This is a genomic window from Bifidobacterium sp. RTP21102st3_E2_RTP21102_210122 (genome assembly GCF_040916945.1).
Lineage (GTDB): Bacteria > Actinomycetota > Actinomycetes > Actinomycetales > Bifidobacteriaceae > Bifidobacterium > Bifidobacterium longum.
The window spans coordinates 1-115,343 of the sequence record NZ_JBCPAN010000002.1; the positions used below are offsets into that span (position 1 = coordinate 1).

The following is a 115,343-nucleotide window of genomic DNA, read 5'->3' on the forward strand; positions in this document are numbered from 1 at the left end:
TCTTCGTTTCGGTGGCTTCTGGTCACCTGACCCTCCTTGCGGTAGGTCAGGTGTTGCAACGATCACTAGAACCCGCCCCCCTTGTTTTTTTTGGGGGGGGTACTGCTCACCGGGGAAATATGTATATGTGCATGCTGTTGCAATGTACATTTTGTTGTCAGTTGACAACGTCTTGATTCAGATGAATTGGCGGGAAATGGCCATTTGTCTTATCCAATTGATTTGAAGAACGTTGTCAGTTGACAACGTTTTGTACATGGTGCGGAACGACACATATTCCTATCCTGGTCAGGATGCCGACGAGGTGGAGTGAAAAACCAAACCATTTCAGAGGATATTGCACCGAAACGTTGTGGGATTGCCGTGTTGTCGGTGATGTTACAGAGATGGCGCAGTGTTGCGTGAGGGGTGTTGCGTGAGGGGTGTTGCGTGAGGGGTGTTGCGTGAGGGATGTTGCGTGTGATGTTGCGTGTGATGTTGCGTTGGGCTGATTGGGAGGAATAGTGTGCCGGTAGAATGCCGTGATGCGTGCAGAGCAATCGTTTGCGGAGCAATCGTTGAAGAATCGTGTGAACTGATGCGATACGAATCATACCGTCTCTGAATTGTGGGATATGACGAATCGTATCGTCATGGGATTGTGGGATATGATGATTGCGGTTTGATGAAATGACCGGGAAATCGGCCGAGGCAAGGTGACTTCGATGAGTGAAACTCTCAATGATGAGAACGCGGCGGGCAACGATGACGTATCAGAGCGGCGCGCTGTAGAGCATCGAGCGTTAGAACAGTGCGATGTCGTGCATCACGGTGTGGTATCTGGTTGCCCTGTTAATTCGTGTGCGGCTGTGCTGAATGAAGTGATGTCGCAGACTGGTTGGAATGCCTATGAGCTTGCACAGCGCACTGGTTTGGATCGGTCTGCAATTGGTCGCGTATTGCGTGGGCAAAGAGGTATGTTGTTTGATGTTTTGGCCGAGGGGCTTGAGCGGGCTGGTTTTGGTCTTCACCTAGAAGCCGTGGCCCCCTCGCAAACGATTCCGGAAGACGAATTGCACATGTTGTTGGCGCAACTGCGTAGGCCTCCTGATTTCGATGCAATAGAAAGCGGAGCGACCTGGTCTACGTTGAAGATGCTCTGCGTCAATCTGATTCATGCTCGGAATGTTCAACATCAACGTATATCGTTCGTCCGAGCGGTTGCACGGGTGAACGATGCGTGCTGGATTGCGTTTCTCGCTGGTTTATACCGTTTTCTGCGTTGGGATATCAACCCAAGGAACAGACGCTTGACATTGGTTCCTCCGTACCGGTATGGCTTGGATGGATGGTGGTCCCCACTGCCGAGCGCGGCAATTATGCACGTGCTTCATCGATATGAAGAGCCGTTGCATGACATGGACTATACATATTTGCCGTTAATCGATTACGAACTCAACGCTATGCAGCGCAAGCAATTCAACCAAGCTTTCATGGAATATGGCATCCTTATTCCAGCGGACGATCTTTCCCAATCCTCATCAGGTACGCAGGCATTGACTCTGTAAGCGAGTGGTGCATAAGAAAATAGTGGCGTGCAGCCAAGTGTCATGGGATGGATATGTAAGCAGGGAATGACATTGCGCTGGAGTTCGATGATGGTTGACGAGTTGCTATCCAGGCATAGAGCGGATGGCGTATGCTGGGGCGCATGGTTGAAATCAAAGACATGCTTGGCAATCACCAAATAATTCGTGCCGACGGCCGCAAGGTCGACGAACTGCGCCCTGTGCGCATCACCCGCCACTTCACCGACGTCCCCGAAGGCTCCGTGCTCATCGAATGCGGTAACACGCGCGTGATGTGCACCGCCACTTTTACTCCCGGTGTGCCGCGTTGGCGCAAGGACTCCGGCCTCGGCTGGGTCACCGCCGAATACTCGATGCTGCCGCGTGCCACCGCCGAACGCACCGACCGTGAATCCGTACGTGGCAAAATCGGTGGCCGTACCCACGAAATCAGCCGACTGATTGGCCGCTGCCTGCGTGGCGTCATCGATATGAAGGCGCTCGGCGAGAATCAGATTCAGCTTGACTGCGATGTGCTTCAGGCCGATGGTGGTACTCGCACGGCTTCCGTAACCGGTGCGTACGTGGCTTTGGTCGACGCAGTCAATTGGGCGGAGAAGCACCGCCATATCAAGTCCGCCGGCCGCGTGCTTAAGGACTATGTGTCCGCCGTATCGGTGGGCGTGATCAACGGCACTCCGATGCTTGACCTGCCATACATTGAAGACAGTCAGGCCATGACCGACATGAACGTGGCCATGACCGGTTCCGGCACCTTCATCGAGATTCAGGGCACCGCAGAACACCGTCCGTTCAACCGTGCCGAACTCGGCACCCTGCTTGACTTGGCCGAAAAGGGCAACAAGGAACTGCAAGCCGCCCAGCGTGCCGCTCTGTCCCTAGACTAAGCCAGCTCCCCTGACAAGGGGAGCCTTCTTAAAGGAGAACCTCATGCAAATCGTCGTCGCAACCCATAACGAAGGCAAGCTTGTGGAAATCCGCCGCATTCTCGAAGAGGATCTTGGCGCGGATGCCGAAAACATCGAACTGGTGTCCGCTGGCAGCCTTCACCTGCCGGATCCGGTGGAAACTGGCGTCACCTTCCAGGAGAACGCGCTACTCAAGGCCCGCGCTGTGGCCATCCGTACCGGTCTGCCCGCTGTCGCGGATGATTCAGGTCTCATCGTCGATGTGATGGGTAACGCTCCGGGCATTCTGTCTGCTCGCTGGGCGGGTGCTCACGGCCACGACAAGGCCAATAATGCGCTGCTGCTCGCCCAAATCGAAGATATTCCGGATGACAAGCGTACCGCGCGCTTCCGTTGCGCCGCCGCGCTGGTGGTCCCGGACACCGAGACCGGTGCCGACGTGACCGGTGGAGTGGCTGCCGACGGCATCACCGTTCACACCACGGCTGCCGATGGGAGCCCTGCCCCGGTGCATGCTCGATACGCCATCAAGTCGGAGACAGTGGAGCTCGGCGACATGCCGGGTCGCATCATCCGCGAGGCTCGTGGCGTACACGGTTTCGGTTACGATCCGCTGTTTGTCCCGGACGATCAGCCTGCCGGTCGCGTCAGCACTGAGCCTGACCATGAAGGCGAGCCGCTGACCAGCGCCGAGATGACTCCGGCCGAGAAGAATGCGATTTCCCACCGAGGCAAGGCGCTGAAAGCCTTGGTCCCCGCCATCGAGGCCCTGCTGCACTAAGTCGTCTAGGCTGTCTAGCTGCACTGAGCCGCGACTAAGCCACAGTTGAGTCGCGGCTCAGCACTCAGCCCCCGAATCGGGCGAGTGTCTAGCAAGCGCCTATGACCTAGCAAGGGCGATACGAAAGAAGGCCGGCGCTTAGTGCGTCGGCCTTCTTGAAGAACAAGAGCCACCCGATAGAATCGAACTACCGACCTTCCCACGAACGAGGGGGATGCTCTACCACTGAGCTAAGGTGGCGTGGCTTCAAGAGCCAAGTAGAGAATATAGCACTGCGTTTGATTCACTGCAAGCCGGACATTCATCATCTTTGGGCCATTGTTCTTTGGAACATCGTGGCGGCAATAGTGCGAACGATGTGCACACCTCATCTGCTCGGCTGCCATTCGTCGTGTGCGCGCTATGCTAGCATGGTGAGCCTGATTGACTCGGAGGCAAAGGGAAGCATGCGTGATTTTGTGCTGGTGAAGTTGACAGACGAGGAGTTCGATGATTTCTCCGCCAGGCATCCACAAGGCAATTTCCAACAAACCTCGGCGATGGGACGCCTTCGCGCCGCGCAGGGGATCGACGTCGAATATTTGGCCCTCAAGGAGGGCGAGAAGATCGTCGCGGCGGCACTGTTCGAAACTCACCGCTCTCGATTCTCTACATTTGCGGTCATCCATGATGGCCCGATGTGCGACTATCACGACACCGAAGCATTGACCTTCTTCATGGATGCGCTGAAACGCCATGCCAAGGCAAAGGGTGCTTCACAGCTGGAAATCACCCCTGAATCCCCGTATCGGCTTCGCGACACCAATGGAGCTTCTTTGCCGGATGACCAGAATGGCGCTCCCGACAATAAGCTGATAGAACAGCTCGAGGCGATCGGCTTCACTCATGGCGGTTTCACCGTGGGCTACACGGCGGTTCCGCGTTGGCGCTACCTCAAGGATCTGACCGGCATTACCGATGAGAAAAGTCTGCTGAAGTCCTATGACAAGCGCACCCAGTGGAGCGTGAAGCGTGCCCAATCGATGGGTGTGCACGTGCGTGAGCTGTCGGACGACGAGCTGGGGGTATTCGCACGAATCGAGCAGCAAACCGCTGAACGCCGTAGCTTCGAATACCGTGGCGAAGCATATTTCCACCGTTTCAAGGAAGCGTTCGGCAGCAAAGCGCATTTTATGGTTGCCGAGATCCACATCGACGAATACGTAGCAGACATGACGTCCAAGCGTGAAGCGCTTTCGGCCAAGGTGGCGGCATTGACCGCCAAAAACGCCGAACACCCCACCACCAAAACCGAACGTCAGCTGGGGGAGGAGACCCGCAATCTGGCGGCAGCCGAAAAGCGCCTGAACGAGGCGGCCGAGTTCGCCAAAGACGGGGATGTACTGCCGGCTGCGGCATCACTATTCGTGGAGCATCCGCGCGAGGTCATCTACCTGTTCTCCGGTAGCGTCGAGCAGTACAAGCCCTTCTACGCCTCCGCGCTGATTCAGCATGACGCGATGCTGCATTTCTGCGTGGAACACGGGCTGTCTCGCTACAACTTCTACGGCATCGACGGCGTCTTTGATGATCCCGATGACGAGGGGCGTGGTGTACTGGAGTTCAAGCAGGGCTTCAACGGATATGTCGAGGAACTTCCGGGCGAGTTCGTGCTGCCGGTCAAACCGGTCGCCTATGCCATGAAGCAATTTGCGCACAAGCTGCTGTCGCGGTAAACGGACGCAGCACACAGGCCATTCCAGAGCCCAGAGTAACGATCAGAGTAACGACAAGTAAGAAGGTTCGATTATGACGCAATCCGATGCAGGCGTCGCCTCGCTCACCCCTACCAAGATCACTCCTGCCGAGCTGGATGCGTTCTCCGCAGCTCAAGTGCAAGGTAGTTTCCAGCAGACCTCGCAGATGGCCGCCATGGGTGCGTTCAACGGTCCGGTGGACTATGTGGGTGTCAAGCGCGGTGACAAGCTGATTGCCGCCTGCTACGTGGTGTACACGCGGTCCCGTTTCGGTTTGGAAGGCTCGGTCTGGTGCGGACCGCTGTGCGATTATGACAATCCACAGGTGGTTGAGGCGATGACCGAAGCCCTGCGTCGTTCGGCCAAGGCCCATCACGCCATCAGCGTATCCTGCTGGCCGGCCGCAGTCTACCGTCTGCATGATCTGGACGGCAAGCCGACCAGCGACCCGGACACCACGATGATGGACAACATGGCCCGCTTCGGTTGGAAACATGGCGGCTTCACCGTGGGCTACGAATCCGTGGTGAACCGCTGGAACTTCGTCAAGGGGCTTGACGGCATTCATAATGAGAAGGAACTGCTGGCCTCGTTCTCCAAGTACCGCCGTAAGAACATCCGCATCGCCCAGGATTCCGGTCTGCGCGTGCGCCGGCTGGAACGCGGCGAACTGAGCACTTTCGTCAAGCTGTGCGATATGAGCGCCGCACGTCAAGGCTTCAAGAGCCGCGATCTGGCCTACTATGAGCGTCTGTTCGATACCTTCGGCGACCTGATCGAGTTCAAGGTGGTCGAAACCCATTTCGACGAATATCTGGACACCCTGCAATCCAAGCTGAATGCGGCCTCCAAAGACAAGCGCAACCTCGAACGCCTGCTCCAGCGCGCGCAACAGCGGCCGGAAGGCACGGCCAAGAAGGGTGCCTCCGACCCGGCAACGCTGGAAAAGCGCATCGCCACCGCAGACAAGAAGATCACGGCGCTGGAAAAGACCATCGGCGAAGTCAATGGCATCATCGCCTCGGACGGCCCGGTCATTCCGGTGGAAGCCGGTGTCTACTTCTGGCATCCGAACGAGGTCGTCTGCCTGTCCAGCGGCGAGGACGATCGTTTCATGGATTACTACCCGTCTTCCCTAATCCACTTCGAGGCGATGCTTGACTGCATCGCCCGTGGCGTGGAGCGCTTCAACTTCTACGGCATTTCCGGCATTTTCGACGCCAACGATCCTTCCTACGGCGTCTGGCAGTTCAAGACTCGCTTCGGCGGATTCGTGGAAGAGCTTCCGGGCAAGTTCACGCTGCCGGTGGACGGACTGCGCTTCGGTGTATCCGAAGCCGCACACAAGCTGCTGCATCGCTGACAAACAGTGGCGAGCACGGACACAGAAATAAGGCACAGGTGACGACGAGATGAGCGCGACTGCGAATCGAACAGATACGACGTATACGTTTGGCGTGATTACGCCCGAAGAGTTCGACCGGCTTTCCGAAGCCACAAGCCAGGGCAGCTTTCAGCAATGGTCCGGGCAGGTCCGTCTTGCCAAGATTCGTGGGCATGAAGCCGAATGCGTTGGCGTGTGCGACGCATCCGGCAATCTGGTAGCCGGCTGCGTGATTCTGTACCTCAATGGTCGTTTCGGTGCAGATGGCTCCGTATATTTCGGCCCCATCGGCATTAGCGATGATCCGGCTCTGCTGCGGGCCATAACCGAGGCGATTCGTGAATCGGCCCGTCGCCACCATGCTGTTTCCGTGGCATGCTGGCCTAACGTCGCCTACCGTCTGTATTCCTCGGACGGGCAGCCCGACGGCGAGCCGAACGATGCACTGCTGACCGGATTCACCGATGCCGGCTGGACGCATGGCGGATTCCATACCGGTTATGACGTGGTCTGCCAGTGGATGTACGTCAAGGATCTCACCGGCATCACCAACGGCAAGGAACTGCTGGCATCATTCGGCAAACGCGCTCAATGGAGCGTCAAGCGGGCGCAGTCGATGGGCGTGCACGTTCGCGAAATCGGCCCCGACGAGTTCGACGTGTTCGCCGATATCGAACGGCGGACCGGTGAACGCCGCGGGTTCGCGACGCGCGGCGCGGACTATTTCCGCCAGTTCAAGCAGGCGTATGGCGCGGATGCGCATTTCATGCTCGCGGAAATCCACATCGCCGAATATGTGGCGGATATGACCGCCAAGCGCGAGGCCTTGCAGACCAAGGTCGCACAGCTGCAGACGAAATACGATGAACGTCCGACCACGCGCATCGAACGTCAGCTGGGGGAGGAATCGCGCAATCTCGCGGCCGCCGACAAGCGTCTGGCTGAGGTGGAGGGATATGCCAAGAAGGGCGATGTGCTGCCGGCAGCGGCTTCAATGTTCGTCAGTCACCCCAATGAGGTGGTCTATCAGTATTCCGGTTCGTTGGAGGAGTACAAGCCGTTCTACGCCTCGGCGCTGATTCAGTACGAAGCGATGCTGCACCTGTGTGTGGAACAGGGTGTGAGCCGTTACAACTTCTACGGCATTTCCGGCGTGTTCGACGATCCGAACGACGAGGGCCGCGGCGTGCTGGAATTCAAGCAGGGCTTCAACGGCTACGTCGAGCAGATGGTAGGCAAATTCACGTTGCCGGTGGACAAGTTCCGCTTCGGCGTGAGCAATCTGGCGCACAAGCTGCTGCACCGGTAGCAGCTGGCGGCCGGGGGACGAACCTATGTGGGCTGCGTCTCGCCTGACCGTGCGCCCGCCGTGCGCCTACTTGCGCATTTGCTCACACGCCCATCAGCGCGTGAGCCACAGCCATCATCACCAGTGAAATCATCGCGGTGATTGCCAGCGAGAAGCCGGCCAGTTTGGCGTTGCCGAGTACTTTGTCGGTGAACAGCGTGGAGAAAATGGCGATCGGAGCCAACGCGCAGATCACCATCACGGCGCGAATCGAAGCCGAGAACGGCAGCAGGAGCCACGCGATCAACGCGAAGGCGACGCTGAACGGTATACGCCAAGCGATGACGGCCATGACTTCCTTCACGTCATGCTTGGATTGGGGCAGGTCCATGAGCATGCCCACCATCAGCATCGACACCAGCGCGTTGGCGCCGCTCAATGGCTGGGTTATAGAGGCGATCCAATCGGGAATCTTCACGTTGGCGACGGTCAACACGATCATGAGCAGATACGTGTCGAACGGCACCGAGCCGAAGAAGCTCTTGCCGATGGTGCGCAGCAATGCGCGGCGGGCAAGCCGTTTGGCGTCGCGATCCTTGGGCTTTTCGTACGGTAGGGTGGGAGCCGAACCGGCGTGTTGTTCGGCAAGTGTTTTGCCGGGCTGAATATGCAGCAGTTGCTGGGTGAGCACATTGGTGCCGGCGGCCACCATCACGCAGTTGCCGATATCGAACATCGCAGCCGGCACCACCGCGCCCGCACCCCAGAATGACTGGACGACCGGGAAAGAAAAACAGCCGAGATTGAAGCCGGCACCGTTGAGCATCAGGAAGGCGCGGTCGGTCACATTGCGCTTGCGGGTGGCCAGAAAGATGAACACGACCGGGATAAAAGCAAACAGGAATGCGAATACCGAAATAAGCAGCAGCGAGATGTCATGCGGATTGGTGGCGAACGAGTATACGATGGCACCGGGCAGCACGATGTTGAATTCCGCGGTTTGCAGCACGCGATAATCCTTCTGCCCGAACAGGCCGAACCGCTTGAACAGATAGCCGGCGAGGATGATCAGCAACAGACCAACCGGCGTAAGAATGGCGGACATACACTTCTCTCCTTGACTCACACAGGCTCATGGCGCACAGGCTCAGACCCGCAATGCTGTGGCCCATTATATTTGCCGCCTTGGCATTGCCATATGTAGAGGTGTCCGCAAGGGCTTGCAGCTGCCGCGCGCATATACGAAAAGCCTCCCGGAAGCGTTGGCAATCCAATGCTTCCAAGAGGCTCAAGCCGGTGCGCGAGATGGGACTTGAACCCACACGTCAAAGACACAGGAACCTAAATCCTGCGCGTCTACCAATTCCGCCACTCGCGCGTGCATATCCGCGTTTCCACAGGTGTGGAAGATATGCAAAACCCTAGGCCGGACAGCCATTACAGACCAGCCAGCCTAGGGCATCCGAGCCACTTGTCAGAATCGAACTGACGACCTGCTCATTACGAGTGAGCCGCTCTACCGACTGAGCTAAAGTGGCTTGGTCGCGGAAGGCATTTCGCCAGCCGCGCACAAGAAGTTAAGTATAAGACATCCCCACGAAAAGTCCAATCGGCGGATCGGCGGTTGTGTCGCGACCGCTCAGTCGAAGATGACGGTTGCGCCGCGCCGTGAACTGTTCGATAATGCAAACGATGGCAATCCGACATCGCTGACTCATTTTGTTCTGTTCATGTCCGAATTTGTGAGTATTCTGTTTGGTGATACGGAGCGCATCCGAGCCGTGTGCAAGGGCGCTCCAGTCACTGATGAAAGGAATGGAATCCTATGGCCATCAATCCGCCCGTTGACGCCACCCAGACCCCTGAGTGGGCTGCCCTGCAGAAGCACTATGACGAGCTTCAGGTCGAAGGCGTGAGCCTCAAGAAGTGGTTCGCCGAGGACGCCGAGCGCGTCGAGAAGCTGTCCTTCGACGCCGGCGACCTGCACTTCGATCTGTCCAAGAACCTGATCAAGCCGGAAACCCTCCAGCTGTTCGCCAACCTTGCCAAGGCCGTCAAGCTCGATGAGCGCACCAAGGCTATGTACACCGGCGTGCACATCAACAACACCGAAGACCGCGCCGTGCTGCACACCGCGCTGCGCCGCCCGGTCGAAGACGAGGGCAAGTACATCGTTGACGGTCAGGACACCGTCAAGGACGTGCGCGAGACACTCGACAAGATCTACGCTTTCGCTGACGACGTGCGTTCCGGCAAGTGGACCGGTGTGACCGGCCGCAAGATCGAGACCGTGGTCAACATCGGCATCGGCGGCTCCGACCTGGGCCCCGTCATGGTGTACGAAGCTCTGAAGCCGTACGCTGACGCTGGCATCTCCGCCCGCTACATCTCCAACATCGACCCGAACGACCTGGCCGAGAAGACCAAGGGCCTCGACCCGGAGACCACCCTGTTCATCATCGTCTCCAAGACCTTCACCACCCTGGAGACCCTGACCAACGCCCGTGAAGCCCGCACCTGGCTGCTCGAAGAGCTCAAGGCCAAGGGCGCCATCGACGGCTCCGACGAGAAGAACGCCGAAGCCATCAAGAAGCACTTCGTCGCCGTCTCCACCAACCTGGAGAAGGTCGCCGAATTCGGCATCGACCCGAACAACGCGTTCGGCTTCTGGAACTGGGTCGGCGGCCGTTACTCCGTCGACTCCGCCGTCGGCACCTCTCTGGCCGTCGTCTTCGGCCCGGCCCGCTTCGAGGAGTTCCTGCACGGCTTCCACGAGATCGACGAATACTTCGCCAACACCCCGTTCGAGAAGAACGTCGTGGTGCTGCTCGGTATGCTGAACGTCTGGTACCGCAACTTCTTCAAGGTCGCCTCCCACGCCGTGCTGCCGTACGACCAGTACCTGCACCGCTTCCCGGCCTACCTGCAGCAGCTGACCATGGAATCCAACGGCAAGTCCGTGCGTTGGGACGGCACCCCCGTCACCTCCGAGACCGGCGAGATCTTCTGGGGCGAGCCGGGCACCAACGGCCAGCACGCCTTCTACCAGCTGATCCACCAGGGCACCCAGCTCATCCCGGCCGACTTCATCGCGTTCGTCAACACCCCGAACCCGACCAAGGACGGCGACCAGGACGTGCACGAGCTGTTCCTGGGCAACTACTTCGCCCAGACCAAGGCCCTGGCGTTCGGTAAGACCGCTGACGAGGTTCGCGCCGAGGGCACTCCGGAAGAGATCGTTCCGGCCCGCGTGTTCTCCGGCAACCGCCCGACCACCTCCATCTTCGGCGTGGCACTGACCCCGTTCGCGCTCGGCGAGCTCATCGCCCTGTACGAGCATATCACCTTCGTCGAGGGCACCGTGTGGGGTCTGGACTCCTACGATCAGTGGGGCGTCGAGCTGGGCAAGCAGCTCGCCAAGCAGATCACCCCGGCCATCTCCCAGGATGACGAGGCTCTGGCCGCTCAGGACGCCTCCACCCAGAGCCTGATCAAGTTCTACCGCGCAAATCGCGAATTCTGATTCGCTTTGCTCGGTCAGAATTCGTGATTCGCGCGACCGCGGCTGTGCTGTCTGGTGGGCAGTCTGGCGACTGCCCACGTCGCGAATTCTGATTCGCTTTTCTAGCTCCCCTCAATACTGAGGGGAGCTGTCAGCGAAGCTGACTGAGAGGGAGTTATGGAACGCTCCGTATGCTTCCCCCCTCAACTATGACTGTTGCCGGCGGCGAAACTACTGGAATAATCACCGTCCATCGGACTCTCACCTTCTTCAAGCCGTGCGCTGAAACGCCAAATCAATACCATCGTCGGTATCCATGCGACCAGCAGGAGGGACGGAAAGTATTCGAATCCGCCATCCGTGCTGCCTCGGCCAAACTGATGCGTTAATAACGGAGAGAGACGACGACACGCCGATACTGTCCGCAAGAATCCGTACAATAATCGATTGCTGTGTCGAGAAGTGGGCCGCCGCATAAGCCCGCGTCTCCGTGGGTCCAGTCCGAACGGCCGCAAGGCCTGGCTTTTGGCGGATCGGCAGGCTTCCCAAGGGCAAACTCGAGGGATAACGAGAACAGGTCAACGCGCGCGATGCGCAATCGCGTGGATGGCCCCAGATCTGTGGCTGATATGCGGCAGCACTGAAGGAAAACAATGGTTAACGCTGTTGAGGCTTTTGACGCCAAGCACATGAAGCCGGCCGAGGAAATCCCGGCCTTCCGTCCCGGCGACACCGTCGACGTGAACGTGAAGATCCAGGAAGGCAACAACTCCCGTATCCAGACCTTCACCGGCGTGGTGATCGCTCGTAAGGGCGCTGGCGTGCGTGAGACCTTCGTGGTCCGCAAGATCAGCTTCGGCACTGGTGTGGAGCGTCGCTTCCCGGTGCACTCCCCGTCCATCGACTCCATCAAGCTCGTGCGTAAGGGCCGTGTGCGCCGCGCCAAGCTGTACTACCTGCGCGCTCTGCGCGGTAAGGCCGCTCGTATTGCCGAGCGCCGCGACAACTCCGCTAAGTGAGTCGATTCGCGGGTGCAATCGTGGGCCTGATGATGCAGGTGCGCGAATAAACCGTGAAATTCAGCCCGGAACCGTTTCGGTTTCGGGCTGTTTCCGTATTTTCCACGTATGATGGACGGGCGCCGGCACCCCTCATATCCGGCAGCATGAATCGCGAGGAGATGGTATGCAGGACGATCAGGATAACGGCGAATTCCCGGTTTCCGACAATCCGGAGAGCAATCAGACCTCGTATGATGACGAGGCCGATGCCCGCGATTCCCGTACGTTCCAAGTCGCCGACCACGGCATCGCCCCGTCCCCGGTTCCCCCGGCACCGGCGCGCCCGGCGCACGCCGCTTCTTCCGCTGGTGCGAATGCCGCGGCAGCATCATCGATGGATGATGACCACTTCACCCTACGCGACTTTTTCCTGTGGTGCGGCGTTCCCGTGCTTATCGTGCTGCTGATTCGCATTTTCGCCGTCGGCTTTTACGAGATTCCTTCGCGCTCGATGATGGACACCATGGTGCCCGGCGATCGCGTGGTGACCAGCAAGCTCACCCCCAAGATCTTCGATCTGCAGCGCGGCGACGTCGTGGTATTCAAAGATCCCAACAACTGGTTGAACGAGGAGCAGAGCAGCGCTCCCGGTGGCGGGTACCTCATCAAGCGACTGATCGGCCTGCCCGGTGACGTGGTCGAATGCAAGGGCGCGGGCCAGCCGGTGACCATCAACGGCGTGGCCATCAATGAGACCTCCTACATTCGCCCCGGCGTGGACCCGAGCGCTTTCCCGTTCTCGGTGACCGTGACCGAGGGCCACGTGTTCGTCATGGGCGACAATCGCGCCAATTCCGCCGACTCCCGCTATCATCAGGATGACGGCGATCGCGGCTTGGTTCCCATCTCCGATGTGGTCGGAGTCGGAATCGCGAAATACTGGCCGCTTGACCGGCTTGGTGCGATTGATGACCACCACGAAGTCTTCAAGGACGTGCCTGACGCTTCCGGCTCGAATTCCTGAGTCTTTTTTGAACCGTGTGAGTCTTTGAACTGATTGAGTTCCGGGCCGTCTGAATCCTGAACCATTTGAACCTGGACCGTCTGAATCCTAACCATTGTGAGACGATGGGAGCCGCGCATGATTACCCCGACACTTGACTTGGAACGCAGCCTTGCGGCCCAGGGCTATGACCTTATTACTGGATTCGATGAAGTCGGCCGCGGCGCGCTCGCCGGTCCGGTGATGGTCGGGTGCGCCGCCATTTGGGCCCGTGATTTGGAGCCGTTGGATGGCGATGATGCCGTCGAACTGTCCGGGCGGACCTACCTCGGCGTGCCGGACGGCGTGGCCGACTCCAAAATGCTCACCGAACATAGGCGCGAGGCGATTTTCGACGAACTGCGCGACTGGTGCGCGGCCTACGCCGTAGGCCAGGCCAGCAACACCGAGATCGACGAATGGGGCATCACCTACGCGCTCGGCGTGGCCGCCCTGCGCGCGCTCAGCCAAGTCGAACGCGAACTTGGCTTACGACTTAGAGGGGAATCGACGATAAAAAAGGCTTCGGGGGAGTCTGCGGGGAAGATTGTGGAAGGTCGTCCGGGAGGCTCCGTAGGGGAATCCATTGGAAATTGCGAGGGAAGCGTTCGCGCTCTGCCCAAAGTCGCCGGAATTCTCGACGGGCCGAGCGATTACATCACCAAGGCGCTCAACACGTTCGACGCGCCGGACGTGCCGATTCCAGCCGACATAACGACCAAAGTCAAAGGCGACCAGCATTGCGCCACCGTCGCCACCGCGGCGGTCATCGCCAAAGTGACCCGAGACCGGCTGATGGTCGACCTCGCGCAAAGCAACCCACGTTACGCCGCCTACGAATGGGCTCATAACAAGGGCTATGGTTCCGCCGCACACCGTACCGCCATCGCCGAGCACGGGCCGACTCCGCTCCATCGTGTCTCATGGCACCTGACCTGAGCCGCGTGCGACACGACAGTGTGAGCGCTAACGCAAAACTGTTGTGGACGCGCTAAAGTCAGTATTGATTAAGGTACAAGCCTGGCCGTGCACGGATGCCGGCCGCCAGCGGGGAGGTTAGGCAATATGGTGACCAGCCGCAAGCCAAGCAAACGTCCGTCCATGTTCGAAGTGGCCAAGCTCGCCGGAGTCAGCCACCAAACCGTCTCCCGTGTGATCAATGACTCGCCGGACGTTTCCGACGTCACCCGTGCGCGAGTCCAGGCCGCCATTGACCAACTCGGCTACCGCCCCTCCAACTCCGCGCGCGCACTGGCTTCCCGCCGTTCGCGCACCATAGGGCTGATCGCCGGAGGCCTCAAATTCTTCGGCCCGATTTCCTCCATCTCCTCCATCGAATCCATGGCCCGCGAGCACGGTCTGTTCATGAGCGTGATGATGGTCCACGAGGCCTTGTGCGCGCAGGCCGACTTCGACAACCTGTGCGACACCTTCAACGAGCAGAACGTCGACGCCTTCATCTTCCTGACCCCGACCGACGTGATGTTCGCCGCCGCCTGCCGTGCACGAGTCACTCAGCCGCGCGTCATCGTCACCGCCACCCACGGCCAAATGACCGTGCGTGAGGGATTGGGCCTTATCTCCACCGAAAACAAGCGTCGCACTGCGCTGGTCGGTATCGACCAGTGGGGTGCAATGGCCAAAGTGGTGGCCTTGCTGGGCGAATACGGGCACAAATCGGCTCTGTATTTTGCCGGTCCCAACGAATGGCGCGACGCCCACACCCGACTGGATGCGTGGCGCAAGCTCGCCGCCTCCCGATCCATCGATTCACAGATCGTGCGCTGCCATACGTGGGATGCCTCTGAGGCATATGCGCACATGAATCATCTCATTGATGAGTATGGGCGTCGAGGCGCGGCGTTGCCCACCGCGGTCGTCGCCGCGAACGACAATCAGGCCGTCGGCATCATGCGCGCGTTGCATGAGCATGGGCTTCGGATTCCGCAAGACATCAGCGTGGTCGGATTCGACGACATGTCTGGCGTGGATAACATGTACCCACCGCTGACCACCGTGCATCCCGATTTCGAGGGGCTCGGCGTGGCCGCCATGCGCGAGACGCTGCGCTTGCTGGGGGAGGGCGGCGAGCCGACCTTCCTGACCACCCAGCACGGCATGGGGCTGATTCCCGCCGAGGTGCGTGCTCGGCGGTCCTTGGGGCCGGCTCCTCGGCGGTAAATTGGCCCTGTTATCAAACCGTTATGATGCGTGACACGGTATAAGTTGTGTCGAATGCAGGTTGTCGGTACAATGTTTTTTGGAAATTGTGAGCGCTAACACCCTCCCCAAGGAAGGGGATAACAACGCCGGCGCTCCAAGGCAAAGGAAAGATATGGCAGCAACCGACAACGCGGCCGAGCAGGTCGCCCACATCGCCGAGAAGATTCGCGCTGGCAAGACCACGCTGGGCATCGAATTCGGCTCCACCCGCATCAAGGCCGTCCTCATCGACGACAACTTCCAGACCATCGCCTCCGGCGACTACAGCTGGGCTTCCCATCTGGAAGATGGTCTGTGGAGCTACACCACCGAGGAGATCTGGGGCGGTTTGCAGTCCGCTTACGCCTCCATGGCCAACGACGTCGAGACCGCCTATGGCGAGAAGCTCACGCACGTCGGCCACATCGGCTTCTCCGCCATGATGCACGGTTACCTCGCATTCGACGAGGCCGGCGAACTGCTGGTGCCGTTCCGCACCTGGCAGAACACCAACACCTCCGAAGCTCACAAGAAGCTCTCCGAGCTGTTCCAGTACAACATCCCCGAGCGTTGGTCCATCGCTCACCTGTACCAGGCCGTGCTCAACAAGGAAGAGCACGTCTCCAAGGTGGCTTACTTCACCACACTCGCCGGTTACGTGCACTGGAAGCTCACCGGTAAGAAGGTCCTCGGCGTGGGCGATGCCTCCGGCATGTTCCCGATTGACCCGACCACTCACACTTACGAAACCGCATTCATTGAGAAGTTCGACGCTCTGCCTGAGGTCGCAGCCCAGCCGTGGAAGCTGGAGAACCTGCTTCCTGAGCCGCTCGTGGCCGGCACTCCGGCTGGCGAGCTGACCGAGGAAGGTGCCAAGCTGCTCGATCCGTCCGGTGCCCTGAAGCCCGGCATCGTGCTCGCCCCGCCTGAGGGCGACGCCGGTACTGGCATGGTAGCCACCAACTCCGTGCGCGTACGCACTGGTAACGTCTCCGCCGGCACCTCCATCTTCGCCATGGTGGTTCTGGAGCACAAGCTCAAGGCCCTCCACCCTGAGGTTGACTTGGTCACCACCCCGGCCGGCGATCTGGCCGGTATGAGCCACGCCAACAACTTCACCTCCGACCTCAACGCTTGGGTCGGCCTGTTCGGCCAGTTCGCCAAGGCTATCGGCCAGCCGGTTGACGCCGGTATGCTGTACGGCACCCTGTTCCGCGCGGCCATCGCCGACGACGTGGACGCCAACTGCGGCGGCCTGCTGAACTACCCGTTCCGTTCCGGCGAATTCCTGGCCGGTCTGCCTGAAGGTCGCCCGCTGTTCGCCCGCAGCCCCGAAGCCAACATGACCCTCGGCAACTTCATGCGCGCCCAGCTGTTCTCCGCGTTCTCCCCGGTCAAGATCGGCATGGACGTGATGACCAAGCAGGAGCGCGTGCAGGTCGACTCTCTCGTGGGCCACGGCGGCATCTTCGCCACTCCGAAGGTGGCTCAGAAGATTCTCGCTGCTGCCTTCAACACCCCGATCAAGGTCATGTCCACCGCCGCCGAAGGTGGCGCCTGGGGCATGGCCGTGCTCGCCAACTACCTGTGGAACACCAACGAGGATCACAGCAACCTCGCTGACTTCCTTGACGGTTGCGTGTTCAAGGACGCCCAGTCCACCACTGAGAAGCCGGTGGCTTCCGATGTGGTTGGTTTCGAGGACTTCTTCGCCCGCTTCACCAAGGGCCTGCCCATCGAGCACGCCGCCATCGAAACCATCAACCTCGAAGATAAGTAAGCCTTTCTGGCCTCCCTCTATTGAGGGAGGTCCTTGAGATTTTGAAAAAACGTCCATCCATCACAGTGGAAAGGAAAACCAATAATGGCAACTTTGGCTGATTACGGCCCCGAGGTTCGCGCCGAGGTCAAGCAGGTTCGTGAGGTCGTCTCCAACCTGCACCAGCAGCTGATCAAGTGGAACCTGGTCGTGTGGACCGCGGGCAACGTTTCCCAGCGTCTGCACACCGCCGACCTGTTCGTCATCAAGCCCTCCGGCCTGCGCTACGAGTACCTGACCCCGTCCTCCATGGTCGTGTGCGACCTTGACGGCAACGTGGTCGACGGCACCGAAGCCCCGTCCTCGGACACCGCTTCCCACGCCTACATCTACCGCAACATGCCCGACGTCTACGGTGTCGTGCACACCCACTCCACCTACGCCACCGCTTGGGCTGCCACTGGTCAGAACATCCCGTGCGGCCTGACGATGATGGGTGACGAGTTCGGCGGCCCGGTGCCGGTCGGCCCGTTCCGTCTGATCGGCTCCGAGGCGATCGGCAAGGGTGTCGTCGAGACCCTCAAGAAGTACCCGAAGTCCCCGGCCGTCCTCATGCAGAACCATGGCCCCTTCACCATCGGCAAGGATGCTGAAGGCGCCGTCAAGGCCGCTGCCATGACCGAGGAAGTCGCTCACACCATGTGGGCCGCCCGTCAGCTCGGTGACATCATCGAGATCGACCAGGCCGACATCGATAAGCTCAACGACCGCTACCAGAACGTCTACGGTCAGCACTGATTTGATGGAGTGTCCGCCGCGTTACGGAAGGCCCGACGTACCTTCGTACGCCTTCGCCTTCCGCGCCTTGCGGACACACGCATCAAATCAGCGCTGACTCCGCCAGCACGGTGGTGTCTTGGCTCCCCTCTCTGAGGGGAGCTGTCAGCGATAGCTGACTGAGGGGAGCCTCGGTCGGCGAATGAAACTTAAACAAACCCCCATAAACAAAGAAGTAAAGGAAGTAACCCTATGGTTATGGAAAACCCCTTCGAGGGCAAGGAAATCTGGTTCGGCGTTGGTTCGCAGGACCTGTACGGCGAAGAAGCCCTGCGCCAGGTCGCCATTCACTCCGCTGAAATGGTCGACTACCTGAACAACACCGGCAAGATTCCGGCCAAGATCGTCCTCAAGCCCACCCTGAAGTCCTCCGACGGTGTCAAGGAGTTCATGGTCGAGGCTTCCGCCAACCCGAACGTCATCGGCGTCATCACCTGGTGCCACACCTTCTCCCCGGCCAAGATGTGGATTCGCGGCCTCGAAGTGCTGACCAAGCCGCTGCTGCAGCTGGCCACCCAGCACCACAAGGAAATCCCGTGGGAGACCATCGACATGGACTTCATGAACCTGAACCAGGCCGCCCACGGCGACCGTGAGTTCGGTTACATCGTCTCCCGCCTCGGCATCAAGCGCAAGGTTGTCGTCGGCCACTACACCGATCCCGAGGTCGCCGAGAAGGTCGGCACCTGGGCCCGCGCCTGCGCCGGCTGGGATGCCTCCAACAACATGAAGGTCATGCGCTGGGGCGACAACATGCGTAACGTCGCCGTCACCGAGGGCGACAAGACCGAGGCCGAGCGCGTGTTCGGCGCCTCCATCAACACTTGGGCCGTCAACGAGCTCGTCGCTGCGTACGACGCCGTCAAGGACGACCAGGTCAAGGAGATCATCGAGGACTACAAGGCCAAGTACGACGTCGACCCGGCTCTGCTGGACGCCAAGTACGACTCCCTGTTCATCGCCGCCAAGGAAGAGGCCGCGATGGTCAACATGATGCGCGCCAACGGCTGCACCGCCGGCGTCGACAATTTCGAGGACCTCGGCGCTCTGCCACAGCTGCCGGGCGTTGGCCCACAGCGCTTCCCGTCCGAGTACGGCTGGGGCTTTTCCGCTGAAGGCGACTGGAAGACCGCCGTCCTCGTGCGCATCGGCGCCGTCATGGGCTACGGCCTTGAGGGTGGCGCCTCCCTCATGGAGGACTACTCCTACAACTTCACCGAGGGCGACGAGCTCGACATGGGCTCCCACATGCTCGAGGTTTCCCCGTCCATCGGCACCATCGCCAAGCCGAAGCTGGAGATCCACCCGCTGGGCATCGGCGGCAAGGCCGACCCGGTCCGCCTGGTCTTCTCCGGCAAGCCCACCAAGGACGCCGTCGTGGTCTCCATGTCCGACGTTCGCGAACGCTTCCGCCTGCTCATGGACGTCGTCGACGTCGTTGAGCCGCAGGGCTCCCTCAAGGAGCTTCCGTGCGCCCGCGCCGTCTGGGAGCCGAAGCCGAGCCTGAAGACCGCTGTTGAGTGCTGGATCACCGCCGGTGGTTCTCACCACACCTGCATGACCACCTCCGTCGGTCGTGAGGCTTGGGAAGACTTCGCCCGCATCGCCGGTGTTGAGCTCGCCGTCATCGACGAGAACACCACCGCTCGCCAGTTCGAGAAGGAACTGGAGCTGTCCGAGATGTACCACCGTCTTAACAACCAGCACTGATTGGCGGAGCGTATACCGCCTTTCCTCAGGTTCGACGTACCTTCGTACGCCCCTCGCCTTCGGACGGCGGTCTCCGCACGCGCCAATCAGCGCTGGCAAGCCAGCACCGATTAACTGCTGACTGCTACCGCTAAAAGGGGCTGTTCCGGAAAACCGGAGCAGCCCCTTTTAGGTGGTTTAGATGATTCGCATTAATCCGATGCGCACTGAATTGAATTCCGATTTATCGAGGTATGCGATCAAGCTGATTTTGTAATGCAGCCGTCATGGTGCCCATATTTTCGATTACATTGAATGATTGGTTGACGGCATCAGCAAATGGGCGAAGGGGACGCGCAAAATTACCAAGCATACGAATAAGGGGCAGCATCTGTGTCACTTCCGGAGGCATGGATAGCGAAGTGCGCAATCCATCGAATGTTGTTCCCATGCTGTCAATCTGGCTGTTGCGTAGAGCGCCTTGTGGAAGGCTCTGAATGAAGCCCACGTATTGAGACATGACGGCATAGGCGTTATTCCATAGTTCTGACAGATTATCCGATGCCTTGTTGAGCGAATCAATGTCAGGTTGTAGTTGTTCTGATAGTTGTATCGCCCATGAGGAATAGACAGACGCATTGCCGTTCGCAGGAGCGGGATGGGTACTTAATGTCTTTGAGATATTTTGAAATGATACGGCAAATTCTTGCGCGCCCACATTAACTTGTGGTGTAAGTTTTTCTATCTCATTCCAGGCACTCAATAAATCCGGTGTGTTGTCTCCCTTAAACTTGCTCACAACTGACTCTGATGTGTCATCAGATTGTGATCGGGCAGTAATATCCTCTATTACTGCGCGAAGTTCTTTCACGATTTCAAGGATTCTCTTTTGACGATCTTCAGCAGACATTAAACGCAAATCGCCCACTGGTAGATACTGTCGATTATGCGCGATGTCCCAAACAGGATCACGATCGCTAATTCCAGTCATGCCATCTATGCTTTGCAACATCAATGGAAGTATACGATTCGGTCCATGTTCCGTGACCCGAGTATTGAAATCCAGCAGTTCTTTACGACAGGCCTCACTGCGCACATATCTGGGAGTAATTATTGGAAGAATGATATTTGCATTACCAATGCCTCGATCAAGTGCCTGACGCCAATCTTCACCCCAGTTTATAGAGGTCTTGTCGACGAATAACCCGAGTGTATTGCTGGTCTCGTAATTGTATTCGTCGATAATATCATTCACGAATTGAAGTATTGCCCCCTTGAGGTGGTCGTTGTCTGCATGGCAGTAGCTTAAAAACAGGTTGGCATCAGTAGGGGCATTGGCATGAGCTGCCACATCGGTGTCGGACGGCCGAATAGGTAAAACTGATGGAACCGATAATGAGTAATGTTCAGCATCCGAAGTAGCTGTCTGGAATCCGTCACTGTCCCACAATGATGAAATTGGCAGAGCCCATATGTTGTTAGTGAACTGCTGCACCTTGTCTCCTGTGTATAAGACGTAGCCTCGGTGGAAGCGCTTGTCGCTGTCGCGCAATGCTGCAATACCAGAAAAATCTTTGCGGTCCACGGTATTGTTGGACTTCATTTCCAAAGCGACAAGTTGATTATCGTGTAGCAGCACGAGATCAACCTCTTTGGGCTTATTGCCAGTTTCCCGCCAGTAGAAAGCGTCGGGGTGTATATCGGACCATTGTATTTCCGGAATGATTTGATTGACGGCGAATGATTCAAAAAGCTCGCCAAACAGAACGCGATCATTATGAAAATCTCTGCCGGATTGTCGTATTGTTTCAACGCTGAATGACGTGTCTACTGGATGTATTTTTGCGCGGGTAAACAGTTGCTTACCAGGTGCTGAGCGTAGGTTCGGTAAGGCGGAGATTAGGAATCGGCGCATGAAAATACTGATGTATCGCTCAATGGTGGAGGGATTCGAATGAATAGTGTCGGATATTCTTTTTACATTCAAAATCCCGCCAGGGACTGCAAGTAACTCTTTGAGTATGGCATCAGCTATTGCTTTATCCAATCGCTCTCCGGGAAGTATGGTATCGCCCAAAACATTATCGATATCCGTTTTTACGGAAAAACGTAAATCGCTCTCTGCAATAGGTATGGAGGGCATTGCATACGAGGGGAAACCTCCCACAGTCATATACCTAGCTAGTGTGTCCCTATTGGTCTCTGAATGATAGTTCGCATTTGGGGTACCGTTCCACAACAAGTCAATGATGCTGGTATCAGTATTTTTATTGATTTCTCTGCGTGTTAGGGGATATAAGGTATAACGCAGGGAACGGCGGGTAAGGGGGTCCTGTCCGTCTAGCCCATCTCGGGTGATTGATGCTGAACCAGTAAGAATGAAAAAAGGAGTAGAACCAGTTTGCTTGTCGATTACTCCCTTGACGGATAGAGGCAAGTCAGGAATACGTTGAGCTTCGTCGATAATGCACGGCGTGGGTAGCGAATCAACCCACTCATCCAAATGAGATGAGGCGTACTCGAATGTCCTCTTGTCAGCAAGCGTCTCATAATGATAGCCGTCTGGCAATTCTGTCTGAACAAGCATGGTTTTGCCGACTGCTCGTGCTCCTTCCAGCACCGCTACTTTGTTTGGACACTGACGGAGGACTTGTGCCAACGGTCGAGTTACGTATCGAACGTTCGATGGAATCATGTTGATAATTTTATCACATGCTGTATAAAAAAATGATATTTTATGTGATAAAAAAATAACATCCAATGACCTTAGAATACTTCAGGTGATGTTTTCCAGCAAGATGCAGCCATGTTTCCAGATAACACAGACGCGCCGCTGCCTGGTGCGGAACCGTTGTCATGAGGTGGCAATCTCGATTATGCTTGCGTGGTCACGCAAAAAATCCGTTGTTAGCAACTCCCCACAAACGCATCAAAAATCGCCTGCGAGCGTGGATCTACCTTGTAGAGAAACTCGGGATGCCACTGCACGGCCCACAGGAAGTGGCTTGCCGGCCGGTACAGGGCCTCGATCACGCCGTCGGGCGCAACGGCCATGACTTCGAGACCGGGGGCCACATCACGAACCGCCTGATGATGGTAGCTATTCACTGCAATCTCAGTCTGCCCCGAGAACAATGAAGCCAAGGGAGTGCCGGGCACCAAGGAAACGTTATGTCCGAACGCATCGTACGGCGGATTCATATGGTGTTCGATATCGCTCGGATGCTGGCTTGGCAGATCCTGCCACAACGTGCCGCGCAGCGCTGCATTGATGAACTGAATGCCACGGCAGATGCCCAGAATCGGCTTGTCCCAAGCCATTACAGCTGGCAGCAGAATCGATTCCATTCGGTCGCGCTCAGGAGAGAGCACCTCGCTACGGCCGGTGGCGGAGGCCGCTGCACCAACCATCGGTCCCACATCCGGCCCGCCCGTAAACAGAAACGCGTCAAACCGTTCGGCACATTGCGCAAGAATGTCGGCGTCATCGGTCAGCGGCAACATGATGGGCGTACCGCCGGCCCGCATTATCGCCTCCATATATCCGGGCAGCATCCACAGACTATCGCGCCCGTAATCCATCAGCGGAGTCACCGCAATGAGCGGTCGATTCGTGGTCATGCCTGCCTCTTTTCGCCCAAGTGTCGCTTTCGTCGTTCTGCCGCAAATCGTTTGATCCAGTGGCCAATAATGCCGTCACTGTACCGAACCAATGTAACCGGTCGGCCAGCATTATTTCGTCAGCCAGCCGCGACGAGATTGCACAATGTGCCAATGATGGGGGCATTCGGTGCGGCCTTGTCAATGTTCGGGCCATTGCACGTTCGGCGGGGAAAGCATGCCCCGTCCGCGCATCGTGATGAACGAGTAAGGTTGACGGGGAGGGAGAATCACATGAACCAGGCATGCGTACGCAACGATACCATCGACGCGGGCAACCATCATGGCCGACCGCAATACCGGTCGTTCCTGCGATTTCTGACATCGCAGGAACGCAACGTCATTTGGCTGTTGCTGGCCGTCGCTTTTCTTCCGGTGGACGGCACCACGCTTGGCCTGTACGCGCCGTTCTGGTCGCCAATCAGTCCGGCGCTGTTCGCCGTGTACTGCCTATGCAATTGGCGGCAACTGCGCATCGCAGCCAACCGGTACCTGCCAATGTTCCTCCTACCGGTGGTCTGTATAATCCTGTCCATCCCGGGATGGCTGAAGTTCGGCATCCACCTCAACGCCGCGTTCATGAGCATCACCGGATTGCTGGGCGTGCTCGCCACTTTGGGTGCGATCGCCCTTGCGTTCGACATCAAACGCATTCCGTGGCGTACGCCATTGCGGATTCTCATCGCATCATACTGGGTTTCCTTCGGAGTGGGCGTCGTGCAATGGCTGTCCATCCGTCTGCGCGCCAAACCGTTGACCGACTATTTCTCGCACCTCATGTACCGGCAATACATCAGCGACAACTCGGTGTGGGGCGGCGGCCGTCCGCAGTTCCTGTTCGCCGAGCCCAGCTATATCGGCATGCACCTGTTCGGCATACTGCTTCCGCTCATGTGGCTCATGCGCGGGCGCGACCGCATCTACGCCAAACGGCTGCGTGACCTCATCGTCACGTATGCCGTCGGCGCGGTGCTCATGCAAGCCGGCACCAGAATCGTCATCGATTCCGTCGTGGCGTTGCTGATCGCCCTTGTGGCGCGCACCGATTGGCATGACGGCGCACGCCGCGTCCGGGGCATGCTGCAGATTCTCGGCGCATGCGCACTGGGCCTGCTGGGTGTGCTGGCGGATTCCAGACTCTCCGCCATCGCGGAGAACGGGGCCGAGGGAGACGGCTCGTTCTTCGCGCGGATCTACCAAAGCCTCGATCCGATATGCGGATTGCTCACCCATCCGTGGACGCTGCTCACCGGTTATGGCGCGGGCAACATCATCAATGCGGTGTGGGCCGGCGCGGCCAAAGCCGGACGGCTGCTGGACGGTCTTGGTATGAACGGCGGCGCGGCCACGGGATTCGCGGCCGGCGTGAACGCGGACACGGTGTGGACGATGTGCGCGTATACCAGCGTCATCGCCGAATACGGGCTGATCGGGCTGGCCATGCTGGTCGGAGCCTCGATGGTCTGCATGACGCGCGGGAGGACGGTATGCCGTGGCGGTGCGGATGGCGCATCGTCCGACGGGCTGGCGCACGGTGTTTGTGTCACCGACGTTGCCGACGTTGCTGATGTTGCCGGGGGTAATAGTGGTGGTGGCGTTGCCGGCGCGGGTTCGGGCGAATCCGGCGTCTGGCACAAGACCGTCATCTGCTGGCTCGTCCTGGTCGCATACCTGTACATCCAATGCGAGAACTATGCGTTCGCCGCTCTGCCGCTTCTTGTGTTCGCCGCCTCGAAGGTGAGGCGCGAGCCTGATTTCTCGCGGGCCGACGCATCGACGCGGCCCGAGATGGACCAAAATCCAGAATAACCGACATTCGCCGCTGTTCCGTTTTTCGCTCAAGGCGTATATCTCCCGTATCTTGAGGTGCATCATGTATCGTCGCGGCTAACTAATCGGCGAAACGCGGCATGTTTCGCATTTTGGGCGAAAAGCCCAAGTCCCACAGGAGGTATTGATGACGTTCGTTGCACGGTCGGTGCGCTATGTGCTCAGAAAACGAGTGCGAACCATAGTGCTCCTTATAATACTGACCATCATAACGGCGAGCATGCTATCCACGATCGCGGTTTCTCGGGCAGCTCAACAGGCCGCCGGACGAATCGAGAAGGAAGCGGTCGGTGGATTTGTGCTGTCCAGCAACATGCAGGGCAGCATGCTCACGCCTCGCGGAGGCGGCATGGTGCGCCCCGCCGACGTGCGCAGGATCGCCCAACTGCCCGGGGTCGATTCGTATATGGTCCGTCAGAACGCCACCGCCGATCTCGTGGGGGCGAATGTGGCGAAGGTCCCCGGCGGCGATGATTACGATGCGACCCAGGAGCAGCAGTTTGGCAACGCCGCCAACGTCATGGGCACGAATGATTCGTCGAAACTCAACGTGTTCACGTCGCGCACGCTCGGCATGGCCGAAGGACGACATCTGAAGGCCTCCGACAAGTACACGTCGATGATCCATGAGGATCTCGCCAAAGCCAACGGGCTCAAAGTCGGAGACACGCTCACGCTCAAGGCCAACGCCTATGACGCCGACAACGAATCACATTCGACGGCGACCGTCAAGACCACCATCGTGGGCATATTCAAGGGCGACAGCGCCAGAAAGGTATCCAGCCGAGCGGAACTCACCGCCAACACCATCTACACCGATCTGGATACCACACGCGACCTGTACCAGTACAAGGACGGCAAGGAAATATACCAGGACGCCACCTTCGTGCTGTCCAAGGGCGTTGACGTGGAGAAGACCATGGATGCCGCGAAGAAACTCCCGGTGGATTGGAACAACTATCAGATCACGCGCAACGACCAGTATTCATCGAGCATGCTGCATGCCGCCCGCGGCGTGCGCTCCATGATGCGCGGCGCCCTGATCGGCGTGACCGTCTCGGCCGTGCTCGTGCTCAGTCTCATGCTGCTGCTGTGGATGAACGACCGCCGTCAAGAGATGGGCATACTGGTGTCCCTTGGCGTCGGCAAGCCCTCCCTGGTCGCCCAATACCTCACCGAGATGGTGCTGATCGGTCTGCCGTCCCTCGCCCTCGGCTGGCTGTGCGCGCAGGGAATGGCCCAATGGCTCGGCGCCACGGCGCTCCATTCCGTGAACGCCTCCGCGGCGAAGGAGCTGAGCAGCATGGGGCAGGTCGGCGGCGATCTTGAATCCAGCATGTCGGTGCGCACCCTGGATTCGCTCACGGTGTCGGTCGACGGGACCGCCATGCTGTACGTGGCGCTCGGATTGTTGGCGGTGATGCTGGTGTGCGTCGCGGTGGCGTGCATGCCGATGCTGCGCAAATCGCCGCGAGACCTGTCGGAGATTCGATGATGAGCATGAATGTGTGGAAGCGTGCCACGTTGGCGATCGTACGCAAGCCGGTACGTAGCGGCATCATCGGTCTGCTGATGCTGATGGTCTTCACGAGCCTGGTGGCGCAGGTCGGAGTCTCGACGGCCCTGCGTACCATGTCCGACGGCATCGGCGCGGGCATGGGCATAGGGTTTACCGTCAGCGCCGGCGAGAATCCCATTAGCGCCGAGGAGGCGAGCCGGTTCTCGCGTATCCCCGGTGTGACGAAGACCGCCTATGCGACGAAGACCTTGGCGCAGGTGGATGGCGCGCGCCCGGTCATGCCCCGGCAGGGCCCCCGATTGGACTCCGATCTGGCCATGCAGGTCAGCGTGCTGGGCACCACCGATTCCTCATTGTCCGAGGAATTCCAGAGCGGCCTGTACCGCCTGGAGCAGGGCCGCCATATCTCGGGCGACGGCGACAATGTGCTGGTCCACCGCGACTTCGCGATGCAGAACGGCCTATCGGTCGGCTCGACATTCCGTCTCCGGCAGGAGGGGCGCAACGCCACGGTGCGTGTGGCCGGGATCTTCTCCGGCAACGTGCAGGCCCAAAGCCCCCTGCCCTCGGACACTTCCGAGAACCTCATCTATTCGGGCAGGCGAGTGACCTCCGCTCTGACCGGAAACGACCAGATCGGCATGATCCGATGCCTGTCGGATAATCCGCAGGACCTGTCCGCGGCGGTCAGTCAGGCCAAGACCATGGCCGGTGGCAAGTACGACGTCACCGACGATTCGGCCCGGCTCTCCGGCGTCCTGCAATCCGTGCAGACGGTGCGTGATCTGGTGCGCATGGTGCTGCTGTCCGTCTGCCTCGCGGACGTACTGGTGCTGGCGATGGCGCTGGTCTTCTGGATTCGCTCACGCATCCATGAGATAGGCACGCTTCTGGCCCTCGGCATCGACAAGATGCGGATAGTCGCACAGCTCGCCATCGAAACCGGACTCATGGCGGCGGTCGCCGCCCTGTGTTCGCTGGGCACCGGCGCCATGCTGTCGGGATACGTGTCTTCCCGACTGTTGCGCGATTCGGGCGTCGCGCCATTGGAATCGTTGCACGTGGAGGCCTTGCCGCCTGAGCAGACGGTGCTCATCCTGCTGCTCGGATGCGCGGTCATCGCCGTGGCCCTTGCCGTGTCATGCGCCGCCGTGCTGTCCAAATCCCCGAAATCCATTCTTTCCTCTATGCGTTAGGAGTCACCAATCATGTCTAACTGTCTGCAACTGGACCATGTCGATTACGCCTACGGCGCGGCGAAGATCCTTGTTCTCTCGGATGTCAGCGCGGATTTCGAATCCGGGAAGATGTATGCGATCACCGGCCCGTCCGGCGCCGGCAAGAGCACGCTGCTGTCTCTGCTGGCCGGCCTGGACGCCCCCTCCCGGGGAGTGGTCCGCTTCGAGGGGGAGGACATCGCCGCATCGGGCTATGCGAAGCACCGTCGGGAGCACGTGTCCCTGGTGTTCCAGGACCATAACCTGATCGACTACCTCACCCCCGAAGAGAACCTGCGGCTGGTCAGCACCAAGGCCGATATGAAGATCCTCGAGGAACTGGGTTTGAGCCGTGAGGAATCCAAGCGCAACATCATGCACCTGTCGGGCGGCCAGCGTCAACGGGTGGCGGTCGGCCGCGCGCTGGTCGCCCCGGGCCGCGCGATCCTCGCGGACGAGCCGACGGGCAGCCTCGACCCGGAGATGACCGACGAGGTGATTCATCTGCTGCAGCATGCCGCCCATCAGCTCGGCAAATGCGTAATCGTGGTGACGCATTCCAAGCGTGTCGCCGACTCCGCCGATGTCGTGCTGCGTCTCAGGAGCAAGAAACTGACCCGGGCGTGACCCACCTGGGCCGGGCGGCACCCATACACCGCTTCGGCATTTCGGCACCCCGGCGACCGGGCACTCCGGTATCCCGGCCCTTCGGCATTCTGGCACCCCCGCGCTCCGGCACCCCGGCGACCCACTCGCGTTGCCGGGGTGCCGTATTCGCTCTGCGCCATAATGTGCGTGATAATGGAACCATGCCAGTGATGAATGATGAAGTGCCCGGCGAGGTTGAACCGCACCCCGATTGTTGGACTGGAGTAATCCAGATTCGATGATCGGAGGTGCGGTTCAAAAGGCCCTTTTTTGTGTCGGATTACGAACCGCGCGTTTCACCGCTTGCCGTTGTAGATCTCGTTGTCGATCACATCGGCGAACCCGCGGTTGACGGCCGGGCGCACTACCTTCAGCGACGGCGTCAGGCACTTGTTCTCCTGCGTGAACTGCGTGCCCAGCACGGCGAACTTGCGCACGGATTCGGCACGCGAGACCGTCGCATTCGCCTTGTCCACGTACTGCTGGATCTCTTCGCGCACTGCGGCGTTCGTGGCGAGCCGGTCGACCGGCGTCTCCGTGGACAGGCCGTGCGCGGGCAGCCAAATGGCCAGCGACTCCGGGTCGAGCGTCACCAGCGCGCCGATGAACGGGCGCTGGTCGCCCACCACCACGCAGTGCTCCACGATCGGGCACTTGGCGATCTCCTCCTCCAGCGGAATGGGGGAGACGTTCTTGCCGCCGGCGGTGATAATAATGTCCTTGATTCGACCGGTGATGATGATGCGGCCGGCGTCATCGATCTCGGCCAAGTCGCCGGTTCTGAGCCAGCCGTCGGCGGTGAACACTTCAGCCGTCTTCTCCGGCAGATTATGATAGCCGCGGAACACGTTCGGGCCCTTGACCTGCAGTTCGCCTTCGTCGGAAATGCGAATCGAGGAGCCGGGCGCGGGCTGGCCTACGGTGCCGATCACATTGTCGGTCACGCGCGTGGCGGCGAACGGGGCGGCGGTTTCGGTCATGCCGTAGCCCTGGATCATCGGCAGTCCGATGCCGTTGTAGAAATGCGCTAGATCGAGCGACAGCGGTGCGCCGCCGCAGGCCACGTACTTGATCTTCGGGCCCAGAGCGCCGCGCACCGTGCGGTAGACGAGCGTTTCGTACTTGGCGCGCTCGGCGATTTCGGCAAATGTGTGCTGCTCGCCGGCCTGCTCCTTGCGGCTCCAGACGCGCGCGGCCTCGGCGGCTTTGACAAACAGGCGGCCCTTCCAGCCGGCACCGGCCTTATGCGAGGCGGCGTTGTACACCTTCTCGAACACGCGCGGCACGCCCAGCAGGTAGGTCGGTTCAAACGAACGCAGGTCCGGCAGCAGGGACTTGGTATCCGGCAGATAGCCGACCACGCCGTCATCGGAGGCGATGGAGGCGTACTGGATGAATCGTGCGAAGCAGTGGGCCAGCGGCAGGAAGAGCAGCAGGCGTGGATGGTCGTCGAGAACCACTTCATGAAGCGCCTGCGAAGCGGTGATGGTGATGGACACGAAGTTCTTATGGGTCAGTTCGGCACCCTTCGGGTTGCCGGTGGAGCCCGAGGTGTAGACGATGGTGGCCAGATCGTCGGCGCGCACGGTGGCCACGCGCTCGTTCAGTTCCTCGTCCGAAACGGTCACGCCTAGGCCTTCCAAAGCGCCCAGTGCGTTGCCCTCGAGCATGAGAATCTGCTTCAAGGCAGGGCAGTGGTCCTTGACCGAGTCGAGCCGGTCGAAGCGCTCGCGATTGTCGGCAAAGGCCAGCTTGACCACCGAATCGTTCATGATGCGCTGGGCCTGCGGGGCGGAGTCGGTGTCATAGATCGGCACGCTTACCGCGCCCACCGCGGCCAGTGCGAAATCGAGAATGCCCCATTCCAGACGGGTGGAGGAAAAGATGGTCACCGCGTCGCCCTTGGCGATGCCGAGCGCGATCAGGCCCTTGGCGGCCGAGACCACGCGCTCGTGGAATTCGCCGGTGGTGACGTTCTGCCAGCGGCCGGGGCCGATTTTTTTGGCGGCGATTACCGTGTCCGCGCCGGTGCGGGCAAGGCGATCGGTAAGTAGGGAGTAGATGGTCTGGTTGTCGCGGATTTCGATGGATTCGCCAGGCGTGGTGTAGTGGTCAAGCATAAGCGGGCCGTGTCCTTACGTGCGTTGCGTGATGGCTGTTGACAAAATCGAGCCATTCTGACAAGTTAGGTTACGCTGGCGTAAGGTTGCGCGCGTTGTGGGCAATGGAGAAGTTGTCTGTCTGGTTTTGTGGATTGTATACAACGCCGTGTCTAACCGGTTTGCTCTACGGTTATGACACCGTGTCCATTTCGGGAGCCATCGACTTCCTGCAGGACAAGTACGCGCTGAGCCCGGCCCTACAGGGTCTGGTCATCAGCTCCATCATGATCGGCGGCGTGATCGGCGCCGGCTTCTCCGGCTTCCTGTCCGATAAGTACGGCCGCCGCCGAAGCACTGGTCGCCGCGCAAAAAGCAGCACTAGGCCGCGTTTGCTGCGTCTATTGGCGAATTGATCATATGGGTCGTCTGCGTGCAGACGACCCTTTTGCGTTCCGTCGGCTTCTGACACCGTAGAAACGTGCTTTCTCGGCTTCGAGGGGCTGATTTTGCCTTATCTGGAAGTCTACTTCCACTTCGAGGGGCTGATGCCCAAGTAGACACGGCCCTAAAACGGCGGAATGACGTTGACGTGTAGCCGTTTATACTTCCGATTACATGGATGAGGAGCCCCTCGAAGCGGAGATAGACTTCCGGCAAATGCGAAATCAGCCCCTTGAAACGGAAGTAGGCCTCCGGCAAACGCAAAAATTAGCCTCCTCGAAACGGATAAATGCACGTATTGGGTGTAGTGGATGCTTCAGCCCCTGATATCGAAGCATATTTTTTTCTGGTTGGCGCGTCTAGCATGCGCACTCCGCAATCGATAATTCTGTGGCCTCTCTCACTTTAAAAGTCTGGCGTGTGCGAGGGCGTTCGCTTAAGGTGAATGGGATTGCGCGGAATGTGGAGCGCAGGGTCATGACCATGCGCGTGCTGCAGATCCAGCTGCGCTCGCTGACCGCCATGGATATCGTGGCCTACGGCGGTGCGGCGGCCGGCATTGGTGTGGCTCTATGGCAGTATGCGCATGCCACCGCAGCCGCCGCAGGAGCCAGCACCGCCGGCTGGTCGCCGATCATGCTCGCCGCCCACCTGCCCGGCGCATTCGCCTACCTGGCCTACGGCCTGCAATACCTGATGCCGTTCGGTGCGGGCTTCCCGCTCACCCTCGCCGGACTGCTGTTCATTGTGCTGCTGTCCGCCGAATTCTTTATTCCCATGCGTCAGCTTGGCTCGTTCTTCCACGTGGCGATGAACGGCATGACCTCCACCAAGCGCATCTTCGCTCTGCTGGACACCCCGGAGCCCGAGCATGGCACGGCGACCCTGCCGGCCAACGATTCCGATTCCGCTGACGACGGTCTGACGGTCCGCTTCGACCACGTCGGCTATTCCTATGATGATGCCGGGCACGGCGACTCCAAGTCCGCATCCGCAAAGACCGATAAGCAAGGTGAAACCAGCCCCAATTCCGCCGTCGCTCCTGCGCTCACCAACATCACCTTCGCCGCACGGCCCGGTCAGTTCACCGCCATTGTTGGCATCTCCGGTTCCGGCAAGTCCACGGCCGCCTCGCTGCTCGCCGGTACACTGGCCGGTTACCGAGGTTCGCTCACGCTGAACGGCGTCGAGGTATCCGATTTGTCAGGCGAAACACTGGCCGGAGCCGTCACTGTGATTGGTGCCAGCAGCCATCTGTTTGCGGGCGCATTGCGCGAGAATCTTCTGATGGCCTTGCCCGATGACGAGATTCCTGATTCGCCGGATTCCGTGGACTCCCGTCTGTGGTCCGCGCTCGAGCAGGCGCGCATTGCCGACTTCGTGCACGCACAGCCGAACGGACTGGGCATGCCGATTGAGTCCGATGCCGCCAACCTGTCCGGCGGCCAACGCCAGCGCATCGCCATCGCCCGCGCGCTCCTGCATGATTCGTCGGTATTTGTGTTCGATGAGGCGACCAGCAGCGTTGACATGGAATCCGAAGAGCTGATCCTGGATACAATTCGCGAATTGGCGCAATCCCGCGGCAAGACGGTTATTATGATCACCCATCGCATGGCCAACGCCGAACACGCTGATCAAGTGGTGGTGCTCGAACACGGCAAGTCGGTTGAGAGGGGCACCCATACCGAGCTGATGACGGCGGACGGCGTCTACGCCAAGCTGTTTACCACGCAGGCAGATATTGAGAACTTCGGAGAAGGCCATGCTCGGCGTGTGCTGCAGGTTGGTTCTCGCAAGCAGGAGCTGTCCGACGACAGTCGGACTGAGGGTGGCGCAGCGTGCGTAAGCGCAGAGGCGGGTATGACGGTTGACCGCCTGCAGTCAGCTTTGCCGACGGCTTCCGTTGGCGGGAGTGAGCAGGCCTCGGCTGAGACTCCGGCTGGTGTTGCAAATAGCGATTCGTCTTCCAAAATGAGCACATTCCAAGTGATCAGGCGACTGCTTAAGGAAGCCCGACCTCTGGCAGGACTGATGGCAGCGGCCTCCACCGCCGGCACCATCGGCCATCTTTCGGCCACCTTCCTGCCCGTGTTCGGCATTATCGCGGCATTTGCACTTACCGGTAATCCGGTGTGGGGCATGGGTGTTGCGCCCGCCGTCATCATGATGATTATCTGTGCTCTTCTGCGTGGCATCACCCGATACATTGAACAATATCTGAACCACAATGTGGCATTCCATCTGCTCGCACTCTTCCGTTCCAAGGCGTTCGCCGCGTTGCGCAGACTGGCGCCGGCCAAGCTCGCGGGCAAAGGTAAGGGCAACCTTATCGCCATGCTGACCACCGATGTGGAACTGCTTGAGATCTTCTTTGCCCACACCATCAGTCCGGTGGCCATCGCGGTAACCTCCACCATCGTCTACACGATTGTGGCCGCCACCCTAAGCCCATGGATGGCGCTGGCGTTGATTGCCGCCCACCTGGTTATCGGCATCCTTGTGCCGCGATTCTTTGCCACCGGCGTACGTAACCTTGGCCCTGCCATCCGTGGCGCTGCCGGAGAACTCGACGATGTGATACTCGATGACATGCGCGGCCTGGACGAAATCATCCGATTTGGCCGCGGCGAGGAACGTGCGCAGGCCATCGAGGACCGTACCCATGCGTTGTGGAAGGATCACGCCAAACTCAGCAAGGTCAACGGCCGTTTCACCGGAATCAGCGGACTCTTGGTGGCTGTGCTCACAGCGGCTTCGGTCGCCGTGGCTATTGCCTGTGCCGGCGCGAACCCGCAGAGCATTCCGGCTCTGATTGCCGCCTTCGTGCTGTTCGCCAGCTCGTTCGAACCGACTTTGGCGCTCGCCGCCTTGCCCGCTAACCTGACTCAGACCTTCGCGTCCGCTAGCCGACTGTTCGGACTGATGGACGAGGTGCCCGCTGTGACCGAGAATGGCACTGTTGTGCCGCAGGAGTATATGGGCATGCGTCTTGATGACGTCACCTTTGCATATGCGGGGGAGCATGAAGTCCTGTCCGACTTCTCGCTTGACGTGCCGCAGCATGGCGTGCTGGGTATCCAGGGGCCGTCCGGCCGAGGCAAGTCCACCATGCTCAAGCTGCTGCTGCGCTACTGGGATCCGCAGCGCGGTCAGGTGACGTTGTCCGGCACGCCGTTGCCCGAGGTCGATGTGCATGCTCGCCGACGTATTCAGGCCATGATGAGCCAGGAAACCCACCTGTTTGATGGCTCTATCCGAGACAATCTGCTGATTGCTTTGCCTGAGTCCGAGGTTGAAGCTGCAAATGTTGCAGGCAATGGGGAAGTGGGTGCCAAGACCGTTGATTCCCGACAGCAGCGGTTGGCGGCGCAGTCGGCAGAGGGCGATGCCGTTCAGGTGGCAGCAGCTGACGGTCTCGACGCTCGTTTGCGTCAGGCTCTCGCCAAGGCCTCCGTGCTTGATCTCATTGATTCCCTGCCCGATGGCCTTGATACTCAGGTAGGCGAGTTGGGCGACCGTCTATCCGAAGGTGAACGCCAGCGTATCGGTTTGGCTCGTGTGTTCCTGCGCAATGCTGATCTGGTGCTTTTCGACGAGCCGACCAGCCGTTTGGATGCTTTGAACGAGGCTATTATTCTACGTTCCATTCACGCTATGGCCGTGGGTGAGCAGCATGCAGACAAGGAGCGCGGCGCGGCTGTGGTGCTGGTCTCCCACCGCGAATCCGCCATGCGCATTGCTGATGCGGTACTCAATCTGTAACTGCCTGTAACTACGCGGGAATCACATCGCATTGCGTTACGTTACCGCGTTGCACTGCGGTTCCTCGCGGGTGGCGGCGATGCCATCTCCGGTCGTCATTGCGTTGCTGCGTTTGTGTTGCGATATGTGATGCGGCAACGCAGCAATGCGGCAATGCAATGTGATGTGACAACGTGGCAACGTAGCGATGCAATAACGCGGTAACATGGCAACATGGCAATGCAGTAACGCAACGCAGCATTCACGCCTTGATCAAAGCGCCGATGATGAGCGCCTTCTGCAGCCCTGGGCGGAACAGGTCGTGAAATTCATGCGACATTTCGGTTTCGAGTTTGACCGATGCATGGATGTCGTCAGTGCGAAGGCGTGCCTGTTCGGTGCCGATGATGTGCTCGAGCACCGCGAATCCCTCTTCGGTTTTGCCGGCTTGAATGAGGAATCGTGGGCTTTCCGGTGCTCGCACCATGGAGAGCAGGAACGCGGCGGCCGGAATCGCACCCAGCCTCAGCATCCAACGCCAACCGGCGTTGACATCCCAGCTTCTGGAACCGTAGGAGGCGATGATGTAGTTGATGACATTGGTCAGGAAGATGCCGCATACCGCGAGGAGCTGATAGGAAAAGGCAAGCAGACCGCGGATATTGACCGGCGCTTAAGGCCAGACCGAACGTATATTTGCCCGATCCGTGAGTACGTATGGTTGTTCCCAAGGGATTGCGCTGCTTGGAAGTAGCTTGAAACAGGCCCGCCATGTGCTTTTCCTCTCAATACAGCTATGGGGGGTGCCTGTTCATACTAGTCAGATTCTTGTCATATGGCGTTGAATATCTACAAATGTGGGCACTGGTGAGGCGGCTGAGTGGTGGAATCGCGCCGTGGTGTGTGGGTGTTGGGGACTCACGAGCATGCTGCGCGTTATTTGGTGGTGTGCTGAGAGTCGGGACCTACTCACGTTGGGGGAGGGGATGAAGAGCCTCTGAGACAAGTCGCTGTTCGACTGGAGATTTGCTCACGTGGAAAGCATGGAAAAGGCGAAAAAAATCAGGCGTGTCGGGTGATTTGACAAATTGGTACACAGGTGTATCATCTTAGGTATTGGTACACGGGTGTACCAAAGAAAACACCCCAAGGAAAGGTGGCCAGAGGAGACTTCGCAAGCGGCCAAACGAATTGAAATCCAACGCAGCAGTCGATTCGTTTTTGGCAATCGGAAGGCAGTCGTCAACAATCGGAAGGCAGCCAAAGACAGCCGGAAGATAACCGAGAAGTAACCGGACGAAAACCGGAAGCCAGTCGGAAGAAAGCCAACCACCCGCAAGTCAACTCCAATGGTCCAGAAGGAGATAACATGCGCAACACCAAGAAGGTCATCGCGGCAACGGCAGCCGTGGCCACGCTCGTCGGTCTCGCCGCCTGCGGCAGCAGCAACGACAACGGCGCCAACAAGGGTGACGCTGACAAGGCCGAACTCGTGTTCTGGGGCTGGGATTCCGGCAACTCGATGAAGGAAATCCTCGCTGACTTCGAGAAGGCCAACCCCGGCATCACCGTCAAGTTCAACAACACCGGCACCGCCGAGAAGACCTCCACCGCGCTCTCCAACGCCATCGCCGCAGGCAACGGCGCCCCTGACGTCGTGATGCTCGAAGATCCGACCGTCACCCAGTTCGCCGTCACCGATGGCCTCGTGGACCTGAGCGAATTCGGCGCCGACAAACTCGCCGACGACTTCGCCGCCGGCCCGTGGAACAAGCTCCAGTACAACAACAAGCCGTACGCTCTGCCGATTGATTCCGGCCCCGAAATGTTCTTCTACAACAAGGCAGTGTTCGACAAGGCCGGCGTGGACGGCGAGTCCATCAAGACCTGGAACGACTACTACGAGGCCGCCAAGAAGATCCGTGCCACCGGCTCCTACATCACCAATCTGGCCGGTACCTCCAACGACTATCAGCCGTTCACCGCCCAGATCTGGCAGGCCGGTGCCCAGCCGTGGAAGGTCGATGGCGAGAACATCACCATCAACATGACCAAGGACGAGGGCATGCAGCGCTATATCCAATTCGTCCAGAAGCTCATCGACGAAGACCTCGTGGACGCCAAGACCCCGAACTGGTCCGACGATTGGAACCGCGAGCTCAACGATGGCACCCTCGCCTCCCTGACCATCGGCGCTTGGATGCCGATCAACCTCATGACCGGCGCCCCCGATCAGGCCGGCAACTGGCGCGTCGCCCAGCTGCCGCAGTGGGAGGAAGGCAAGGAAGTCTCCGCCGAAGACGGTGGCTCTGCACTTGCCGTCACCTCGCAGTCCAAGAACCAGGCCGCTGCCTACAAGCTCGTTGAGTACATGACTCATGGCGAGGGCGCTCAGACCATGGCTGACACCGGTACCTTCCCGTCCCTGAAGAAGATCCTCCGGTCCGACTCCTTCACCGACCCGACCACCGAGTCCAACAAGAAGACCAACGACTACTTCGGCGGTCAGAACGTCAACGAAGTCCTTTCCGCCGCGGCTCAGCGCCCGACCGAGAAGTTCCAGTACCTGCCGTACAACCCGTACGCCCAGACCGCTTACGGCGACGAAGTCTCCAAGGCCTACTCTGGCGACATCACCCTGGAGAAGGCGCTTGAAAACTATGCCAACAAGCTCGCCGAGCAAGGCAAGCAGCAGGGCTACAACGTCACCGTCAAGTGACGCAACCGATCTATTGCCGGTACATCCGGCACTGACCAACAATCAAAACCTGCGGCTAGGCCACTCTCCTTCCGCCTAGCCGCCCGATCTCCCAAAGCGGGGATGCTCCCCAGTGTCCCCGCTTTCCCGTGCCCTCGCCTGACGTGACCGCTCCAATCGAGCGACCCCCTGGTAGCGGGCGCAGCACAGCAATCCGTATTCCAAGAAAGCAATCGATTATGTCCGATCAAACAATGGCCGCAGCCCCGCAGCCAACGGTGGGAATCCTGCCTGAGGAGGCGGATCTGCACACGGCCGAGGCCCGCGTCAACAAGCACAAGGCCGACTGGCGCGGCTGGAAGTTCATGTGGCCGTTCGCCGTGGTGTTCGTCTTCGTGTTCATCATCCCAATTGTGTACGCCATTTACATCTCCTTCTTCAAGAAGCAGATGATCGGCGGCACCAAGTTCGTCGGCTTCGAGAACTACGCCCGACTGATTCAGGATCCGCAGTTCTGGAGCTCGGTGGGCCGCGTCACTATCTTCACCGTATTCCAGGTGCCGATCATGCTGTTTCTGGCCGCAGCCATGGCCCTCGCTTTGGATTCGATGAAGCTGCATGGCACCAAGTTCTTCCGCATCTCCACATTCCTGCCCTATGCGGTGCCCGCAGTGGTCTCCACCATGATTTGGGGTTTCGTGTATGGCGCCAAATACGGTCTGGTCGGCTCCCTCAACGACTTCCTCGGCACCAACATCGATGTGCTCAACCCCGACGTGCTGCTTGCATCCATCGCGAACATCAACACGTGGGAATATGCCGGCTACAACATGCTGATTTTTTACAGCTCCCTAAGCACCATTCCACACAGCTTGTATGAGGCCGCCTCCATCGACGGCGCTTCGGAGTGGCAGATTGTTAAGAAGATCAAGCTGCCGGAGCTGAAGGGCTCGCTGGCCATCACGGTGATCTTCTCGATCATCGGCAGCTTCCAGCTGTTCAACGAGCCGAGCATTTTGCAGAACATGGTTCCGGGCAACGCGATCACCACGTACTACACGCCGAACATGTACGCCTACAACCTGAGCTTCACCGGCAATCAGAGCAACTATGCCGCAGCTCTGGCCATCGTGATGGCCATCATCACCATGGCCATTGCGTATGTCGTCCAGCTTAAGAGTATGAAGGAGCAGATGAAGTAATTATGAGCACTGCAACCATGACTTCAACAACAACCATGACCCTGGCCGATCTCAAGGCTCAGGAAAAGGCCGCCAAGAAGGCCGAGAAGGAGCGTCAGAAGCGCATCGACGCCGACGAGAAGGCCGAGCGCAAGCGCGCCGCCAAAACCGGTTTCTCCAACCCGGCGAACCCGACCCGCTCGATGGCCCTGACCATCGTGTGCGCGATTTTCGCGGTCTACTGCCTCTTCCCGTTTGTCTACCTGATGATTAACGCCACCAAGACCCAGTCCGACTTCACTTCGACGTTCGGCCTCGGTTTCGGCAAAACGTTCGCCCTGTTCGACAACATCGCCACGGTGTTCACCTATCAGGACGGTATCTTCGGCCGCTGGTTCGTCAACACGATTCTGTATGTGGTGGTCGGCGCCGGCGGTGCCACCTTGCTGGCCATCATGGGCGGCTATGCGCTGGCCAAGTTCCGCTTCCCCGGCCGTAAGCTGTGCTTCGTGATCATCATCGGCGCCATTTCGGTGCCGGGTATCGCGCTGGCCGTGCCGCAGTTCCTGCTGTTCGCCAAGATGGGCCTCACGAACACCCCGTGGTCGATGATTATCCCGAGTTTGGTATCCACGTTTGGTCTGTATCTGATGTGGATCTTCTCCGATCAGGCCGTGCCGGATGAGCTGCTTGAAGCCGCGCGCGTGGATGGTGCCGGCGAGTTCCGCACCTTCTTCCAGATTTCCCTGCCGCTGTTGGCACCCGGCATCGTGACCACTGCATTGTTCGCCATTGTAGCGACGTGGAACAACTACTTCCTGCCGTTGATCATGTTGAAGGATTCCAACTGGTACCCGTTGACGATCGGTCTGAACCAGTGGAAGGACCAGGCTTCAACCGCAGGCGGTCAAGCTATCCAAAACCTCGTGATTACCGGTTCGCTGATCACGATCATCCCTCTGGTGATTGCGTTCCTGTGCCTGCAGAAGTACTGGCAGTCAGGCCTCGCCGCAGGCGCCGTCAAGGAGTAACCTCTGGCTCCCTCTGACGGGAGCTGGCCGCGGAGCGGACTGAGGGTGGTCATATGGGGATTCGACTGGCGACCACCCCCAGTCAGCTTCGCTGACAGCCCCGCCAGCGGGGGCGGCCTCTCTGGTGTTCACAACCTGCAAGCACAGCACTTCCCGCAAACCGATACAATAAAGGATTTGATTAATATGACTACTCATAGAGCATTTAGGTGGCCGTCCCTGCTGACGGAATCCGGCCGCGGCATCGCGTTCGGCGGCGACTACAACCCGGACCAGTGGCCCGAGGAGACGCTGGACGAGGATATCCGTCTCATGGGTGAGGCCGGCGTGAACGTCGTATCGCTGGCAATTTTCAGCTGGGACAAGATCGAGCCGGTCGAGGGCGCGTTCACGTTCGAGTGGCTCGACCATGTGATCGACAGGCTCGGCAGAGCCGGCATCGCCGTGGACTTGGCCTCCGCCACAGCCGCCGCGCCGCTGTGGCTGTACGAATCCCATCCAGAGGTGCTGCCGGTAGACCGGTATGGTCATACCGTCAACGCGGGCTCACGCCAGTCGTGGCAGCCCACAAGCCCGGTGTTCAAGGAATACGCGCTGCACCTGTGCCGCAAACTTGCCGAACACTACAAGGACAACCCGTATGTGACCGCCTGGCACATGGGCAACGAATACGGCTGGAACAACCGCTACGACTACTCCGACAACGCCTTGGCCGCGTTCCGCACGTGGTGCGAGGCCAAGTACGGTACCATCGACACGTTGAACGAGGCGTGGGGCACGGCCTTCTGGTCGCAGCACGTGAACAGTTTCGACGAGGTGCTGCTGCCACGTCACATGGGCGGCGACGCCATGGTCAACCCGTCGCAGCAGTTGGATTACGAGCGGTTCGGCAACGACATGCTGCTCGACTTCTACAAAGCCGAACGCGACGCCATCGAGCAGATCTGCCCCGACAAGCCGTTCACCACGAACTTCATGGTCTCCACCGACCAGTGCGTCATGAACTACGCCAAATGGGCGGATGAGGTGGACTTCGTGTCCAACGATCACTACTTCCATGAGGGCGAATCCCACCTGGACGAACTCGCCTGCTCGGACGCGCTCATGGACTCCCTCGCGCTGGGCAAGCCGTGGTACGTGATGGAGCACTCCACCTCAGCCGTGCAGTGGAAGCCGCTGAACACACGCAAACGGGCCGGCGAACTCATGCGCGACTCCCTGGCCCACGTGGCCATGGGCGCCGACGCCATCTGCTTTTTCCAATGGCGGCAATCCAAGTCGGGCGCCGAGGCGTTCCACTCCGCCATGCTGCCCCACGCGGGCGCCGATTCCAAGGTCTTCCGCGGCGTATGCGAGCTCGGTAAGGCGCTGAAGACCCTTTCCGACGCCGGGCTGCAGGGCACTGAGCTCGAGCGTGCCGGCACGGCGATCCTGTTCAGCGCGGAATCCGAATGGGCCACACGCTCCGAAACCCTGCCCAGCATGAAACTCAACCACTGGCACGACGTGCGCGACTGGTACCGCGGCTTCCTGGATGCCGGGCTGCGCGCGGACGTGGTGCCGCTCGCCTACGACTGGACCGGCTACAAAACCATCGTGCTGCCCACCGTGCTCAGCCTGTCCGACGAAGACGTTCTCCGTATCGCCGACTTCGCGAAGGCCGGCGGAACCGTCATCGTCGGCTATGCCGCCGGCCTGATCGACGAGCACTTCCACATCGGCCTCGGCGGCTACCCCGGCGCCGGCAACGGGCTCCTACGCGACATGCTCGGCATCCGCTCCGAAGAATTCAACATCCTCGGTGAAGAAGCCGAAGGCGAGCCCAGCGAAATCAGCCTGTCCAATGGTCTGACGGCCCGCCTGTGGCAGAACGACGTGACTTCCGTAGCCGCGGACACCACAGTGCTTGCCTCTTACGCAGGTGAGTCCGCCGCCGACTGGGAGCTGGAGCGCACCCCCGCCATCACCAGCCGCCCCTATGGCAACGGTACCGCCATCTACGTGGGCTGCGACCTCAACCGTCACGACATTGCCCAGTTGCTCAAAGCACTTGGCTCCCGATGGCAGGAGTTGTCGGCGCAGCCGACTGAGAGTGGTCAAACTCCAACCTATCCCACCACAGATCCCCGCATCCTGCACACCATCCGCCGATCCGCAGACGGCTCCACCCGCTTCGATTTCTACCTCAACCGCTCAAACCAGCCCGTCGCCATCAACGGTGTGGAAGGTGATCCCATCATCGCCCACCGTTGCGAGACTGACGCCGTTGGATATACGCTGAACCGCAACGCCATTCTTATCGCTAAAACGTCCTGCTAAACCGCGCTAGAATGGCAATGTTGTCCGGATAGAGGAGTGCGGCATGAGCGACGAGAAAACAGCCAAGCGTCGAGTGACGCTACGCGATGTCGCTCAGGCCGCCGGTGTATCGCTCAAAACTGCGTCGAACGTGATCAATGGCTCCGGGCGTATGACAGATGAGACCCGTGCCAAGGTCGAGTCGGTCATTAAGGACCTCGACTACCGAGTCAACGTGGCCGCCCGCAACCTCAACCGCGATCACACCGGCTTCATCACCCTCGCCGTGCCTTCGCTGATTCCGCCATATCTGGCCGAGCTCGCCAACCGCACCATCGAGGCCGCCCGTCAGCGCGACTATTCCGTATACGTCACCACGTATGCGGAAGGCTCCGCGAAAGGCGCGCGCGATCTGCTGAAGAAGTTCAACTCCACGGTGTCCGATGGCATGATCCTTTCCATGAGCGAGGTGGAAAACATTTCGCCCGATGATCTGAAGGTTGATTTTCCGCTGGTCATCGTTGGCGCGCGTACCACGTGGGGCATTGTGGATCACGTGACCCCAGACGATGTATCCGCAGCCGCCATGGCCGCAGGCTACCTGTATGACCGCGGTTCCACCAGACTTGCAGTGATCGGTGCCCGTGACGTTTACGACGAAGATGCATTGCTGAATGCCGTAGAAGGCAACGCGCAGCTGCGTCTGCGCGGCATCATCGAAGAGACCCGTAGGCGTGGGCTCTCCTTGGATCCGCAGCTGATTGGCAACACCGATCAGGATTGGACCATCGGAGCCGGTGCCCGTGTGACCCAGCGGCTCATTGATTCCGGCGTGCCATTCGACGGTGTGATTGCCTTGAACGATCAGTTGGCCATCGGCGCATTGACCGCTCTGCGCACCGCTGGTTATGAGGTGCCCGTGCAGGTGCAGGTCATCGGCTTCGATAACAACGAGGAAGCCCCCTACCTGCAGATTCCGCTGACCACCATGGATTCCCGCCTTGACTGGACGGCTCCCACGGCAGTGGATCGCATCCTCGGACGTATCGACGGCAGCATCACCAAGTCCGAACTGCTCACCACCGAATCCCAGGTCATCGCCCGCGCCTCCACACGCTGAACGACATTGCTGTAATGCTGGTGTTGCTGTACTGGGCCGTACGAGGCGTTGATACACCGGTTGACCAACACGGCATAAAGTGCTAAGGTGACGATTGCGTGGTACACAGCTGTACCGCGTGGCGCATAAGGAAAGGAAGCGCCAAGCATCACTGGGCGTTCGTTCTGAGCGTTCACCATTCAAAGGAGAAAAAGCATGCGCCGAAATACCGCGCTTACTCGCATTATGGCATCCGGCGTGGCCGCCATAATGCTCTGCGCAGGAGGCACGTTCACTGTAAACGCCGCCGAAGAAGAACCAGTTAAAGCCGACGTTTCGGTCAAGGCCATCCAAGGCTTAAGCGATGATTTCATCGGCGGTATGGACGTCTCATCCATGCTCTCGCTGGAAGAAAGCGGCGTCACGTTCAAGAACGCCAATGGCGAGGTCGAGGATTTGTTCACGTTGCTCAAGGAATCCGGCGTGAACTATGTGCGTCTGCGTGTGTGGAACGATCCGTTCACCGCAGACGGCCAAGGATATGGCGGCGGCAACGTCAACGCCGATCGCGCACTGACCATGGCCAAGCGAGCCACGGCAGCAGGGCTGAAAGTGCTGGTCGACTTCCATTACTCCGATTTCTGGGCCGACCCCAGCAAGCAGCAGGTGCCCAAGGCGTGGAAATCCTTTGAAGGCGACGCGGACAAAACCGCCGACACCGTATACGACTACACCAAGCAGACTCTGACCACGTTCAAACAAGCCGGCGTGGACGTCGGCATGGTGCAGGTCGGCAACGAAACCACTGCGAAAATCGCCGGCATCTCCGGCTGGGACGGCATGTCCAAAGTATTCTCCGCAGGTTCCAAAGCCATACGCGAAGTGCTCCCCGAAGCCAAGGTCGTCATTCATTTCACCAACCCGGAGAAAGCCGGCACCTACGCCACTTACGCCAAACAGTTGAGCAACCACAATGTGGATTACGATGTGTTCGCCAGCTCCTACTACCCGTTCTGGCATGGCACCACCGAAAACCTCGCCAGCGTGCTCAAGAACGTGGCCTCCACTTATAAGAAAGATGTGATGGTGGCGGAAACGTCGTGGGCATACACCTTGGATGATGGCGACGACGATTCCAACACAGTGCCCAGTAAAGTAACCGCCGATAACCTCAAGAAATACGACATCAGCCCGCAAGGCCAGGCCGATGAGATTCGCGCGGTCGCCGAGGCCGTGAACAATATCGGCGACAATGATGGCGATGGCGAAAATGACGGCCTGGGTGTGTTCTACTGGGAGCCCGCATGGGTGCCCGTGGGCACCGGCGGCAAGGATAACGCCGAACTGGTGGATACGTGGAACAAGTACGGTGGCGGCTGGGCCACTGAAGCGGCCGGCGAATACGATCCCAATGACGCCGGCCTGTACTGGGGCGGCTCAGGTGTCGATAACCAAGCTTTGTTCGATTTCGATGGCAAGGCGCTCGCCTCTCTGCCGACGTTCAAGTACATTCACACCGGTGCCGTCACCGATCATGTGTTCACCAAGATAGATCCAGTGGAGATTACCGCGACTGACTCGGATTCCATCGACGCGATCAAAGCGCAATTGCCGAGTGAGGTGACCGCACACTATCAGGATGGGGTGGACGAGACCGAAACCGTGACCTGGCAATCCGCTGCGCTTGACTGGATTCGTGGCGCAGGCACATACACCATCACCGGCACCACCAACGCTGGCCACGACGTGACCGTCACCGTCACCGTCACCGCCACTCCCGCCAAGGATTACGTAACGGACGGCAGCTTCGAGAACGCTGAGAACGATAAGAACTGGACCATTGCCGGCACCGGTGCGTCCATCACCGAAGACAGTGGCAACGCCGCCGACGGCAAGCGCGCGCTGAAGTTTTGGGCATCCGATGCCTACAGTTTCTCCGCCACGCAGACCATCACCGGACTCGAGCCTGGCGAATACGTGCTGACCGCCATGAGCCAAGGCGCGGCAGCGGACAACGCCGCTATTACCGATGGTGTGGCCCTCTCCGCCACAACGGGTGGCAAGACCACGTCCGATGCGCTGGAACTCAACGGTTGGGTTAAGTTCGATACCGCCACCGTGCCTGTCACCGTGGGTGCTGATGGCACAGCGACCATCACCATCACGGGCAACCTGCCTGCCGACGCATGGGGCAATGTGGACAAGGTCTCACTCGTCAAAAAGACCGAAACTCCGGTGAAGCCATCCACGGAGAACCTGGACAAGGCCGTGGCCGAAGCCGGGAAAATCAATCGCGATGAGTACACCAACGAGTCGCTCGCCAAACTCGATCAGGCGCTTGCCGCCGCTGACGTGCTGCTTGCCGGCAGCACCTACACCGAGCAGGACGTGAACGATGTGATCAAGCTTGTTGCCGATGCCATTGCCGGCCTCGCCCAAAAGGAGGTCTCCAGCCTGACCGTCACGCCAAGCAAAACCACCTATCAGGTGGGCGATGCCATCGATGCTGACCATGATCTCAAGGTCGTGGGCAACTATTCCGCAGGCATGGGTAACGTGACGCTTTCCGCCGGCCAGTTCACGCTCGATTACGATTTCTCCGCTCCCGCTGATGCGGCGAAGGTTACCGTAACGCTCAAGTCGAATCCGAATGTCACCGAAACCTATACGGTTGCGGTTACCGCTCGGGCCGAAGGTGGTTCCGGCAACGGCTCGGACGGTGCGGGTAATGGCGGGGCTACTATCAATCCCGATACGGGCGAGGGCGATAAGACCAACGGTGCGAATGGCGACAAGATCACTGGTGTGCTGAGCAATACCGGTAGCGCGGTGACTGCCGTGGGTCTTGCGGTTGTCGTTCTCGGCGTGGCCGGCGGGGTCTCGCTTGCTTTGCGTCGTAAGCGCTCCTGATAGAGACTGATGCGGCATTATGATGCGGTTGCTGGCAGCCGGCAACCGGCTGCCAGATGCCATCTGTCGGCTGTCGTTTATCGGTTGTCGGCTGTCAGATGCGTCTGTCTCGGCGCAGCGATGCGATTCTGTCCCGGTTCGTGCATCAATCGTTTGATGTGGGTACCAGGACAGAAATCACTGTCCTGGTTTGCGAAAACGGGTGTTTTTCGCGTACCGGGACAATTCCCGTTGCCCCGGTTTGCACGTCAATCGTTCTACGTGAGAACCGGGACAGTATGTTGATTTCGGGATTGGCTGTATTCCGCCGATTCTGTTTGTCGGGGTATGTGGACTTTGGGGATTGTCTTGTCCTGGTTCTCGAAAATGGCCCGAAATTGCGTACCGGGACAACGATTTCTGCCCCGGTGCAAACGTCAATCGATTGACGCCTGTACCGGGGCAAATTCGCGCCCGGGAACAATAGGGCGAGGGCCGGTCGCAGGAGTAGAGCGTGATGTTGTCATGATTGCGCCCGGCTCTCCCACACGGAAGGCCGGGCGCAATCATGCCGTTTGGTTGCAGCACCCGCACATCGCCTGCATAACCGTGTACAGTGGCGTGTAGTTGCAGTACATGAAGGAGCATCACAAGCCATGACCAACGGACACATCAACCCCGCCAACGTGCCGGACATCGCCTTGAAAGACGGCCATTCCATTCCGCAAGTCGGTCTCGGCGTGCTACGTATCGACGACGAGGGCGTGGTCCCCGTCGTCGAATCCGCGTTGGAAGCCGGCTACCGCCATATCGATGGCGCCGCCGGATACAACAACGAGGCCGGCGTGGGCCGCGCGCTCGCCGCTTCCGGATACAACAAGGGCACCAAGCGCGAGACCCTGTGGGTCACCACCAAGCTGCGCGACTCCCAGCAGGGCTACGACTCCGCGCTCAAAGCTTTCGACAACTCGCTGAAACTCCTCCAGCTCGATTACGTGGACATGTACATGATCCATTGGCCCACGCCGTTCGACTGGCGCAGCACCGACACCTGGAAGGCGTTCGTCAAGCTGCGCGACGAAGGCATGGCACGCACACTCGGCGTATGCAACTTCATGCCCGCCGATCTGAAGCGTCTGCACGAGGAGACCGGCGCATGGCCGGCCGTCAATCAGATTGAGCTGCACCCCACGTGGCAGCAGCGCGAAGTGGTGGCGTTCTGCAAGAAGCACGGCATCGCCGTGGAGGCCTACTCGCCGATGGCGCGTGGCGCCGACCTCAACGCCGGCGACGGCACCATCGAGAAGATCGCCGCCGCCCATGAGGTCAGCCCGGCCCAGGTGATTCTGCGCTGGCACATCGAAAACGGCACGATCATCATCCCCAAGTCCGTGCATGCTGACCGCCAGAAGGAGAATCTCAACCTGTTCGGCTTCGCCCTGACCGCCGATGAACACGCTGCCATCGACGCCCTCGACGGCCCCACCCGCGCCGGCCACGACCCCCTCACCTTCACCTATGCGTGATTGATGGCACGTCGTAACGCCCACTTCCGCCGTCGTTTCAACGCCTCTGGACCGCTGGAGCGCGTGCTGATTCTCATCGTTCTCGCCGCAGCAATCGGCGTGACCATCGGCCTGCTACTGCCGCAGGTCAGCTCCGACGCGGCCAAAATCACCGGTGGCTACACTGCCACCGGTTCAGCCGCCGACACTTTGAACGCGCTCGCCGTAGACGACAACCAAAGCTCCTCCGGCTACGACCGCGATTCCTTCGGTTTCCGCACCACCGACGTCGACGGCAATGGCTGCGACGTACGCGACGACGTGCTCGCCCGTGATCTCACGGACATCACCTACAAATACGCCGGTTCCTGTGTGGTCGAGTCCGGCACACTGGCCGATCCGTACACCGCTCAGATCATCCATTTTGTACGTGGCCGCGCCACCAGCGCCAAAGTGCAGATCGACCATGTGGTGGCCCTTGAAAACGCTTGGCAATCCGGTGCGCACGACTGGTCCACTGCCAAACGCCATGAATTCGGCAATGACCCCTACAACCTGCTGGCCGTCGACGGCCCGGCCAATCAGGAGAAGGGTTCGGCTTCCGCCGCCTACTGGCTACCCACCAACGCCGACTACCGTTGCGATTACGTGGCCCGCCAGATTGGCGTCAAAGACAAGTACCAGCTCACCGTCACCTCCCAAGAAAAGGACGCCATGCTCGCCGTCCTCCACACCTGCCCGGGCCAGGCCGTGCCCGCAGACCAGTAAGAGGAAGGGTATCTCGCTTGAGAGAGGTACATTAGGCCATTCGCAGAGTGCTATCTGCTTTCAAAGCAGATAGCACTGTCAGCTGCACTTTCATGAGCGAGTTTTCTACCGTCTGGCACATTTCATGAGCGAGTTTTCTAGTAATTTCCTCATTTCATGAGCGAGTTTTCGGCGGTTTGTCACATTTCATGAGCGAGATGGCGGGGAATGCCAGCTGCCAGTCCGCCAGTCATCCATCAATCGTCCGCAGATTGTCCGTCTGTTGACGCGGGAAACATGCCCGCGCTATAACTGAGCCCGGTATGAAGGGAGAAGGGAATAGGAACAGACGATATGGCAGTAACACACACCGCAGCAGATGCCATTGCGGCAACCACTATGACGAACGCCGTGGCAGACATCGAACAGGAAACACCGGAAATCGAGAAGGAACGCCAGCTTGCCGGAGTCGGAGCCGGAGCTGGAACCGTGGCAAACGGCAAGAAAAAGCCGCATGACCATGCGCTGGCCAGCATCCTCGGCCCCGCGTTCGTGGCGGCCGTGGCCTACGTCGATCCTGGCAACGTGGCGGCCAACATCACCTCCGGCGCGCGATACGGCTACCTGTTGGTGTGGGTGCTGGTGCTCGCCAATGCCATGAGCGTGCTTATCCAGTATCAGTCCGCCAAACTCGGCATCGTGACCAACAAATCCTTGCCGGAACTGCTGGGTGAGCGTATGAGCGACGCCGGCCGATTCATGTTCTTTATGCAGGCTGAAGTCATCGCCATCGCCACCGATCTGGCCGAGGTGATCGGCGGTGCCATCGCCCTGAACCTGCTGTTCGGATTGCCGCTGTTCATCGGCGGTTTGGCGATTGGCACAATCTCCACGGTGATGCTGTGGTTCCAAGGTGGCAAGACGCAAACCACGTTCGAGCGCATCATCATCGTGATGCTGCTGATTATCACATTCGGCTTCATCGCAGGCCTGTTCGTGGACCCGCCGAGCCCCGGCGAAGTGGTCAAGGGCATGATTCCACGCTTCCAGGGCACCGACTCGGTGCTGATGGCCGCCTCGATTCTGGGCGCCACCGTGATGCCGCACGCCATCTACCTGCACTCCACGCTGGTGAACGACCATTACGCAGGCGGCGAAAAGCCGTCGATCAAAACGCAGCTGAAAGGCTCGAAAATCGATGTGGTCTGGGCGCTGTTGCTGGCCGGCACCGTGAATCTGGCGATGCTGGTGCTCGCCGCCAACTCGCTGCACGGCATGTCTGGCACGGATTCCATCGACGGCGCACAGCGGGCGATCGCGCAGGTGCTTGGCCCGGTGATCGGCACGATCTTCTCCATCGGCCTGCTGGCTTCGTCGCTGAGCTCCACATCGGTCGGCACGTATGCCGGCTCGGAAATCATGCACGGTCTGCTGCACGTCAACGCCCCGATGTGGGCCTGCCGCGTGGTCACGCTGGTGCCGGCACTGATTGTGCTGTGGTTCGCCAAGGACCCGACTCAGGCGCTGGTCATCGGCCAGGTGGTGCTTTCCATCGGCATCCCGTTCGCCGTGATTCCGCTGATGCGATACACGCATGACAAGGAACTCATGGGCAAGTGGGCTGATGGAACCGTCAAGCACGTGATTTTTATGATTGTGGTGGCACTGATTGTGGCGCTCAACGTGCTGCTGATTGTCCTGACGCTGATGGGCAGGGCGTAATAGACTCCAGCTGAAATCCTGCGATAGCACAACATAATAAGAAGCCCCGGTGTTGGAACCGGGGTTTCTTATTATGTTGAGAATGGTTGAATCTGCCGTCAGTTCGCAGCCATACGCCGCGCACGCCGTTCGCGCAGCGCGCGCAAGGAAATAATGTCTCGCGTACGACCGGCACCGTCGCCCTTGACGCCGAAGAACACCATCAACACCATTGCCAGACAGATTATTGCGGAGATTCGCAGCGCCCATTGAATGCCGAAAATCGAAGCGGCGACGGCGGAGGCGCCGCCCTGCTTATGCAAAGCGGCAAACGTTTCCATCAGAATCACCAACACGGGTGCGCCCACAGCGCCCGCAATCTGACGCGCGGTATTCGTCACCGATGATCCGGCGGACACTTCGCTCGGCCCGTTCAGGCAATTCAGGGACCACGTGGTAATCGGCATCAGCAGGAAACCCATGCCGATCTGACGGATGAACTGGCAGATCGATACCCACCAGATCCACGTATCCATCGCCACCAGCGACATGCCCAAGGTGCCAAGGGTCAACACAATCGAACCGAACAAAGCCACCGGGCGCGCGCCGAACCGATCCATCGCGCGGCCGCCGAAGAACTGGGAGACGCACTGGCCGATGGCGCCCGGCAGCATGATCAGACCGCTCATCGTGGCCGAATAGCCGCGGTCAGTCTGGATGTAGAGCGGCATGATGACCAAAATCGAACTGAAGGCGAAAAATGCCAGCGACGCGGTAATAGTGCCGACGGTGAACGAACGGTTCTTCAGCACTTCCAAGTCCAGCAGCGGCGGCTGGGGGAGTGCCGACTCGTCCTTGGCTACGGCCTCGCGATACCGCTTGCCAGCGCGCAGGTTGCGCATCACAAACCACACGATGCCGACCAGTCCCACAACCATCGGCCCCCACGTGACCGGTGCTGCGAATCCATAGGTCTCTGAATTGGTGAAGCCGAACATAAGCCCGCCAAAGCCGATCACCGACAGGCATGCCGAGAAGAAGTCCGCGCGGGCCGAAGGGTCGTGTGAACCGAAATTATGCAGTCCGAACATGGCCGCCAGCAGCGAGATTACGCCAATGATGGTCATGGTCAGGAAGATCGAGCGCCAGCCGTTGGCATCGGTCTGCCAGCCGCCCAAGGTGGGGCCGATGGCTGGTGCCACGCTCATGGCCATGCCCACCGTGCCCATGGCAAACCCGCGGCGAGACAGCGGGTAAATGGAGAACACGGTGATTTGCAGCACCGGCCACATCACGCCTGTGCCGGCAGCTTCGAGCACGCGCCCGACCAGCACCCATACGAAGTTTGGCCCCAACCATGCCAGCACGGAGCCGAGTGTGAACACCGCCATCGAGCAGATGACGATCTGGCGGGTGGAGAAGCGCCGGGTCAGAAACGCGGTCAGCGGCACCATCACGCCCATAACCAGCTGGAACACGGAGGTCAGCCACTGGCCTGTGGTCACGGAAATATGGAATTCCGACACGATGATCGGCAGCGCCGAGCTCAGTTGCAGCTGGGTAAAGTTGCCGACAAAGGTGATGAAGGTCAGGATTGCGATCGAAATAAACGCGGCATGACTCAGCTTGCCGTCAACGTACGATTCCTCTTGGCTCAGCACTCGTTGCAGTTCGCCACGACGGTTCTTGATTCCGCTCTCTCCAGCCACGCACACACTCCACTTCCGTTGCTCGGCCTGATGGCTTTGGGCGGTGTCGGTTGGCATGTCGGTTCTTCATGCGGCGTCATATGTCGCGCAACAATCGATGGTTTCGGCGACCGTCTCTTCATGTGCTTGGCCGGGCAGCCTCTCAAAAGCACCCCAATACGTTATACCTGGGGGTGCCCAGTCGGTTCGGAATATGTGCAGAAGCGGGGAGCGAACCCACTTTTCGCAAGAGACCGGGGCATAATAGGCGGTTGGTCATTGCATAGATATGCAAGTTGGCTCAGACATTTTGGGAATTGGTATGAGCAGGCATAGGGCAGGGCACGCAGTAAGTATTCCGAGCAGAAGGCACCGTGTCTGGCCATGGGTGGTGTCGATTCTGGCATTGCTCGTGGTGCTGTTAGGCGTGTGTGGATTCTGCGGATTGAAACCGTATTCCGGAAGCCAAGCAGGTTAAGGCTCATGAGGAGCAGGCTTTGCAATTGTTGGGTGGCATATCCGATCTCAGCAATCTCGACAACGTTGATAAGGTGAGTTAGCAGATCGATCAAGCGAAGACCGAAACCGCCGCGGCGAACGATATTGTGCATGGCACGCTGTGGAACATTGCCTCGAAACTGCCAGTGTATGGCGATGACATTACCGCCGTGCAGGGCATGACTTCGGTAGTGGATTCATTGATTGGCGACTCGGTGCCGCAGTTTATGAATGTGCTGACTACTTTGAAGAATGCGCAACTGAGCACAGGGGATGGGCAGCTGAATATTCAGCCGATTCTGGAGGCGCAGAAGACCATTGTCTCAGCCAATGAATCGCTGCAACAGCAGGTCCAGAAATATCAGAATCTGCCGAAGGCCCATATCGGCATAGTCAACGATGCCTACAACACCGGCAAGACTCAATTAACGAAATTGGCCGATAGGGTTGATCAGCTATCTGGCATATTCCAGATTCCGCCGAATTTTCTCGGCTCTGGCCAGACGCGTACATACGCGTTGATGGCCATGACCACTTCGGAGGAGCGCTCATCCGGTGGCCTGATTGGTTCCGTGGGTGTGGTGACTACGGACAACGGCAAGATTAGTATTGGGGATTTCCGCTCGAACAAAGAGTGCATCCCGTATGGTGCTGGTGATCCAACGGAAGATGAACAGCGTATTTTCGAGCAGTGGGGGCCTCTGAAAATGTCGTTCGATATCCGTGATTTGGCTGTATATCCTGATACCTCTCGTGTTGCAGAAGGTATGCAGTCTATCTGGCAGCGCACATCATGGGGACGTGACACTCCATTGGATGGTGTGCTCATGGTTGATCCGGTGTTTCTGCAGGAATTGGTGAAAATCAACGGCAACATCACGCTTTCTGATGGCCGTGTGCTCGCCGGAGGCAACACTGCTGAATTCCTGTTAAACAAGGTGTATATCGATTATCCGGTTTACATGCAGGACACCTATTTTGCCCAAGTCGCCGAGCAAACAGTTAGTAACATGTTCTCTAATTTGGATTTGACGAAGCTGAGCAAGGTAGCGCAACTGATGGGAAGTATGTCGGAAGGTCGTTGCTTCTCAATGTATTCGTTTGACGAGGCTACTGAGAAGACTATTAGCGATGCAGGCTTCACTGCACAGACTCCGAGCAGTGAGGAACATCCGCAGGCGGGTGTGTATGTGACTGAGCAGAACCCGTCAAAGATGGGGTGGTATATTCACCGCACGTCGAAGATAACTCGTTCCGCCTGCAATAATGATGGTTCTCAGACCTACCATGTGGAATATACGATGACGAATACGATAGACGATAACCAGATTGGCATAGCTGGAGCTGCCGGAACGTATATTCTCAGTGTAAACGCTGATCAACAAGGCCGTGGCGTAGAGAAAACCTTAATCTACGCTCCTGCGGGAGGCAGCCTCACGAATCTTCAAACCTCAGGTGGTACGGTGACTGGTAGTCGTCAGGAGACTTTGAATGGCAAGACCGTGTATGCCAGCATCGCCAATATCGGCCCTGGAGAATCCGTTACCTACTCCTTTGATGTGACTACCTCTATCAAGGCCGTCTCCGACCTCACCATCGACCAAACTCCAATGGGCTGGACTGATTCCGGTGTCACCACTGACACCGCTGCCTGTTCCATCAACAAGCAGTAAAAACTGAGCTCTCTCTGTGAGGGAGCTGTCAGTCGCGCTGACTGAGGGAGGGATCAAAAAACGGCGCTGTTGTTGTTTTCGTGGGTGGTGGTTCGTTGTTGAACCGTTGTGGGAGTAAGAGAAGAGCGCTTTTTGGGTAGGCTGTTTAACGACCAAGAAAAGCACAGCCAAAAAGCGCCTGATGAGCAGCATATTCAACCAGCTTCTCAACGTCAAAGGCACGGTGGTCGAGGACGTGCGGATCGTCGACTCGCCGTTGCGTCCCGAGCCCGTGCTCGAGGTCCGCGTGCGCCCGCGTGCGGGCGCGCTCAGATGCTCCCGCTGCGGAAGGAGGCGCCGCGGGTATGACCAGGGCGGCGGCGTGCGCCGCTAGCGTGGCCAGGACTTCGGGGCTGCTGGCGCGTCGAACTGGTCGCCGCCATGCCGCGCGTGGACTGCCCGAGGTGCGGCGTCGTGGTCGCCTCCGTGCCGTGGGCGGAACCGGGCAGCCGGTTCACCAGGGATTTCGAGGCGGAGTGCGCGTGGCTGATGACGGTCGCGAACCAGAAGACGGTCAGCGGTTTCCTTCATGTGTCGTGGAGGACCGCCGGCACCGTCGCCCGTCGGGTCGCGGAACGCGTCAAGGCGTCGATGCCGTCGCCGTTCGACGGCCTGCACGCGATCGGCGTGGACGAGACCAGCCATCGCAAGGGCCACACGTACATCACCGTGGTCGTCGACCACGAGCGGCACCGGGTCATCTGGGCGCACGACGGGGTCGGCGGGGACGTGTTCGACCTGTTCTTCAAGGCGTTGACGCCCGAACAGCACGCCTCCATCAGGGTCGTCACCGGCGACGGGGCCCGCTGGATCGACCCGTGCGTCGGCCGGTGGCGCCCGAACGCCGAACGCGTATTGGACGGCTTCCACATCGTCAGCTGGATGACCGACGCGCTCGACAAGGTCAGGAAACGCCTGTGGAACCAGGCGCGCCGCGACGGCGATGAGAAGACCACGAAGCGCATGCGCGGCGTCAAATACGCGGTCCTGAAGAACCCCGGCGACCTGACCGACAGACAGTCCGAGGCGTTCGGGAACCTGCGGAACACAGGCCCCAAGGGCCAGCTCTACCGTTCATGGCAACTCAAGGAACTATTGAGGACCCTGCTCAAGCACCCGCTCGAACAGGCCAGGGGCGAGTTGAGGCACTGGGTGTTCCGGGCCTCGCATTCACGCATACCCGAGATCGTCGAACCGGCGAAGAAGATCCGACGCCGCCGGCCGGACATCCTGCGCACGATCCAGCTGGGCTACTCCAACGCCAGGCTCGAGGCCTTCAACAACAGGATCAAGGTCACCATCCGCATGGCCTACGGCTTCCACCGCGTCACCAACCTCATCGCCCTGATCATGCTCCGATGCGGTGGACTCGACATCCGACTACCACAACCCACGATCTAACCCACGAAAACAGCAGAAGCCTCAAATAAGTCCCATACACAAACAATTTGACAAGCTCGTCGAACACCTTCTGTCCGTGACCCTGATGCATCCAGATGACGCGCCCCCGGTCGTGGTCGACGACCACGGTCATGTACTTGTGGCCCTTCCTGTAGCTGGTCTCGTCCACGCCGATGGAACGCGGCCCGTCGAACAGGCCCGGACCCTGCTCCGCTCGCAGGTCGTCGGCGACCCGTCTGCATACCGGGCCCACGCTCTTCCAGTCCATGCGCATCAGCCGGCTCACCGCGCTTCTGGGCGCGTGCACGTTCAGAAGCGCCGTCTGCTGTTCGAAATCGCGCGTGTACGTGCTCTTGCGTCTGGCCCACGGCATCATCGCGACGGTCACGCCGTGATCAGCGCATGTCACGCGCGGCGGCGCGTACTCCAGCATGAGCCTGGCGCACCCGATGTCGAGGTGACGCCACCGGCGCACGCCTAGCCGGTCGTACGGCCTGACATGCTTCCCGCACCTGGTGCACCGGTCCATGTCCTTCGCGTACGGTCGCACCGGGACTATGACGACGTCTCCGCCATGTGGGTCCTTCTCGATGCGCGGCACGCCGGCTGATATGGTGGGCAAAGGCGTTCCCTCTGTTTTTTCTGTTTGTGTTTTTGGCGGAAACAAACCTAACAGGAGAACGCCCCTTTCATACCCGCACACAGGAAGAACTCGGCAACGACACCGACCCCGCCCCTCACTACACAAACTGGCGAAGACTCAAGAAAACTCAGTATGACCCAGTTCCCTTAAACACAGCGACTACTGTCTTCAACAGAATCGCAATATCTCCGGTAATGGACCAGTCCTGAATATATGACACATCCGCATATTCCGACTGTTTCTGAGTCAAATCGCTGCGTCCGGAAATCTGCCAAGGCCCAGTAATACCAGGCTTCACCAACAGTCGTGTGGAATACAGCATGCCATATCGTGCGACTTCCTCAGGCAGCGGCGGGCGAGGCCCGACCAGACTCATATCGCCCTTGAACACGTTAAAGAACTGCGGGAACTCATCCAGAGACGTCTTGCGAATAAAATGACCGATCTTGGTCACGCGCGGATCATCCTTGAGTTTGAAAATGAAGCGATTCTCAATGCCACGTTCCTTAGCCAATTTGGCCTTGATCTCGTCGGCATCGGTACGCATGGAACGGAACTTATACATGGTAAACGGCTTGCCGTAAATGCCAATGCGTGTTTGTGAATAGAACACCGGGCCGCCGTCTTCTCGTTTGACTTTATACGCCACCCACAGCATGATGGGCGAGCTCAGAATAATGGCGATGGCGGAAAGCACGATATCGCAAATACGCTTGAGAATGCGAGTAATAGCTGAATACTGCGTGAGTCTAGCAGTGACCACCGGCATACTCGGATCATTGCGGAAGTGCAGATCTGCGCCGCTTAGATCGGCCACGGACGCAGTCATTGCCAACTCAATGCCCATGGACTCCACCGCGAGCGACAACGTACGCATGGTTTCGGAATCGCGGGTCAGTACGTCGGCCACTAGCACAGTGCGTGCTTTCATACGCTTGGCTGTCTGAGGCAGATGGGAATTAAGTGGTAATACCTTCAACCGAGCTTCGCTATCATTAGCGGGGGCGAATGGTACCGACACCAGATGGTGAGCCTGATCGGCATCATCCTCTTTTTTGGCCGAAACAACCGGGCACACAGCAACCGGTGCATAGCCAACACTTGGACATTGGCGCAATTGTTCGAGCGCGTCATGGATTCCTTCTGGAGAACCGATTACTACCGTGGGATAGTTGAATTCGCCCTTCATACGGTTGCGGTGCAAGGCACAGCGCATCGCCCAACGCTCGATGATGACCAGTACTAGTGAAACTAGAGGAACGAAGATGTTTAATGACCGGGGAAGACTGAGATGGAAGAGGTAGCCCAACGTGCATAGCATGATAAAGTCAATGAACGCTGCGTTGAGTAGCTTGGCATACAGGGCGTAACCTTCACCCATGGTATGCCGTTCGTAAGTGCGTGCAGCATATAGACTGATGAGCCAAGAGGCGCAAGCCAGCGCCAGGAAGCTGAATATGCCGTATTCTCCAGGACCTATGCCTCGCACGTATGCGTAGGCGGAAGGACGGAACAAGAACACGATTCCTGAGGCCGCAATGGTCGTCAACAGGTCGAGTGCCACCAGTGTGGTGTTGTAAATGTAGCGCCATTTCGGAATGGAATAGCCGGTGAGATAGTGAGTGCCCATATTGTCGTTGTGAGTAGAGCTACCGTCCGGAGCAGAAGAGAAATAAGTACCGTCAAAGAATGTCGGCGTGATGGCTGCCGTATCCACCGGTGCAGAGAACGATGCCGACGCTCGGCTGGCGCTGATCCTCACATGAGGCATTGACCTGGTGCCAGTACCATTATTTTGCGTGGATGATACGAATGCTGTACCTCTATCTTTCGACATGATGTCTAAATTCTTCCTCTGTGGTTCCCCTCAACCTTCAGAGGAACAATGCCCTTGTTCTTTCATTCTTCTGCACATCCTAGCACGAATGCTGCTCATCCCGCGTTCGAACGCGTCCTGAAAGGGGAACGCGCCACCCGCGACGCGACGCTCGCGCTCCTCGAACGGTACGGCGGCCCCGCGGGCATGAAACGGGCCGGGATCGAGGACGTGAAGGACTGGGCCAGGTCCAACGGGCTTCGCGCCGGCCGCATCATCGACGACATGTTCAAGGCCATCGGCGAGCAGACCGTCACCATGCCCGGCACCGGCATGGCCGAAACCATCATCCCCTCCATCGCCCGCGACATCAAGGCCATCAAGGACCGGCGTCGCGAGATCGGCACGCAGGTCGAGGCCCTGCTGGAGGACCGCCCTCTTCTCACGGTCCTGACGTCGATGCCCGGGATAGGCGTCAGGACCGCAAGCAACATCCTCCTCGGCATCGGCGGCGACATCGCCAACTTCAAAAGCGCGGCCCACCTGGCCGCCTACGCCGGCATCGCTCCGGTCACCGGCCAGTCCGGCACCGGCATCAAGGGCGAGAGACCCTCCGGACGGGGCAACAAACGCCTCAGGAACGCGCTGTGGCAGTCCTTGTTCGTCGCCGGCACCAAACACCCGCCGTCCATCGCCTACTACAAGCGCAAACGCGAACAGGGCACGCACCACAACGCCGCCGTCATCTGCCTCGCGCGCCGCCGATGCGACGTGATCTACAGCATGCTCAAAAACGGCGTCCTCTACCAGGAACCAGTCCTCGTAGCCTGAACCGGGCCACACGGGAAAGGACGCCGGACGCCACCGGCAGGGCGAAGCGCGCCCACGACAGCCAGCCGGAATCCCGACACGTCAACTCCCCAAGGAGTTGACAAAAAACATAGGAACACCTCCACACACCAACACGACACCCCACACAAAGATTGACAAAAACATAGGAACACCCCTCTATCATGGGCCCCCTGAGGACGTGCGGAACGCTTGTGTTATATGCGCAGGTCATCTATGACCATTACTCGGCATCAGTGAACCATTGCAGGATGCGTGTGCTTTGTGTTGCGTGTCGTAGGCGAACAGGGATTGTCATAGAGTGGTGCCAGCCGGGGCGTTCCGTTGACCGGTTCCAGAATCGCATAGCTCTTGACATGAGCGTATGGCCCGGCATCGATAGTGAAAGTTGTGCGTTACTGGGGGCTGTTTCGTTTGTCTCCTCGGGGGTGCCGTAGGAAACTGTGAGAGTGATTCCAAGGGCGTTGCACAATGTCAGGATACGGCCGATGCTGGCGTTCTCGATTTTGCCCTGTTCGAATTGGTTGATCCAAGGGCGGCTTAGACCGGTGCGCTCGGATAAATCAGCTTGGGTGAGTCCCTTGATGAAGGCGGTTGGGGTTATAGGCCAAAATGTGTGTCCGTTTTGGCTTGTGTTCCTTTGTGGCAGTGGGCGTTTCTCCTGTTCGAGTTGTATGGGCGGGGAACTCGAGGTCGGCCAGAATGTGTGTCCGGAATAGCCGGTCAGGCCTTGCGGCACAACGGTTGAGTGACTTTCGAGTTGGCGTGGCAGATTGGGTGGATGAACACACCTTGTTGCGCCGTGTGCGGCGAGCCGATGAAGCGGAACGGAAGGACGAGCTCGGGACGGATCAGGTGGCGGTGCCGGAACGCCGGCTGCGGGAGCTCGCGCACCCAGTCGCGCGACAACAGCGCCCGTGATCTGCGGTGCGGTCTGGACTGGCTGTTCTCGAAGCAGTCGCAGGCCGGGCACCGGCTGCCGGCACGCACGCTGCGCCGCCGGTGCGAGCTCATGTGGAGCCTGTGGCCGCCCGTGCCCCTGGTGGACGAGGTGCATCATGTGGTGCATGTGGACGGCATCCACCTGCACCGCGACGCGGTGGTCCTGATCGCGGTGGCCGGCGGGCACGTGATCGGCTGGCACGTCGCCAAAAGCGAGAAAGCGGCGGCATGGCAGTGCCTGATGGCGCGCATCGCGCCGCCGGACGTGCTCGTATGCGACGGCGGGGGCGGCGTCCTCAAGGCCGCGAAGGCCATGTGGCCGGACACGCGGATCCAGCGGTGCCTGTTCCACGTGCAGGCCAACATCCTCGAACCGGCCGGCAGGCGGCCCAGACTCGAGGCGGGCGGACGGCTGCGCCGGGTGGCCCTGTCCCTGCCCCGCGTCGGGGACGCGGGCGGCGCGGCCGAATGGCTGGTCTCCTACAACCGGTGGGAGCAGGACTTCGCCTCGTTCCTCGACGAGAAGAGCGAATACGCCGACGGCAGTGTGAACGACATGCACCAAAGGCTCGTCAAGGCACGGCGCATGATCCGCAGACGCATCCGGGAGGGTCAGCTGTTCACGTTCCTCGACGAGGGGCTCGCGTCCGTCGGCCCGGTGCCGTCCACGAACAACCTCGTCGAATCATGGAACGCGCGCCTGCGCGACATGCTGCGCCGCCACCGCGGACTGCGGTGTTTGTGTTCAATTAGTTGTTGCGGGTTTAGTCACGATGATTTTTCGGGTTTAGGCAGAGCATGCCGACCACGGAATGGTCTTAACTGGATGGTGCTTGTATCTCCGCCAGAAAGGACCGGAAAGGATTATGATCAGCATGCCCCAAGTACAGTCTATCCGTCGTTTGCGGCGGAACGGGGAATCCGTCGCGTCGATCGCGCGGAAAACACATGTCAGCGAGCCGACGGTGCGTAAGTACCTCGCGAAGGAGGATCTGTCGGCCGTGCCGTCGGTGAGAAAGCCGCGCGCGTCGGTGATCGACCCGTATCTGCCCGTGATCGAGCAGTGGCTCGCGGAGGATCGCGCGAACTGGCGCAAGCAGCGGCATACCGCGACCAGGATCTGGGAGCGGTTGAGGGACGAGCATGGCGCGGAGGTCTCCCTGTCCACGGTGACGCGGGCGGTGGCGCGGCTCAGGCGTGAGTTCGCGGCGGAGCGTGATGAGGCGTTCATGGATCTGGTATGGCATCCAGGCGAGGCGCAGGCCGATTTCGGCGAGGTCGACGTGCTGTTGCGCGGCGTGGTGCAGCGGATGCATCATTTCGTGCTTGATTTCCCGTATTCGAACGTCGGTCTGGTGCAGTTGATGCCGGGCGAGAACGCTGAGTGCACGTGCCTGGCGTTGCGCAACCTGTTCGAGTGGCTGGGCGGTGTGCCGGAGCGGATCGTGTTCGATAACGCCGCCGGCGTGGGCCATAAGGGGTACGGGGAGCGCGAGCCGCGCCTGACGCACCTGTTCCAGGCCTTCCAGGCGCATTACGGGTTCGATTGTTCGTTCTGCAACCCGTATTCCGGTCATGAGAAGGGCGCGGTGGAGTCCAAGGTCGGCATGGTGCGGCGCAAGCTGTTCGTGCCCCGGCCGAGCGTATGGAGCCTGGAGAACTTCAGCGCCGGGCTGCCGGACCGGTGCCTGGAGCTGGCCACGAAACCGCATTACCGCAAGGACACGGAGGAACGTGGCCTGTTCTCCGAGGACCGTGCGGCGCTGCTGCCGTTGCCCGGGAAGCGTTTCGACGTGGTCACGTGGCGGCATATGAAGGCCGACCGGTACGGCGTGGCCGCGCCCGGGGACGGCATCGCTGTTCCGCGGACCGGGCGAACGCGGGCAGAGGGGTGATCGTGGGCCTCCGCGCGCTCGAGGCCCGGGGTCCTCGACTCGTCGGGCAAGCATCTGGCGACCCATCCTCGGGCGTACGGCCAGGCCAGCACGAACAGCGAGGACCCGTCCATGCAGTTGGCGCTGCTGTGCAACAAGCCCGCGTCCTGGCCCAACAGCCGGGTACGTGACGCGTTGCCGGACCCGTTGCGGGAATGGCTGGATCGGCAGGACGGACAGACACGCAACGAGGCGCTGCAGACCCTCAAACGCGTTGACAGGGAATCCGGGTGGGCGAACGCGGTCGAGGCGATGCTTTCCATCCTCGAATCGACCGGCGGGGCGGACCGCGCCGGTGTCACACTGCTCGCGGCCAGGCTCGCCGAGGGCGTGGCGGGTATCGAATACGACGATGACAGGCCGGATCCGGGTGAATACGACATCGCGTTCACCGCGGACGTCGGCGTGCAGGAAGGCGGGCGATGAACACGAAGACGGACGAAGGGCTCTACGAGAAGGCCCGCAAGCTGTTCATCTCCAAGGCGAGCATCGACGAATTCGCCGGCTGGGCCACGCCCCGCCAGGTCGACGCCGTCCACCGCCTGCTCGACACGGAACTGGCGAACAGGGAACGCGCGAAGCACGACAGGCTCCTGCGCCGCGCCCGGTTCCCCGTCGTCAAGGGTCTCGACGGCTACGACTTCACGAACGTCAGGCTCCCCGACGGCTACATGCTCGATGAGCTCCTAGGGCTCGGTTTCATCCCGCGCGCGCAGGACCTGGTGTTCTACGGCAAGACCGGGCGCGGAAAGACACATCTCGCGATCGGGCTGGGCATGAAGGCGATCGACATGGGGCTGGGCGTGCGGTTCCATCAGACCGCCGAGCTCGTCCTCCAGCTGGGCAAGGCCAAACGCGACGGCACGCTCGAGACGATGCTCCGGGACATCGGCCGTGCCGACCTGATCATACTGGACGAGTTCGGCTACGTACCCTTCGACATCGACGGGGCGCGCCTGCTCTACCAGATCATCGCGGGCAGCTACGAAAGACGGAGCATCATATTCACCACGAACATCGAGTTCAGTAAATGGGGCACGGTCTTCGCGGACGACAAACTCGCCGCAGCGATCATCGACCGCATCGTGCACCACGGGCGGCTCCTCGAGTTCACCGGCCAGAGCCGCCGCGTCAGTGAGGCCCTCATGTTCGGCAGGAACACCTCCGCGCAACCGGAAAAATAAGGAAAATGCATGCAACTGCCTAAACCCGAAAAAAATACATGACTAAACACGAAACACCGACTTGACGAAATACACTGCGGCTGGTCAGACGGCTGAAGGCGATCTGCTGGTGGTGCCATCAGCACACGGCGCATCCCGAGACCGACGCGTGGCTCGCGGCCAACGCGATGACCGACGAACGACTCGAGCGCCTCTACCGGCAGGCATGGGAAAGGAGCCCGCAAGGCCAGTACGAGACGTTCGGCACCCCCGCAAGATACGGCACCGGCATCGACTGGAACGACTTCCACACCAGGGTCGAATGGCAGTCGAACGACTAAACCACCAGACACACATTTTGGCCTATAATCCGGCGGTTGGAATTGAAAAAGTAAAAGGTCTCCGACTGAATTCACCAGCCAGAGACCTTTCTGATTACAACTGAGGTTGAGGAAACCTCGGCAGTCAGGTCCAACGAGGCGAAAGTCAGTGGCGCCGCCTAGAAGATTGCCCCGAAGCTAGCGCGACCTTTCTGCTAGAACACAGCATACCAGCATCCATCGAACCTTCCCCCGTACGCTGGACAGACCAAACCAAGGAACTACTAGCGTGGCGTCTTGGCACGGTGTCATTGTGCCAGCAGGCATAGTGACTGGTTACAACTAAAGAGGAGGTTCTCATGGAAGGCAATGACCATGACAACCGTCCGAGATCTGACCGGCAATACCGGGAAGGCCTGATGACGGGCCTGTTGATCGCTCTGGCCAACCAAGTTGGACAGGGATGGTCGACGGCTATCATCATCGCCACACTGGTGTTGCTTGGTCTGAGCCTCAGGCGAGGCCGCTGATTCGTCAGCGGAATAGCCGGAACCCTTGACGGGTTCCGGCCCCTCGTCTTCACTATGACTCATAGTTTAATGCAGCTGTATATGCTTGTGGGCTTTGCGCTGGGGGAGGCTGGAGCGTGTGGGTTCGGCGTCGATGTCGACGGTGACGCGGCCACGGTTGGTCAGGTCGCGCAGGTCGGCAATCGCTTGCAGATTAGTGCTGGCCTTGGCGTTGGCTGGCTGGTAGGCGCGGGCTGCCGTTCTCTTTTGCTGCTCCATGCTGTGGATGAAGAGGGCCGCGTTGTTGACGAAGCATTTTGCGCCGGTGAAGGTCGTCTTGATGCTAATGGCCTTCCACGTGCTGAGGGTGATGAAACCGGAGAGATTGATAATCGCAGGGCTACTTGAGACGCGCACCATGGTGGTGTGCGTGTGCAGAAGCTGCTGCACATGTATCGTCTACTGTACTGCTGCCAATTGGTTTGCGGCGATGATTTCGGCGAAATCCACGGCGGCCCGCTTGAGCCGGCGATCCAAAATGTTCTCGTCGGGATTCGCCGTCGTGATCGCGATGTTAATGCCATACGTGATGATGGAGTGTGGCTTTCCGCTGCTGCCCTTTTCGACGCTGGATGCAGCAGATGACTTGTCCGTCTCGGTCTCGGCCATAACATGCCGTCCGCGTTCGTACTGGTCATGTGCGTATGCAGGCATCCGAACCACTGTCCTCCCTGAAAATCCGTTGTTCTCAGGTTATATCACGCCTTGTCTGACGATGAAATACCGAGCATGGACTGTGCAAACAAAAGGACGCCAACCTTCACGGTTGACGTCCCCTTGGCCCTACCGGCAAGAATGCATCCAGTTCGATGTGTCGAATCAGGCGGCCTTCTTGCGGCCGCGGCGCTTCATGGTGCCGGCGGTGGCGTTGGCCACGTCGAAGATCACGGTCTTGCTTTCGGGGTAGGCGGTACCGTTGACGGACTGGTAGGCGATTTCGCCTTCCGGAGCCTCGGGCAGAGTGAAGTATGCCTTCACTGCTTCAATGAGCGTGGCTTCCTTGACGCTTACCGAAGCAGCCTGCTTGCCTTCGGGCTTGCTGAACTTAATGGCGTTGTCGGCCTTGGCGGTGGTCGGGGTTACGGCGATCTGCTTGGTCTTGTCGTTAATCAGCACCTTGACGTACGCCGGGAATCCGAGCACTTCAGCGGTGGCTTTGTTGAAACGAATGGCGGAATCGGTAACGGTCAGAACGGTCTTGCCCACCGGCTTGACCAGCTGAACCTCTTCGAATCCCTGAAGCAATGAAGCCATAATTGCTCTCCTTATTGCATTGGTCACGTGTTTTTATTTACGTCACTAATTGTAACCAGCTAATTTCGCATTATACAAATCATATGCATGCATGATTGCATAATTGAAGAACATTTGACCTACGTATTGCGCTCCCTGAATAGTACCGATTTAACCAATACCAAGAAAAGCGGAAACAAGAACCCGCAATATCAGCCGTATTGAATATAGCAATATGCAATTTCAACATCGCAATAACTGACGGCTTTTTTGCTGGCTCTATTCGCCGATATTGCATTCAGGCCACAGCACTGAGCATAATATCGACGCCGTGCTTGATTTCCGCATACACGCGTTCAAACACCTCGCGTGATTGACGATGAGGGTCTTCGGTTTCGAGTGCCGTAGGCAAAAACGGCCGCAGCATAGATACGCAATCCATGATTTCGATGAGCCTGTCTGCGGTGGTATCGCCGGCAATCGGACCCTCAGCATGCATATGTTTGCAAGCGTTCACGAAGTCATTGAACAGAAATACTTTGCGAATAGCCAGTGGATTCTGCTCAAGCAAATCGGATATTTGCTCACGCTCAAAACACAGAATCAGGTCGGCTTGCCGGCTGATATCGGTGGTGAGAGGGGTGGAAGAATGGGAATTCGCGTCAATGCCGTCGTTCTTCAGCAAATCGATAACCATCGGATCGGCGGGATGCGGGGGATAGTGCAGAGTACCCGCGCTGCGCACGGTGATATTGTCGTTCTGCAAGCCAATTCCTCGGTCGGCAAGCTTGGCTCGGGTGTAGTATTCGGCCATCACGGAACGGCATTGATTGCCGGTGCATACATACATGATTTGCATAACAACGTCCCTTCTCAAGTGTTGTGAGCATTCCCTCATATATTCCAGTGAGCATTCCTCGCGAATATGCGTGCGTTATGTACCGTAGCAATAAGATAACGTCCGATTTTTTGGGCCCTATTGCTGTTTTCGTGGGTGGCGGTTCGTCGTTGAGTCGTTGGGGGGCGTTTTTTTGGGTGGGATGTTCATCGACCAAGAAAAACGTACTACCCGGCGGCAGGCGCCTGATGAACGGCATATTCAAACAGCTTCTCAACGTCAAAGGCACGGTGGTCGAGGATGTGCGGATCACGGATTCGCCGCTGCGTTCCGGACCCGTGCTCGAGATCCGCGTGCGTCCACGCGGGGGCATGCTCCGATGCTCCCGCTGCGGCAGGAAGCGCCGCGGTTACGACCGTGGCGGCGGCCGTCGTCGTTAGCGTCATCAGGATTTCGGCTGCTGGAGGTCGAACCGGTCGCCGACATGCCGCGAGTGGACCGCCCCCGGTGTGGGGCCGTGGTCACGATGGTGCCGTGGGCCGAGCCGGGCAGCCGGTTCACGCGCGACTCCGAGTCGGAGTGCACATGGCTGATGAGCGTCGCGAACCGGAAGACGGTCAGCGGCTTCCTGCACGTCGCGTGGAGGACGGCCGGAGACATCGTCCGCCGGGTCGCGGACCGCCTCAGGGCCGCGATGCCCTCGCCGTTCGACGGCCTGGCGGCGATCGGCGTGGATACCGCAAGGGCCACACGTATCCGACCGTGGTCCGACGCACGGACCCCAAGGGCCAGCTCTACCGTTCATGGCGGCTCGAGGAACCGCTGCGCCTGCTCGGGCTCCCCCCCTCGACCGGGCCGGGGGAGAGCTGAACCGCTGGGTGTTCCGGGCCTCGCATAGCCGCATCCCCGAGATCGTCGAGCTTTCCAAAAAAAAAATCAGGAGACGCCGCCCCGACATCCCACGCACCATCGAACCGGGCTACTCCAGCGCCAGGCTCGAGGCCTTCAACAACAGGATCAAGGCCACCATCCGCATGGCCTACGGCTTCCACCGCGTCACCAACCTCATCGCCCTGATCATGCTCCGATGCAGCGGACTCGACATCCGACTACCACAACCCACAATCTAACCCACAAAAACATCAGAAGCCTCTCAAGTATCCAACTTTTCGTCCGCACCCCCACAAGGTTCTAATCAGGCATTACAGAAAGCGCGTCACCGGTTCCGAGAGGAGTCGGCGGCGCGCTTTCATAAGGGCACACAATCCCAAGATCACACCCACAGATCAATACCGATCAATACTCGTACGTGATCGCGGGGTCGCCGATGGTCGGCGTCTGATCCAGTTTGAGGTTGGCCGAGCCGGCCGCGGTGGTCACGTCGTATTCGATGGTCACCGTGTCCTGAGGCGCCAGGGAGATGTCGTCCATGTAGGTCATATGGTCCTTGGCCTGCACCTGCGCGAAGGAACTGCCGTTCGACGCCGACACGTTGCTGACCTCGCCTCCGGCCGGCGTGTAGATGACCACGCGGTTCACCGCCACGCCTCCCTTGGCGTTCGCCGTGATGTATTCCGGCAGGGATCCGGCCTCGCCCGGCTGCAGGGTGTTGGTGAACGAATACGTAACGTGGTAGGTGTTGTCGCCGGTCCTCTTCACCGTCGACTTGCGCTGGATGTACCAGTCCATCTTCGAGGCCTGCATCTCGTTGAGGTAGACGCCGGCCACCGGGTTCTTCGCGTCGTTGGTGATCTCGCCGGTGACGCCGGCGCTGCGCAGCACCGCCTGATTCTCCTCGTGGAACGACCAGAAGTACAGGTGCCGCTGCTCGGTCATCCGGAGCATCGTCTTGGCGACGGTCATGAGCTTCTGCGTGTTCATGTCGCTGAACAGGTGGGCGACCACCTGGGCGGCGGTCTCGCTGAAGTACTGGTCCTGAGCGGAGGGCGCCAGTTCCTTGTAGGCGCCGTTGAGCAGGAATTCGGCGGTGTTCGACCCGTTGAGCACGCGCCCGTCGGACAGAGTCACGTCGCCGGTGGCGCCGATCATCGCCTGCAGCGCGACGGGGTCGAGCGACATCACGCCGTCGGACGATCCGCCGAACGGAGCCGCCTGCCAGAACTTCTGGGCCATGGACGCGACGCGCGGGAAGTCCGGCGTGGACGAAAGATTATGAATGACTTGACCGAAGTACAGTCCGCTGTACAGCGTGCCGTCACCGTCCTGGTTGACGTCATCCAACGCGGCGTTGGAGGGGAACTCGGCATCCGCGTGGAACTCCCCCACCGCGATCTTGCCATTGTCCGCGCTGAAGGAACCGGCCGAACCGATCAGGCCGCCGGTTCCGCGGATCTCGGAATTCGTCTGGGCCAGCAGCACGTAGTTGCGGGCGCCGTTCGCACCGAGGAAGTTCGGCAGCATGTTGAGCATGCCGCTCAGGTTTTCGGTCACCTGCGCCAGGGCGGCCATCTGCGTCTTGCCGTTCTGCAGCGCGTTGTTCACCACGCCGAGTTTGGCGTCGGGAAGATCCTGGATCGTCCTGGCCTGCGATTGCACGGACTGGTCGACCGTGGCAAGCTGCTGCGCCGCAGCGATGATCGGCTCCATGTCGAGCTGCCCATCGCCACTGGAGAGACTGGCACCGGTCAGTGTGGTGACGACCTTGCCCAGCTGGGGCAGCGTGGTCTGCGCGAAGTCATCGATGGTACCGATGGCGGTGCGCGCCGTCTTCACGTCACCGCCGACCACGGGCATCTTCTCCGTCAGCGTCCACAGACCGCCGCTGACATCCTGCTTGGCGGCGGCCGCCTCCTTCTGGATGTAGCTCACGTCGGACAGCGCCTTGACCATGTCGTCGGTGGAACCGTCCTTGATGACCTTGGCCGCGTTGACAACATTGTTGAGGTGCGCTTTGGCGCTCATCGCCGACTTGTACAGTTTGAATCCGCTGAAGCCGGCCGCCGCGGCGCACACGACCAGCAACAGCAGCACGACGAGCAGCGCGTTGCGAACGCGATGGGTTGTCCTGGTGACCGTGCGTGCGTGTGATGGCATGGGCTACTTCCTTACGTTATGACATATATCGATACTGGCTAGCTGCCCGGTTACGCTTTCGCTGGACGGGTAGCCCGGCGGACGGCACGTAGCAGTGCACGACGTGCACATCGCGTATGATGCCGGGGTGTCAGCGCGGCTGACTGGGGTGGCCGCGGACCGGATGGAGCACCGGCACCGCCGGCGTCGTACAGGTCCGTGGGGAACGTGATCGGAGGAATGTCCCAGAACGTATCGACGATGTCGTGATTGGCAACGGGAATCGCCGTGCCCGCCGGTTCGGACGGGGCACCGGAACGCCGCTCATCGCCTCCGTGGGCTGCGCATCGCCCGGTTGGGCAGGCCCGGACACCGGAGACTGCATTATCGTGGGCTGATCCGCGACACTGTTATGCGACGCCGGAGCCGTTGGCGTCGTATTCTTTTCCGGCTGGCCACCCGTTCCCATGAGCTGGCATGCACCTTTCAGCGAGTATTTCTCCTACCGCATGCCAGTCTACCCATGCCCGCGGGATAACCCAAAAAGCCCTGCAAGAATACCGATCTTTGAGGCTTCTGATGTTTTTGTGGGTTAGATTGTGGGTTGTGGTAGTCGGATGTCGAGTCCGCTGCATCGGAGCATGATCAGGGCGATGAGGTTGGTGACGCGGTGGAAGCCGTAGGCCATGCGGATGGTGGCCTTGATCCTGTTGTTGAAGGCCTCGAGCCTGGCGCTGGAGTAGCCCGGTTCGATGGTGCGTGGGATGTCGGGGCGGCGTCTCCTGATTTTTTTTTGGAAAGCTCGACGATCTCGGGGATGCGGCTATGCGAGGCCCGGAACACCCAGCGGTTCAGCTCTCCCCCGGCCCGGTCGAGGGGGGGAGCCCGAGCAGGCGCAGCGGTTCCTCGAGCCGCCATGAACGGTAGAGCTGGCCCTTGGGGTCCGTGCGTCGCGGGCTTTCGAGGTGCGCTGCCGGCTCCAGCGCGAACGGACGGGACGGCGCGGCACCAAGGACGCTCTACAAGGGCAGGAGGATCCTGCTCAAGACCGCGTCCCTGCGCACCGACAGGCAGAAGGCGCGCGCCGACGATCTGCTCGCCGACCCCGCGAACAAGCCGCTCGCCCTCGCGCACGGCGCGTACCAGAAGATCATCTCCTGCTACGCGCACGAGGACCGGCGCAAGGGACGGGGCATGATGGCCGAGCTCATCGAATCCCTCGCCGTCAAAAGCGGTGCGCCCGGATGCCCCGAACTCGCCACGCTCGGACGCACCCTCAAACGCCGCATGGGCGACGTGTTCGCGTTCTTCGACCACCCCAACGGCGCGAACGGCCCCACCGAGGCCATCAACGGCAGGCTCGAGACCCTCAGGGACATAGCCCTCGGCTTCCGCAACCTCGACAACTACATCACCAGAAGCCTGCTCCACACCGGAGGCTTCAGACAAGCCATCCAAACCCACCTCTAACCACACGCCATACACACCAAAATGCGAAGAGCCACATAACCAAAGAGCCTCTGCCGGGAATCAACCGGCAGAGGCTCTTTGCATAGAGAATAATCGCAATCAGTAATTGTTATGAGCGATCCAGTAGTTGTACGCTGCGACGATGCCGCCGTAGCGCTGCTCGCAATAGCTGATGAACCACTTGAACTGGGTCTTGTAGTTGGTCTGCCAGTCCGCACCGGCGGAAGCCATCTTGCTACCGGGGTAGGCCTGACCCAAGCCATAAGCACCAGACGTGGGGTTGGTGGCGGTGGGGCTCCAACCGGACTCGTGGTTGATGATGTAGTTCGCAGCGGTGAAGTCCGCTTCGCTATACCCGTTGTCCAACAGATACTGATGCGCCCAGGACTGCACTTCTCCAGCCGGAACAGTGGTGCCGAGATCGGCTGACGACGGCGACTCGGTGGAACCAGTGCCCACCAGGATCACCTTATCCACCGGGGCCTTCTTGACCCATGAGGCGAATACGTTGGAAGAGATGACCTTGTCGCCGGCTCGCTTGATCAGCGAGGTGGTCTCCATAATGCCCTTTTGGCCCTCGGTCTCGACCTTTTCCTGACCCTTGGGCAGGCTGCTGGTCTCCTTGCGTACTTCATTGAAGGCGATCTCGGTATCGTTGGTCTCCACATCGGCATCCGCGCGATTAATGGTGACCACGGTGGCCTCGGTGACCTTGGATTTCAGCGAGGGAGATACGGCATCATCCGGGTCAAGCGTGATATCACCCGTCTCCAGCACGTCCTTGACGGTGGTCATGTTGGCTTTTTCGCCAAGTACTACGCGCGAATCGCCATTAATCTTCACCGTAACGAACGTGGTGTTCTTGTCGGCGCTGTTGATTGCGCCACGAGTGGCAGAACGGGATGCGGCCGAATCGGTGGCGGAGAACGAAGTGATGGTGGAAATCGGCTTCACATCATCAGCATGGTAGAAACTGCGCGACACCAATCCCGCCGCGCCGAGCAGACCTGCCGCGGCCACCACAGCCGCGATCTTCATCCACTGGCGCTTGTTCAACGGTCTGAGCATACGGGTCGGCTTGGCATGTCTCGTCATTGCGCTCCTTGATCGGATTTCACACTGACCACCATGATAGGCGGCGCAGTGGATGAAGGAAAATCAGGCTCAGGCCTGCTGGTCGGCACCGGACTGGGCGGCCTTGGCGGCGGCCAGATCGAGTGCCTTGGCCTGGGCGATCAGATCGTCGAGATCGGCGGCCTGCAGCGCGCCGGCCTGCTGGAAGATGACCTCGCCCTGCTTGGCGATCATCAGCGTGGGCACCGCCTGGATGCCGGCGGCCTGGGCCAGATCCTGGTTGGCGTCGATATCAACCTTGACGAAGGCGATGTTCGCGTTCTCCGGCTCGTTGGAGGCCGCCTCGAAAATCGGGCCGAACGCGCGGCACGGGCCGCACCAGGTGGCCCAGAAGTCAACGAACACGATTTCGTTGTCGGTGATGGTCTTCTCGAAATCGGCGGAGGTGATGGCGGTGGTTGCCATGATGTTCCCTTCTTTTGTGTTTTCCTTGGCATCGCCGTACGGCCCTCATGCGTGGCCGCCGGGCGATTGCCTTATTCATGCAATACGTCTTGGCGCTTGGGGCCGTGCGGTTCGTGGCCGTCGGCTCCCTGCTGGCTACCAGCTTCCCAGCACCACCCAACATTTGTGTCGTATTTTCCGCCGCCGGCCAAACGTTTCCCAAGATTTCGCTGTAAGGTGACGCGTGGCGTGATTTTGCGCGCAATAATGGGATGCATGCCAGTCATGAATGATGAAGTGCCCGACGAGGGCGATTATGATGCCGGCCGTGGCCGCGGCGAATTCGACAACATCACGCCCGAGGACTTCATCCACGGAGGCGGTTCCGGTCACGGCAACCCGCCGGGCTGGCTGGGGCCGTCCGACATCAACCGGGCGCGCCATCAGATGCCCATCGCGTATGTGGAGATCGTGCCCGTACGCACCGATGAGATGGGCCGCATCTCCCAGGTGGGCTCGCTGCTGCGCGTATCCGAGGACGGGTCGATCGAGCGTACGCTGATCACCGGCCGTGTGCTGTACCACGAGACGTTGCGCGAGGCCATCGCCCGCAATGTGGCCAAGGATTTGGGCGATATCGCCTTGCCGCTGCTGCCGATCGGGCTCCAGCCGTTCACCGTGGCCGAATTCTTCCCCACGCCGGGACTAAGCGAATACTACGATCCGCGCCAGCACGCCATCGTACTGTGCTACGTGGTGCCTATCGCCGGCGACTGCAAGCCGCAGGATGAGACGCTGGATGTGGAATGGGTGGATCCCAAGAGCGACGTAATGGACACGTTCGTGGCGCAGATGGTCAACGGCCATGGGCGCATCGTGCGACAGGCGTTGGCCTGGGCCGGAATCTGACAGTTGTTTTGCCTTCCGTTGGAGGGGATGGCGCGTAGCGACGGAGGGCGGTCCGCGTTGAGACCGCTCCCAGCCGACTGTGCCGACAGCTCCGCCAGTGGGGCGCGAATGTGAAGGAGTAATTCATGGCAATCGAATTGGCCAATCATATCTACCGCGACGGCGAAGGCGTGCCGGTGGTGCTGATGAACGCCTACCCGGTGGACCACCGCATGTGGGACGTGTGCGCGAAGGCGCTCGCCGACTTCGCCGACCTGAACGATGTGCCGGACTTCCCGATCTGGGCTCCGGACATGGCCGGCTCCGGCGCATCCCCGGTGCCGAGCGACGCCGATTCGGGCCCCCGCATGGCGAACGGCGCGTACAGCGAGGCGCTGGATCGCCTGGCCGGAGCCTACGTGGACCTGATCAAGGCCGCCGGCTATGAGCAGGCGATTTGGGTCGGGCTGTCGATGGGCGGCTACGTGGCGATGGACATCCAGCGCCTGTACCCCGAAACGGTGGCCGGACTGGCCTTGTGTGACACGATGGCCGCGTCCGACGGCGTGGGCGGAGAGAACCGACTGAAGATGGCGGACGCCGCCGAACAGACGAACTCGGTCGAACCGGTGATGCACTTCGCGCAGCCGGCCGATGGCGATTCCACCGTCAAGAAGACTCCTGAATTCATCGCGACCATGACCGGCTGGATCAACGAACAGAACCCGGCTGGTCTGGCTTGGCGTCAGCGCATGACCTACGGACGTCCTGAACTGGGGGCGGTGCCGGAAACGATCAGCGCACCGAGCCTGGTGGTATCCGGCGAACTGGACCCCTCCAGCAATCCGAGTGTGATGCGTCCGCTCGCCGAACGAATCACCGGCGCTGAATTCATCGATATTCCGGACTGCGGCCATTTCAGTGCCGTCGAACATCCGGATACCGTGGCGCGAGCACTGCTCTCGCTCGTCAAGCGCGTGCAGAGCGCGCAGAAGAACGCATAGGAGACCTCGATGACCGCTGACATTCATTTCTCGCCTCTGGCGCTGACCCATGCGCTGCCGTTCCTGCCGCTCGCACAAGGTGACATCGACTATCAGGTGGACCGGCGAAGCGAACCCGGCCTGATCGACGAGCTGTTGGCCGAGCCGACCACCAAAGTCGTGCTTACGCGCGGCGGACTTGTCGCCGTACCGCGCGGCCAAGGCGAGCTCGTGGACTATGAGAACGTGAAAATGCGGCTCGCCACGTTGCCGGGCGCCTATGTGTCCGCCGAACTGGCACGCTACCCCGAAGCGGTCGCCATGTTCCTTGGCTCCTATGTCGGGGCGCGCGGCGAATCCGTGGTCGCCGTGGATATCACGCGCGTGCCGGAAGCCGGCGTTCCCGGTGTTGGCGGGATTGCCGGTGTTGGCGGTGCCGTCGGCGGCGTGCTTGGCACCCAGGATTCCGGCACTGTGGACGGCGCGCTGGGCAAGAACGGCATCAGCGGAGGTGCTGCCGCCGGAATACGGCAGTCGGGAAACGCCAAGGGTAATGGCGGCGTAGCCGCAGCCAAAATCGCCGGGCCGCTCGGTGTACCGGATTCGGCCGGGCAAGGTGCGGACGATGCCTTCGATGATTCGGTCGGCGCGTCCGTACAGCCCTTGGCCCCGAAGCCCACGCTGCTGCAACAGGCCGTGACCCGGTTCGACTGGGTGGACCTGCGCGGATTCGCCCCTCACTCCAACGCGCGCGAGGCTGGGCAAGCCACCAGTGCCATCACCTTAAGCATCTGGCACAGCCGCCAGCGGTTCTGTCCCACCTGTGGCGCGGCGGTCCGGCCGGCGCTCGCCGGATGGGCGCAGCGATGCACCAACGAGGCGGACGGCAACCGTGTGCTGTTCCCGCGCGTGGAGCCGGCGGTCATTACCGCCATCGTGGACGGGCACGACCGTCTGCTGCTGCAACACAACGCGGCATGGAAGGATTCGAGGCTGTATTCGGTGTCCGCCGGATTTGTGGAGGCGGGGGAGAACCTTGAACACGCCTGCCGCCGCGAGGCCATGGAAGAGACCGGCATCAAGCTTGGCGAGGTGCGGTACCTGGGCTCGCAGCCGTGGCCGTTCCCGGCTTCGCTGATGATGGCGTTCAAGGCACATGCGATCACCACCGACGCGCGTGTGGACGGCGAGGAGACCATGACCGCGCGATGGGTCACACGCGACGAATACACGGCCGAGCTCATCGCCGGCCGTATGGCGGCGCCGGGCCGCGCCACCATCGCCCGCTACATGATTGAGGAATGGCTCGGTCGCGAGCTGTGACGGACCGCGAAGATAGGTTAGGCTTATGACTATGAGTGATGACAACGAAAACGAACAGCCGCTGAACCTCGACATTCCCGACCATCTCGAATACTCCGAGGAGCATGCGTGGGTGGACCGTTCGGTCGACCCCGCAATCATCGGCATCACCGAATACGCCGCCGACCAGCTTGGCGAACTTGTGTTCGTGGATCTGCCTGAGCCTGGCGCCCGTGTGGAGGCCGGCGACGAGATCGTGGAGCTTGAATCCTCCAAGGCCGTCCAGCCGCTGATCAGCCCCGTGGCGGGTACGGTCAAGTATGTGAACCGTGACGTGGCGGACGACCCGTCCGTGGTCAACGGCGATCCGTACGGCGAAGGCTGGCTGCTGAAGGTCGAGCTTGACGACGATGAGCCGGAGCTGCTGAGCGCCGACGAATACGCGAAGGTCGTGCGGTAGTTCCTTTTGAGCTCCCCTCTCTGAGGGGAGCCAAGAAAAATGAGGCGTATGGCCTATATTGGTGTCTATGAGAAGCCCACGTGAGGATTTTGAGGCGGCAGGCAAGCGACTGCCTTGGGATGCTGCTGCTCGCAATGCAGCGCTGTCCGCCACCGCGCCAGTCTCTGACGTCAAGGCATCCGCCAATGGCGTCGACAATGCCAGCAATGCTGAGCATTCCGATGACATGCCCACCGTGCCGATTCCCGCACGCAAGGCTGCCACGACGTTCGACACCCCCTCCAAGCGTGAGCGCATCGAAGTCAAGCCGCCGATCACCCGATTCATACGTCGTGCCGTCACCCGCGTGTTCGGTGTATGGTCACGCATCTCCACTCAGGTGGTGCGCCAATGGGACTGGTATCCGCGAGTGGAACCCTATGTGGGTTATGGTACAGGCGATTACTCGCGTCTGATCTGCCGCACGGTATACGCCCCCAGGCACGCGCAATCCGGCGAACTGATCCGCGGCATCCGCGGCATGCTTGCCATACCCGCGCCGCGCACCCACGTGCAGGCCAGCATTGATGGCATGCCGCTCAACACCGTGCAGATCGGCGTCTCCGAGGTCTATGACAAGGTGGACCGCACGCGCGATCTCGGCAGCGAATACGCCATCTCCGATTCCGCCGGATATCTCGACCTCGTGGCCGAGCATCGTCTGGTGCCCGGCATCCATCGCGTCTCCTACAGCGTGGCCAACCGCAAACCCGTGAGCGCCAACCTGTACACCATCCCCGCCAGTGCCAAAGTCGGCATCATCTCCGATGTGGACGACACCATCATGATCACGCAGGCCCCGGTGCCATGGAAGGCCGCGTACAACCTGCTGTTCCTCGACCCCAAGAAGAAAGCCTCCGTGCCGGGCATGAGCGTGCTGTTCACCCGCATCGCCGACTTGTTCCCCGGCGCACCGTTCTTCTATCTTTCGACATCGCCCTGGAATGTGGAGAGTTCGATTCGCAACTTCATCACTGACCATGGTTTTCCCGAAGGCCCGCTGCTGCTGCGCGACCTCGACCCGAGGCCCAAGACCTTCGTACCCACCGGCCCCCAGCACAAACTTGAGTTTGCCGAACAACTTATGGCCGACTTCCCAGACATGAAGTTCATTCTGGTGGGCGATGACGGGCAGAAAGACCCGACCACGTACGCCACCATCGCCCGCAGATATCCCGGACGTGTACTGGCGATCGTCATTCGTGAGTTGAGCCCGCGCGAATCAACCGGATTGGCGTCGGTGACGGGGCTCACCTCGACCCAGCCGACTCCGGTAACCGATGTGCCAGTATTCACCGGCACCACAGGCTCGAACATTCTGAAGACCATGCTGCCGTATCTGAAGACGGTGTTGCGATAGGCGCGGCGTGATGAACACTGAATGCGTCCCGGTGCGGTGCCTCGCCTATAATCGCGTGGTATGACTGACGAGAGCACAAACGCCGCGGCCGCGATGCCGCCTTACGCCAAGCGCGAGCCGAAGCGCCGCGAATTCCACGGTGACGTTTTCGAAGACGATTACGAGTGGATGCGAGACAAAGACTCCGATGATGTGCGCAGCTACGTAGCTGCCGAAAACCAGTACTGCGAGCGTCGCATGGCGCATCTGGCGGATTTCCGGCATACGTTGTTTGAAGAGCTGAAATCGCATGTGGAAGAGACTGATATGTCGGTTCCCACGCGCGTCAATGATTACTGGTACTTCACCCGCACGCAGCAGGGCAAACAGTATGGCGTGCAATGCCGCATCCCCGTGCGCGATGCCGATGACTGGGACCCGCCGGTCGTGGATCCGCAAGGCGCGCCCGGCTCCATGCCCGGTGAACAGGTCGTTTTTGATGCGAACAAGGAATCCGAGGGGCATGACTTCTTCCGGCTCGGCGGCTTGGATCTGAGCAAGGACGGCCGTTGGATGCTGTACGGCGTGGATGTTGCGGGAGACGAGCGATATGATTTCCGCATTCGCGACCTTGCCGGGCTGGAGACCGGGGAGCCGGTCAGCGAACTGCCCGAACAGTTCACCGGCATTGGCAGCGCATGCTTCACGCCGGACGGCCAATGGGTGTTCTGGGTGGAATTGGACGATTCCTGGCGGCCGCTCGCTGTGTGGCGTCATCGTGTTGGCACGGCGGTCGAATCGGATGTGTGCGTGTACCGAGAAACCGATGAACGGTTCTGGGTGGGCGTTGGCATCAGTTTTGATGAGCGCAATATCGTGATCGGCACCGGTTCCAAAACCACCACCGAAGTGCTGATGCTGCCGGTGGCCACGCCTGAAGGCGAATTCCAAGCTTTCATTCCGCGTCAGAACGATATTGAATATGATGTGAGCTTTGCCTGTTTTGAAGGCGCGGGGGAGAACGGTGCGGATGTGCCACTCGCCGTGGTCTATCACAACGCTGCCAATCCGAATTTCGAAATCGACGTCATTGACATGCGTGGCCATGAGCCGCCGTACCGACTCGGCGAAGGCGTGTGCATTGCCGCCGGGTCGCCGTACGGCTGTGAACATGGTGAGCCGGATAAGCCGATTACCGAGGCATACTTCAACGCCGTCAATCCGGCGATATTGCAGGGTGCCCACGGTCTGGGCATCGAAGGCATCGCGTTGCATCGCAACTTTGTGTCCCTGAGCTACCGTGCCGACGGCCAGCCGCACGTGGCATACATGACCAAGAGCGCGGCTGCCGCCGACTTCCTGGCCGGACGGCCGTGGCGGTTTACGGAATTGCTGCCGCCTGCCCTGGAGGACGACTGGGACATGGTTGCCGACGATCGCGAAAACTTCACCGGCGATCATGGCGAAATCTTGTGGACCGAAGATGAGGCCCCCACGGATCACACGTCATCTTCCGATGGTGCTAGCGACGACCACCTGCCCGGTGAGACCCGGCGCTTGTACACCATCGGCGTCGGCGGCAACCCCTCGTATGAGGCGCCGCGCATGCGCTACTCGTTCGCCAGCTACACCCGCCCGGGCGAGTTGCACGAAATCGATCCCGCCACCGGTGAAGATGCGCTGCTGAAGCGAGCCACCGTGTTGGGCAACTTCAATCCACGCGATTACATGGAACGCCGTGTGTGGATTACCGCGCGCGACGGCGAACGCATTCCTGTTTCCCTCGTCTGGCACCGCGATTGCCCGGCGCAGGATTCGCCGATGTTCATTACCGGATATGGTGCATACGAGATTTCCTCCGATCCGGGGTTCTCGGTCTCTCGTCTGAGCATGTTGGATCGCGGTGTGCTGTACGCCGTGCCGCATATTCGTGGCGGCGGCGAAATGGGACGCGCCTGGTATGAGCAGGGGCGCAGACTGAACAAGAAGCATTCCTTTGAGGACTTCGTGGACGCCACACGCGCGCTGCAGAAGGCGCATTTGGCTGATGCTTGGCGCACCGTGGCCAACGGCGGATCCGCTGGCGGCCTGCTGATGGGCGCGATTGCCAATATGGCGCCCGAATGCTACGCCGGTGTTGAGGCGGATGTGCCGTTCGTGGACGCGTTGACCTCCATTCTTGACCCGGACTTGCCGTTGACCGTCACCGAATGGGACGAATGGGGAGACCCGTTGCATGACCCTGAGGTGTATCAGTACATGAAGTCGTACACGCCATACGAGAATGTGCCGGTCGCCGTGCTCGAGGGCGGCAACGACGAGGCTGCCGGTGACGGCAGTGCTGATGGGGCTGCCACCGGCGCGGTCGCCGCCGCGCAATTCCCGAGAATCTTCATTACCACCTCGATGAACGACACCCGCGTGCTGTACGTCGAGCCGCTCAAATGGCTGGCCCGTTTGCAGTCCGCCGGCGTGGACGCGGTGGCCAAGATTGAGGTCGAGGCCGGTCACGGCGGTCTATCCGGGCGTTACAAGCAATGGGAAGAGGTTTCCTATGAGAACGCTTGGTGCATGGATGTGATGGGGCTCGCTCATTAGGCCATGTCCACTAGCTGAGCGGGTTCGGGCCGGCAGGTGATAGCGCGAGTAGGCTCCTTGAACTATGGCAAAGACATATAAAATCGCCGTTATTCCCGGCGACGGTATTGGCAAGGAAGTCACTCCGTGGGCTCAGAAGGCTTTGGAAAAGGCCGCTGAAGGCGTAGCTGACTTCGAGTACGAGAACTTCGACTTGGGTGCCGAGCGCTATCTGCGCGATGGTGCGATCCTGCCCGAGGACGAAGAGGAGCGCATCAAGGCCAACGACGCGATTCTGCTCGGTGCCGTGGGCGATTCGCGCATCAAGGCCGGCATTCTGGAACGCGGCCTGCTGCTCAAGCTCCGCTTCGACCTCGACCAGTACGTGAACCTGCGCCCCTCCAAGCTGTACAAGGGCGTCACCTCGCCGCTCGCCAACCCCGGCGACATCGACTTCGTGGTGGTACGTGAAGGCACCGAAGGTCTGTACTGCGGTGCCGGCGGCGCGGTGCGCCGCAACACCCCGCAGGAGGTGGCCACCGAGGTGTCCATCAACACCGCATACGGTGTGGAGCGTGTGGTGCGTTACGCCTTCAAGCTCGCTATGAAGCGCAAGAAGCACGTCACCCTGGTGCACAAGAAGAACGTGCTCGTCAACGCCGGTGATATGTGGCAGCGCATCGTCGACAAGGTCGGCGAGGAATACCCTGAGGTCACCCACGACTACCAGCACATTGATGCGGCCACCATCTTCCTGGTCTCCGACCCGAGCCGTTTCGATGTGATTCTCACCGACAACCTCTTTGGCGACATTCTGACCGATGAGGCCGGCTCCGTGGTGGGCGGCGTGGGCTACTCCGCCTCCGGCTGCATCAACGCCTCCGACGAGTTCCCGTCCATGTTCGAGCCGATTCACGGTTCCGCTCCGGACATCGCCGGTCAGAACAAGGCCAACCCGACCGCCGCCATCCTCTCCGCCGCCATGCTGCTCGAGCATCTCGGCTTTGATGATGCGGCCAAGAAGATCCATACCGCCGTCGAAGCGGACATCGAGGAGCTCGGCTCCACCGTGCGCTCCACCGACCAGGTCGGCAAGGACATTCTGGCCCGCATGTGACCTCAAACTTGGCTCCCCTCGCTGAGGGGAGCCAGAAAACTCTCTATACTGAGTTGCATGCAAATGCGACATGGGGAATGCAAAACCGTTGGCAGCAAACTAGTCGCCGTGACCGTATCCGTCGATGATGACGGCACCGCACAGTCATGCCATATCAGCGGTGATTTCTTTATTGAATCAGTTTCGGATGCCGAATCCCATGCTTTGTTGCATGACCTGGAACGAGCTCTAATTAGCGATGATTCATTGCGGTCCGTATTGGACGCTCATCCTAGTTGCCAAATTATCGGCACAGATGAAGTTGCCATCAAAACCGCATACAGCCGAGCCGTAAGCAGCAACTTGCCCCCGCTGGCGGGGGCTCCAGCTCAGCGGGTGGGGGTGGGCAGCCCCGATGCGCCGAACATCCCAGCATCCATCAATACACAAACCAAGCAGCCCGACAAAAGCTCTGAATACCGGGAGCGCTGGAACGCCCTCAAGCCTCAACTCACCGTGATCCACGACCATCCGCGTACTCCGGACGAGCAAATGGCCATTGACGAGACCTGGGCGCGTGAAGTCGCAGCAGGAACACGACAGCCGACCATCCGATTATGGGAGTGGGCGGGCCCGGCTGTGGTCATCGGCCGTTTCCAATCGGCCCAGGACGAGGTGAATCTGGACATTGCCAAGCAGCTCGGCTTCGACGTGGTACGCCGTTGCACGGGTGGCGGAGCGATGTTTATCGAACCGGGCAACACCATTACCTATTCTCTGTATGCGCCGCTCGATTTCGTTCAGGGCGTAAGCATCGAAGAATCCTACCGGCTCTGTGACTGGTGGCTGGTCGAAGCGCTGCGCGAACTTGGCTTGGATGTGCGGTTCGCGGGCCTCAATGATATCGCCTCGCAGTACGGCAAGATCGGGGGAGCGGCGCAGCGGCGCTTCCCCGTAGGCTCAGGCGGCGCGGTGCTGCACCATGTGACCATGGCGTATGACATCGATGCGGCCAAGATGAGCCGTGTGCTCAACACCAGTCGCGAGAAGATGTCAGACAAAGCGGTGAAATCAGCGGTCAAACGCGTGGACCCGATGAAAAGCCAGACGGGTCTCAGCCGCGAACACATCGTCGAGCACCTTATTGACTGGTTTGCGGCGTGATTTCACCGATGGCCGTATACGATTTTGCCGCTGGCCGTGCGCGGTTTTGTCATGGGCGAGCGCGGTAGCCGCGACAGTGCCGTTTTTCGCGGTAACGCATTCGTCAGCATGCCGTACGGCTATCGGATCGTGCCACACATGAAGTGACGAATGAGGGCATGCTCCTGACGAAACCTGTGGGGCGCGTTACAATATGACGGATGGGCGACGACGGTCATAGGACAATAAGGATGGTGCGATGAGCTTGGAAACGCCAAACGCTTTTGCTGACGAGGAAAACATCCTGTTGCATACGGCATTGTTCAAGCAGGTATCGCCAGCCGAAGCCGAGGAGCTGTTGCCGCATTTGAAGCATGCGACGTTCGATAAAGGCGACTATATCTTCTCCGAAGGCGATACCGATCAGCGCATGTATTTACTGGAGCAGGGGCGCGTCAAGCTGATTCGCACTTCTTCCGATGACCGCGTGCAGCTGCTGTCCATCCACGCGCCGGGCGAAGTGCTTGGCGAGATTCCGGTATTCGACCCTCATGGTGGCCCGCGCACCGCGTCCGCGGTGTCCATGAGCCATGGCACGCGCGTGGTCTGGCTGGAGCATGATGCCCTGTTCGCATGGCTTGATGAGCATCCGCGTGTGGCCATCGACATGTTGCAGGTCATGGCCAACCGCCAGCGCGGCAACAACGAACGCATCTCCGACTTGGTATTCATGGATGTGCCGGCGCGTCTGGCCAAGACATTGCTCAACTTGGGCTCACGTTTCGGCGAGCCGGTGGAACAGGGCCTCAAAGTGCCGCATGACCTGACTCAGGAAGAGCTGGCCCAACTGGTGGGCTCCAGTCGTGAGACCGTGAACAAGGCGTTGATGGACTTTTCCAACCGCGGATGGATCGCACGTGACGGCCGATCGATCATCATCTTCCAGCCAGGTATGCTGATTCGACGCTCGCGGCGCTGACCGTTCGGCTGACTTCCAGCCAATGTTACGCTAGTGCGATTCTTGTGATGATATGTTCACGGGAGCTGACCGTAAGCCCGGTTGGTAGGGCACCCCATTTAGAATGGGGCCCATGCCCAAAAAGAAGTCCCTCACTCTCCAACGTGTGCTTGTTCTCCTCTTGGCCTATATCATGCTTGCCGTCTGCGGTGGCGTGGCGGCCAGCGTGTTGTTTGTACCGGGTGTGGTCGGTGCCAATAAAGCCGCCAAAGCGGTGATTCCGTCGCTCAAGGTAGAAAACGTGGACTTCGACGTGACCAGTCTGCCCCAGAAGTCGACGATGTACGCGCGAGACGGTTCCACCGTTATCGCGACGTTCTACAACCAAAACCGTATCGTCGTGCCGCTGAAGAAGATTTCCAAAACCATGCAGCAGGCAGTGGTGGCGCGCGAGGACCGTCGATTCTGGACTCACGCCGGCGTCGACGTGCAAGGCGTGATGCGTGCGTTCGTGCAGACCTACCTCGTCAAAGGCTCCCAGCAGGGTGGTTCGTCGCTGACCCAGCAGTACGTCAAGAACGTGCTGCTCATGCAGGCGATCGAGGACGACGACCCGATCGCCCAGTACCATGCCACCGAAGACACCGTCGCCCGTAAGATTCGCGAGATGCTGATCTCCGTGCAGATGGAGAAGAAGTATTCCAAGGCCGAGATTCTGCAGGGCTATCTGAACATCGCCCAGTTCGGCAACAACCTGTATGGCGTGGAAACCGCAGCCCAGCGCTACTTCAGCGTGTCCGCCGCCGATTTGAACGTGGTGCAGTCCGCCACCATCGCGGCTATCACCAAGAACCCGAGCCAGTACGATCCGCTGGTCGAGGAGAACCAGAAGGAAAGCGAGAACCAGCGCAATATCGTGCTCAAGCTGATGCTGCAGGAGGGGTACATCACCCAGAAGCAGTACACCGAAGCCGTGAACACGCCGCTGAAGGACACGCTGAAGGTGCAGGCCGTGAACGTCGGCTGCCAGGACACCGGCGACTACGCATACTTCTGTGATTTCGTGGTGCATCGCATCCAGAACTCCGAAGAATTCGGCAAGACTCGTGCGGAGCGTAACAAGCTGCTGCAGGAGGGTGGCCTGAAAATCGTCACCACGCTGGATGTGGAAGCGAATTCCACGATGATGGAGACCGCGCGTAATACCATTCCACCGGACGATCCCAGCGGCATGGAGATAGCCATGGCCGCAGTCAAACCAGGAACCGGCGAAGTGCTGAGCTTTGGCCTGAATCGTTACTATGACGCCACTCCGGCAGCCGCGAACGATCCCACCAAGACGAGCCAGAACTATGCCGTCGATTTGGCGGATGGCGGTGGTTCTGGTTGGACCATCGGTTCGTCCTGGAAGCCGATCAACCTGATTGCGTGGATGGAAGCGGGCCATTCCATCAACGACAACCTCCAGACTTCGACGTCATACCCCACTACGGACTTCGCCTGCAGTAACTATTCGGGCGGTGCCGATTCGTGGAACGTGTCGAACGCCATGGGCGCAGGTACAGTGAACCCAGAAAGCCCATTCCTCGGTCTGGTCCGTTCGCATAACACTACTCAGGCTTCCATGGGTGCCATCCTCAAACTGTGCAAGGTGGCGGACACCGCGACTGAACTGGGATACCATGACGCCGCCACGGGTGAGACCATCGACAAAACCCAGGTGTATACACCATCCATGATGATCGGCTCGGTGAATGTGTCCCCGCTGACCATGGCGAGCATCTTCGCCGTATACGCCTCGAATGGTGTGCAATGCAACCCGATTGCCATCAGCAAGGTGACCGATAAGGACGGCAACGATCTCAAGGTTCCATCCGCGAACTGCCATCAGGCGGTGGATAAGGACATCATCCAAACACTCGCTTATACCCTGAACCAAGGTACGGTGCGGCCGGATGGTGCCGGTTGGTCATTCAGATTGGCTGACGGGCGTAAGTCGTTTGGTAAGACCGGTACCAGTGAGGATCTTGCGGTGTCCGGTGGATCGTTCATTCCTAATCAGATTGCGGCGTTCGCTGTGGTCGGCGATGCACAGAACCCGTACACCAACCGTATTTCCAACATTGCCATCAACGGCCGGTACAACAGCTATTGGGATGGTTCGACAATCGCGGCTCCGGCCGTTACCAACTTCTTCAATAGCTACATTTCCAAGAAGAAAATACCGATTGACAACGATTACGGCCAGCCCGTCTCGAAGTACACCACGACTGGCAAGTATCTGGGCATTGGCGGACGAACGTTCAGCGTGCCGCAGACCACTACGAATGGCAACAGCCAATCGCAGAGCAGCAACAATCAGTCTCAGTCGCAGAACACTGGGCAAAACAACACCCAAACCCAGGGCACCAATTCAGAGCAGTCGAATGATGGCCAGTGATTGGTGATTGGCGTTTGACATTTGGTGATTGCATGCCGGCTGAGTCTGCGTAGCATGGCCGACTGCGATACCCAAATTACGTAGTTTGCGGGCGTTACCTGTTTCAGGTGACGCCCGTTTTACAATACTTAATGACAACGCCATCGCGTTCATCGAATATTTGCCATGAACGTGCATCGGAAAGGGGAACGATGAGCAACGACGATCTGACGCATGAGAATTTTGATTTTCGTGGATTCGACGTGCCGGATCTCAAAGCGGTGACGCTGGCTTCGTCTTCGGACGGCGATCAGTCCAAGCAGCCGAAGACCAAGCACGAGGATGCATCGAAGAACCGTAAGCACGGTAAGAAGAAGTCAAAATCCGATGCACGGTCCAAGAAGCGGGCCGGCGCGGGCAAGACGAGCGAATCGTTCGATGATTATGAGGAAAGGGAAGCTGTGAGCAAGGCAGATAAGAAAGTCAGCAAGGACCGTCCGGGGCTGTTTGCGCCAATGACGCTGCGCGAGGTGACCGTGCGTAATCGTATTTGGTTGCCGCCGATGTGCACGTATTCGTCGTTCGCCCGCGATGGTAGGCCCACGCCGTTCCACTACCAGCATTACGTGTCTCGCGCGTTCGGCGGATTCGGCATGGTGATTGTCGAATCCACCGCCGTGGCTCCTGAGGGGCGTATCACGCCGTGCGATCTGGGCCTGTGGGAAGACGGGCAGATTGATGCTTGGCGCTGGATCGTGGACGGTATTCGCGAGGCGGGTGCGGTGCCTGCCATCCAGCTCAACCATGCGGGGCGTAAGGCTTCGACTGGTTGCTTTGCCGTTGGTTACGACGGTCAGAACGTGCCGGAGGAGGCGGGCGGCTGGCCTACCATGGCACCGTCTGAAATCGCGTTCGGTGGGTTGCGTACGCCGCGCGCGCTGTCCGTGGATGAGATTCATGGTCTGGTCGGCGCGTTCGCCGTGGCGGCGGGCCGTGCGGTGGCCGCCGGCTTCCAGGCGATTCAGATTCATGCCGCGCATGGCTATCTGATTTCTCAGTTCCTTGACCCGCTGAGCAATGAGCGTGATGACGAATATGGTGGCGATTTGACCGGTCGCTCTCGGTTCCTGGTCGAGGTTGTGGATGCCGTGCGTGGGGCCGTCCCTGAGGGCGTGCCGGTTCTGGTGCGCATTTCGGCCACGGATTGGGCCGCCGGCGGTTGGGATTTGGACCAGACCATCGCACTATCCAAGGTGCTGAAGGAGCATGGCGTCGATGTGATGGACGTGTCTACCGGCGGCATCATGTCGGGAGTGTCGATTCCGGTCAAGCCGAACTATCAGGTGCCGTTCTCCGAGCAGGTCAAGGCCAAGGCCGATATTCCGGTGACCGCGGTGGGTCTTATCACCAAGCCGAAGCAGGCGGCCAAGATTCTGGCCCATGGCGAAGCCGATGCCGTGGAGATTGGCCGCGCCGCATTGCGTGATCCATACTGGCCGTTGCGTGCAGCCAACAAGCTGGGCATACCGTCCACCGAGATCCCCTACGCCCCGCAATACGTGGCCGGTGCGTACTAAATCCTCATGGGGCGGTAACTTTCCCATGGGGCGGTAACCCAAAACGGCGGTATTCTGCGGAATGTGAAATTTGGCTAACCGCCCCATGGGACAATCACCGCCCCATGAGGGTTTTACCGCCCCATGGGTAATAGGGCAATATGTGAGTTCACTCCACGTCTACGCCGACGGCGTCGGAGACGTGCTCGAATCCGTCGCGGCGCAGCAGCTGGGCCAGACCGCGCTTCAACACGGTGATCTGTTGCGGGCCTCGGTACATCAGCGAGCTGATGAACATGACCAAGCTGGAGCCGGAACGAATCTTCGCATAGGCTTGCTCGGGGGTAAAGACGCCACCGATGCCGGCGATAGCGAACCGGTCGCCATACTCTTTATACACCTTGCGAATCAGCTCGGTGCTGGCGTTGGTGCACGGGCCGCCGGACAGGCCGCCCTCCCAATCGCGCGGAATCTCGAGGCCGGTGCGGTCCTTCTGCAGATTGGCGATGGACAGCCCCTGCACATTGTGCTCGGCCAGCACATCGAGCAGTTCCTTGTACTCGCCCCACGGCTTGTTCAACGGCATCTTGACCAACGTGGGCTGCGGGCGGTCGATCTTGTCGAGCGCCGTAAACAGACGGTCGAGCGCTTCCGGAGTCGCGGTGAACGGTTCGCCGACGTGCGTGTTCGGGCAGGAGACGTTGACCTCCACCATCGCGGTGCGGCCGGCGGCGCGGCGCATTGAAATGCAGTAATCCTCAATGCCTTCGTCCAAATCGCCGCACTGGTCGTCGTTGGTGCGGGCGATCGACACGGACAGCTGCATCTGGCGGGCCTGAGTCCAAGCCTTCTCGGCACGCTCGATGACCTTGTCCGAACCGATGTTGGCGAGGCCGACGTGCACCATCATCGAATCGTATTCAGGCAGACGGTGGAACCACGGCTTGGCGTTGCCCGGGCAGGGGCGCGAGGTGGTGGAGCCTACGGTTTCGAAGCCGAAGCCGGCGTGGTCCAGCACCACGGGCATCTCGCAGTTCTTGTCGAGGCCGGCGGACAGGCCGAACGGGTTGGTGAAATCGACGCCCATCACATTCGTTTCCAGAATGGGGTCGGTGTAGTCGAGCATCAGCTGTTCGGCGAGCAGCAGCGGCGGGACGTTCTTGACGACGTGGCAGAACTCGATCATCTGATCGTGTGCCTCATCGGGGCGGTGGTTGAACACGAAGTTCGGTTTGATGATGTGCTTGTAGCCGAAGGTGAACAGATCGGTGGTGGCTTTGTTGACGGCGTTGTGCCAGAAGCTTTCAGAAACGTAAGTCATACCGCCTATTGTCTCACGCTTGGGCCGGTGCGGCTAGGTGATTCCTACCTAGGCGAATTGGGGAAGGGGGCTACCGCTGTGAGAATATCGATTCGCGCAATGTGCGATTTTGCGCGGTTTTGTGGAAATGACACCTGAATTGCCCGGAATTTTCGAGAAATTGTCCCCAAAACGCTCAAGCCGGTTTGGTTTGTGAGCTTTTGTGTGCGATAATGTTCGCATGATTTCGTCACAACGTCAGCACCTCATCTTGAGCAGGTTGCGCACACGCGGGGCAGTGCGCATTACGGCGCTATCGAAGGAACTGGGTGTGTCGGCGATGACCATCCGCCGCGATATCGCCGAACTTGCCGACAAGGGACTGTTGAAGCGCGTCCATGGCGGCGCGGTGACTACCAGTACCTTGCTCAGCGAACCCCTGTTCTCCGTCAAGTCTCAGATGGATATCGGCCTGAAGGACGCCATCGCCCAGGAAGCCATCAAATATGTGGCTCCCGGCGATGTAATCGCCATCGGCGGCGGCACCACGGCCTATGTCTTCGCCCAGCATCTGCTCGAATCGCAGCAGTCCAGCGGCATCACCATCCTCACCAATTCGATTCCCGTGGCCGAACTGGTCCAGGCCCTCGAATCCAAGGACGTGGAGGTGATCGTCACCGGCGGCGTGATCACCCGATCGAACTCGCTTGTCGGTCCGATCGCGGACAAGGTCGTCGCCTCGCTGCGTGTCAACACCGTATTCCTCGGCACCCACTCGGTGTCGATTCCCCGTGGCTTCCTGATGCCGAATTCGCTGGAAGCCGCAACCGATATGGCGATGATGGACATCGCCGATCGCACCATAGTTTTGACCGATCACACCAAGTGGAGCTGCACATCGCTGTCGCTGTTTGCGCGCTTCGACCAGGTGAACACGGTCATTACTGACGACGGGCTCGACCCCGACTCCGCCGCCAAAACCAAGGATTTGGTAAAGGAACTCGTGCTGGCCCACCAGAGCGAGACCATTGAGGAAAGTGAGTAAACCCATGGCTGATTTCGCCAACTACACCCCCGGGGAGTATGCGAAGGAGCACATCCGCATCACGCCGACGACGCTTGCCGACGGTCGTGACTTCTTCTACCTGGACGACGACCCCGAGTTCGTCTCCGGTGCCAAGACCCGCGAGCTCAAGGACCCGCGCCCGCTGGACTACCGTTTCGCCCCGCACCTGGACGCCGACGGCAACGAAGTGCCGTACGCCGCCCCGCAGATGCGCCGCGACCCGCTGACCGGCGACTGGATTCCGATGGCCACCGCCCGTATGAACCGTCCGATCACCGCCGGCCCCGGCGCCACCGCCAAGGGCAACCCGCTGGCCGCCCGCAAGCCCGGTGACCCGTACCAGGACGGCGAAGTGCCGGACACCGACTACAACGTCGTGGTGTTCGAGAACCGCTTCCCCTCGATGGTGCGCGTGCCCGGCGTCTCCGAGGACGTGACCTACGTTGACGGCAACCCGCTGTGGGAGAAGAAGCTCGCCGCCGGCCGCTGCGAAGTCATCTGCTTCGACCCGAACGAGGACGGCCTGCCGGCCGATCTGCCGGTCTCCCGCCTGCGCACCGTGGTTGAGGCTTGGGCCTTCCGTACCGCCGAAATCTCCAAGATGGAAGGCATCGAGCAGATCTTCCCGTTCGAGAACCACGGTCAGGAAATCGGCGTCTCCCTCGCTCACCCGCACGGCCAGGTCTACTGCTACCCGTTCATCGCCCCGAAGATGGAGAAGGAACTCCAGCACACCGAGGCCTACCACGAGAAGACCGGTGGCAACCTCTTGAAGGACATCATGAACGCCGAGCTCGAAGCCGGCGAACGCATCGTGATGCGCAACCACAGCTGGGTCGCCTACGTGCCGGCCGCCGCCCGTTGGCCCCTCGAGGTCCACGTGGCTCCGGTGCGCGACGTGCTCACCCTCGACCAGCTCAACGACGAAGAGCGCTGGGACCTCGCCTCCATGTACTCGCACCTCCTGAAGCGCGGCAACGCCTTCTTCGACAAGGGCGACGGCAAGGGCATGGACCTGCCATACATCGCCGCCTGGCACCAGGCCCCGATCCACGACGCCCGCCGCGAGAACTACCGCCTGAACCTGCAGTTCTTCTCCTTCCGCCGCGCCGCCAACAAGATCAAGTACCTCGCCGGCTCCGAATCCGGCATGGCCGCCTGGATCTCCGACACCACGCCGGAACTCATCGCCAAGCGCTTCCACGAGCTCGGCTCCATCGACATCGCCGACTGATAGAAAGAAAACATCAATGACTGCTGTTGAATTCATTGAGCCGCTGACCCATGAGGAAGGCGTCTCGCAAGCTACCAAGCTGTTCGTCGACACCTACGGCGCTGCGCCCGAGGGCGTGTGGGCTGCTCCGGGCCGTGTGAACCTGATCGGTGAGCACACCGATTACAACGCCGGCCTGTGCCTGCCGATCGCACTGCCGCACCGCACTTTCATCGCCCTGAAGCCGCGCGAAGACACCAAGGTTCGCGTCGTCTCCGACGTGGCTCCCGACAAGGTCGCCGAAGCTGATCTCGATGGCCTCAAGGCCCGTGGCGTGGACGGCTGGTCCGCCTACCCGACCGGTGTGGCCTGGGCGCTGCGTCAGGCTGGTTTCGACAAGGTCAAGGGCTTTGACGCCGCCTTCGTCTCCTGCGTGCCGCTGGGCTCCGGCCTGAGCTCCTCCGCCGCCATGACCTGCTCCACCGCTCTGGCTCTGGACGACGTGTACGGCCTTGGCTACGGCGATTCCGACGCCGGCCGTGTGACCCTCATCAACGCCGCCATCAAGTCCGAGAACGAGATGGCCGGTGCCTCCACCGGCGGTCTTGACCAGAACGCTTCCATGCGTTGCACCGCCGGCCACGCGCTGCTGCTTGACTGCCGCCCGGAGCTGACCCCGCTGGAGAACGTCTCCCAGCAGGAGTTCGACCTCGACAAGTACAACCTCGAGCTGCTTGTGGTCGATACCCAGGCTCCGCACCAGCTCAACGATGGCCAGTACGCTCAGCGTCGCGCCACCTGCGAGGAAGCCGCCAAGATTCTCGGTGTGGCCAACCTGCGCGTTACCGCCGACGGCATCTCCAAGGCCGATGACCAGTTCCAGGCCCTCAAGGAAACGCTTGACGCCCTGCCTGATGAGACCATGAAGAAGCGCGTGCGCCACGTCGTCACCGAAATCGAGCGCGTGCGTTCCTTCGTGCGTGCCTTCGCTCAGGGCGACATCAAGGCCGCGGGCCGTCTGTTCAACGCTTCCCACGATTCGCTGGCCGCCGACTACGAGGTCACTGTGCCCGAGCTGGACATCGCCGTGGACGTGGCCCGCAAGAACGGTGCCTACGGTGCGCGTATGACCGGCGGCGGCTTCGGCGGCTCCATCATCGCGTTGGTGGACAAGGGCCGTTCTCAGGAAGTCGCCCAGAAGATTGCCGACGAGTTCGAAAAGCAGGGCTTCCACGCTCCGCGCGCCCTCGCGGCTTATGCCGCTCCGAGCGCTTCGCGTGAGGCCTGAGCCCGCATCTGAGCTCCCTCTGACGAGGGAGCTTCGTTTTATCCCGCGACACGCGGGGCGGACTTACGAAGAATCTTGAATCGTATTACGGTGACGGATTGTTTTGAAAATCGCATGGCGTCTGCCGAAATCACATGGCAGACACCATGCGTTTTTTATTGCCGTCGTTGGCCCGGACGTTAGGGGCGTAACGACATTTTCGCGCGACGGCAATCTGAAGAGACAATCCGAGAGAGGTTCCGTTGTCCGCTATCCAGACAACTTCCGATAACATCATGCCCGCCGGCGAATCCGGCACCGCTTATTCCCATAGCCCCCACAACGCTTCCGAAACCAGGCATTTCGACCATCCGCATAAGGTGATGCTCGGCCTGTACATCGGCGCATTTCTCGGCATGCTGTCCGAGACATCCATGAACATCGCCCTGCCTGATCTGATGGACGAGTTCTCCGTATCCTCCGGTACCGCACAATGGATGGTCGTCGGCTATATGCTGGCCATTGGCGTGGTGCTGCCGTGCGTGGGTTTCATGCTCAAATGGATCAAAGCCAAAACGCTCGTGCTGTTCGCGCTGACCTGCTTCCTCGTCGGTGCCTTGGTATGCACCGTGGCCACCGGTTTCCCCGTGCTGCTCGCCGGCCGAATCGTGCAGGGCATCAGCACCGGCATCGTGCTGCCCACCATGTACGCGGCCATCATGCGCGTCTTCCCGCCCCACAAAATCGGTGCCGCCAACGGCGTGGCCGGCCTGGTGATCATGTTCGCGCCGGTCATCGGCCCCACCCTGGCCGGCGCGCTGATCGGTGCCCTGAGCTGGCGCGCGATCTTCGCGCTGTTCGCCGTCGTCGCCGTAATCGCACTGGCCTGCACGGCCGCATTCTTCGTCACCCCAATCGAACGCACGCGCCCGGCCGTGGACATGCTTTCCATCGTCGCCTCCGCGCTGGGCTTCGGCTGCCTCGTGGCCGGCGTGAGCCTGATCAGCGACATGGGTTTCTCCGTGGCGGTAGTCGGTTTGTTGGTGATTGGCGTAGTCGTTCTTGCCCTCTACGCCTACCGTCAGCTGCACATCGCCGACCCACTGCTTGACCTGCGCGCGCTTGGCATTGCGGCGTTCCGTACGCCGGCCATCATGGTCAGCTGCTCGTTTGCCTGCACTTTGGCGTTCATGTATTTGGTGCCGCAGGAATTGCAGCGCGGACTGGGCATGAGCTCTACGCTCGCCGGTCTGCTCATGCTGCCCGGCGGCATCGTCAACGCGGTGTGCACGCTGATGGCCGGTCGCCTGTTCGACCGTCATGGTGCGAGGGTGCTCGTGTGGATCGGTGTGGTGATGGCAGCCATCGGTGGCGCGTTGTTCTTTGCCATCGGTGTTGACTCGGGTGTTGTGCTGTTCTTGGCCGCACACATCATCGTGATGGTGGGCATCCCGTTTATTCAGCAGTCGGCGCAGTCCGCTGCGCTCAAATCGTTGCCGGGCCGCATGGCTGCTGATGGCAGCACCATTCTCAACACCATGCAGCAGGTGTGCGGCGCCATCGCCACCGCTGTGGCCACCTGCCTGCTGGGCCTGGGCCAGACCGGCTATGCGGCCGGTGGCGGTGCCAATGCCGCGCAGGGCTTCGTGGACGGTTCGCGCTACGGCTATATGTTCGGCCTCGTGCTTGTGGCAATCGTGCTGGTCTTCTCCTTTATGCTCAAGGGCGGCAAGGAAGAACCGAAGCTGGTGCCGGTGCAGGTCGACGACGGTGCGGTTGAGAGTCTGGCCGTGTGAACATGGCACAACGGACTCGATGATTCCTGAGAGTCCGCGAATCCGGAAATGGAACAGCATGAATGGCGTGATGCAGGTTTGTGACTTGTCTGAGCTGTTCCATTCCGGCGGTATTGGTGCCTGGCAACGGTCAGACGACAGACGATACATACGTTATACGATTAACGGCGTGTCGCGATGTGGGTGATTCCGGTGTTCTGCGAGAACGGCAGTATGGAGCCGAAGTTTACGTTTGCGGCGCTGGGTGGACTGGTCAATGTGAGCGTTAACTATTGAGATAAACGATTAACGATTTATAGTGTTGACCACCGTAAAGAAACAGTCACAAGGCAAGTGGCTGACGGGGTCGTACAGGTGCGTCTTACATCGGTGCGAGGAGGAAACATAAAGGAAGAAGGAGCCTAATCATGGCACGAAGAAGTGTTCGCCTGTTGGCATCAATCGTTGCAGTTGCGACTATGGCCACGGCGCTTGCCGCCTGCGGCAACAAGCAGGCCACCACAGATGAGAATGGCAAGCCGATTGTCAACATTCTGGTTCGTCGCAACGTGACCGACCATCCGATGCAGGACACCCAGTACACCAAGGATCTGGAAGCCGCCTGCGACTGCACCATCAAGTGGCAGGAAGTCTCCGACAACGCGTGGGGCCAGCAGAAGAGCGCCAAGATGGCCGCCGGTGAATTCCCGGACATTGGCTTGAGCTTGTTCAGCATGGTGGATGCGGCCAAGTACAGCACCTATTTCGAGGATCTGAAGCCGCATCTGGACAAGATGCCGAACGTCAAGGAGTTCCTCAAGGCCCAGCCGGGCGCCGCGAAGTACGTGACCGACGGAACCAAAATCGCCATGCTGCCGTCTGATCGTGGCAAGGGTTACGGGGTTTCCGGCACTCACATGTTCATCAACAAGACCTGGCTTGACAAGCTCGGCCTCGAGATGCCAACCACTTGGGACGAGCTTGAGAACGTGCTCGAGGCATTCAAGACCCAGGATCCGAACGACAACGGCAAGGCTGATGAGGTACCGATGAATATCCGCGGCCTCGGCTTCGGCCTGTGGAGCCCCCTGACGCTGATGAACTCCGAAGGCGTGGTAACCTCCTTCATGGGCGGCAGCGCTTCCGAACAGGGCTACTACGTGGACAACGGCAAGGTCAAGAGCTACTACACCTCCGACGCGCTCAAGGACGTCGTCTCCTACCTGCACGGACTCATGGCCAAGGGCCTTATCCCGAAGGATGTGCTCACCCGCGACGCCTCGCAATACACTTCGCAGACCGTCAGTGACGGCTAGACCGCGCTGACCGGCGTCTCCTTCGGCTGGTCCAACTACGCCGAATACGGCGACAAGCTTGGCGACCAGTACGTCACCCTGCCGCCGCTGAAGAAGGACGCCTCCACGCCCGACGCCCAGGTCAAGTGGGATTATTCCCAGGACGCCTGCCGCTGGGCCTACTCCGGTTCCGGCCTGACCGTCAACCCGAACGCCGCTAACCAGGACGCCATCTACAAGGTCATCGACGCCATGTATGGCGAGAAGCTTTCCGTGGCCGGTTTCTTCGGTTCCATCCCGGATATCGTCTCCGATGATGGCGATCACCAGTACACCATCGACAAGAAGAAGGCTTACGCCGAGTATCCCGACACCCGTGCCATCGCCCTGCAGGACCGCTTCGGCGGCTGGATCCGCGACGACGTGAAGATGGTCAACGACACCAATGCTGACCAGGTCACCGCCTCCGACCAGGCCATCCGCGAGGCGCGCAACCGCGTCGACGGCGTCAAGGACGTCGTCCCGATCTACGTGCGCCCGGATACCGAGGACTCCAACACCTTGCAGAACAACAACACCGCCATCTCCAACTACGCGAACAACCAGATCGCGAAGTGGGTCCAGAAGGGCGGCATCGACAAGGAATGGGACGCCTACGTGAAGAAGGTGTCCGAACCGACCCTCGGCCTCGACGCCAACATCGAGATTTGGCAGAAGTGGTACGACAAGTACACCAAGTAGCCAAGCAATACCGCGGGGTCCATCGCACGGATTCGTTCCTCTCCTGTGAATGCCGTCGGACCCCGCACTTTTGTTCCCTAGCAATCATCCTAAATTGGAGACCAACATGAGTGCACAAACATCGCAAGGCGTTGCTGCACGGACCGTGGCGATGGAAGCGGCTCCCGACCGCAAGAAACCAGGTCTGCTCGATCGTATCGCCGACCATTTACGTCGCTACTGGCAGTTGTGGATTCTTTCCGCTCCGGCATTGTTCTTCGTAGGATTGTTCTCCTACGCGCCGATGTGGGGCATCCAGCTCGCCTTCCGCGAGTTCGATCCGACCAAAGGCCTGACCGGCGGCAAATTCGTCGGTTTCAAATACTTCCTGGAATTCTTCCACAATCCGCTGTTTGGTGAGATTATGACCAACACCATCCGCATTTCCCTGTGGACATTGGTCATGGGCTTCATCTTCCCGATTATCCTGGCCCTGCTGATCAACCAGATCGGTTCTAAGAAGATCAAAGGTTTCGTGCAGACGATTACCTACATGCCGCACTTCATCTCCGTGGTGGTCATCGTCTCCATGCTCAACATCTTCCTGACTCCTGGCACCGGAATTCTCGGTCGCTTCTTCGGCGACGAATCACTGATGGGTTCCACCAGCGCCATCACCGCGGTCTATTGGATTTCCGAAGTCTGGCAGCATGTTGGTTGGAACTCCATCATCTACCTAGCTGCGCTCGCCGGCGTGGACACATCACTGTACGAGGCGGCGAAGATCGACGGTGCAGGCCGTTTGCAGCTGATTCGCTACGTCGATATTCCTACGATCATGCCGACATGCGCGATTCTGCTCATCATGAACATGGGCTCCGTGCTCAACGTGGGCTTCGATAAGATCTACCTGATGCAGAACTCGCTGAACATGCCGGCCACCGAAGGTCATCGTCACATACACCTACAAAATCGGTATTATCAACGGCCAGTACTCGTACTCGACGGCAATCGGTCTGTTCAACACCTTGGTCAACTTCATCTTCCTGATCACTGCGAATGCAATCGCCAAGCGCGTTTCCGATACGAGCATTTTCTAGAAGGGTTTTATCATGTCTGCAACAATTGAGGCTGTTACCCAGAACAAGAACGACATTCCCTGGAACAAGCACGTGCGTCAGAAGCAGAAGCCGGGTGACTGGGCGGTGTCGGGCATCATCAATGTGCTGCTGCTCCTGACCATTGTGGCGGTGCTCTACCCGCTGTGGTTCGTGGTCATCGCATCATTTTCAAATCCGAACGCCGTGGCCGGCGGTGAAGTGCTGCTGCTACCCAAGGATGTGACCTTCGCTGGCTATGCTAAGGTGTTCGCCAACCAGCGCATCTGGCAGGGCTATCTCAACACCATCATCTATTCGGTGGTCGGCACCGCGGTCAACATGGCAGTGACCATTCCCTGCGCTTTCGCGCTATCCCGTCGCGAGTTCAAGCCGCGGCGCGTGATTATGTTCCTGTTCACCGTGACCATGTTCATCGCCGGCGGCTTGATTCCGAACTACCTGCTGTACAAGAGCCTCGGCATCAACAACACCATGTGGGTGTTCATCCTGCCTGGTGCGGTTTCCGTGTACAACGTGATCGTGGCCCGCTCCTTCTTCGAGACCTCTATCCCCGAAGAGCTCTTCGACGCGGCCCAGATCGACGGGTTGAGCTACTTTGGCTACTTCTTCAAGATTGTGCTGCCGTTAAGCTCCGCGATTCTGGCTGTAATTGGTCTGTACTACTTTGTCGGCCACTGGAACGACTTCATGACGGGCCTTATCTACATCACCGACGACACGAAGCAGCCATTGCAGGTGGTGTTGCAGCAGTTGCTGTTGGTGGCGCAGGGTACTGGAACCAATGTCAACGCGGCTGCGCAGCAGCAGGCCGCCGATCAGATCAAGTTCGGCATCATCATCGTCTCTACCCTGCCTCTGCTTGTGCTCTATCCGTTCTTGCAGAAGTACTTCAACAAGGGTGTGATGCTCGGCGCGGTCAAGGGCTGAGTCAAACGCAATCCGACAAGAGACAGCCAATCCAAAGGCCAGCCGATAGAAAGGATTCGCCATGCTTGCCCGCTTCTCTGTGGCCTACGAGCGGTTCTGCCGTCTGCTAGTCGCGATTTTCGTGGTCAACGTGGCCATACTCGCGCACACTCTGATGGGAGCAGTCGTGCTGGGATTTCTTCCCTCGTTCGCGGCTGCGCAGGCTACGTTCCGTGCGTGGCTGCTTTCTGAGGACTGTTCAATGCGGGCCAAGGAAGTTTGGAAGACGTTCCACGGCTTCTGGAAAAGCGAAGTCAAGCGCGCGAATCTTTTCGGTTGGCCTTTGGTTATTTTCTGGGCCGTGGTTATCGTCGACTACTACGTGATGAACTGGCATGCTCGCGGCGATTTCGACATCATGGTTTCCGGCGTGCTGCTGCTCATCATCGTAGTTTTGGCGGTGTTCTCGTCCTTGGTTTGGGTGGTGCGCGCGAACTATGAAGAGAGTCCCGTCTGGATTGTTCGTACAACACTGGCGATGATTGTGGCACGCCCGTTGTGCAGCCTTCTGCAGGTCGGACTGCTGATTCTCACCGTGCTTGTATGGGTGCAATGGCCTGGAATTCTCATGGTGTTCGGTTTGTCGCTGCCGATGTTCTGCACAGCTTGGATTGTTTATTCATTCGGCCGTCTGCCTGGAATGGACATTCATGACCGCATGGAACAGAGCACGGGCCGCGCCCGAAACCAGACATCGTGACATGTTCGCAGAAAAAGGGGGTGATAAAATGCTGCAGTCGTCAGTAAGTCAACGAGTGAACAGGTCCAAACGATTGGTATCTATCAAAGACATAGCTAAGGAAGCGGGTGTTTCCGTATGCACTGTGTCTTTGGTTATGAACAACAAGGATCACAATCGCGTCAGCAAGGCGGTTGCGCAGAGAATCCGTACGACTGCCGAGAGCATGGGGTACAAGCCTAATTCCGTGGCGCGCACCTTACGCACCAGCAAATCCAATACTCTGGGATTCGTCACCGATGAGATAGCCACGACTCCGTATGCGGGTCAGGTGCTCCAAGGGGCGCAGGACGCCGCGCGCAAGCTTGGATACATCCTGCTTACCGCAAACACCAACAATGATGCCGAACTTGAAGACCAAGAGATATCCGCCCTACGTCGGTACAACGTGGACGGCTTCCTGTACGCCATGATGTATCACCGTAAAGTGGACATTCCTGAGGTATTGGAAGGCAGTCTGACAGTAGTGGTGGATGGTGAGGACGCCGCAGGGAAGGTTCCTTCAATCTACCCTGATGACGAGATGGCCGGGCACGATGCCACCAACCGTCTGATTCAAGCCGGATGCAGACGCATCGTTTACTACGGTTCCACAACCACTATTATCGCGCAGGGGGAGCGTCTGGATGGCTATCGGCGTGCGCTTGCGGAAGCTGGCATTGCATTCGATGAGGCGTTGGTCGTCAATGTATTGGAGATGACCAACGCTGCTGCTGAGGCGGCGCGGGTATTCGACGAAATCAAGCCGGACGGCATCTTCTGTTTCAACGATGTGCGCGCCACCTTCATCTATGAAGCTGCGCGAGAACGCGGAGTGCGCATCGGAACCGACGTGTCGGTGATTAGCATCGACAATCAGCCGTTCATCACTGATGTGATCAAACCATCTCTGACCACGCTGGAATTGCCCCATTATGAAATGGGCTTCGAAGCGGTTCGGCAGCTGGTTGCCATGCTTGACGGCGATAAGGCCGTAGCGGATCTCGAATCCGATCATGGCATGGCGGTACAGAGACAACGAGATGGCGGCAAAACAGCATTGCGCTGCCGCATCATCGAACGCGATTCCATCGTGTTGTGACGGGTGTTCCCCTTTTTTTCATATTTAGTTTTCCGATTATCGGTTTTTTTTTTCAATGCGTAGCCACGTGATATCTGATCATGTGGCGCTGTGGAGGAGCTTATTATGCCTGACAACTATTCCGTTGCCATCGAAACCGGCGGCTACCGTTTGCTGGAATTGTTCGCCGAAAGATGCGGCGATGACGCTGCCGTCACCATTACAGACGGGGACGGCCATCAAATCGCCAGCCATGCCATGCCGGTGGCCGAGCGTCGCCACCGTTTCTTGATTCCGGTGCCGACAAGCGTGTGTCTCACGGTGAGAGCGCGCCAACTGACCGTGCGGTTCGCCTACTTGTCCGAGTGTGAGAATCTTCTTGATGAAGGCGTGCGTTTCATCAGCATGAATCCATATGACAATGAATGGGATACGCAGCCGACGCTGGAGCAGATCTATGATCGTTTCGCTCGCCCTGCGGCGCATTTCGAGCCATTCGCTCGCTGGATGAATGATCCTAACGGCCTGTGTCGTTTCCAAGGACGCTACCATTTGTTCTACCAATTCAATCCGTACGGTTTTGGCTGGGACAATATGCACTGGGGCCATGCAGTGAGCCGCGATCTGGTGCATTGGACGCATCTGCCAATCTTCCTCGAACCGCAGCCGGAGCTGCATATCGACGAACGCATCGTTGGCGGCGCGTTCTCCGGATCCGCGGTGACGGTGGATGCGTGTGACAATCCCTGCAAGGGTGATGATGCGGCCGCTATTCGCCTGTATCTAACCCGGCACCTGGAGACTCGCGGAGACGAATCGTCTGTTACTGAATACCAGACCACCTGCTTGTGTGAGGATGGTGTGCATGTGAGTGTCGAATCTCCAGTCGCGTTGCGCGTTAACGATGGTTTTGGCTTCGATTTCCGTGATCCGAAGGTGGAAACCGGCATGTCCGGCGAGGCGATCAATCCGGAACGCGCTTACATGGTGACCGCCACGAATCTGCCGGTCGCCGAATTCGATACTGATGCTGTGCCCTCCGCGGCGCCTGGCATCAGCGTACAGGGTACAGACGGCTGGTTTACGTGCGGTCCGCAAGGCATGCCCGGCACCGACAAGCCCAATATGGATACGGTGCCTGCCATGGCGCTCTTCTCCGCGAAGAAACCGCTCAAGCGCAACGTGACGTGGCAGTATGAAGGACCGGTGCTCGCCGACTTCGGCCACCAGCTGTCACGTACCTACGAATGTCCTGACCTGTTCCAGCTCGACGGCAAGACGGTCGCCATCGGAGCTCTGATGCACTACCGTGACAAGCAAGGTCGTTTCCAGCAGGTGCGTTGGTATGTTGGTGATCTCAAGGACACCGCCGATGGCCCACGTTTGCAGGTAGGGAACAGCGATTGGTGCGATTTCGGTACCGGCTACTACGCGACACAAAGCTTTGCTGCCGACGACGGGCGTCGTATCGTGTTCGGCTGGTATACCGACTTTCCCGCGATGCGTGTGGAAAAGCCGTGCATCGCTAACGGCATGATGTCGCTGCCACGTGAACTGCACGTGCGTGACGGCCGCTTGACCAGCCGTCCTGTCAAGGAAGCGTACGAGCAGCTGCTAGGCGATCGTTTGGAAGCGCATGCAGGCGAAAACGGGACCTTCTTTATTGTGCCGAACAACGCGTATTACACGGACATGCATCTGGCTGACGATGACGATTTCACAATGCTCATCGCGACCGGTACCAATCCCGCCAATGGTAATTCGATGGAATTGCAGCTGCAGCGTCGCGACGGCGTGACCCGACTGGTCACGAAGGGAACAGTCGTGGACGACATCGATTTCGATAGCGGCATCGCCGATGTGCGTCGCGTCGAAATCTTCTTCGACCGTAATGTGGTGGAAGTCTTCCTTAACAATGGCGAAGCGGCCGGCAGTATGCTGTTCCAAGGTGCGGACGGCGATGGCGAGTTCCGTTTTGTTGCTGACGGCAAGGTCGATTGCGTGGATGTGCGTGTGCTTGACAGCATCTGGCGGTGACATACAGCTGCTGCAGCGGCAGGTGGTAACTGGCAGTCATCTCAGTATGTAAGGCAAAATAGACGAAAGGCACGTGTTTTGGCACGTGTCTTCCCTATACTTGAGGGCACGTCCGGCAATTCGCCAAGAACTGGATATTCACACCTCACGTTTAGGGAGCGCCATGAACAAGGCAATCATCACCGTCGTCGGCCAGGATACTGTTGGCATCATCGCACGCGTCTGCACATACCTTTCCGAACATCAGGTCAACGTGCTTGACATTTCCCAGACCATCATCGACGGTTTCTTCAACATGATGATGATCGTGGATTATTCCAACGCCGGCAAGGAATTCGGCGAGATTGTGGACGATCTCGACAAGCTCGGCGAGGAGATTGGCGTGCGCATCCGCTGCCAGCGCGAGGAGATCTTTACCAAGATGCACCGCATCTGAGCCGGGCCTCAAAAGAAAAGGACTTAAGGAAATACCATGCTGAATATCATGGAGGTCCACGAGACCAATCAGATGATCGAGCAGGAAAAGCTCGACGTTCGCACCATCACGATGGGTATTTCGTTGCTCGACTGCGCGACGGATTCCGTTGAGCAAACCTGCGACAATATCTACCGTAAAATCACCACGTATGCCAAAGACCTGGTCTCCACAGGCCAAGCCATCGAAAGCGATTATGGCATCCCGATTGTCAACAAGCGCATCACCGTGACTCCTATTTCTCTGGTGGGCGCCAGCTGCTGCAAGACTTCGGAAGATTTTGTGCAAATCGCGCACGCGTTGGATAAGGCAGCCAAGGAAGTCGGCGTCGATCTGATCGGCGGTTATTCGGCATTGGTCTCCAAAGCCATGACCCCGGCCGAAGAACTGTTAATCAAATCATTGCCGCAGGCGCTTTCCGAAACGGACATCGTCTGCTCGTCGGTAAACGTTGGCTCCACGAAAACCGGTATCGACATGAATGCGGTGGAGTTGCTCGGCCATATCATCAAAGACATCGCCGAGCGCACCGCAGACAACGATTCCTACGGTTGCGTGAAATTCGTGGCCTTCTGCAATGTTCCGGACGACAATCCATTCATGGCGGGCGGTTTCCACGGCGTTACTGAAGGCGATGCCGTGATCAACGTGGGCGTTTCCGGTCCGGGTGTCGTCTCCCGCGCATTGGATGCGGCCAAAGGCAAGGATTTCGAGTTCCTGTGCGAAACCATCAAGCGTACGGCGTTCAAGATCACTCGTGTCGGTCAGTTGGTGGCTCAGGAGGCTTCCCGCCGCCTCGGCATTCCGTTCGGCATCATCGACCTTTCCCTCGCTCCGACCCCGGCTGTAGGCGACTCGGTGGGCGAAGTGCTGGAGAAGATCGGTCTTGAGCAGGTTGGCGCTCCTGGCACTACCGCGGCTTTGGCCATGCTGAACGATCAGGTGAAGAAGGGCGGCATCATGGCCTCCAGCTACGTGGGTGGCCTGTCTGGTGCGTTTATCCCCGTCTCCGAAGACAAGAACATGATTGACGCTGCCGCCTCCGGTTGCCTGACCCTCGAGAAGCTTGAGGCCATGACCTGCGTATGCTCGGTGGGTCTTGACATGATCGCCATTCCGGGCGATACCTCTGCTTCCACCATCTCCGGCCTGATCGCCGACGAAGCCGCCATCGGCATGGTGAATCAGAAGACCACAGCCGTGCGCGTGATCCCGGTTGCCGGCAAGGGCGTGGGCGAGATGGCGAACTTCGGCGGCCTGATGGGCTACGCGCCCATCATGCCGGTCAACCAGACCAGCTGCGAGGCCTTTGTGACCCGTGGCGGTCGTATTCCCGCTCCGATTCACAGCTTCAAGAACTGATTCGGTAGGGTCTCACCGTTCAAAGAGGTACATCCGGTAACTCGCAGATAGCTGTCTGCTGTAGAGAAAGTGCCTCATATATGAAAACCCCGAGCATGAACGTTGGAATATCAACGCTCATGCTCGGGGTTTCTTTGTCGACGTACTCACGGCAAAAACGATAGCGCGCCGCCATCCTTCCGCCGCGATGATATTGTGCGCCTGTGGGACGTGTCCTGCATCTTGGCATACCCCTGAGTAGAGTTATGCCCAGTGTGAAATGTGAAACGTCAGCGAAAGGGAGAAGATGACGGTAGCGGATTTGTTCCGGGCCATTAAGCGCCACTGGATTCTTGAGATTATTCTGTTTGTAGTTACCGTGGGTGCCGTAGCTGGCTTCACCTTCACTGCTACCCCCATGTATTCCGCTCAGATTCAACTGATGCCAAAGGCTACCGCCAGTGCAGATGCGAGTACGGCCCAATCGTCGTCGGCAGCGGCGTCGTCGGCAGCGGCTCAGTTGGCGAATTATATTGAAGTGGTTCAGTCTGATGCCGTGCTTCAGCCGACTATCGACAATTTGGGTCTGCACGAGACCGTGCCGCAGCTCAGGAAGCTGGTTGTTGCCGAGAACGTTACCGGTACCACTTTGTTAGATATCACGGTCACTTATCCGAACGCCAAAGACACCACGCTGATTCTTAACGAGGTGGCCAAGCAACTCAACAAGCAGGTTTCCGCCGATGCTTCGGACATGTTGACGCTGACTACTGTGCAGAAGCCTGTTGAACCTACGTTGCCCTCCTCGCCTAACATCATAGCGAATATGGCGATCGGTGTGGTCGCAGCTCTTGTGGTGGCTGTGTTGGGTGCATTCCTGAGGGAGCTTGCAGACAACAATATTCATGCACAGACCGACATTACCAATGCGGTCAATGCGCCGATTCTCGCATCTATCCCGAAGAGCTTCACTGTCGCCGGGCATGTTCCTGCGGTCATCGTCAAGCCGCGTGGCCATGCGGCTGAGGAATTCCGCAGGCTTTGCACTAATCTGTCGTTCGTCGAGAACGGTAATGAGGATCGCCCTGATAATGATCATTCCAATGTGATTATCGTGACCTCTGCCGTGCCTGACGAGGGTAAGACCTCGGTTTCGGTCAATCTCGCAGCCGTATATGCAGAGAAGGGTGAGAGCGTACTGCTCATTGATGCGGATGCTCGTCACCCCTCTGTGGCGAAGGCGTTGGGCTTGAACAATGCAGTGGGCTTGGTTAAGTTGCTTGCGGGTGATGTCGATGCACGTACTGCCGTGCAACGGTATTGGAAGCCCGAGATGCAGGTGTTGCCTGTTGAGGAAACTTCTACTTCGAATGTGATTCTTGGTTCCAATGTCATGCGTGACATGGTGGACCAGGCCACTCGTCATTATGACCACGTAATCATCGACACCGCCCCTATTCAGGTTTCCAACGATGCATCGGTGTTTGCTCGCTCCGGTGGTACGGTGTTGCTCGTTGTCAGCCAGAATGTTGGACAGAAGAAGGCTCTGCGCAATACAGTGCGCGAGCTGAAAGTCGCCCACGTAAGGATTGGCGGTGTGGCGTTCAACCGCGTTGCGCATGAGCGTAGCCGTAAGGGCAACTATTACTACTATGAAGAGTCGGAAGTCAAGAATCGCCGTGCGAAGGCCTCGACGGGTGACTCATCACAGAATTCCGCTTCCCGTAATGCCCGCCGTGGGCGTCGTACAACGGCCGATGGTCGTTGATTATACGTGGAGAATCGAGAGAACCGACTGCGCGGAGTGAGAACTCCGTAAGGTGGACACGTTCTAGGGGAAGGCAGAGATTTGAGGCAACGAGTCGTCTTTATTGTGGAGACAGTAGGCGGAGGCGTACGCACGCATGTACTCCAGTTGTTGAAGAATCTCGATCCGGAGCGCTATGAATTAACGCTCATCTACGGAGAACGATATGACCACGTGTTCGAGTCACAGCGTGAAGAGCTGGCAAAGCACGTCACGCTGATTCTTGATTCCAATCTGGTTCGTTCCGCTGGCCTTCGGGCGAGTTGGAAAGCGGTGAAATCCCTACGGGCTACATTGCGCCGCATCAAGCCGGATATTGTGCACTGCCATAGTTCGATTGCCGGGCTTGTTGGACGTGCCGCCGCCAAACTGGAGCATGTGCCGAAAATCTTTTATACCCCGCATGCTTATGCGTTTGACGCGCCGGAGTTCTCTGCGAAGAAGAGAGCGGTGTTTGGATTGGCTGAGCGCGTGATGAGTCGTTGGGCAACCACACGTACTTTCAATGTGAGTGATGGCGAATATCGCAGTGCGCTCAGGCATCACATCGATAAGCCGAGCAAATTCGCCGTGATTTACAACGGTGTCCCTGAATTGCAGTTGCCCACTCGTGCCGAGTCTAGACACCGATTGGGATTGGATGATTTGGTACCTCAGGATGTGCCGATTGTTGGTGTAGCCGCATGGCTTGACGCTCGCAAGGATCCGATGACATTCGTGCGTATCGCCGAACGTGTGCACGATGATGGCAGAAATGCGCATTTCGTATATATAGGCTCAGGAGAACTGCAAGATCAGGTGCGTGATTTTGTTGCTTCTCATCATCTCGAAGGATTCGTGCACCTGCTTGGCTACCGACAGGATACCAGCCTATTGGTACGTGCATTCAATGTGTACTTACTGCCCTCTCTGTATGAAGGCATGCCATACTCGTTGTTGGAATCGTTGTGTGCTGGTGTGCCGATTGTGGCTACCCGCACTACGGGCAATGACGAGGTTGTTTTGCCTGGTGTCAACGGTGAATTGTTCGCTGTAGGTGATGTTGCACAGGGCGCCGCGGCCGTTGAAAAGTTGTTGGACGATTCCCCGACCTTCGAGGCGGTGAAGGACACCTACCGCCAGCGATTCACTGAAGGGGCAATGATCCGTAGAATTACCGAAGAGTACGAACAATAGTCGTAGGCCCAACGAATGGGGCCATAATGCCGGTCGAATCGTCAGACATGGCCGTGGGCAAGTAATGAATGTAAGGAGCGCAGCAAGCCATGATACTCATCAAGGTATGGTACCGGTTCACAGGGCTAATGCTGAAGTGGTTGTACCGTATTGTTTTCCACGGTGATTTCGTGTATGGCAAGCGCTTCCATATGCGCCGTGCATTTCAGCTGACAATTGAGAATGGTGGTCGCGTGGTTCTTGGCGATGACGTGTTCTTCAATGATTTCTGCGCATTGCATGCGCGCAAGAGCATCACTATCGGTGACGGTACGATTTTCGGCGAGAACGTGCGCATCTACGATCATAACCACCGATTTGCCGATCCGACGACGCCGATCAAAGACCAAGGATACAGCGAGGCTGCGGTCTCTATCGGGAAACATTGCTGGATTGGCTCCAGTGTGACGATTCTTAAAGGTGTAACCATCGGCGATAATGTAGTGGTAGGCGCTGGCTGCGTGGTTGTGAAGGATATTCCGGATAACGTCATTGTGCGGCAGAATACGGAACTGGTAATTGAGGAGATTAGACGATGAGCGAGCCGGTGCGCGTGCTCGTGCTGGACACGGTGATGGACCGTGGCGGTGCCGAGACCATGACGATGAATTATCTGCGGCGCATGGACCGCAGCAAGGTTCAATATGATTTTCTCGTCAACCGTGACTATAAGGCCGCCTATGAGGACGAGATTGCGGAACTTGGCGGAAAAGTGTACCGCATGTGTCCGCTATATCCGCAATATTTCGACAAGTACAAGCGTCAGTTTCGTGGGTTTCTTAAGGTACATCCCGAATATCGGATTATCCATTCCAATCTGGAGGAACGCAGCTATTTCGCGTTGCGTATCGCTAAGGAGATGGGTGTTCCAGTGCGCATCGCCCATGCACACAATCGTCCGGTGGGATTTGATTTGAAGTCTGTGGTTCGTGAGTACTTCCGTTTCCGTCTGCCTCCCTATGCCACACATTATTTCGCGTGTGGTCAGGAAGCTGGTGATTGGCTGTTTGGCGTGAAGAATCGCAGTAAGGTGATCCAGGAGCGCAATGCTGTAGATACAGCTCTGTACCGCTACGACCCAACAGTGGCTGAAGAGGTACGCGCGGAGTTCCAGACTCCTGAAGATTGTTTCGTCCTCGGTCACGTGGGCCGTTTCTTCCCTCAGAAAAATCACATGCAGCTTGTGGATATCTTTGCTGCAGTGCATAAGATGCGTCCGAATAGCAGGCTATGGCTCGTAGGCGGTGGAGAACTGGACGACAGTCTCAAGAATCAAGTCAAATCCAAGGTACATGAGCTTGGTCTTGATGAGAGTGTGGTCTTTACTGGTGTGCGCACCGATGTGAACCGCCTTATGCAAGGAATGGATTTATTCATATTGCCTTCCTTGTTCGAAGGTTTTCCCATGACCATGATTGAGGCACAATCCGCCGGATTGCCTTGCATGATTTCCGATAAAGTGCCGCCGCAATGCGATGTAACCGGGAATGTGCAGATCATGACTTTGGACTCCACTCCCGAAGAATGGGCAAAGCATATTCTCGATCAGAGTGACAAATATGCCGCGAAGTCTGATCGCGCCGACGGTGCGAAATCAGTAACCAAGGCGGGATATGACATCGTGAAGAACGCCGAATGGCTGCAGGATTTTTATGTGAATGCATTAGCCAAGGCTGAAGCGAGGGAACGCCGCTGATGGAACAAATAGAGACGGACCAAGTCGTTCATAATTGGCGTGACAACCATAATAAAAACGCCGCTATAATGCTGACATTCATCGTTATGATGATTGCGAAAATCATTACGCTGATGTTGCCGAAGAAATATTTTTTTGACAATAACCGTATTCTCGGTATGGCCAACGGCGATGATTCGGTCAAGGCATGGGGCGGCTCATATGAGGTGGCTGCGAATTTCTTCAAGACCGTTAACGTGTTCAATTTTGTCAAGATGACTGATTGGAGCTGGTTCCTCGGTCTGTTGATGACGGGTATCATTCTGTTGGTAATCACCAGAATTGACGAGTCGGATCTGCCTCAATTAGTGTTCCTTCTTGCTTGCGTTGGATTGCTGAATATTTATGTGTTCAATATCGGCAAGGACGTCATTCAATTCCTGTTCTTCTTTGCCGTATATCTGGTGATTATCTCGCCTATCGGCAACACCACGGTGAAGCTATTGATTTCATCGTTGATTCTGTATTTTGAAAGTACGGTGTTCCGTGCCTACTATATTCTGATTGCGGCGCTGGCCATTGCGGTCTATTGCATTCTGCGCCTGTTCCACCGGTTTGTTAATCTTCCTCGTGTGGTTCGATTACTGGGAATTCTGCTCAGTATGTATGTGCTGGTATGCGCGGTGATGTTTGTCGCACGTGTGGCCAAGCCAGATGAATTCCAATTGATTATGAGTGTTCGCGATGCCAGCCTTGCTGGTCGTGATGCGGATACCGAGGCCTCGGTCACCATCATTCAGAATTGGATTGGCGGTGATAGCGCATCGAGCGGCAATCTTCCGCTATTCCTCGTGAATTACGGTATCAACGCGGCCCGTATGCTCGTTCCCGTGGAATTACTGACGAAGGGCATGCAGTATATTCCATTCTTGCTTTTCCAGCTGGCGGTTACGGTATATTTGGCCAGTTTGTTTGTTCATGTCGATGAGATCGAGGATGAAAACCAGTTCCTCGCATTGTCCATTTTCTTGGGTTATTTCCTCGCGTCAGCTATTTTCGAACCCGATTTCGGCTCGTGGGTGCGGCACGAATCAGCGACTTTCCCGGTGCTCCATTTACTGGTGATGTCTTCCAACCAATGTGTTTCAGCATGGAAGGCCAATGCGGCGGCCCTTAAATCCAAGTTCCATAAGCAATCCAAACACTCATCGTCATGGGAAGGTGAAGTCGCGTGACGAGGTCGCATATCGCGTTTTTCTCTGGTGACATTACTCGATCCGGGGGCACGGAGAACGTTTCCATTATGGTGGCAAATGAGTTGGTGAAGGATTCCTCCTATAAGGTTTTTTTCATCAGTTTGTTCGAGGAGCAGCCACAACCGTTTTTCCCGATTGACGAGGCCATCAAACGGGACACTGTGTATTCGACAGTCACACACGGTATTCAGCATTACTTTGATACGGTAAAACAGCTGCGCGGACTGGTAAAAAAGCATCATATTGACGTGCTGATTGATATCGACGGCATTCTCGACATGTATACGTTGCCATTGAAACGTGGCACGGGTGTGAAGGTCATCTCTTGGGAGCATTTCAACTATCTGCAGAATCCCGGTGTGCCCTACCGTAAACTAACGCGGCCGTGGGCGGCCCGTAAGGCCGATGCCATAGTGACGCTCACCACAGCGGACAAGAACCTATATGAGCAGCATCTCAACCCCAAATGTCCGGTCATCGACATTCCGAACCCAATGATCGTACCGAGTCCGGCACCGGTATATGCTGCTGCGTCTCAGACGATTTTGAGTTCCGGTCGTCTGACCTATCAAAAAGGGTTCGACATGCTCGTGGATGTAGCGGAGCAGGTGCTTCCGCGGCACCCGGATTGGCAGTGGCTTATTCTCGGTGAAGGCGAAGACCGTCCAATGCTCGAAGAGAAGATAGCTCGAGCAGGCATCGGTAAGCAACTCATACTGAAAGGTCGAGTACCGGATACGGACAGCTACTACCGTAAATCCGCGTTTTTCGTGCTGACCTCACGGTTTGAAGGCTTGCCGATGGTATTGCTGGAAGCCAAGGCGTATGGTCTTCCCATTGTGAGTTTTGACTGCCCGACCGGACCGTCAGAGATTATTGAAGATGCACTCAACGGTAATTTAGTGCGTCCAGATGATATTTCTGGCATGGCTGAAAGCGTCAATCGCCTCATTGAAGACAGGGCAATACGCGAGCGGTATGCTCTGCATGCCGGTGACGGCGATGGTCGCTTTGCCAAGGAAACCATCATCGACCAGTGGAAGACGTTGCTGAACATGGTGCTTCGCCCGATATCAAGGTAGTGATACGAATGAACGACAATCTACAGCATTCTGCGGGTGCCCGGCGCATCTCTTGGGTGGACTATGGTAAGGGATTGGCCATATTACTGGTGTTCTGGGGGCATGCCATATGCCCGGAACCAGTGAGGGCTTCGTTCTATGCCTTCCATATCCCAGTGTTCTATTTCCTTTCTGGTTATGTGTTTTCCACTAGGAAATATCATTCGTTCGGACCATTCCTCTGGCATAAGGTCCGCACGCTCATTATCCCCGGCTTGACGTTCGGTTTCCTCATAGTCTTCTTCAAATGGCTGAACGGCTTGATCGCAGGCGAAGCGTATTCCGTGAACCCGTTGAAGCTGTTGATTGGTGTTTTCGTGGAATTGCGTGGCGGCGATTACTCGGTGATTCCATGGTTCTTCGTCAGCATATTCATCATCGAGCTTATGGCCTATTGGATTTTCGGTCTGGCAAAGGAACATGCTGGTGTGCTTTTGTCTCTGGCTTTGATTGCCTCCGTGGTCGGCTACTGTTATGCCACGTTCATTGGCAAAATCGTGCCGTGGAGTTTGGAAACCGCATGTACGGGCTTCGGATTCTTTGTGCTTGGGTACCTCGCTAAGTCCCCGGGTAAAACTTGGTTTGCCTCGATCACCCGACCGGCATGGTTGCCGCTATGGTTGGTAGTAACGGCTGCAGGCACGTGGTTGAATGTAACTATTGCCCATCAGCGTCTCGACGTGTATATGAACGAGTATGGATGGTATCCGTTCACCATGATGGGCGCGTTGGGCGGCATCGCGTTGGTGTTGGGGTTGTTGCAGTTGCTGGAATACCACGAGCGGACCGCTGCCGCCAAGCCAGTGAGTTCACTGTTGCGATACATAGGCAAAAATTCGTTCATCTTCTACAGTCTGAACCAAGTGGGATTGCTTATCGGAGAAGAGATCCTGGGAGCCTGCGGTATTCCTCTCAATAACATCACATGGCCATGGCAATTGCTTTGGGGAGGGGCTTGTATAGTGATTGCTGTATTGCTATGCGTTCCGATGGTCGAATTCACCAACCGGTGCTTCCCCCAAATCCTGGGGAAGCCGCGTCGTATTAGCGCTGCATCTTGAAAGGACACTTGACATGCCCACGCGTTCGGTAGCTCTGATTACATATCACGCTGCGCACAATAATGGTTCGTTCTTGCAGGCGTATGCCACACAGCGCAAGATTCAACAGCTTGGCTATGACTGCGATATCATCAATTTCTCGACGCCCCGGCAGCAATATCTGTATGACGTATACAAGAAGGTGTCTGGTCCGAAGGACATCGCCAAGAATCTGTATGCGCTGTTCCACCACAAGCTGATTCAACGACGTCACAACGATTTCACTAACCTTATGCACTCGGCGCTGCAACTCACTCCGAAGTTTTATGAGGACCTCTCCCAGATGGGTGATCTTGAGACACAATACGATGTATTCGTCTCCGGCAGCGATCAGATCTGGAACATGGACGCGTGGGATTATAGTGACGCTTACTTCCTAAGCTTTGTTCATCACAAGCCTAAGGTTTCTTACGCCTCCAGCATGGGCGGTCATATTCTTGACAAACGTGGAGATACGGCACTTGCTAACCATTATCGAACACTACTGGCTGATTACCAGGCCATTTCCGTGCGAGAGAAGACTGCGCAGGATTATCTCCAGCCGCTGTTGGACAAGCCGGTGACGCAGGTTATTGACCCCACATTGTTGCTTGAGCGGAAAGATTACGAGGAAATCACGGCTCCTCGGCTAGTCGAGGAACCGTATATCTTCTACTACGCGATTGACTCCATAGAACTTAACGACAGCGCGGCTAAGGCTGTGCAACAGTATGCTCAGGCCACAGGGTTGCCGGTGTATGTAATGTTCACCGGCAATAAGTCGTATGGTCTTGAGAAGTATGGATTCCATCTGCTGGAGGTGGCGGCACCGAACCATTACCTCAGCCTGATTAAGAACGCTGAGCACGTGTTGACCGCCTCGTTCCATGGCACGGCATTCTCCATTCTGTTCGGCAAACAGTTCCATGTGGTACGTGGCAAGCACAACGGTAAGGTCAATATGGATGACCGTATGAGCTCATTGCTCTCCACATGTGGTTTGGAGCGGCAGCAGCTTATCGAGGGCGAGGCTTGGACCGATGACGTTATCGATTATGAGTGTGTGTATCCGCTATTGGATGTGGAACGCAACCGTTCGCTGGATTATCTGCAATCGGCGTTGCAGGTGAACGAGTAAAAGGAGCACATCATGAAGGCTTTGATGAAACGTCTCCTGCCTGAATCGGCATTGGCATGGTTACGCGGATGCGAATCCGATATGAAATTACGACGTGAAACCCTTCACCAGATGAAGCGGTTCCGCCGCAACTACGCAAGACGAGGCTCCACGCGCAAAAGTCATCTGGAAACTAGGATCGTATTCTTTACCCATCAGATTGAAAAGGGGCTGAGTCACACTGATTTCCGATATGGTTTCGGCAAAAAGGTGTTGGCTCAGATGGCGCCGCTGATGGAGACGCTGCGTACCACAGACCCGGACATCGCACATAACGAGGTCTATCGAACCGCTCTATCCGCATTGCACGAATATCGTGTGCGGCATGAGGCCAAGCAATTCGATTTGACTTATGCCAAAGATCTGTTCAGCCAACGGATATGGAACGAGATTGAATCCACGAACGACCGAAGCGGCGGAGACCTTATCATCCGGAGTACAGACAAGCGTGATAACGCAGAGCTTTCGTTCTCCCAACTTATGGAACAGCGCCATTCGGTACGTGAATTCGCTGAAACCCCGGTGACGGTGGAAGAAATCATGAATGCGGTGCGTGTCGCCATGCGTACGCCGTCGGTCTGCAATCGTCAGCCCACACGAGTGCACATCATCACTGATGCAGAGCTCATCAAAAAGGCCATGCCATTGCAGGGCGGATTCCGTGGGTACCCGATGCCGCCTGCGTTGGTGCTTATCACTGGTGACAATCAGACGATGATGAACCAGGATGAACGCAACGAATGCTATACGGATGGTGGACTGTTCGGTATGTCGCTGTTGCTTGCACTGGAGGAACAGCAGATTGCCGCGTGTCCGCTTAACACCATGTTGCCGATGAAACGTGATGAAGCGACGCGTGAATTGCTCCACATCCCGGACAGCGAATTCCTCGTTATGTACATTGCGGTCGGCCATTTCCGTGATGAGGTGAAGACCTGTAAGTCTCAGCGCTTTAGCGCTGATGAGATTGTGACGGTACACGCATGAGCGCTGTAACAAGCGAAAACAGTAATGCCGGCTTGCCATTGGTCAGTGTTGTGGTTCCGGTATATAAAGTTGAACGATGGCTTGATCGTTGTGTGAGCAGCATCGTGCATCAGACGTATAAGAATCTTGAGATTATTCTCGTTGATGATGGCTCGCCTGATGGAAGCTCGAAGAAATGCGATGAATGGGCAGACCGAGATAGTCGAGTTGTCGTCTTGCATCGTGCCAATGAGGGGGTCTCCGCTGCACGTAATGCCGGTATGGACGCTGCCCACGGTGATTATCTGTGTTTTGTGGATTCCGATGACGCCGTTGAACCTCAATTGGCTGAAACCGCTGTGCGAGCCGCGCAACGTTATGATGCGCAGATAGTCTTCTACGCCAATATGAATGACCGCTACAACGATGAGGGAACACTGCTGGATTCCGCGCAGCAAAGTTCCGTGGCGTTCGTTGCGGAGACTGCTAAAGAATTCAAACGTCATTTTTTGGAACTGAGCCATGGCCAATATGTATGCCCGCCGTGGAATAAGTTGTTCCTGACCTCGTTTGTGAAGCAGGTTGGAATCCGCTTCCCCGAAGGCGTTGCCGGTGGTGAGGACTCCGCATTCAACTTCCCCTTGTATGTGGCTGCGGAACGGGTGGTTGCCATTGATGAGCCGTTGTATCGATACTCGATGCGTGCGGGCAGCACCATGAACACATTTGATCCGCGTCTGCTGGAAGGACGCGTGAGCGTCCATGCCGCACTGTTGCCCATCATTCAGGAATGGAATCCGACATATCTGAATGATCACGATAATCGATTGATAACGAATGTGTGGATTGTGCTCTCTCTGCTATATGCCGATCGTAGACCGCAAATTCGGCAGAGGAGAGGAACAATAGTACGTGGTATCATTGCCAATCCGGTGGTACGCGAATGTGCGCGCTCAGTGAATGCGGTCGGTACCAAAAATCGATTGATGACCGTGCTCATCCATAACGGCAATGTCTTAGCTACGCGAATCATCATGCGTGCGGTTAACCTGTTGAAGCGGATAAGATCGAAGGTGTCGCGATGACGGGTGAAATGCAATCGCCGGATGCGTTGATTAGCGTGATCGTGCCGGTCTACAAGGCTGAGCAAACACTGGATCGTTGCGTAGGCAGTATCGTAAGCCAAACCTACCGTAATCTGGAAATCATTCTTGTTGATGATGGTTCGCCGGATGACTGCCCGGCCATGTGTGATACATGGTCAGTGAAAGATGCCCGCATCAAGGTCGTTCATCAGAAGAATGGTGGAGTGACGAAAGCACGGAATACGGGTTTGGCATGTGCCACTGGTGATTTGTTGGCATGGGTCGATAGTGACGATTGGATTGATCAGCACTATTTGGATGAGATGTATCAATTGTTGGTTGAATCTAACGCTGATATGGCGGTGTCCAAGAAGCGGGTTGAGTCGAATAGCGCATGCGCCCTTGTATCTGATGCTGAAGAGATTATGCAGATGCATGTATTGGGACGTTTTGGATTTGAGTTATGGCGCACGTTGACAAAAACGGAAAAATATTCGAATCTGCAATTTCAGGAGCTGAAAGTCGGAGAAGACGCCGATATGCTCATGCGAGTGCGTTCCAGATGTTCTCGAATCACGGTATCTCATATTCAAGGCTACCATTACAGCATAAACGAGCAATCCTCGGTGCATGGAGTTGGAATAGATTCCAAGCTTGATTGGATGCGCAGCCAGCGTATGCAGGAACAGTATATCGCAGCGCATCATCCAAATCTTTTGGGATGCGCCAAATATAATCGAGTATATGCTTTTAGCCTTATGCTGCGAGGTCTGCGTGGTGCCGATAAGAATAATGCGATAACCGAGTTGAAGAAAAAATTGCGTCGAGGAATTATTACGGCATTGCCTGCATTGCCTTGGTCATTGCTTAATGCATCCGAAAAACGTGAAGCAATGGCTGCCTTAAAGGTCGTTGTACTTGGGTAATTATTACCGTAAAGAGATTGATCGATTATGAATAAGTATAGAACTCTGTTATTGAATATAGGCTTGTTCGGCATTAATACAGTCGCGACTAAACTTATTACTTTCTTGCTTGTCCCTCTGTATACGTACTACTTGTCGACCAAAGAGTTTGGCATCACCGACATGTCTTTGACGGTGATTTCTTTGGTCCTGCCTATTGCGTCAATGTCGATATCCGATGCGGTGTTGCGTTTTGTGATAGATGACAGCAATGATCAGAAATCAGTG

At 58.6% G+C, this 115,343-nt stretch carries 87 protein-coding genes, 3 tRNA genes and 8 pseudogenes (1 of these 98 running past the window's edge); 77 read left to right on the forward strand and 21 right to left on the reverse strand.

Translation table 11 applies throughout. The annotated features are described in order from the left end of the window. Positions 1 to 704 precede the first annotated feature (704 nt). The 3 genes from AB5287_RS02050 to AB5287_RS02060 all read left to right on the forward strand — a co-directional run bounded on the left by AB5287_RS02050 (position 705) and on the right by AB5287_RS02060 (position 3,257). Positions 705 to 1,547: a helix-turn-helix transcriptional regulator gene (locus tag AB5287_RS02050; RefSeq protein ID WP_014485884.1), complete on the forward strand. Its 843-nt coding sequence runs from the start codon at positions 705 to 707 to the stop codon at positions 1,545 to 1,547. Positions 1,548 to 1,690: 143 nt separating this feature from the next. After that, positions 1,691 to 2,455, forward strand: a complete 765-nt coding sequence (gene rph / locus AB5287_RS02055) for a ribonuclease PH (protein WP_347013486.1) — start codon at positions 1,691 to 1,693, stop codon at positions 2,453 to 2,455. Positions 2,456 to 2,498: 43 nt separating this feature from the next. Next, complete coding sequence (locus AB5287_RS02060; RefSeq protein WP_007051401.1) at positions 2,499 to 3,257, forward strand: non-canonical purine NTP pyrophosphatase; 759 nt, start codon at positions 2,499 to 2,501, stop codon at positions 3,255 to 3,257. Positions 3,258 to 3,424: 167 nt separating this feature from the next. Here AB5287_RS02060 and AB5287_RS02065 read toward each other — a convergent pair. Beyond that, a tRNA-Thr gene (locus AB5287_RS02065) sits at positions 3,425 to 3,497 on the reverse strand. A gap of 206 nt (positions 3,498 to 3,703) precedes the next feature. On the opposite strand from AB5287_RS02065, the gene AB5287_RS02070 reads away from it, so the two are divergent. The 3 genes from AB5287_RS02070 to AB5287_RS02080 all read left to right on the forward strand — a co-directional run bounded on the left by AB5287_RS02070 (position 3,704) and on the right by AB5287_RS02080 (position 7,686). Further along, positions 3,704 to 4,972: an aminoacyltransferase gene (locus AB5287_RS02070; protein WP_007051400.1), complete on the forward strand. Its 1,269-nt coding sequence runs from the start codon at positions 3,704 to 3,706 to the stop codon at positions 4,970 to 4,972. A 73-nt stretch (positions 4,973 to 5,045) separates the two neighbouring features. Beyond that, positions 5,046 to 6,356: an aminoacyltransferase gene (locus AB5287_RS02075; protein ID WP_014485883.1), complete on the forward strand. Its 1,311-nt coding sequence runs from the start codon at positions 5,046 to 5,048 to the stop codon at positions 6,354 to 6,356. A gap of 49 nt (positions 6,357 to 6,405) precedes the next feature. Further along, positions 6,406 to 7,686, forward strand: coding sequence for an aminoacyltransferase (locus tag AB5287_RS02080; RefSeq protein ID WP_007054824.1), 1,281 nt, complete (start codon positions 6,406 to 6,408; stop codon positions 7,684 to 7,686). Positions 7,687 to 7,768: 82 nt separating this feature from the next. Here the strand turns inward: AB5287_RS02080 and AB5287_RS02085 are convergent, their stop codons facing one another. The 3 genes from AB5287_RS02085 to AB5287_RS02095 all read right to left on the reverse strand — a co-directional run bounded on the left by AB5287_RS02085 (position 7,769) and on the right by AB5287_RS02095 (position 9,203). Further along, positions 7,769 to 8,770: an AEC family transporter gene (locus AB5287_RS02085; RefSeq protein ID WP_007054825.1), complete on the reverse strand. Its 1,002-nt coding sequence runs from the start codon at positions 8,768 to 8,770 to the stop codon at positions 7,769 to 7,771. Between the two features lie 192 nt (positions 8,771 to 8,962). Continuing rightward, positions 8,963 to 9,043, reverse strand: a tRNA-Leu gene (locus AB5287_RS02090). 87 nt (positions 9,044 to 9,130) lie between these two features. Further along, positions 9,131 to 9,203 (reverse strand) — tRNA-Thr (locus AB5287_RS02095). 287 nt (positions 9,204 to 9,490) lie between these two features. Between AB5287_RS02095 and pgi the strand changes: the two genes are divergently transcribed. The 8 genes from pgi (at position 9,491) to araA (ending at position 19,718) form a co-directional block, all read left to right on the forward strand. Continuing rightward, a complete protein-coding gene (gene pgi / locus AB5287_RS02100; RefSeq protein WP_117789851.1) occupies positions 9,491 to 11,188 on the forward strand; it encodes a glucose-6-phosphate isomerase in 1,698 nt (565 codons plus the stop codon). Between the two features lie 632 nt (positions 11,189 to 11,820). Continuing rightward, positions 11,821 to 12,186, forward strand: a complete 366-nt coding sequence (gene rplS / locus AB5287_RS02105) for a 50S ribosomal protein L19 (protein WP_007051394.1) — start codon at positions 11,821 to 11,823, stop codon at positions 12,184 to 12,186. 166 nt (positions 12,187 to 12,352) lie between these two features. Continuing rightward, positions 12,353 to 13,192 carry a signal peptidase I gene (lepB, locus tag AB5287_RS02110; RefSeq protein WP_007054828.1) on the forward strand — a complete coding sequence of 280 codons (840 nt, stop codon included), beginning with the start codon at positions 12,353 to 12,355 and terminating at the stop codon, positions 13,190 to 13,192. Between the two features lie 117 nt (positions 13,193 to 13,309). Beyond that, positions 13,310 to 14,149 carry a ribonuclease HII gene (locus AB5287_RS02115; protein WP_368220526.1) on the forward strand — a complete coding sequence of 280 codons (840 nt, stop codon included), beginning with the start codon at positions 13,310 to 13,312 and terminating at the stop codon, positions 14,147 to 14,149. Positions 14,150 to 14,275: 126 nt separating this feature from the next. Then, positions 14,276 to 15,391 (forward strand): LacI family DNA-binding transcriptional regulator, encoded by a 1,116-nt coding sequence (locus tag AB5287_RS02120; protein WP_165499341.1) that lies wholly within the window; start codon positions 14,276 to 14,278, stop codon positions 15,389 to 15,391. Between the two features lie 154 nt (positions 15,392 to 15,545). Next, positions 15,546 to 17,192, forward strand: a complete 1,647-nt coding sequence (locus tag AB5287_RS02125; RefSeq protein WP_007051390.1) for a xylulokinase — start codon at positions 15,546 to 15,548, stop codon at positions 17,190 to 17,192. An 84-nt stretch (positions 17,193 to 17,276) separates the two neighbouring features. Beyond that, on the forward strand, positions 17,277 to 17,969 hold the full coding sequence (locus AB5287_RS02130; protein ID WP_007051389.1) for an L-ribulose-5-phosphate 4-epimerase: 693 nt from the start codon (positions 17,277 to 17,279) through the stop codon (positions 17,967 to 17,969). A 231-nt stretch (positions 17,970 to 18,200) separates the two neighbouring features. Beyond that, complete coding sequence (gene araA, locus AB5287_RS02135; protein WP_131205377.1) at positions 18,201 to 19,718, forward strand: L-arabinose isomerase; 1,518 nt, start codon at positions 18,201 to 18,203, stop codon at positions 19,716 to 19,718. 223 nt (positions 19,719 to 19,941) lie between these two features. Here araA and AB5287_RS02140 read toward each other — a convergent pair whose 3' ends face one another. Together AB5287_RS02140 and AB5287_RS02145 are read right to left on the reverse strand one after the other, a co-directional pair. After that, positions 19,942 to 22,392, reverse strand: a complete 2,451-nt coding sequence (locus AB5287_RS02140) for an AAA family ATPase (protein ID WP_240817802.1) — start codon at positions 22,390 to 22,392, stop codon at positions 19,942 to 19,944. A gap of 212 nt (positions 22,393 to 22,604) precedes the next feature. Continuing rightward, positions 22,605 to 23,318: a gamma-glutamyl-gamma-aminobutyrate hydrolase family protein gene (locus AB5287_RS02145; RefSeq protein WP_131237095.1), complete on the reverse strand. Its 714-nt coding sequence runs from the start codon at positions 23,316 to 23,318 to the stop codon at positions 22,605 to 22,607. Between the two features lie 273 nt (positions 23,319 to 23,591). On the opposite strand from AB5287_RS02145, the gene AB5287_RS02150 reads away from it, so the two are divergent. The 4 genes from AB5287_RS02150 (at position 23,592) to AB5287_RS02165 (ending at position 28,550) form a co-directional block, all read left to right on the forward strand. Next, entirely contained in the window at positions 23,592 to 25,166 is a 1,575-nt protein-coding gene (locus AB5287_RS02150) for a hypothetical protein (RefSeq protein WP_368220534.1), read from the forward strand. Positions 25,167 to 25,314: 148 nt separating this feature from the next. Beyond that, positions 25,315 to 26,682, forward strand: a complete 1,368-nt coding sequence (locus tag AB5287_RS02155) for an ABC transporter permease (RefSeq protein ID WP_007054835.1) — start codon at positions 25,315 to 25,317, stop codon at positions 26,680 to 26,682. Beyond that, complete coding sequence (locus tag AB5287_RS02160; protein WP_131221779.1) at positions 26,679 to 27,902, forward strand: ABC transporter permease; 1,224 nt, start codon at positions 26,679 to 26,681, stop codon at positions 27,900 to 27,902. Before AB5287_RS02155 ends, AB5287_RS02160 begins: the two co-directional genes overlap by 4 nt. Before the next feature lie 12 nt (positions 27,903 to 27,914). Continuing rightward, positions 27,915 to 28,550: an ABC transporter ATP-binding protein gene (locus AB5287_RS02165; protein ID WP_013140272.1), complete on the forward strand. Its 636-nt coding sequence runs from the start codon at positions 27,915 to 27,917 to the stop codon at positions 28,548 to 28,550. Between the two features lie 317 nt (positions 28,551 to 28,867). On the opposite strand, the gene AB5287_RS02170 is transcribed toward AB5287_RS02165, so the two are convergent. Next, entirely contained in the window at positions 28,868 to 30,691 is a 1,824-nt protein-coding gene (locus AB5287_RS02170) for a long-chain fatty acid--CoA ligase (protein ID WP_131222727.1), read from the reverse strand. A gap of 104 nt (positions 30,692 to 30,795) precedes the next feature. On the opposite strand from AB5287_RS02170, the gene AB5287_RS02175 reads away from it, so the two are divergent. Both AB5287_RS02175 and AB5287_RS02180 read left to right on the forward strand, forming a co-directional pair. Further along, positions 30,796 to 31,086, forward strand: coding sequence for an MFS transporter (locus AB5287_RS02175; RefSeq protein ID WP_008782886.1), 291 nt, complete (start codon positions 30,796 to 30,798; stop codon positions 31,084 to 31,086). A 499-nt stretch (positions 31,087 to 31,585) separates the two neighbouring features. Next, positions 31,586 to 34,879, forward strand: a pseudogene (locus AB5287_RS02180) (ATP-binding cassette domain-containing protein); the annotation flags it as partial. Positions 34,880 to 35,120: 241 nt separating this feature from the next. On the opposite strand, the gene AB5287_RS02185 reads toward AB5287_RS02180, so the two are convergent. Beyond that, the gene (locus AB5287_RS02185; RefSeq protein ID WP_226817770.1) at positions 35,121 to 35,519 is read right to left on the reverse strand and encodes an MFS transporter; all 399 of its coding nucleotides are present in this window, start codon (positions 35,517 to 35,519) and stop codon (positions 35,121 to 35,123) included. A gap of 708 nt (positions 35,520 to 36,227) precedes the next feature. Between AB5287_RS02185 and AB5287_RS02190 the strand changes: the two genes are divergently transcribed. The 9 genes from AB5287_RS02190 to AB5287_RS02230 all read left to right on the forward strand — a co-directional run bounded on the left by AB5287_RS02190 (position 36,228) and on the right by AB5287_RS02230 (position 50,028). Continuing rightward, a complete protein-coding gene (locus AB5287_RS02190) occupies positions 36,228 to 37,577 on the forward strand; it encodes an ABC transporter substrate-binding protein (RefSeq protein ID WP_007055690.1) in 1,350 nt (449 codons plus the stop codon). A 233-nt stretch (positions 37,578 to 37,810) separates the two neighbouring features. Next, complete coding sequence (locus AB5287_RS02195; RefSeq protein WP_368220687.1) at positions 37,811 to 38,758, forward strand: carbohydrate ABC transporter permease; 948 nt, start codon at positions 37,811 to 37,813, stop codon at positions 38,756 to 38,758. Positions 38,759 to 38,760: 2 nt separating this feature from the next. Then, positions 38,761 to 39,768 (forward strand): carbohydrate ABC transporter permease, encoded by a 1,008-nt coding sequence (locus AB5287_RS02200; protein WP_007055725.1) that lies wholly within the window; start codon positions 38,761 to 38,763, stop codon positions 39,766 to 39,768. 186 nt (positions 39,769 to 39,954) lie between these two features. Beyond that, on the forward strand, positions 39,955 to 42,087 hold the full coding sequence (locus AB5287_RS02205) for a beta-galactosidase (protein ID WP_368220538.1): 2,133 nt from the start codon (positions 39,955 to 39,957) through the stop codon (positions 42,085 to 42,087). Between the two features lie 43 nt (positions 42,088 to 42,130). After that, positions 42,131 to 43,186 carry a LacI family DNA-binding transcriptional regulator gene (locus AB5287_RS02210; RefSeq protein ID WP_007055713.1) on the forward strand — a complete coding sequence of 352 codons (1,056 nt, stop codon included), beginning with the start codon at positions 42,131 to 42,133 and terminating at the stop codon, positions 43,184 to 43,186. A gap of 195 nt (positions 43,187 to 43,381) precedes the next feature. After that, positions 43,382 to 46,075, forward strand: a complete 2,694-nt coding sequence (locus tag AB5287_RS02215) for a glycosyl hydrolase 53 family protein (RefSeq protein ID WP_368220541.1) — start codon at positions 43,382 to 43,384, stop codon at positions 46,073 to 46,075. Positions 46,076 to 46,710: 635 nt separating this feature from the next. After that, a complete protein-coding gene (locus AB5287_RS02220; RefSeq protein WP_368220544.1) occupies positions 46,711 to 47,580 on the forward strand; it encodes an aldo/keto reductase in 870 nt (289 codons plus the stop codon). A 3-nt stretch (positions 47,581 to 47,583) separates the two neighbouring features. Beyond that, positions 47,584 to 48,327: an HNH endonuclease family protein gene (locus AB5287_RS02225; protein ID WP_032745962.1), complete on the forward strand. Its 744-nt coding sequence runs from the start codon at positions 47,584 to 47,586 to the stop codon at positions 48,325 to 48,327. Between the two features lie 333 nt (positions 48,328 to 48,660). Next, positions 48,661 to 50,028, forward strand: a complete 1,368-nt coding sequence (locus AB5287_RS02230; protein ID WP_368220546.1) for an Nramp family divalent metal transporter — start codon at positions 48,661 to 48,663, stop codon at positions 50,026 to 50,028. 98 nt (positions 50,029 to 50,126) lie between these two features. Here AB5287_RS02230 and AB5287_RS02235 read toward each other — a convergent pair whose 3' ends face one another. Next, a complete protein-coding gene (locus tag AB5287_RS02235) occupies positions 50,127 to 51,716 on the reverse strand; it encodes an MDR family MFS transporter (RefSeq protein ID WP_368220688.1) in 1,590 nt (529 codons plus the stop codon). A gap of 367 nt (positions 51,717 to 52,083) precedes the next feature. Between AB5287_RS02235 and AB5287_RS02240 the strand changes: the two are divergent. The 3 genes and pseudogenes from AB5287_RS02240 (at position 52,084) to AB5287_RS02250 (ending at position 55,306) form a co-directional block, all read left to right on the forward strand. Then, positions 52,084 to 53,866: pseudogene (locus AB5287_RS02240) on the forward strand (DUF4012 domain-containing protein). Positions 53,867 to 54,047: 181 nt separating this feature from the next. After that, complete coding sequence (locus AB5287_RS02245; protein ID WP_032682610.1) at positions 54,048 to 54,239, forward strand: hypothetical protein; 192 nt, start codon at positions 54,048 to 54,050, stop codon at positions 54,237 to 54,239. Between the two features lie 47 nt (positions 54,240 to 54,286). Beyond that, on the forward strand, positions 54,287 to 55,306 hold the full coding sequence (locus AB5287_RS02250; protein WP_080574825.1) for an ISL3 family transposase: 1,020 nt from the start codon (positions 54,287 to 54,289) through the stop codon (positions 55,304 to 55,306). On the opposite strand, the gene AB5287_RS02255 is transcribed toward AB5287_RS02250, so the two are convergent. Both AB5287_RS02255 and AB5287_RS02260 read right to left on the reverse strand, forming a co-directional pair. Further along, on the reverse strand, positions 55,254 to 55,715 hold the full coding sequence (locus AB5287_RS02255) for a helix-turn-helix domain-containing protein (protein ID WP_179132462.1): 462 nt from the start codon (positions 55,713 to 55,715) through the stop codon (positions 55,254 to 55,256). The genes AB5287_RS02250 and AB5287_RS02255 overlap by 53 nt on opposite strands. A gap of 361 nt (positions 55,716 to 56,076) precedes the next feature. Continuing rightward, the gene (locus AB5287_RS02260) at positions 56,077 to 57,720 is read right to left on the reverse strand and encodes a sugar transferase (protein WP_368220690.1); all 1,644 of its coding nucleotides are present in this window, start codon (positions 57,718 to 57,720) and stop codon (positions 56,077 to 56,079) included. 252 nt (positions 57,721 to 57,972) lie between these two features. Here AB5287_RS02260 and AB5287_RS02265 point away from each other — a divergent pair, with 252 nt between their 5' ends. After that, entirely contained in the window at positions 57,973 to 58,596 is a 624-nt protein-coding gene (locus tag AB5287_RS02265) for an IS110 family transposase (protein ID WP_007058465.1), read from the forward strand. 241 nt (positions 58,597 to 58,837) lie between these two features. On the opposite strand, the gene AB5287_RS02270 is transcribed toward AB5287_RS02265, so the two are convergent. Beyond that, positions 58,838 to 59,353, reverse strand: coding sequence for a helix-turn-helix domain-containing protein (locus AB5287_RS02270; protein ID WP_226784147.1), 516 nt, complete (start codon positions 59,351 to 59,353; stop codon positions 58,838 to 58,840). 42 nt (positions 59,354 to 59,395) lie between these two features. Here AB5287_RS02270 and AB5287_RS02275 point away from each other — a divergent pair. From AB5287_RS02275 to AB5287_RS02295, 5 genes and pseudogenes are all read left to right on the forward strand, one after another. Continuing rightward, positions 59,396 to 60,292, forward strand: a pseudogene (locus AB5287_RS02275) (IS1249 family transposase); the annotation flags it as partial. Between the two features lie 139 nt (positions 60,293 to 60,431). Then, a pseudogene (gene istA / locus AB5287_RS02280) lies at positions 60,432 to 61,916 on the forward strand (IS21 family transposase). Then, positions 61,913 to 62,674 (forward strand): IS21-like element ISBlo2 family helper ATPase IstB, encoded by a 762-nt coding sequence (gene istB / locus AB5287_RS02285; protein ID WP_007056226.1) that lies wholly within the window; start codon positions 61,913 to 61,915, stop codon positions 62,672 to 62,674. Before istA ends, istB begins: the two are co-directional and overlap by 4 nt. Positions 62,675 to 62,748: 74 nt before the next feature. Next, a pseudogene (locus AB5287_RS02290) lies at positions 62,749 to 62,994 on the forward strand (IS256 family transposase); the annotation flags it as partial. 338 nt (positions 62,995 to 63,332) lie between these two features. Beyond that, entirely contained in the window at positions 63,333 to 63,503 is a 171-nt protein-coding gene (locus AB5287_RS02295; RefSeq protein WP_007051350.1) for a hypothetical protein, read from the forward strand. Between the two features lie 66 nt (positions 63,504 to 63,569). On the opposite strand, the gene AB5287_RS02300 is transcribed toward AB5287_RS02295, so the two are convergent. The 4 genes from AB5287_RS02300 to AB5287_RS02315 form a co-directional block, all read right to left on the reverse strand. Further along, positions 63,570 to 63,932: a hypothetical protein gene (locus tag AB5287_RS02300; protein WP_007055288.1), complete on the reverse strand. Its 363-nt coding sequence runs from the start codon at positions 63,930 to 63,932 to the stop codon at positions 63,570 to 63,572. Between the two features lie 9 nt (positions 63,933 to 63,941). After that, positions 63,942 to 64,151, reverse strand: a complete 210-nt coding sequence (locus AB5287_RS02305; protein WP_007055293.1) for a hypothetical protein — start codon at positions 64,149 to 64,151, stop codon at positions 63,942 to 63,944. A 210-nt stretch (positions 64,152 to 64,361) separates the two neighbouring features. Further along, on the reverse strand, positions 64,362 to 64,796 hold the full coding sequence (locus AB5287_RS02310; protein ID WP_007055289.1) for a hypothetical protein: 435 nt from the start codon (positions 64,794 to 64,796) through the stop codon (positions 64,362 to 64,364). 277 nt (positions 64,797 to 65,073) lie between these two features. After that, on the reverse strand, positions 65,074 to 65,673 hold the full coding sequence (locus AB5287_RS02315; protein WP_286118440.1) for a protein tyrosine phosphatase: 600 nt from the start codon (positions 65,671 to 65,673) through the stop codon (positions 65,074 to 65,076). A 188-nt stretch (positions 65,674 to 65,861) separates the two neighbouring features. Between AB5287_RS02315 and AB5287_RS02320 the strand changes: the two genes are divergently transcribed. From AB5287_RS02320 to AB5287_RS02330, 3 genes are all read left to right on the forward strand, one after another. After that, entirely contained in the window at positions 65,862 to 66,053 is a 192-nt protein-coding gene (locus tag AB5287_RS02320; protein ID WP_007055292.1) for a hypothetical protein, read from the forward strand. Positions 66,054 to 66,139: 86 nt separating this feature from the next. Continuing rightward, a complete protein-coding gene (locus tag AB5287_RS02325) occupies positions 66,140 to 66,511 on the forward strand; it encodes a transposase family protein (protein WP_286477292.1) in 372 nt (123 codons plus the stop codon). After that, a complete protein-coding gene (locus AB5287_RS02330) occupies positions 66,417 to 66,743 on the forward strand; it encodes a transposase (protein WP_368220554.1) in 327 nt (108 codons plus the stop codon). The genes AB5287_RS02325 and AB5287_RS02330 overlap by 95 nt, the downstream gene beginning before the upstream one ends. Before the next feature lie 166 nt (positions 66,744 to 66,909). Here the strand turns inward: AB5287_RS02330 and AB5287_RS02335 are convergent, their stop codons facing one another. Both AB5287_RS02335 and AB5287_RS02340 read right to left on the reverse strand, forming a co-directional pair. Then, entirely contained in the window at positions 66,910 to 68,667 is a 1,758-nt protein-coding gene (locus AB5287_RS02335) for a DUF4012 domain-containing protein (protein WP_368220557.1), read from the reverse strand. Positions 68,668 to 69,349: 682 nt separating this feature from the next. Then, positions 69,350 to 69,433, reverse strand: a pseudogene (locus tag AB5287_RS02340) (transposase); the annotation flags it as partial. A gap of 158 nt (positions 69,434 to 69,591) precedes the next feature. Between AB5287_RS02340 and AB5287_RS02345 the strand changes: the two are divergent. Further along, positions 69,592 to 70,116 (forward strand): transposase, encoded by a 525-nt coding sequence (locus tag AB5287_RS02345; protein WP_007055172.1) that lies wholly within the window; start codon positions 69,592 to 69,594, stop codon positions 70,114 to 70,116. A gap of 99 nt (positions 70,117 to 70,215) precedes the next feature. Here the strand turns inward: AB5287_RS02345 and AB5287_RS02350 are convergent, their stop codons facing one another. Continuing rightward, positions 70,216 to 71,211 (reverse strand): G5 domain-containing protein, encoded by a 996-nt coding sequence (locus tag AB5287_RS02350; protein ID WP_007055181.1) that lies wholly within the window; start codon positions 71,209 to 71,211, stop codon positions 70,216 to 70,218. A gap of 69 nt (positions 71,212 to 71,280) precedes the next feature. Continuing rightward, the gene (gene trxA / locus AB5287_RS02355; RefSeq protein WP_007051343.1) at positions 71,281 to 71,655 is read right to left on the reverse strand and encodes a thioredoxin; all 375 of its coding nucleotides are present in this window, start codon (positions 71,653 to 71,655) and stop codon (positions 71,281 to 71,283) included. Between the two features lie 255 nt (positions 71,656 to 71,910). Between trxA and AB5287_RS02360 the strand changes: the two genes are divergently transcribed. The 11 genes from AB5287_RS02360 to AB5287_RS02410 all read left to right on the forward strand — a co-directional run bounded on the left by AB5287_RS02360 (position 71,911) and on the right by AB5287_RS02410 (position 86,415). Then, entirely contained in the window at positions 71,911 to 72,543 is a 633-nt protein-coding gene (locus tag AB5287_RS02360) for an NUDIX hydrolase family protein (RefSeq protein WP_032682412.1), read from the forward strand. Positions 72,544 to 72,668: 125 nt separating this feature from the next. Further along, positions 72,669 to 73,526 (forward strand): alpha/beta fold hydrolase, encoded by an 858-nt coding sequence (locus tag AB5287_RS02365; RefSeq protein ID WP_007051340.1) that lies wholly within the window; start codon positions 72,669 to 72,671, stop codon positions 73,524 to 73,526. Between the two features lie 9 nt (positions 73,527 to 73,535). Then, positions 73,536 to 74,828: an NAD(+) diphosphatase gene (nudC, locus tag AB5287_RS02370; RefSeq protein ID WP_023658101.1), complete on the forward strand. Its 1,293-nt coding sequence runs from the start codon at positions 73,536 to 73,538 to the stop codon at positions 74,826 to 74,828. Between the two features lie 25 nt (positions 74,829 to 74,853). Then, complete coding sequence (gene gcvH / locus AB5287_RS02375) at positions 74,854 to 75,267, forward strand: glycine cleavage system protein GcvH (protein WP_007051338.1); 414 nt, start codon at positions 74,854 to 74,856, stop codon at positions 75,265 to 75,267. Positions 75,268 to 75,334: 67 nt separating this feature from the next. Beyond that, positions 75,335 to 76,666 carry an App1 family protein gene (locus AB5287_RS02380; protein WP_023658102.1) on the forward strand — a complete coding sequence of 444 codons (1,332 nt, stop codon included), beginning with the start codon at positions 75,335 to 75,337 and terminating at the stop codon, positions 76,664 to 76,666. Positions 76,667 to 76,726: 60 nt separating this feature from the next. Beyond that, on the forward strand, positions 76,727 to 79,243 hold the full coding sequence (locus AB5287_RS02385; RefSeq protein WP_007051336.1) for a S9 family peptidase: 2,517 nt from the start codon (positions 76,727 to 76,729) through the stop codon (positions 79,241 to 79,243). A 64-nt stretch (positions 79,244 to 79,307) separates the two neighbouring features. Next, entirely contained in the window at positions 79,308 to 80,339 is a 1,032-nt protein-coding gene (locus AB5287_RS02390; RefSeq protein ID WP_368220565.1) for a 3-isopropylmalate dehydrogenase, read from the forward strand. Positions 80,340 to 80,396: 57 nt separating this feature from the next. Beyond that, the gene (locus tag AB5287_RS02395) at positions 80,397 to 81,482 is read left to right on the forward strand and encodes a lipoate--protein ligase family protein (RefSeq protein ID WP_013582404.1); all 1,086 of its coding nucleotides are present in this window, start codon (positions 80,397 to 80,399) and stop codon (positions 81,480 to 81,482) included. A gap of 238 nt (positions 81,483 to 81,720) precedes the next feature. Further along, entirely contained in the window at positions 81,721 to 82,440 is a 720-nt protein-coding gene (locus tag AB5287_RS02400) for a Crp/Fnr family transcriptional regulator (RefSeq protein WP_007053746.1), read from the forward strand. Between the two features lie 103 nt (positions 82,441 to 82,543). Further along, positions 82,544 to 84,859: a transglycosylase domain-containing protein gene (locus AB5287_RS02405; RefSeq protein ID WP_368220569.1), complete on the forward strand. Its 2,316-nt coding sequence runs from the start codon at positions 82,544 to 82,546 to the stop codon at positions 84,857 to 84,859. A gap of 191 nt (positions 84,860 to 85,050) precedes the next feature. Next, on the forward strand, positions 85,051 to 86,415 hold the full coding sequence (locus tag AB5287_RS02410; RefSeq protein WP_161519519.1) for an NADH:flavin oxidoreductase/NADH oxidase: 1,365 nt from the start codon (positions 85,051 to 85,053) through the stop codon (positions 86,413 to 86,415). 148 nt (positions 86,416 to 86,563) lie between these two features. On the opposite strand, the gene AB5287_RS02415 is transcribed toward AB5287_RS02410, so the two are convergent. After that, positions 86,564 to 87,715 carry a quinone-dependent dihydroorotate dehydrogenase gene (locus AB5287_RS02415; RefSeq protein WP_007051329.1) on the reverse strand — a complete coding sequence of 384 codons (1,152 nt, stop codon included), beginning with the start codon at positions 87,713 to 87,715 and terminating at the stop codon, positions 86,564 to 86,566. Between the two features lie 220 nt (positions 87,716 to 87,935). On the opposite strand from AB5287_RS02415, the gene AB5287_RS02420 reads away from it, so the two are divergent. The 24 genes and pseudogenes from AB5287_RS02420 to AB5287_RS02535 form a co-directional block, all read left to right on the forward strand. Further along, positions 87,936 to 88,739 carry a DeoR/GlpR family DNA-binding transcription regulator gene (locus AB5287_RS02420; RefSeq protein ID WP_032685139.1) on the forward strand — a complete coding sequence of 268 codons (804 nt, stop codon included), beginning with the start codon at positions 87,936 to 87,938 and terminating at the stop codon, positions 88,737 to 88,739. Between the two features lie 4 nt (positions 88,740 to 88,743). Continuing rightward, a complete protein-coding gene (gene galT, locus AB5287_RS02425; protein ID WP_007053742.1) occupies positions 88,744 to 89,994 on the forward strand; it encodes a galactose-1-phosphate uridylyltransferase in 1,251 nt (416 codons plus the stop codon). Positions 89,995 to 90,010: 16 nt separating this feature from the next. Beyond that, positions 90,011 to 91,261: a galactokinase gene (gene galK / locus AB5287_RS02430; RefSeq protein ID WP_010080830.1), complete on the forward strand. Its 1,251-nt coding sequence runs from the start codon at positions 90,011 to 90,013 to the stop codon at positions 91,259 to 91,261. 275 nt (positions 91,262 to 91,536) lie between these two features. Beyond that, on the forward strand, positions 91,537 to 93,036 hold the full coding sequence (locus AB5287_RS02435; RefSeq protein WP_007051325.1) for a DHA2 family efflux MFS transporter permease subunit: 1,500 nt from the start codon (positions 91,537 to 91,539) through the stop codon (positions 93,034 to 93,036). Between the two features lie 407 nt (positions 93,037 to 93,443). Further along, a pseudogene (locus AB5287_RS02440) lies at positions 93,444 to 95,051 on the forward strand (ABC transporter). A gap of 151 nt (positions 95,052 to 95,202) precedes the next feature. Beyond that, positions 95,203 to 96,130: pseudogene (locus AB5287_RS02445) on the forward strand (ABC transporter permease). A 12-nt stretch (positions 96,131 to 96,142) separates the two neighbouring features. After that, the gene (locus tag AB5287_RS02450; protein ID WP_007055199.1) at positions 96,143 to 97,078 is read left to right on the forward strand and encodes a carbohydrate ABC transporter permease; all 936 of its coding nucleotides are present in this window, start codon (positions 96,143 to 96,145) and stop codon (positions 97,076 to 97,078) included. Between the two features lie 61 nt (positions 97,079 to 97,139). Continuing rightward, a complete protein-coding gene (locus AB5287_RS02455) occupies positions 97,140 to 97,817 on the forward strand; it encodes a YesL family protein (RefSeq protein WP_007055207.1) in 678 nt (225 codons plus the stop codon). Positions 97,818 to 97,845: 28 nt separating this feature from the next. Further along, complete coding sequence (locus AB5287_RS02460; RefSeq protein ID WP_032738671.1) at positions 97,846 to 98,937, forward strand: LacI family DNA-binding transcriptional regulator; 1,092 nt, start codon at positions 97,846 to 97,848, stop codon at positions 98,935 to 98,937. A 105-nt stretch (positions 98,938 to 99,042) separates the two neighbouring features. After that, entirely contained in the window at positions 99,043 to 100,953 is a 1,911-nt protein-coding gene (locus AB5287_RS02465; RefSeq protein WP_007055166.1) for a glycoside hydrolase family 32 protein, read from the forward strand. A 163-nt stretch (positions 100,954 to 101,116) separates the two neighbouring features. Beyond that, a complete protein-coding gene (locus AB5287_RS02470) occupies positions 101,117 to 101,389 on the forward strand; it encodes an ACT domain-containing protein (RefSeq protein ID WP_007055170.1) in 273 nt (90 codons plus the stop codon). A gap of 36 nt (positions 101,390 to 101,425) precedes the next feature. After that, positions 101,426 to 102,790, forward strand: coding sequence for a PFL family protein (locus AB5287_RS02475; protein ID WP_007055183.1), 1,365 nt, complete (start codon positions 101,426 to 101,428; stop codon positions 102,788 to 102,790). 286 nt (positions 102,791 to 103,076) lie between these two features. Then, positions 103,077 to 104,537, forward strand: a complete 1,461-nt coding sequence (locus AB5287_RS02480) for a polysaccharide biosynthesis tyrosine autokinase (protein WP_007055184.1) — start codon at positions 103,077 to 103,079, stop codon at positions 104,535 to 104,537. 105 nt (positions 104,538 to 104,642) lie between these two features. Continuing rightward, on the forward strand, positions 104,643 to 105,752 hold the full coding sequence (locus AB5287_RS02485) for a glycosyltransferase (RefSeq protein ID WP_007055213.1): 1,110 nt from the start codon (positions 104,643 to 104,645) through the stop codon (positions 105,750 to 105,752). Between the two features lie 89 nt (positions 105,753 to 105,841). Continuing rightward, positions 105,842 to 106,330 carry an acyltransferase gene (locus AB5287_RS02490; RefSeq protein ID WP_007058630.1) on the forward strand — a complete coding sequence of 163 codons (489 nt, stop codon included), beginning with the start codon at positions 105,842 to 105,844 and terminating at the stop codon, positions 106,328 to 106,330. Beyond that, positions 106,327 to 107,487, forward strand: coding sequence for a glycosyltransferase family 1 protein (locus tag AB5287_RS02495; RefSeq protein WP_007055193.1), 1,161 nt, complete (start codon positions 106,327 to 106,329; stop codon positions 107,485 to 107,487). Before AB5287_RS02490 ends, AB5287_RS02495 begins: the two co-directional genes overlap by 4 nt. Next, positions 107,487 to 108,701, forward strand: a complete 1,215-nt coding sequence (locus tag AB5287_RS02500; RefSeq protein ID WP_368220579.1) for a hypothetical protein — start codon at positions 107,487 to 107,489, stop codon at positions 108,699 to 108,701. The genes AB5287_RS02495 and AB5287_RS02500 overlap by 1 nt, the downstream gene beginning before the upstream one ends. Then, on the forward strand, positions 108,698 to 109,804 hold the full coding sequence (locus AB5287_RS02505; RefSeq protein ID WP_032682400.1) for a glycosyltransferase family 4 protein: 1,107 nt from the start codon (positions 108,698 to 108,700) through the stop codon (positions 109,802 to 109,804). The genes AB5287_RS02500 and AB5287_RS02505 overlap by 4 nt, the downstream gene beginning before the upstream one ends. Beyond that, positions 109,759 to 110,904, forward strand: a complete 1,146-nt coding sequence (locus tag AB5287_RS02510) for an acyltransferase family protein (RefSeq protein WP_227249450.1) — start codon at positions 109,759 to 109,761, stop codon at positions 110,902 to 110,904. Before AB5287_RS02505 ends, AB5287_RS02510 begins: the two co-directional genes overlap by 46 nt. A 13-nt stretch (positions 110,905 to 110,917) precedes the next feature. Further along, positions 110,918 to 112,060 (forward strand): polysaccharide pyruvyl transferase family protein, encoded by a 1,143-nt coding sequence (locus tag AB5287_RS02515; protein ID WP_007055201.1) that lies wholly within the window; start codon positions 110,918 to 110,920, stop codon positions 112,058 to 112,060. 12 nt (positions 112,061 to 112,072) lie between these two features. Next, complete coding sequence (locus tag AB5287_RS02520; protein ID WP_007055188.1) at positions 112,073 to 113,086, forward strand: nitroreductase family protein; 1,014 nt, start codon at positions 112,073 to 112,075, stop codon at positions 113,084 to 113,086. Further along, positions 113,083 to 114,150, forward strand: coding sequence for a glycosyltransferase family 2 protein (locus AB5287_RS02525; protein WP_007055202.1), 1,068 nt, complete (start codon positions 113,083 to 113,085; stop codon positions 114,148 to 114,150). The genes AB5287_RS02520 and AB5287_RS02525 overlap by 4 nt, the downstream gene beginning before the upstream one ends. Then, positions 114,147 to 115,076 carry a glycosyltransferase gene (locus AB5287_RS02530; RefSeq protein ID WP_007055212.1) on the forward strand — a complete coding sequence of 310 codons (930 nt, stop codon included), beginning with the start codon at positions 114,147 to 114,149 and terminating at the stop codon, positions 115,074 to 115,076. Before AB5287_RS02525 ends, AB5287_RS02530 begins: the two co-directional genes overlap by 4 nt. A 27-nt stretch (positions 115,077 to 115,103) precedes the next feature. Next, positions 115,104 to 115,343: the start of an oligosaccharide flippase family protein gene (locus AB5287_RS02535; RefSeq protein ID WP_007055206.1), read on the forward strand. 1,170 nt of this gene lie beyond the right edge of the window; the window shows 240 of its 1,410 coding nt (coding positions 1-240); its start codon is at positions 115,104 to 115,106; the stop codon falls past the right edge of the window.

What these genes read in the sequence shown, in the direction of transcription:
- AB5287_RS02050 (WP_014485884.1), top strand. Translation starts at nt 705, where the DNA reads ATGAGTGAAACTCTCAATGATGAGAACGCGGCGGGCAACGATGACGTA.
- rph (WP_347013486.1), top strand. Translation starts at nt 1,691, where the DNA reads ATGGTTGAAATCAAAGACATGCTTGGCAATCACCAAATAATTCGTGCC.
- AB5287_RS02060 (WP_007051401.1), top strand. Translation starts at nt 2,499, where the DNA reads ATGCAAATCGTCGTCGCAACCCATAACGAAGGCAAGCTTGTGGAAATC.
- AB5287_RS02070 (WP_007051400.1), top strand. Translation starts at nt 3,704, where the DNA reads ATGCGTGATTTTGTGCTGGTGAAGTTGACAGACGAGGAGTTCGATGAT.
- AB5287_RS02075 (WP_014485883.1), top strand. Translation starts at nt 5,046, where the DNA reads ATGACGCAATCCGATGCAGGCGTCGCCTCGCTCACCCCTACCAAGATC.
- AB5287_RS02080 (WP_007054824.1), top strand. Translation starts at nt 6,406, where the DNA reads ATGAGCGCGACTGCGAATCGAACAGATACGACGTATACGTTTGGCGTG.
- AB5287_RS02085 (WP_007054825.1), bottom strand. Translation starts at nt 8,770, where the DNA reads ATGTCCGCCATTCTTACGCCGGTTGGTCTGTTGCTGATCATCCTCGCC.
- pgi (WP_117789851.1), top strand. Translation starts at nt 9,491, where the DNA reads ATGGCCATCAATCCGCCCGTTGACGCCACCCAGACCCCTGAGTGGGCT.
- rplS (WP_007051394.1), top strand. Translation starts at nt 11,821, where the DNA reads ATGGTTAACGCTGTTGAGGCTTTTGACGCCAAGCACATGAAGCCGGCC.
- lepB (WP_007054828.1), top strand. Translation starts at nt 12,353, where the DNA reads ATGCAGGACGATCAGGATAACGGCGAATTCCCGGTTTCCGACAATCCG.
- AB5287_RS02115 (WP_368220526.1), top strand. Translation starts at nt 13,310, where the DNA reads ATGATTACCCCGACACTTGACTTGGAACGCAGCCTTGCGGCCCAGGGC.
- AB5287_RS02120 (WP_165499341.1), top strand. Translation starts at nt 14,276, where the DNA reads ATGGTGACCAGCCGCAAGCCAAGCAAACGTCCGTCCATGTTCGAAGTG.
- AB5287_RS02125 (WP_007051390.1), top strand. Translation starts at nt 15,546, where the DNA reads ATGGCAGCAACCGACAACGCGGCCGAGCAGGTCGCCCACATCGCCGAG.
- AB5287_RS02130 (WP_007051389.1), top strand. Translation starts at nt 17,277, where the DNA reads ATGGCAACTTTGGCTGATTACGGCCCCGAGGTTCGCGCCGAGGTCAAG.
- araA (WP_131205377.1), top strand. Translation starts at nt 18,201, where the DNA reads ATGGTTATGGAAAACCCCTTCGAGGGCAAGGAAATCTGGTTCGGCGTT.
- AB5287_RS02140 (WP_240817802.1), bottom strand. Translation starts at nt 22,392, where the DNA reads ATGATTCCATCGAACGTTCGATACGTAACTCGACCGTTGGCACAAGTC.
- AB5287_RS02145 (WP_131237095.1), bottom strand. Translation starts at nt 23,318, where the DNA reads ATGACCACGAATCGACCGCTCATTGCGGTGACTCCGCTGATGGATTAC.
- AB5287_RS02150 (WP_368220534.1), top strand. Translation starts at nt 23,592, where the DNA reads ATGAACCAGGCATGCGTACGCAACGATACCATCGACGCGGGCAACCAT.
- AB5287_RS02155 (WP_007054835.1), top strand. Translation starts at nt 25,315, where the DNA reads ATGACGTTCGTTGCACGGTCGGTGCGCTATGTGCTCAGAAAACGAGTG.
- AB5287_RS02160 (WP_131221779.1), top strand. Translation starts at nt 26,679, where the DNA reads ATGATGAGCATGAATGTGTGGAAGCGTGCCACGTTGGCGATCGTACGC.
- AB5287_RS02165 (WP_013140272.1), top strand. Translation starts at nt 27,915, where the DNA reads ATGTCTAACTGTCTGCAACTGGACCATGTCGATTACGCCTACGGCGCG.
- AB5287_RS02170 (WP_131222727.1), bottom strand. Translation starts at nt 30,691, where the DNA reads ATGCTTGACCACTACACCACGCCTGGCGAATCCATCGAAATCCGCGAC.
- AB5287_RS02175 (WP_008782886.1), top strand. Translation starts at nt 30,796, where the DNA reads ATGGAGAAGTTGTCTGTCTGGTTTTGTGGATTGTATACAACGCCGTGT.
- AB5287_RS02190 (WP_007055690.1), top strand. Translation starts at nt 36,228, where the DNA reads ATGCGCAACACCAAGAAGGTCATCGCGGCAACGGCAGCCGTGGCCACG.
- AB5287_RS02195 (WP_368220687.1), top strand. Translation starts at nt 37,811, where the DNA reads ATGGCCGCAGCCCCGCAGCCAACGGTGGGAATCCTGCCTGAGGAGGCG.
- AB5287_RS02200 (WP_007055725.1), top strand. Translation starts at nt 38,761, where the DNA reads ATGAGCACTGCAACCATGACTTCAACAACAACCATGACCCTGGCCGAT.
- AB5287_RS02205 (WP_368220538.1), top strand. Translation starts at nt 39,955, where the DNA reads ATGACTACTCATAGAGCATTTAGGTGGCCGTCCCTGCTGACGGAATCC.
- AB5287_RS02210 (WP_007055713.1), top strand. Translation starts at nt 42,131, where the DNA reads ATGAGCGACGAGAAAACAGCCAAGCGTCGAGTGACGCTACGCGATGTC.
- AB5287_RS02215 (WP_368220541.1), top strand. Translation starts at nt 43,382, where the DNA reads ATGCGCCGAAATACCGCGCTTACTCGCATTATGGCATCCGGCGTGGCC.
- AB5287_RS02220 (WP_368220544.1), top strand. Translation starts at nt 46,711, where the DNA reads ATGACCAACGGACACATCAACCCCGCCAACGTGCCGGACATCGCCTTG.
- AB5287_RS02225 (WP_032745962.1), top strand. Translation starts at nt 47,584, where the DNA reads ATGGCACGTCGTAACGCCCACTTCCGCCGTCGTTTCAACGCCTCTGGA.
- AB5287_RS02230 (WP_368220546.1), top strand. Translation starts at nt 48,661, where the DNA reads ATGGCAGTAACACACACCGCAGCAGATGCCATTGCGGCAACCACTATG.
- AB5287_RS02245 (WP_032682610.1), top strand. Translation starts at nt 54,048, where the DNA reads ATGAGCAGCATATTCAACCAGCTTCTCAACGTCAAAGGCACGGTGGTC.
- AB5287_RS02250 (WP_080574825.1), top strand. Translation starts at nt 54,287, where the DNA reads ATGCCGCGCGTGGACTGCCCGAGGTGCGGCGTCGTGGTCGCCTCCGTG.
- AB5287_RS02260 (WP_368220690.1), bottom strand. Translation starts at nt 57,720, where the DNA reads ATGCCTCATGTGAGGATCAGCGCCAGCCGAGCGTCGGCATCGTTCTCT.
- AB5287_RS02265 (WP_007058465.1), top strand. Translation starts at nt 57,973, where the DNA reads ATGAAACGGGCCGGGATCGAGGACGTGAAGGACTGGGCCAGGTCCAAC.
- istB (WP_007056226.1), top strand. Translation starts at nt 61,913, where the DNA reads ATGAACACGAAGACGGACGAAGGGCTCTACGAGAAGGCCCGCAAGCTG.
- AB5287_RS02295 (WP_007051350.1), top strand. Translation starts at nt 63,333, where the DNA reads ATGGAAGGCAATGACCATGACAACCGTCCGAGATCTGACCGGCAATAC.
- AB5287_RS02305 (WP_007055293.1), bottom strand. Translation starts at nt 64,151, where the DNA reads ATGGCCGAGACCGAGACGGACAAGTCATCTGCTGCATCCAGCGTCGAA.
- AB5287_RS02310 (WP_007055289.1), bottom strand. Translation starts at nt 64,796, where the DNA reads ATGGCTTCATTGCTTCAGGGATTCGAAGAGGTTCAGCTGGTCAAGCCG.
- AB5287_RS02315 (WP_286118440.1), bottom strand. Translation starts at nt 65,673, where the DNA reads ATGAGGGAATGCTCACAACACTTGAGAAGGGACGTTGTTATGCAAATC.
- AB5287_RS02320 (WP_007055292.1), top strand. Translation starts at nt 65,862, where the DNA reads ATGAACGGCATATTCAAACAGCTTCTCAACGTCAAAGGCACGGTGGTC.
- AB5287_RS02325 (WP_286477292.1), top strand. Translation starts at nt 66,140, where the DNA reads ATGGTGCCGTGGGCCGAGCCGGGCAGCCGGTTCACGCGCGACTCCGAG.
- AB5287_RS02330 (WP_368220554.1), top strand. Translation starts at nt 66,417, where the DNA reads ATGGCGGCTCGAGGAACCGCTGCGCCTGCTCGGGCTCCCCCCCTCGAC.
- AB5287_RS02335 (WP_368220557.1), bottom strand. Translation starts at nt 68,667, where the DNA reads ATGCCATCACACGCACGCACGGTCACCAGGACAACCCATCGCGTTCGC.
- AB5287_RS02350 (WP_007055181.1), bottom strand. Translation starts at nt 71,211, where the DNA reads ATGACGAGACATGCCAAGCCGACCCGTATGCTCAGACCGTTGAACAAG.
- trxA (WP_007051343.1), bottom strand. Translation starts at nt 71,655, where the DNA reads ATGGCAACCACCGCCATCACCTCCGCCGATTTCGAGAAGACCATCACC.
- AB5287_RS02360 (WP_032682412.1), top strand. Translation starts at nt 71,911, where the DNA reads ATGCCAGTCATGAATGATGAAGTGCCCGACGAGGGCGATTATGATGCC.
- AB5287_RS02365 (WP_007051340.1), top strand. Translation starts at nt 72,669, where the DNA reads ATGGCAATCGAATTGGCCAATCATATCTACCGCGACGGCGAAGGCGTG.
- nudC (WP_023658101.1), top strand. Translation starts at nt 73,536, where the DNA reads ATGACCGCTGACATTCATTTCTCGCCTCTGGCGCTGACCCATGCGCTG.
- gcvH (WP_007051338.1), top strand. Translation starts at nt 74,854, where the DNA reads ATGACTATGAGTGATGACAACGAAAACGAACAGCCGCTGAACCTCGAC.
- AB5287_RS02380 (WP_023658102.1), top strand. Translation starts at nt 75,335, where the DNA reads ATGAGAAGCCCACGTGAGGATTTTGAGGCGGCAGGCAAGCGACTGCCT.
- AB5287_RS02385 (WP_007051336.1), top strand. Translation starts at nt 76,727, where the DNA reads ATGACTGACGAGAGCACAAACGCCGCGGCCGCGATGCCGCCTTACGCC.
- AB5287_RS02390 (WP_368220565.1), top strand. Translation starts at nt 79,308, where the DNA reads ATGGCAAAGACATATAAAATCGCCGTTATTCCCGGCGACGGTATTGGC.
- AB5287_RS02395 (WP_013582404.1), top strand. Translation starts at nt 80,397, where the DNA reads ATGCAAATGCGACATGGGGAATGCAAAACCGTTGGCAGCAAACTAGTC.
- AB5287_RS02400 (WP_007053746.1), top strand. Translation starts at nt 81,721, where the DNA reads ATGAGCTTGGAAACGCCAAACGCTTTTGCTGACGAGGAAAACATCCTG.
- AB5287_RS02405 (WP_368220569.1), top strand. Translation starts at nt 82,544, where the DNA reads ATGGGGCCCATGCCCAAAAAGAAGTCCCTCACTCTCCAACGTGTGCTT.
- AB5287_RS02410 (WP_161519519.1), top strand. Translation starts at nt 85,051, where the DNA reads ATGAGCAACGACGATCTGACGCATGAGAATTTTGATTTTCGTGGATTC.
- AB5287_RS02415 (WP_007051329.1), bottom strand. Translation starts at nt 87,715, where the DNA reads ATGACTTACGTTTCTGAAAGCTTCTGGCACAACGCCGTCAACAAAGCC.
- AB5287_RS02420 (WP_032685139.1), top strand. Translation starts at nt 87,936, where the DNA reads ATGATTTCGTCACAACGTCAGCACCTCATCTTGAGCAGGTTGCGCACA.
- galT (WP_007053742.1), top strand. Translation starts at nt 88,744, where the DNA reads ATGGCTGATTTCGCCAACTACACCCCCGGGGAGTATGCGAAGGAGCAC.
- galK (WP_010080830.1), top strand. Translation starts at nt 90,011, where the DNA reads ATGACTGCTGTTGAATTCATTGAGCCGCTGACCCATGAGGAAGGCGTC.
- AB5287_RS02435 (WP_007051325.1), top strand. Translation starts at nt 91,537, where the DNA reads ATGCCCGCCGGCGAATCCGGCACCGCTTATTCCCATAGCCCCCACAAC.
- AB5287_RS02450 (WP_007055199.1), top strand. Translation starts at nt 96,143, where the DNA reads ATGTCTGCAACAATTGAGGCTGTTACCCAGAACAAGAACGACATTCCC.
- AB5287_RS02455 (WP_007055207.1), top strand. Translation starts at nt 97,140, where the DNA reads ATGCTTGCCCGCTTCTCTGTGGCCTACGAGCGGTTCTGCCGTCTGCTA.
- AB5287_RS02460 (WP_032738671.1), top strand. Translation starts at nt 97,846, where the DNA reads ATGCTGCAGTCGTCAGTAAGTCAACGAGTGAACAGGTCCAAACGATTG.
- AB5287_RS02465 (WP_007055166.1), top strand. Translation starts at nt 99,043, where the DNA reads ATGCCTGACAACTATTCCGTTGCCATCGAAACCGGCGGCTACCGTTTG.
- AB5287_RS02470 (WP_007055170.1), top strand. Translation starts at nt 101,117, where the DNA reads ATGAACAAGGCAATCATCACCGTCGTCGGCCAGGATACTGTTGGCATC.
- AB5287_RS02475 (WP_007055183.1), top strand. Translation starts at nt 101,426, where the DNA reads ATGCTGAATATCATGGAGGTCCACGAGACCAATCAGATGATCGAGCAG.
- AB5287_RS02480 (WP_007055184.1), top strand. Translation starts at nt 103,077, where the DNA reads ATGACGGTAGCGGATTTGTTCCGGGCCATTAAGCGCCACTGGATTCTT.
- AB5287_RS02490 (WP_007058630.1), top strand. Translation starts at nt 105,842, where the DNA reads ATGATACTCATCAAGGTATGGTACCGGTTCACAGGGCTAATGCTGAAG.
- AB5287_RS02495 (WP_007055193.1), top strand. Translation starts at nt 106,327, where the DNA reads ATGAGCGAGCCGGTGCGCGTGCTCGTGCTGGACACGGTGATGGACCGT.
- AB5287_RS02500 (WP_368220579.1), top strand. Translation starts at nt 107,487, where the DNA reads ATGGAACAAATAGAGACGGACCAAGTCGTTCATAATTGGCGTGACAAC.
- AB5287_RS02515 (WP_007055201.1), top strand. Translation starts at nt 110,918, where the DNA reads ATGCCCACGCGTTCGGTAGCTCTGATTACATATCACGCTGCGCACAAT.
- AB5287_RS02520 (WP_007055188.1), top strand. Translation starts at nt 112,073, where the DNA reads ATGAAGGCTTTGATGAAACGTCTCCTGCCTGAATCGGCATTGGCATGG.
- AB5287_RS02525 (WP_007055202.1), top strand. Translation starts at nt 113,083, where the DNA reads ATGAGCGCTGTAACAAGCGAAAACAGTAATGCCGGCTTGCCATTGGTC.
- AB5287_RS02530 (WP_007055212.1), top strand. Translation starts at nt 114,147, where the DNA reads ATGACGGGTGAAATGCAATCGCCGGATGCGTTGATTAGCGTGATCGTG.